Consider the following 113,238-nt stretch of genomic DNA (forward strand, 5'->3'; position numbering starts at 1 on the left):
TGTGATTGACGCCGGGATGGGCGCTGACCCGCGCGGCCGCCGCCTGCAATCGCTGCGGCGGCACCGCCATTGCACACAGCAGCGCCGCACCGCCGGCACCCGGGTTCCAGATGCCGCCGATCCGCGACAGGCTGCCCGCCTCGTGCAGCGCCTGCAGCCGCTGCAGCACCAACGTCGCGTCGCAATGCAGCAGCTCGGGCGGCGCCCCGGCCAAGTTGTCTTTCAGGCTTTCGGCCAAGGCAGCGAAGGGCCGCTCACACAAGGGGAAGCGCTGCTGCCAATCATTGAGCAGGCGCGCATCGATCACGGACATTGCGCTTGGCATCACAGTCCCATCCTGTTGGCGCGGCTGGTGAAGAAGATGCCGCTGGGCGATTGCGCCGTCAGCGTGGCGAGCGTGGCAAAGCTGCGGGTGTCGACGACGCTGATCAGGTCGCTGTCACGCGCCGAGATCCAGACCGCCTCGCCACGCGGCGTGAACTCCAGATGCAGCACCGCCTTGCCCGGCTTGAAGGCATGAACGACGCGCTGGCTCTGTGTGTCGATGACCTGCACGGTGTCGTAATCGGGCACGGCGAAATTGACCCAGACCTGGCGGCCATCGGGCTGCGCCATCACGAACACCGGCTGGCCGGCCACCGGGATGCGCGCCACCTCGGCCCAGCTCTGGGTGTCGACCACCAACACCTCATGGCGGCCAATCGCCGGCAGATAAGCCAGGCGCCCGGCGATGGCCCAGCCGCGCAGATGCGGCATCTTGAACACCGGCAGCGGCTGCGCGCCGCGGCCATAGCCGGCCAGGATGCGTTCGACCCGCGGCTCGGCGGCCCACAGGTCGATCTTGGCCAGTCCGTCCTCGCCGAACAGGCCGGCGATGTAGTGGCGGCCATCGGGCGTGATCAGCGCGTCATAGGGTTGGTGGCCGACACCCTTGAACTTGCGGATCTGCGGCGCGCGCGGCTGGCTCAGATCGGCCAGCCAGATCTCGTCGGCGTCGAAGAGCGAAAAGATGAAGCGCTGCCCAGGCAGATCGGCCAGGCCGACGACGCGCGACAGCTTGCCCGGCGCATATTCGGCCGGGATGTCGGCGACCAGGGTCAGGTCTTGCGTATCAAAGACCTTGATGCCGCCGGGCTGGTAGTTCTGTGCAACGACCCAGCGCCCATCCTGCGAGATCGCGCCGCCGATCGAATTGCCGCTTTGCTGCACGCGGGCCACCAGCGTCATCGTCGGCAGGTGGACCTTGCTGAGCGCGCCATCGCGGCCGAACACATAGGCATGAGCCCCGTCACGCGAATAGACCAGCGAAGCATGCGACAAATCGCCGAGCCCGTGCACGCGCCCGATGGCGCTGCGCCGGCTGGTGTCGAGCAGCTGCAGGCTGCCGCTGGCGCGCTCGACCACCAGGCCCAGATCGCCGGTGCCGCGCAGCTGCAAGCCCGTAGCCGTGGCCGTCGGCGGCCTTGAAGCGCAGGCGGCCAGCACCAGCAGCAGAACGCACAGAAGCAGGTTTCTCATGGTGTCTTGTCCTTGGCCAGCAAGGCCGCATCACTTTGCAGATAGGCGGCCAGCCAGTCGGCCTCCTCGGCGCTGAGCAGCGTCTTCCAGGGCGGCATCGGCGTGCCAGGGCGACCGTGGTAGATCACCGCGGCAATGGCGCTGTGCGGCAGCGCGCGCATCGCTTCGGCATGCAGGGCCGGGCCAAGCCCGCCGCGCAGCGTCATGCCATGGCAGGAGCCGCAGTCCTGCCTGAGCATGCGCAGCAACTGCTGCTGGCGCACCGCTGGCAGCGGCTCGGTCAGGGCCGGCCGCGACGCCAACAGCAGGCAGACTGCCACAACGCCCAGCCAGGCTGCGCTTCGCTTGCCACCCATGTTCTGCACCTCCACTTTCCATGTGGCAATGCTTGCTTGACGCCGATCAGCTGTCCTTGAACTGGTTCAAGGACGCGGCCTGCACGCTGTTTTCACAATGGGCTCAAGCATTTCTCGGAGCCTGAGCATGAGCCGACTGGACGAACCCCGCTTCTTCAACAGCCCCTCTGTCATGCTGGTAGGGGCCGGCCCCGGCGACCCCGAGTTGCTGACCCTGAAGGCCGCGCGGGCCCTGGCCGAAGCAAGGCTGGTGCTGTACGACGCGCTGGTCTCACCGGCCGTGCTGGCGCTGTGCCCGGCCGAGGCCGAGCTGATCTATGTGGGCAAGCAGAGCGGCCATCACCATATGAGCCAGGAAGCCATCATCGAGCTGATGATCAGCCTGGTTCGCCAGGGCCGATCGCTGCTGCGCCTCAAGGGCGGCGACCCCTTCATCTTCGGCCGCGGCGGCGAAGAGGCCGAGGCGCTGGCCGCGGCCGGCATCCCCTTCAGCTGCATTCCCGGCATCAGCGCAGCGCAGGCCGCGGCGGCGGGCGCCGGCATACCGCTGACCCACCGCGACCACGCCGGCGCGCTGGTCTTTGCCACCGGCCATCTGCGCGCCAACGATCAGGCTGGTGCCGACGGCGCCGCGGCGCATTGCGTCGATCTCGACTGGCCACTGCTGGCCCGACCGCATCAGACCGTGGTCATCTATATGGGCCTGGGGGCGCTGGAGATCATCAGCGCGCAGCTGATCGCCCATGGCCTGGCCGCCGACACGCCGGCCGCCGTGATTGCCAGCGCCAGCCAGCCCGAGCAGCGCTGCCTGCGCGAACGCCTGGACCGGCTGCCGGCCCTGGTGCGCCAGGCCGCCGTGCGCTCACCGGCGCTGCTGCTGATCGGGCAGGTGGCGGCGCTGCACGAGCGCCTCTGGCCCTCGCTGGCGCAGGCCCGTGAAGACGCTCACTGCAAGGTGTAGTGGGCCAACCGGCGCGGCTGCATGATGCGGATGTCGCGCCGGCAGATCTCGATCAGCCCCTCGTCCTCCAGCTCGCGCAGCACGCGGGAGAAGTATTCCGGCGTCAGCGACAGCCGCGCGGCAATCGTCGCCTTGCTGACCGGCAGCGAGACGGTGATCGGCTCGGCGCCGCTGCCGGCTTTGCCGCCGCCCTGCTCGAGCAGATAGCCAACCACGCGGCGCGCGCCGCTGTGCAGGCAGTAGGACTCGACGTCGCGCAGCAGGCCCTGGATGCGCTGCGAGGCCCCGGCCAGCAGGCGCAGCGCGAAGGCCGGGTCACGCCGCACCTGGGCCGTCAGCGCAGCAGCCGGCAGGCGCAGCAGCAGCGACTCGGTCAGCGCCTGTGCGCTCAGCGCGTGGGCCTGCTGGGTGAAGACCAGGGTATCGCCAATGCTCTGCCCAGGCCCCACCAGCTCGAACACCTTCTCCGCGCCGTGGCTGGCGATGGTGTAGAGCTTCACATGGCCGGTGACGACCTGGTACACCGCATCGCAAGCCTCGCCGGCATGCAGCAGCATGCCGCCGCGGTCCAGACGCTGCACGGCCACACCGTCGGCGCAGATGCGCTGCACGTCGGCGGCCGGCATGCCCGCGAACAGCGGCAAGACCGACAGATAGCGCGGAACATCGAATACAGCCGTCATCGCCAACTCCCTGAGTGCATGCCAATGGGGGGCGATTCTTGCGAGCCGCAGGCGGCCAGGATTGACCGGCATCAAAGTCGACCGGCGCCTAGTTCTTCGGAACTAGACCGACCGACGACGCCCTCATCACAAGGAACGAGGGACGGCCTCAGCCACCTCAGCCGGCCGGCGAGGAGTAGGCGGCCAGGCGCTGCGCATCAAGGATGTGGATGTCGCGCTTGTCGACCTCGATCAAGCCGGCCGCCTCGAGCTCATGCAGCACGCGCGAGAAGTACTCCGGCGTCAGCGACAGCCGCGAGGCCACCGTGGCCTTGCTGACCGGCAGCGACACGGTGATGACCTCGCCGCTGGCGCAGTCCTCAACCAGCTGATCGCGCAGCAGATAGCCGATCACGCGCTGCACGCCGCTGTGCAGCGCATAGGCCTGCACATCGTGAACCAGGCCGTGCAGCCGGCGCGAGATGCCGGCCAGCATGCGCAGCGCAAAGCGGGAGTCCGCCTCGATCTCGCGCAGCACCGCCGCCTTGCCGACGCTGAGCACCAGGCAATCGTTGAGCGCCTGGGCATTGATGATGTAGGGTTTGCCGGTGAACATCAGCGCCTCGGCAAAGCTGTGACCAGGGCCGAGCAGCTCGATCACCTTTTCCTGCCCGGCCGGCGAGATCGCGAACAGCTTGACCTGGCCGGTCACGGTAACGTGGAATTCTTCGCAAGGCTGGCCCACATGGAACAGCGTCTCGCCGCGACCGTAGCGACGCAGCGCGCAGCCGCTGGCCAGGCGCTGCAATTCGGTGGTGCTGAGGTCATTGAACAGCGGCAGATTGGCCAGATAGCGCGGCAGGTCAAAGGCTCGCACATCCATGATGGGGCTCCGAAAGTCCAGCCGCATTGTGGGCGGCGGCCTGCGGGCGACGGCTTGACGGCCGTCAATGAGCGACATCAAAGCCCGCGAGTCAGCCGCGCATAGGCCTGGGCCAGCCTCTGGGGCAGTTCGCTGGGCCGCAGCACCCGCGCCCAGCCCTGGGCGCCAAACAGATGGGGCAGATAGTCCTGCGCCTCCTCATCAATGCTCAGGCAGAAGGGCTGCAAGCCGGCGGCGCGGGCCTGTTGGACCGCATGGCGGGTGTCCTCGATGCCCCAGCGCCCCTCGTAGACATCGAGGTCGTTGGGCTTGCCATCGGTCAGGATCAGCAACAGGCGCTGACGCTCGGGCCGCTGTTGCAGCCGCAGCGTGGCCAGCCGGATGGCCGCCCCCATGCGGGTGTAGTAGCCCGGCTTGATGGCGCCGATGCGCGCCTGCACCGCTGCTCGCCAGGGCTCGTCAAAGCCTTTCAAGTGCTGGATGCGCACCTGATGACGGCGCACCGAGCTGAAGCCCAGCATTGCGTAGGCATCACCGAGCCCGTGCAAGGCCTCGCCAAAGACGTAGAGGCTGTCGCGTATCACGTCGATCACGCGCGACTCGTTGTTGACATAGGCATCGGTGGACAGCGAGAGATCGGCCAGCAGCAGCGTCGCCAGGCTGCGCTCGGCGCGCTGCCTGCGCTGGTAGACGGCGGGCTCGCTGGGTGCCGGCCCGGCCGTGCAGGCCTCGCGTATCCAGGCATCCAGATCGATCGCCTCGCCCTCGGCGCAGCCGCGCTGCCAGCGCGGCGCGGCGCGCAGCAGCTCCAGCCCCCGGCGCACGCGCCGCGCCGTACTGCGCAGGGCCGGCGCCACCTGCAGCGGCTCGCGGGCGTTGCTCAGCAAGGTCTGCACCTGGCAGTGCCGCGGCAGCAGGCAGCGGCGCTTCCAGTCCCACTCCGGCAGCGTCTCGGTGCCGCCGAGCGGCTGGTCGTCTGCGCTGGCGCTGGGCAGGTCGAGATCGAATTTGACCCGCGAGGCGGTGGTCTGCTGGCTGCGCGCCAGCGTCAGCGCCTGCATATCGTCGGCCACCGAACTGGCCTGTTCGTCTTCCTCATCGTCGCTGCCGCGGTCCAGCGGCACATGCTCGCTCCAGGTCAGGATGGACTCCAGCTTGGACGGCAAGAACAAGGCCGGGCGCTCACTGCTCTGCTGCTGCCAGCGGGTTCGGCGTCGCGTCGGGCTGCGCGGTCTCGCACCGCGCTCGCCTTCGCCGCCATCGCCCTCAGGCGTGGCTGTGACATCACCACCGGCAGCAGGCTGCTCATCCCAGGCGTCCAGCCACAGCCAGACCGGCGCCAGCTGCATGCGATCGAGTTCAAGCACCGGCTGCCAGCGTTCGAAGGGCTGGGCCAGCTGGGCACGCAGCGCGCGCTCGGCAATGGCGGCCTCGCTGCCTAGTGTCTCGGGCCGCGGTCGCTGCAGCAGATGGGCGTCCAGCAAGGCCCGGTACCGCGGCAGCAGCCCAGGGCATTGCGACAGCGTTCGTGCCGTCGCCGCGCGATGGCCGGCCACCCAGCCCCTGCCTGGCTGCAGCGAGGCCGCCAAGGCCGACAGCCACAGATAGAGTTCGCGGTTCAGTAAGCGGTCATCAAAGACGTCGATCTGCGGCGGCAGGGCCAGGGTCTCAGCATCCAGCCGGGCCAGCGGCTCACGTGTGCCGGCGCCGGCCAGGCGCTGCAGCCAGCCCCGCGGACCGCCCACGCGGCTCAAGCCCGCCGGCACGACACGTACCGCGCTGCCGCCGCCGGCCGCGCGGAACAGCATCGCCGCGCCCTGCTTCACCTCGTCCAGCATCACCGCCTGGGCCGGATGGCCGCGCCGCGCCGCACGATTGATCAGCCGATGCCATTGTTCACCGACCCACTCTTCCATCGCCTACTCCTGCCTTCTTTGCTTCAGCGTCTCGCGCAAGGCGTCGAGACCCACCGTCCATTGCAGGCTTGCGGCCTGGCCACGTTGCTGGTGCGAGTTCTCGCACTCGCGCAGGCATTGGCCGCACTGCACGCAGGAGAACATCAGCCGCTTGATATTGCGGGGCTTGAGCCGCATCGGGCAGGCCACATCGCAGGCGGCGCCCTCAGGCGCCTGTGCCGTGTTGCAGCTGCGGCAATCACTGGCCCGCTCGCGCGCGAAGGCGACAACCAGCGCACGCGGATTGGCCATCCAGGCCAGGCTCTGGAACAGGCCGACAGCACAGCCAAAGCGGCAGAACAGGTGGCGCGCCAGCAGCATCTCGGTGCTGAACAAGAGCCCGCCAATGACGACGAAGCGGGCCTGATTCGGCGTCAGGCTGCCGTGCAGCAGCCCAGACCAAATCTGCGCCGGTGGCAGCAGATAGGTCAAGAGCGTGATCGCCCACAGAAAGCCGAAGAACAGGCCGCTGAGCACGAACAGCGGCCACCAGCCACCCTGCCCTCGCGGCCCCGATGCCGGCTCCCAGATGCTCAGCCGGCCACTGGCCCGCTGCAACAGCCCGTTCAAGAGCTCGACCAGCGAGAAATGCGGGCACAGCCAGCCGCAGTAGACGCGGCCATAGCGCCAGGCCAGCCCCAGAAAGCCAGCCGCCAGCAGCAGCGCCGGCAGGATGCCGCGCAGCAGGATGGCGAGTGCTGCCTCGTTGGCGCTCAGCGCGCCCTGCTTGAAGGCGTCTATGCCCAGCGACCAGCGGCAGCCCAGCACCCACAGCTGGGTCTGTTGCAGATCGAAGCGCAGGAGGTTCAGCGCCGGCGCAAGCAGGAACAGCGCGAAGAAGCCCAGCTGGGTCGCGCGGCGCAGCTGTTGCAGCCGCGCCATATTGGCATTAGCCATTGCCGATCACGGCCAGCACGATCTCGCCCAGCGCGGCGGCGGTGTCGGCATCGTCGGTCAGTGCATCGACGATGGCCGCCTGGCAGGCCGCGCGCAGGCCGAGGCCGGCGACATGAAGCCGCGCCGCCATCACCAGCAGCCGGGTGCTGGCGGTCTCCTCCAGGTCGTGCTCGGTCAGCCGGCGCAAGGCCTGGCCCAGCTTGACCAAGCGCGCGGCGACCTCGGCGGAGCAAGCACTTTCGGTGCCAACAATCTGCGTTTCGATCTCGGGCCGCGGATAGTCCAGGCACAGCGCCACAAAGCGCTGGCGCGTGCTCGGCTTCAGGCCCTTGAGCAGATTCTGGTAGCCCGGGTTGTAGCTGATCACCAGCATGAAGTCCGGCGCCGCCTCGAGCAGCTCGCCGCTGCGTTCGATCGGCAGCTGCCGTCGATCGTCCGCCAGCGGGTGCAGCACCACAGTGGTGTCCTTGCGCGCCTCGACCACCTCGTCGAGGTAGCAGATCGCGCCCTGGCGGACCGCGCGGGTCAGCGGACCGTCGCACCAACGGGTGTTGCCGCCTTCGATCAGATGGCGGCCGACCAGATCAGCCGCGCTGAGGTCGTCATGGCAGCTGACCGTCACCAGCGGGCGGCGCAAGCGCGCCGCCATGTGCTCGACCAGGCGCGTCTTGCCGCAGCCGGTCGGCCCCTTGATCAGCAGAGGCAGCCGGCTGGCATGGGCCTGCTCGAAGAGCCGGCATTCCTCGCCTTGGGCGGCGTAGAACGGCGCTTCGCCCTGCAGCGCCCGCGCACTCAGCATCTCCATCACGCGGCCCTCAGCTGCCCGGTGAGGGCCAGCTCGTCTTCGTCAGCACCGGCGCCGATGAAGAAGCTGCTCAGATAGGTCAGCAGCCCGGCCAGGAACATCAGGCCGCCAGCGATGCGCACCCAGTAGAAGAAGCGCAGCTGGTCTTGCGTGGCCATGAAGCTCATGGCGCCCTCGGTCGGCATCCGCTGCAGCCAGATCTGCAGGATGCCGGCACCGGTCAGCGCCAGCACCATCACACCCATCCCGATGGTCATGATCCAGAAACTCCACATCTCGACCGACTGCGCACGGCGCGGGTTGGCCTCACGGCCGCGCAGGATGGGCATTGCATAGCTGATCATCGCGATCACCACCAACACATAGGCGCCGTAGAAGGCCAGATGGCCGTGCGCAGCAGTGATCTGGCTGCCATGGGTGTAGTAGTTGACCGGGCTCAGCGTGTGGATGAAGCCCCACAGGCCGGCACCCAGAAAGCCCATCACCGCGCAACCGACGGCCCACAGCACGGCGGCCTGGTTAGGATGCTCGCGGCGGCGGCGCTGCACCATATTGAAGGCAAACAGCGTCATCATGAAGAAGGGGATCGGCTCCATCGCGCTGAACACGCTGCCGACCCACTGCCAGTAGCCGGGCAGGCCGATGAAGAAGAAGTGGTGGCCGGTACCCAGGATGCCGGTGACCAGGGCCATGGTGATGATCAGGTACAGCCACTTGTCGATCACCTCGCGGTCAACGCCGGTGGTCTTGATCAACACAAAGGCCAGCAGCGCGCCGAGGATCAGCTCCCAGGTGCCCTCGACCCAGAGGTGGACGACGAACCACCAGTACATCTTGTCGCGCACCAGATTGCTCGGGTTGACGAAGCTGAACAGGAACATCAGCGCCAGGCCCCACAGCCCCATCAGCAACACCAGGGTGATGGCCGTTTTGCGGCCCTTGAGCACCGTCATGCTGATGTTGAACAGGAAGGCCAGCGCGACGACCACGATGCCGAGTTTGGTCGGCAGCGGCTGCTCGAGGAACTCGCGTCCCATCGTCGCCAGCAGGTTGTTCCCGGTCATCTCGGCCAGCGTGGCATAGGGCACCAGCAGATAGCCGAGGATGGTGGCCGCCCCGGCCGCCAGGAAGACCCAGAACAGGATCTTGGCCAGCAGCGGGCTGTAGAGCTCGGTCTCGGCTTCCTCCGGCACCAGGTAATAGGCCGAGCCCATGAAGCCCATCAGCAGCCACACGATCAGCAGATTCGTGTGCACCATGCGGGCCACATTGAAGGGAATGGCCGGGAACATCAGATCCCCGATCAGGTACTGCAGGCCCAGCGTCAGGCCGAACACGATTTGACCGACAAACAGCGCAATCGCACCGATGAAGTAAAGCTTGGCGACCGACTGCGACTGGAACTTGAGGCTTGTGCTTTTCATGATGTTGGATCCTCAACCTTCGATATTGGGAGGCCACTTTTCGGTGTCCACGCCATTGGTCCATTTGAGGAACTCGACCAGATCGTCGAGTTGCTGGTCGTTGAGGTGGAAGTCGGGCATCTGGCGGCGCCCCGGCGCGCCGGTGGGCTGCGCCTTGATCCAGGCCTTGATGAAATCAGGGCCTCGGCGTGTGTACACATTGCCAAGCTCAGGCGCGAAATAGGCGCCCTCGCCTAGCAGCGTGTGGCAACCGATGCAGTTGCGCGTTTCCCAGACGTGCTTGCCGCGCACGACGGCCGGTGTGATGGCCGCTGATTTGGAACGCTCAGGGATCCGCTGCTCGGTATCGAGGATCAGCGCCGCGAACAGCAGCACGAAGAACAGCGAACCGCCATAGAAAACATTGCGCGCCATCTGGCTGGTGAAGCCTCGGCTCATGGTTGCCTCCGACATGAAGAATGGATGTCGGTAGCCTAGGGATTTGCTCGGGAATTTCCTTGAACCGGGATAAGGAATGCGCAGGCGGCCGCCAGCGCTTGTTCAGCTGGCGCTGAAGATGCCGCGTTCGCTGGCCCAGACCGCCACTTGCACACGCGAGTTCAACTCCAGCTTGCGCAGGATGTGCTGCACATGGATCTTCACCGTGGTCTCGGCAATGCTCAGGCTGCGGGCAATTTCCTTGTTGCTGGCCCCACGGGCAATCTCGCGCAGGATCTCCTGCTCGCGTGGCGACAGGGCCCCCATCGCGGCCTCGCGCGCAGCCTGTGGGGCCGCTGCGGCCGGCGCCGCACTGCTGGCCACGAAGGCCCGCACCAGCTTGTGGGTCATTTCAGGGCTGACGACCGATTCGCCATGCATGGTCTTGATCAGCGCCGCGGCCAGGTCTTCACCATCGATGGTCTTGAGCAGATAGCCCTGCGCGCCATTGCGCAGCGCCGCGCTGAGATCCTGCTCATCCTCGCTGACGGTGAGCATCAGCACGCGCGCCTTGGGCGCAGCCTCGCGCAGCGCCGGCAGCGTGGCCACACCGGTGACACCGGGCAGATGGTTGTCCAGCAGGATCAGGTCAGGTTGCAGCTCGGCCGCGCTGCGCAAGGCCTCGCTGGCATCCGCCGCCTCACCAACCACCTCGACGCCGACCTCCTGAGCGAGCAAGGCGATCAGGCCGCGCCGGAACAGGGTGTGGTCGTCAACGACCAGGGTTCTGATCACTGTCATTGGGTCTCCAGCGTCAGCGCCGCAGCGGATGTGGCGCCAGCCCGCATGGCATCAGCCTGTGGGAGTACGAGGCGGACCAAGGTGCCGCCCTCTGGCGGCCGCTCAATGCTGAGCTGCGCGCCGATGCGCTGCGCCCGCTCGCGCATGATCTGCAAGCCGACATGTGTCTGCGCGCGCTCGCTGCTAGGCGCCTCGAAACCCAGACCGTTGTCCTGCACCTCGAAGCTCCAGCGCGGCAGCTGCTCGACGCGGACACGAACATGATCGGCCTCGGCATGCTTGCGCACATTGGACAGCGCTTCCTGAATGATGTGCAGCACCTGCACCTGGTGGTCAGGCGGCAGCGGCAAGCCGTCGCCATGGACGCTGAGCTGCGTGCTCAAGCCGCTTTGATGCTCGAACTTGGCCAGCGCACTGCGCAGCGCATGCTCGATGTCTTCATGGCCGGGCCGGGTGCGGAAATGGACCAGCAGCTCGCGCACATTGGCGTAGCACTCCTTGACGCCGGTCTCGATCTCGGCAACGGTGCGCTCGACCTCGTCGGGCCGCGCACGGCCGATGGCAGCGCGCAGCAGCTGCACCTGAATCTTCAGAAAGGCCAGCACCTGGGCAATCGAGTCATGCAGCTCCTGCGCGAGCAGATTGCGCTCCTCGGAGACCGCCATCTCGCGGTCACGCGCGACCAGGCGCAGGTTGTCGACCTGCAGCGCAAATTGGCCGACCAGCGCGTCCAGCAATTGCTCCTCGCTGTCGGCCAGACGCCGCTCACCGTAGAAGAACAACTCGACCTCGCCAATCGTGCGCCCGGAAGTCCGCATCGGAATGGCCAGCACCGTCTGGTAGCCGGCCATCTCGCAATGCTTGAGCCTGGGCCCGGCGATGCTGTGAATCGGGATGATGCGCGTCCTGCCGCCCTCGGCATCGGCGCTGCCACAGGCGCAATCGCCCTGGCGCAGGCAGCGTTCGGCGTCGATCATTTCCTGCGGCAGGCAGGTCTGGCCCAGCAGGAGCCAGCGCTCGCCGTCCTGCGCCGCCAGCCGCACGGCGCTGGCGTCGGCACGAACCAGGCGCGCCAGCTTGTGTGCAAAGGACTGCGCCATCGACTCCAGGCTGACGTCCGCCTCAGCGGCCAGCAGGGCCACGTCGTACAGGGCTTCCAGCCTTTCATTCTGCTGAGCCAGGTGCGCGGTCTTTTCCCTCACCCGGTCTTCCAGGCCTTGATAGGCCTGCTGCAGCGCCGCCGCCATCTGGTTGAAACCCTGGGCCAGGCTCTTGAATTCATCGACCGAGCCCAGTTCGTCCACGCGCGCGCCCAGCTCTCCGGCCGCCATTCTTTGCAGCCCTTCGCGCAGCCGCTGCAAAGGCTGGACGATCCAGTTGTAAGTGCCGGCCACAAAGACGACCGAAGCAGCCACGACCAGCAACACCAGGCCAAAGCACAGGCCGCCAAGAATGGCCGTCCGTGAAGCGATCTCATGCTCGATGGCGCCGACAAGCTCATCAATATGGGCAACAAAAGCATCGGTCAGCGGGCTGACGCGAACACCGGCGGGTTCCAGCAGCCGCTTCCGCAAGGCCGGCCAACCCTGCGCGACTCGCTCGAAGTACCGGTGGCAGGCCTCGGTATCAGGCAGGAACAAGGGGCGCTCCGGATCGCCGACACGCAGCCGCTCCACCATGGCGTCAAAGGTCTCAGCGTCCTTGAGCAAATCGCTCTGACGTCCTTCCGCGTGGGCGACTGTCATCCGATAGCTCAGCATGCGCATGCGCCCGGCCTCGTTGATTGCGCCGGCACCGCCTTCGAGCTGCCAGGACACCCACAGCGTGGCGCCTATCGAGGCCAGGGCCAGGACCATGAAACTGGTCTGTATCAGGGCAAGCTTGCCCACAAGGCTGCTGATTCGACGAAGCATCGAAGCAGCTTAACGAGTTTGGGCCTGCGATGCTTGATGTTCATCAAGCGGGTGTGGCGCAAGCCTGCCCGCCATGAAGCCATCGCAACGATTGGCTGCAAACATGGCCTGTCGCCTCTGCATGAGGCCACCGGCAATGCCGGACAAAGAAAAAGCCCGACAACACGTGTATGTTGTCGGGCTTCACGATGTGTTTTGGGGTGGCTGATGGGACTCGAACCCACGACAACAGGAATCACAATCCTGGACTCTACCAACTGAGCTACAGCCACCGCTGCTGAGCCAATCATTATAAGCCGAATATTTCGGCGATTGGAAGAACTTTTTAAACTTTCTTTGGCCTACCGCGTTGGCGGCGATTTTGCGGGCGCCAGACGCTGGCTGCCGCTAAGCGTTGCCGGCCACGACCCTTTCAGGGCGCCGAAGCGGCCGATGCGGCCGCGGCCGGCGCCTTGATACTGGCCTTGTGCTGCGCCTTCAGCGCGTTGTAATACGCTGCCGTCTCAACACCTGCCCAGGCCTGCGCATATTGCTGCGTCAGGCGCTGTGCATCGGCCAGCGCCGCATCGCGCGGCAGCACCTTGTTGACGGCCACGACGACATAGCTGCCCTCGCCTGCGTCAACGCCAACAAAGGCCGGCAGCTTGCTCGCATCGGCACGCAGCACCGCGTCCAGCACCTTGGCCGGCAGCTTGCCTGCTTTGGCGCGCGACACCGTCTCTGCCGCGTCCAGGCCAGCCAGCGAGCCCGACTGCTTCAGCTCAGCCAAACGCGCCTCACCCGCTTTGACGGCCTGCTCGGCAGCCAGCTTCTTCAGCAACTGCTCGCGCACCGCGGCCTTGACGTCAGCGAGTTCAGGCACACGTGCCGGCTTGTACTGCACGACACGAGCCGACACCAGCTGACTTGGAGCAGTCTCCACCGCTTCGGTATTGCGCTTGTTGCGCAGCGCGTCATTGCCAAACACCGCATCAAGCAGCTTGGCCGACGCCACCGGGCCAAGGGTACCGGGCAGCGGCTTGCGCTGCACGGTGGCGGTCTGGATGGCGAGTTTCAGCTTGTCGGCCACCGGCTTCAGGCTGTCGGACTGCTCATACACCAGGTTGCCGAATTGTTCGGCCAGGCCGGCATAGGCCGCCTGGGCCTTTTGCTTGCGAACTTCCTGCTCGATGTCGGCGCGCACCGACTCAAAGCTCTTCTTGTCGCCGCCGCGGATGCCGGTCAGCTGGATGACGTGATAGCCGAAATCGCTTTCGATCACCGGGCTCAGCTCACCCTGCTTGAGCACATAGGCCGCATCCTCGAAAGGCTTGACCATGGCGCCACGCGGGAAGAAGTCCAGATCGCCGCCACGCGCCGCCGAACCCTCGTCCTGCGAGTTCTTGCGGGCCAGCTCGGCAAATCCTGCCGGGTTCTTGCGCGCTTCGGCGAGCAAGGCCTCGGCGCGCGCCTTGGCCTTGGCGCGTTCGTCGGCAGGCGCCGACTTGTCAGCCTTGATCAGGATGTGGCTGGCGCGACGCTCCTCGGCAAGCACATAGCGAGATTGATTCTGCTCATAAAAATCGTGCAGATCTTTGTCACTGAAACTGACCGACGCCTTCATGGCTTCAAGATCCAGCACCACGTATTCGATGTCGGCCGTTTCGGGCAGCTGGAACTTGGCGCTATTGGCCGGCAACTTGTAGAACGCCTCGACGTCGGCGTCCGTGGGATTAAGCTTGGCGATGAAATCCTTACCCTCAAAGCGCTGCAGCTGCACTTCGCGTTGCTGTAGGAAGGCATCAAACGCGATCAGTGCATTGGCTGTCGAGGCCAGCGCCGTATCGCTGACGCCGGCCGTCACCTGGCGCAGGGTCAGGTCTTGCTTCAAACGGTAGGCCAGCATGTCCGAGGTCATGCCCTGGGCCGCCAGCACCGCCTTGTTGGGCGTGCCATCCGGGTTGCGCAGATAGGCAAACTGCGGATCGTTGCGGAACAGAGTGGCCAGGCGCTCATCGCTGACAAACAGCTTCTGCCCGCGTGCCGCCGCCTGCAGCACGCGTTCGCGCAGCAGGTTCTCCAGGGTCTCACGGCGGGCCTCCGGCGTGTCGAACAGCTTGGCGTCGACATTCGGCGCCTGGCGGCGCATGCGCTCGCTTTGATCGCGATGGGCAGCGTCCCATTCGGACTGCGTGATCTTGTGGCCATCAACACTGGCGACGGTGGCATTCGCACCATCCATGAAGCTGCTGTAACCGTTCACACCCAGCGCCACAAACGAGGGCAGGATCAGTATCAGCAAGATGAACTGAAACAGGCGGGTGTGACTGCGAACGAAATCAAACATTCGAAACCTCTGACAGGCCCTGCGGCCTCAGATCAAAAACTCACGCACAAAACACCGGCCAATGCTGCAACAACCGGTCACTGCGCCCGACGGCGCAAACACGACAAAGGCGAACCTCGGTTCGCCTTTGCGTGGGTGGGCATTGTAGCCCTTGGTCCAGTACCGCCTTGCAGACCAAACCCACGTCTGGCCGCTGCGAAACAGTAATTGGTGGGTGCTAACGGGCTCGAACCGCTGACATCTTCCGTGTAAGGGAAGCGCTCTACCAACTGAGCTAAGCACCCGGAAATCCGGATTCAGTTCACTGCGTCTTTCAAGGCCTTGCCGGGGCGGAACTTGGGCACCTTGGCCGACTTGATCTTGATCGTGTCGCCCGTGCGCGGATTACGCCCGGCGCGAGCAGCACGCTTGGTCACGCTGAAGGTGCCGAAGCCTACCAGAGAAACCGTGCCATTCTTCTTCAACGTCGTCTTGACACCACCAATCAGCGCTTCGAGCGCACGCCCGGCAGCCGCCTTGGAAATATCAGCCTGCTTGGCAATGTGCTCGATCAGTTCGGACTTGTTCACGAAGGTACCCCCTCAAAAGAATTTGCAAGGCAAAAGGTCAACGCGACGGGATGTCTGGACCGCCTTCGTGTCGCCGCAAATCCAGCCGAATGATCAGCGAATACATGCCGACGTCACAACACGCGGGAAGCGGATTCTAGACGCTTTCTCTGCTGCCACTGAGGGAGGAAAAGCACCGATACAAGACCGTCAAATCGCAGGCTGTGGCTGGCCGCCGATCAACGCCGAATCACCAGATAGACACCCGCTGCACTCAAGCCCATGCCCAACCACACCGCAGCCCCGAGTTGCTCGCCAAACAACATCCAGGACAGCATGGCTGCACACGGAGGCACCAGGTACATCAAGCTGGTCACCCGCGTCGCGGCACCCCGCTGCAGCATCAGGTAGAGCAGCGAGCTCCCGCCCAGAGTCAGACCCAGCACCGACCAGCCCAGCGCCGCGTAGAGCGCCGGCACCCAGTCCATCGCCTCGCCCTCGAGCAAGCCTAGGGGCGCCATCAGCAGACAGGCCGCGAGCATCTGGACACATAGGGCGGTTCGAGAGTCACAGGGCCGCACAAAGCGCTGCTGATACAGCGCGGCGACGGTGATGAACATCAAGGCCGCAAAGCCCAGCGAGAGATTCAGGGCACTGGCCTCGCCAAGCCCCAGCTTGCGCCAGACGACCAGAACCAGGCCTATCGTGCCAAGACCCAAGCCCGCCCACTGCGCCCCAGACAAGCGCGCCTGCGTCGGGCGCAGACTCAGGTAGACCGCCGTCAACACCGGTTGCAAGCCGGCGATCAGTGACATCGTGCCGGCGCCCAAGCCCTGTTTGACGGCCGCCCAGCCCGCGCCCAGATAGCCGGCATGCATCAAGGCCCCGAGCACGGCCAGATGGAACCATTGCCCACGGCCTTGCGGCCAGCGCGCGCCCACCCAAAGCGCCCAACCCAGCAGGCAGAGCGCAGACAGTGCGAAACGAAGCGCCAGAAAACTCAGCGGAGGCGCATGGGGCATGCCCAGACGAGCGACCACAAAGCCGGTGGACCAGATGGCAACGAACAGCGCCGGCATGCCTGCCAACCATGCCGCGGGACGGGCATCGGCCGGCGCCACGGTGGGCTCGGCAGGCGATGGCGACTTCAGTGCCGCCTTCGCCGCTCCTTCATTTCGCATGGGCCCGGATCTCGGGCAGCGCCTTCTGCAGGTAGTAAACCATGGACCAAATCGTCAGCACCACGGCCGCCAAAATGAGCCAGGTGCCCCAGAGGCGCGTCTCGATCCAGCCAAACAGCAGGCCATCGTAGAGAAGAAAGGGAATGGCCACCATCTGCACCGTGGTCTTCAGCTTGCCGACCATATGCACCGCCACGCTGCGCGCCGCGCCCAACTGAGCCATCCATTCCCGCAGCGCCGAAATCGCAATCTCGCGGCCGATGATGACCAGGGCCACCAAGGCATTGACACGCCCCAGCTCGAGCAGGATCAGCAAGGCGGCGCAGACCAGGAATTTGTCCGCCACCGGGTCCAGGAAGGCGCCGAAAGACGAGGTCTGGTTCAGCTTGCGGGCCAGATAGCCATCCAACCAGTCGGTCAAGGCCACGACGACGAAGATCACGGTCGCGAACAGATTGCGATGCTCCATCGACACGTTCAGATAGAACACGCCAACGATCAGCGGGATGGCCACGATACGGGCCCAGGTGAACAGGGTAGGCAGCGTCAGGAACATGCAGGCATTGTGCCCAAAAGCGAGGCATGCACCCGGGCGCAGAAGGACGACTGTCTCTTTATTGATGCAGACCTAGGAAGGTCGGCATGAGCCGGCTCATTCGTCAAGCGTTCGCGGCTTGAAATGACGCTGGTCATTGAACAGAAAGGTTTCGCTGAACTTCCACGGCTGGGGCAGCCGCGAAACATTGCCGAAAGGCGCTGCACGATGAACCGCATCGATGGCCATCTGCAGCGTCTCGGGCGCCTGACCGGGCTTGCGCAGCACATGGATGCGCGACACATGACCGTCAGCCTTCAGTTCGACCTCCAGCACGGGAATCGCCAGCAGGATGGGCGGCACGGTGCCCAGGTAGGTCTGGCCGGGATTGGCAGCCACCAGGCGCTCGGCCGCCTGCCGACGCAACTCCGCATGCGTGCGGACTGGCCTCGGCGGTGGCAATCCGGCGGCAGCCGAGCCAGGCCGAGCGGGGGCCGTCTTGTCGGGGCCGCCGCCTTGCGCCGTCTGGCGTGATGGCGGTGCGTTCTCGGCAGTGCTGCTTGGCTTGCTCGCTTCCGGTTGAACCGTGCCGCGAGGTGAATTGCCGCACGCCGACATCAGCAGGCACATCAGGCTCAGCAGCAGCCCGGATCGCGTTGTCGGGAAGCATGAGCCGGTCTCAGCGGCGCGGCCAGTTTCAGTGCAAGACACGATAGATCTCCTCAGCCAGTTCGCGTGAAATGCCTTTGACACTGGCGATGTCCTCCACACTCGCGGCGGCCACGCCGCGCACGCCGCCAAAGCGCTGCAAGAGCTGCGCACGCTTCTTCGGTCCGATGCCCGGCACATCCTCCAAGCGCGAGCCACCGGTGCGCACCGAGGCGCGCTTGGCGCGCATGCCGGTGATGGCAAAGCGATGCGCCTCGTCACGGATCTGCGCAATCAACATCAGTGCCGCCGAATCGCGCCCCAGATAGACCTTGGGTCGGCCATCGGCAAAGACCAGCTCCTCCAAACCCACCTTGCGGCCCTCGCCCTTCTCAACGCCGGCGATCAGGGACAGATCCAAGCCCAGTTCTTCGAAGACCTCGCGCGCCATCGACACCTGGCCCTTGCCGCCATCGACCAGCACCAGATCCGGCATCCTCGCCGTACCGAGCACAACGCCCTCGGCGATCTTGGCATAGCGGCGGGTCAGCACCTGGCGCATCGCCGCATAGTCGTCGCCGCCTGTGATGCCCTCAATGTTGTAGCGCCGGTACTGGCTGCTCTGCATCTGATGCCCTTCGAAAACCACGCACGAGGCCTGGGTTGCCTCACCCGCGGTATGGCTGATGTCGAAACATTCGATGCGAAAGGCCTCGGCGTCGGCCACCGACAGATCCAGCGCCTCCAGCAAGGCCAGCGTGCGCGCCTGCTGCGAACCCTCCTGCGCCAGCAGCCGCGCCAGCGACAGTTCCGCGCCTTTGACGCACATCTCCTGCCAGATGCGGCGCTGCCCGCGCGGCTGGGCCTGTGTCGTCACCTTGTAGCCGGCCTGTTCGCTGAGCGCGTCGGACAGCCCGCTGTCGACCGGCTCGCTGAGCACCAGCAACGGCGGCACAAAGGCATCCAGGTAGTGCTGGGCAATGAAGGCCTCAAGCACCTGGCGCTCAACGCGGCGCTGCTCGACACCAGCGTCAGGGCTCGCGTCGCCTGCAGCAGCATCCTGCTCGGCGGGCGCCGGCGACAGCTCTTCGTCATCCTCCAGCAGCAGCGCCGTCGCTTCTTCAACATGCTTGGGAAAGTAGGCCCGATCACCGAGATGACGGCCGCCGCGGACCATCGCCAGGTTCACACAGGCGCGCCCGCCCTGCACCTTGACGGCCAGGATGTCGACGTCGCGATCGCGGCCGGTGGCGCTGTTCTCGTCCATGGTCTGCTGCTGCAAGACCTTGGACAGCGCAGTGATCTGGTTGCGCACCTCGGCCGCCAACTCGAACTTCAGCGCATCGGCATAGCTCATCATCTGAGCCTGCAAGCCCTGCATCACCTCTTCGGTTTCTCCCAGCAAGAAGCGTTCGGCATTGCGCACGTCCCGCGCGTAGGCCTCACCCTGGCCCTCAGGCACACAGGGGCCGGAGCAGCGACGGATCTGATAGAGCAGGCAAGGTCGGCTGCGATTGGCAAACACCGTGTCTTCGCAGGTACGCAGCCGGAACACTTTTTGCAGCAGCTGTATCGACTCCTTGACCGCCCAGGCGCTCGGAAACGGCCCGAAGTAGCGGTGTCGCCGATCGACGGCACCGCGGTAGTAGCTGATGCGCGGGAACTCGTGGCCGCTCAGGCGCAGATAGGGGTAGCTCTTGTCATCGCGGAACAGGATGTTGAACTTCGGATCCAGCGCCTTGATCAGATTGTTCTCAAGCAGCAGGGCCTCGGCCTCGGTCCGCACCACGGTGGTTTCCAGGCGCGCGATCCGCGCCACCATCATGCCAATGCGCGTGCCGCCGTGGTTCTTCTGGAAGTAGCTGGAAACGCGCTTCTTCAGGTTCTTGGCCTTGCCCACATAGAGCACCTGATCCTGAGCATCGAAATAGCGGTACACGCCCGGCAGCCCCGGCAAGGCCGCCACCTCCAGCAACAGCGCTTCGCGACGGTCGACCGCCGCGCGCTCGACCTCGGCCACGCGCGCCTGCTCGGCCGCCTCATCCGCCTGACGTTGCGCCGCCCAGGCCTTGATCTGCGCCTCACCGGGCGACGGCTGATCCGCGGTCCCAGCTTCGCCAGCTACCGGCGGCGCTGCGTTTTCATCACTCATGGGGCGGCATTGTGCCGCCGATAATGCGCGCCATGATGGCGCACGACTGGGACCTGTTCTGCCGGGTGATTGACAACTTCGGCGATGTCGGCGTGTGCTGGCGTCTGGCCCGCGACCTGGCGCGGCGCGGTCAGCGCGTGCGCCTGTGGATCGATGACGCCCGTGCACTGAGCTGGATGGCCGGTTCGGAGCGCGTCGAGGGGGTCAGCGTGCTGGACTGGCAGGAAGCCGCCACCTCTTTCCGGCCCGGTCGCGTGGTGATCGAAGCCTTTGGCTGCGAATTGCCCGCGGCGGTGCTCAGCGCCATGGCCTTGGCGTCGCACCCGCCACTCTGGCTGAACCTTGAGTACCTGAGCGCGGAGTCCTATGTCGAGCGCAGCCACGGCCTTCAATCGCCGCAGTTCAGTGGCCCGGCCGCCGGGCTGGACAAGCGCTTCTTCTACCCCGGTTTCAGCCGCCGCACCGGCGGCCTGCTGCGCGAGCCAGATTTGCTGCAGCGCCAGGCCAACTTCGACGCAGCAGCCTGGTTGGCTGCGCATGGCTGCTCAGCTCAGCCGGGCGAACGCATCGTCAGCCTGTTCTGCTATGACAATCCCGCCCTGCTCGGCTTGATCGAGCAGCTGGGCCAGGTGAGGACATTGCTGCTGGTCTGCCCTGGGCCGGCGGCGCGCGCCATTGCTGACACTGGTTTCCGTGAACGCATGAGCGCCAGCGCACGATCGAATCTCCGCATCATCAGCCTGCCCTTCCTTGATCAGCTGGACTTCGACCACCTGCTCTGGGCGTCCGATCTGAATTTTGTTCGTGGCGAGGATTCTTTTGTTCGTGCCCAATGGGCGGCCAAGCCCATGGTCTGGCAGATCTACCCACAGGATGATGGCGCTCATGGCCCCAAGCTGCAGGCCTTTTTGCAGCTGTGGCTGCAGGACGCCGACGACGAATTGCGCGCCGACTATCAACGGCTCTGGCTGAGCTGGAATGGGCTGATGGAATTCGTCGATGTGGCGCTTCCCGACATGGATTCGGCCCAAATGCACGCACTGCATTGGCGTGCGCAATTGGCAGCGCAGCAGGACTTGTGCAGCCAAATCCTCGGCCTGCTGGGCGAAACCAGCTAGAATCCGGGGTTTTGCCGCGACACTTGGGGCCAGGCATGGTCGGACTGATGGAAACACGGGCGCAGCTTTCTGCACCTCATCAGCCGGGCAAAGCGATGCATGGACCATGGATGCGCGAGCCGTGATGGCCGGGACCTCTCAAGATTGAGCCTCTTGCGCCCTCACCCCGATTACCGCCTCCCAACCTTGTAACCACTATGAAGATCGCTCAGGAAATCCGCGCTGGCAACGTGATCATGCACGGCAAAGACCCCATGGTCGTGCTGAAGACCGAATACAGCCGTGGCGGCCGCAATGCAGCCACCGTGCGCATGAAGCTGAAGAGCCTGCTGAACAACTCGGGCACCGAAGTCGTCTTCAAGGCCGACGACAAGATGGACCAGATCATTCTGGACAAGAAGGAGTGCACCTACTCCTACTTCGCCGATCCGATGTATGTGTTCATGGACACTGAGTACAACCAGTACGAAGTCGAAGCCGAGAACATGGGCGACGCCATCCAGTATCTGGAAGACGGCATGGCCGCCGAAGTCGTGTTCTACGACGGCAAGGCGATCTCGGTTGAACTGCCGACCTCGCTGGTTCGTGAAGTCACCTGGACCGAACCCGCCGTCAAGGGCGACACCTCGGGCAAGGTGCTGAAGCCTGCCAAGATCTCCACCGGCTTCGAAATTCCAGTGCCTATCTTCGTTGCCCAAGGCGACAAGATCGAAATCGACACCCGCACCCACGAGTACCGCAAGCGCGTCTGAGCCTCGCCTCGACGCATGCCACAAAGGCGCCTCCGGGCGCCTTTTTTCATGGCCGCACCGCTGTGCCGTGGCACGAACAAAAGCATCAGACGAAAAAAATCCCCGCCGCGGCGGGGATTTCCTGGAGCAAGCGCGAGGGCTTACTTGTTGCGGGTGCCAACCACTTCGATTTCAACGCGGCGGTTCTTGGCACGGCCTTCGGCGGTCTTGTTGTCGGCCACAGGCTGCTTCTCGCCCTTGCCTTCGGTGTAGACGCGGTTCTTTTCCAGACCCAGCGACACCAGATAGGCCTTCACGGCTTCGGAGCGACGCACCGACAGCTTCTGGTTGTACTCATCAGAGCCAACGCTGTCGGTGTGACCGACGGCGATGATGACTTCCAGATTGATGCCCTTGGTCTTGCCGGCCAGATCGTCCAGCTTGGCCTTGGCTTCGGGCTTCAGCACAGCCTTGTCGAAGTCAAAGAAGGCGTCAGCAGCGAAGGTCACCTTCTCGCTGACCGGAGCGGGAGGCACCGGAGCAGGCTTCGGAGCGGGGGCCGGAGCGGGGGCCGGAGCAGGCGCCGGAGCGGGAGCCTCAACCTTCGGGGCCGGCTTCAGCGCGCCGTCGCAATCCTTGGCGGCGGTGGCAGGCGTCCAGTTGGCATCGCGCCAGCAGTACTCATTGCTACCGTTCTTCCAAACGGTGCCGTCAGTCGCACGCCAGTTGTCAACGGTCTGGGCGAATGCGCCAGACGATGCCAAGGCAGCGACTGCGAAGAGCGACGCCACGCGGTTCAATTTCTTCATGTTTATCCTCTCAAGCAAAGCCGCAGTTGCCCTGCGAAAAGTCCAGAACTGGAGTTGCCTAGAAACCTCCCGAAGGCACAAGACCATCGGGTTTATCCTAGGGACTCGGCGATTGTGCCATAGGCCTTGATGCCGCTTTCATTGTGGCGCCCGCCTATGAACATCTGCCCCGCGATGTTGCGCGAGAGCTACATGCCGCGCCACTTACAATCACCGATTCTGTCTCTCTAGACGTCGGCCCATCCCCCCGGAAAAAGCCGCTCACCGCGCATGACACAGTTCGCCAAAGAAACCTTGCCCATCAGCCTTGAGGAGGAGATGCGCCGCTCCTATCTCGATTACGCGATGAGCGTGATCGTGGGCCGCGCCCTGCCCGACGCCCGCGACGGCCTGAAGCCGGTGCATCGGCGGGTGCTGTTCGCGATGCATGAGCTGAACAACGACTGGAACCGTGCCTACAAGAAGTCCGCTCGCATCGTCGGCGATGTGATCGGTAAATACCACCCGCACGGTGACAGCGCGGTCTATGACACCATCGTCCGACTGGCGCAGGATTTCTCGCTGCGCCATATGCTGATCGATGGCCAGGGCAATTTCGGCTCGATCGACGGCGATAACGCCGCGGCGATGCGTTATACCGAAATCCGCCTCGACAAAATTGCCCACGAAATGCTGGCCGATATCGACAAGGAAACTGTCGACTTTGGCCCGAACTACGACGGTTCGGAAAAAGAGCCGCTGGTATTGCCGACGCGCCTGCCGAATTTGCTGGTCAATGGTTCGGCCGGTATCGCGGTCGGTATGGCCACCAATATCCCGCCACACAACCTCAATGAAGTCGTCGACGCCTGCCTGCATGCGCTGAAGAGTCCGGAGTGCTCCATCGATGAACTGATGGAAATCATCCCGGCCCCCGACTTCCCCACCGCCGGCATCATCTACGGCTTGAACGGCGTGCGCGAAGGCTACCGCACCGGCCGCGGCAAGGTGGTCATGCGCGCCAAGGTCCACTTCGAGGACATCGACCGCGGCCAGCGCCAAGCCATCATCGTTGACGAGATCCCCTACCAGGTCAACAAGAAGACGCTGCTGGAGCGCATTGCCGAACTGGTGCACGAAAAGAAGATCGAGGGCATCAGTCACATCCAGGACGAGTCCGACAAGTCCGGCATGCGCGTGGTCATTGAATTGAAGCGCGGCGAAGTCCCCGAGGTCGTGCTGAACAATCTGTACAAGCAGACCCAGCTGCAGGACACCTTCGGCATCAATATGGTGGCGCTGATCGATGGTCAGCCCAAGCTGTGCAATCTGAAAGACCTGATCACGGTCTTCCTGGAACACCGCCGCGAGGTCGTCACCCGCCGCACCGTGTTCGAGCTGCGCAAGGCCCGTGAACGCGGCCATGTGCTGGAAGGCCTGGCCGTGGCGCTGGCCAATATCGACGAATTCATCGAGACCATCAAGACCTCGCCGACCCCGCCGGTCGCCAAGGCTGCGCTGATGGCCAAGAGCTGGGACTCCTCGCTGGTGCGCGAGATGCTCAGCCGCGCCGAGGAAGCCACGCCGGGCGGTCGCAGCGCCTTCCGCCCCGAGGGGCTGGCACCTGAATTCGGCATGCAGGCCGACGGCCTCTACCGCCTGACCGAAGATCAGGCCAGCGAAATCCTGCAGATGCGTCTGCAGCGCCTGACCGGCCTGGAGCAGGACAAGATCGTCGGCGAGTACAAGGACGTGATGTCGCAGATCGCCGATCTGCTGGACATCCTGGCCACGCCGGCCCGCGTCACCGCCATCATCAGCGAAGAGCTGATCCAGGTGCGCCAGGAATTCGGCCAGACCAAGCTCGGCGCACGCCGCAGCGTGATCGAGCACAACGCGCAGGAACTCGGCACCGAAGACCTGATCACCCCGACCGATATGGTGGTCACGCTCTCGCACACCGGCTACATCAAGAGCCAGGCTCTCTCCGAATACCGGGCGCAAAAGCGCGGCGGCCGCGGCAAGCAAGCGACGCAGACCAAGGACGACGACTGGGTCGACCAGCTCTTCATCGCCAACACGCACGACTGGATTCTGTGCTTCAGCAACCGCGGCCGTGTCTACTGGCTGAAGGTCTGGGAAGTGCCGCAGGGCTCGCGCAACTCGCGCGGCAAGCCCATCGTCAATATGTTCCCGCTGCAGGCTGAGGAAAAGATTACCGTGGTGCTGCCGCTAACCGGCGAATTCCGCAGCTTCCCGGAAGATCATTTCATCTTCATGGCCACGGCCATGGGCACGGTGAAGAAGACCTCGCTGAAGGACTTCAGCAACCCGCGCAAGGCCGGCATCATCGCCGTTGATCTGGATGAGGGCGATCACCTGATCGGCGCCGCGCTGACCGATGGCAAACACGATGTGATGCTGTTCAGCGATGGTGGCAAGGCCGTGCGCTTCGACGAAGACGATGTGCGCCCGATGGGCCGCACTGCGCGTGGCGTGCGCGGCATGATGCTCGAGCCCGAGCAGCGCCTGATCGCCATGTTGGTGGCCGAGGACGAATCGCAGAGCGTGCTGACCGCCACCGAGAACGGCTACGGCAAGCGAACCTCGATCATCGAGTACACCCGCCACGGCCGTGGCACCAAGGGCATGATCGCGATCCAGCAGAGCGAGCGCAATGGCCGCGTCGTGGCCGCCACGCTGGTGCGCGCCGAAGACGAGATCATGCTGATCACCGACAAGGGTGTGCTGGTGCGCACCCGCGTCTCTGAAATCCGCGAGCTCGGCCGCGCCACGCAAGGGGTGACCCTGATCGCGTTGGACGATGGTGCCAAGCTCTCGGGCCTGCAGCGCATCGTCGAAAACGATGCCAACGACAACCCCGCCGAAGCCGGCACCGAAGGCGATGCTGAGGGCAGCAGCGACCTGAACCAAGATCCAACCAAGGAATAAGCGTGAACGCCACACCTCTGAAGTCTGTCAAGCTGTTCGTCGCTGCCGCTGCGCTGGTTTGCGCCGGTCAGGTGCTCGCGCAATCCAGCACGACCTCGCCCGCCAAGAAGGAACTGATCACCAAGCTGCTGACCATGCAGCAAGCCGGCATTGAAACGCTGGCGCGCACGGTGCTGCAGGCGCCAGTCGGCCAGCTGATGCAGGGTGCCTCCAGTGCCGTGCGCCAGATGCCGGCCGAGAAGCGCGAAGCCGCCGCCAAGGCCATCGAAGCCGATGTGAAGAAGTTCGTTGATGACAATGGCCCCTTCATTCGCGACCGCGCCGTCAAGCTGGCACCGAGCACCGTGGGCGCCATCCTCGATGAGCGTTTCAGCGAAGACGAGCTGCGCCAGCTGCTGGCCTGGCTGGAGTCGCCGACCAGCAAGAAGTTCAACCAGGTCAGCAATGACATGCAAAAGGCGTTGACCGACAAGCTGCTGGCCGAGATCGGCCCGACGCTGGACACACGTTTCAGCACCCTGCAGCAGAGCGTGGCCAAGACGCTCGGCGTGAGCGTTCCGCCGGCCGGCGCTGCCTCTGGCGCCAAGCCCGCAGCCGCGAAGAAGTAAGCGCGGCGCACGCGGCGGCGGGCCTGGCGCTCGACCGCCGCTTGCTCGTGCCATCGCCCTGCCGGCACGCTGTGCCGGCCCTGATCAGAAGCTCGTCCGCCATGTCCACCCGTCCGTTCAATTTCTCCGCCGGCCCCGCAGCACTTCCCGAGGAGGTGCTGCAACAGGCAGCGGCGGAGATGCTGGACTGGCAGGGCTCGGGCATGAGCGTGATGGAGATGAGCCATCGCGGCGCCGAATTCATCTCGATTGCCGAGGCGGCGGAGGCGGATCTGCGCGAGCTGCTGCAAGTGCCGCCTGAGTTCCACATCCTCTTCATGCAGGGCGGCGGTTTGGCCGAAAACGCCATCGTGCCGATGAATCTGGCCGGCCGCAGCGGCAAGGTCGATGTCGTTGTCACCGGCTCGTGGTCGAAGAAAAGCGCCGCTGAAGCGCGGCGTTATGCCGATGTGCAGCTGGCCGCCGACAGTGCGCCCTACCTCAGCCTGCCCGATCCCGCTGGCTGGCAACTGCGTGCCGATGCCGATTACGTCCATCTGTGCAGCAACGAGACGATTGACGGTGTCGAGTTCCAGCAACTGCCCGAACTGCGCCAGCTCGGCAGCAGGGCCCCGCTGGTGGTCGACCTGTCGTCCCATGTGCTGTCGCGGCCCGTGGATTGGTCGCGCATCGGCCTGGCCTTTGGCGGCGCGCAGAAGAACATCGGCCCGGCCGGCCTGACCCTGGTCTTCGTGCGTGAGGACTTGCTCAATCAGGCGCAGGCGATCTGCCCGACGGCCTTCAACTACAAGACGGTGGCTGAAGCCCGCTCGATGTACAACACGCCGCCCACCTACGGCATCTACATCGCCGGCCTGGTCTTCCAGTGGCTGAAGCGCTTCGGCTACGCCGGCAAGACCGGCCTGGCGGCCATCGAGCAGCGCAATATCGACAAGGCCAGCCTGCTCTACGCGGCGCTGGATCAGTCCAAGCTGTTTGAAAACCGCGTCGCGGCCCCGGCCCGGTCGCGGATGAATGTCCCCTTCTATCTGCGCGGCGCGTACGACACGCCGCAGCTCAACAAGGCCTTCCTGGACGGAGCCCGGGAACACCGACTGCTGCAACTCAAAGGCCACAAGTCCGTGGGCGGCATGCGTGCATCGATCTACAACGCCATGCCACTGGAAGGCGTGCAAGCGCTGGTGGCGTACTTGAAAGACTTTGAAGCAAGCCATGGCTGAGCAAGCGCCCTCCTCCCCTGACACCTCCAGCGCGCCAACGCCGCCGCTGCCCCTTGCCGACCCCGCGCTGCTGGCGCTGCGCAATCAGATCGACGCGCTGGACCAGCAGCTGCTGGACCTGTTGAACCGCCGTGCCCATGTGGCCGAGCAGGTTGGCGAGATCAAGCGCCGTGAAGGCACGCCCTTCTTCCGTCCCGACCGCGTGGCCCAGGTGATCGACAAGATCAAGGCCGCCAACCCTGGGCCGCTCAAGGGCGAGCATGTGGCCGCCATCTGGCGCGAGATCATGTCGGCCTGCCTGGCGCTGGAGTCGCCGCAACGCGTTGCCGTGCTCGGCCCCGTCGGCACTTTCTGCGAGCAGGCGGCGATCGAGTACTTCGGTGGCGCCGCCGATCTGATCTATTGCAGCAGCTTTGACGAGGTCTTCCACGCCACCGCCAGCGGCAGCGCGCAGTATGGCGTGGTCGGTGTTGAGAACATGACCGAAGGCGTGGTGACGCGCTCGCTGGACCTGTTCCTGCACACGCCCACCCATGTGGTCGGCGAGGTCAGCCTGCTGATCCGCCACAACCTGATGCGCCAGCAGAATTCGTTGGAAGGCATTCAGGCGGTGCTGGCCCATCCGCAGGCGCTGGCGCAGTGCCAGAACTGGCTGAACAAGCATCTGCCCGACGCCGAGCGGCGTGCCGTCTCCAGCAATGCCGAAGGCGCCCGCCTGGCCGCCGCCAACCCGGCCTATGCAGCGATCGCCAGCGAACGCGCCGCCACGCTGTTCGGCCTGCACATCGTTGCCCATGCGGTGCAGGACGAGGCCTACAACCGCACCCGCTTTGCCGTCATCTGCCTGCCGCAGACGATGGCCACGCCGCCCTTGACCGGGCGCGACTGCACCAGCCTGATCGTCTCCGTGCCCAACCGGCCCGGCGCCATGCATGATCTGCTGGTACCGTTGAAGACCCATGGTGTGTCGATGACGCGGCTGGAATCCCGCCCGGCACGTACTGGTCAATGGGAGTACTACTTCTATATCGATCTCGACGGCCATCCCTCGCAGCCCCATGTGGCCGCGGCCCTGGCCGAATTGCGCGAGCTGTGTGCCTTCTACAAGGTGATCGGCTCCTACCCCTTGAAAGCCTGAGTGAGCATGTTCAACCAGCTAGGTGTGATCGGCTGTGGACTGATGGGTGGCTCCTTTGCGCTGGCCTTGAAGAAGGCCGGCCTGGTCAAGCGCGTGGTCGGCTACAGCAAGTCACCATCGACCACCGAGCAGGCCAAACGCCTGGGCGTCATTGATACCGCGGCCGAGTCTGCCCTGCTGGCCGTGTCTGGTTCGGACATCGTGCTCCTGGCGATGCCGGTAGCGGCCACCGAGGCGACGCTGAAAGCGATCCGGCACCTGATCGACCCCAAGGTGCTGCTGATGGATGTGGGCTCAACCAAAGCCGATGTCGTCGATGCCGCACGCCGGGTGCTGGGCAAGCAGTTGGGCGTCTTCGTGCCGGCGCACCCGATTGCCGGCAAGGAAAGTGCCGGCGTCCAGCACGCCGAGGCGACCCTCTACCATGGTCGTCAGGTGATCCTGACGCCACTGCCCGAAACCGACGCCACACAGCTGCAAAAGGCCACCGATGTCTGGTCGGCCCTGGGTTGCCAGGTGCTGAAGATGACGCCGCAGAACCATGACGCCGCCTTTGCCGCCGTCAGCCATTTGCCGCATCTGCTGGCCTTTGCCTATTTCTCGGCCGTGGCCAACCAGCCCTCCGGCCGCGACTTCCTGACCCTGGCCGGCCCCGGCTTTCGTGATTTCACCCGCATCGCCGCCAGCGACCCCACCGTCTGGCGAGACATCCTGCTGGCCAACAAGGCCGAGGTGATGGCGCAATCCAAGCGCTTTCGTGATGTCCTGGATCTGCTCGAACAAGTGATGCAGAGCGACGATGCCCAGGCACTGGAGACCCTGCTGCGCCAGGCCTCCGAGGGCCGTGCCCAATGGCAGATGGGCGTGGCGCGGCCGCGCTGAGGCGCTCGCCCACCGTCGCCCACCACTGCCAGCCATCGCCCGTCTTAGCGAAATTCTTTTCCCATGTTCAAGATTCCCTTCCTCGACATCCCCCCGCTGCAGCGAGCCGCCGGCACGGTTCGCCTGCCCGGTTCCAAGAGCATTTCCAACCGCGTGCTGCTGCTCGCCGGCCTGAGCGAAGGCCAGACCGCTGTTCACGACCTGCTGGACTCCGACGACACCCGCGTGATGCTGGCCTCGCTGCGCGAGCTTGGCTGCCAGCTGGAGCAGCGCGAGGACGGCGTGCTGCTGGTCACTGGCATCGGCGCCCAGCTCAAGGGCAGTTGCGCCAAGCTCTTCCTCGGCAATGCCGGCACGGCGATGCGGCCGCTGACCGCGGCGCTGGCCCTGCTCGCCGCCACCCAGGGCGGCGAGTTCGAGCTGAGCGGCGTGCCGCGCATGCATGAGCGGCCGATCGGCGATCTGGTCGACGCGCTGCGCGCGCTCGGCTGCCAGATCGAGTGCCTGGGCAATGAAGGCTATCCGCCGCTGCGTCTGTCCGGGCCCAGCGCGCTGAAGCTGAACGAGCCGGTGCGGGTGCGCGGCGATGTGTCCAGCCAGTTCCTCACCGCCCTGCTGCTGGCACTGCCGCTGGTGAGTGCACAGCCGGTCGTTGTTGAGGTTGTCGGCGAGCTGATCTCCAAGCCCTATGTGCACATCACCTTGGAACTGCTGGCCCGCTTCGGCATCCAGGTGCAGCGCGAAGGCTGGCAGCGCTTCACCATACCGGCCGGCAGCCGCTACCGCTCACCGGGTGCCGTCCACGTCGAGGGTGATGCCTCCTCAGCCTCGTATTTCATCGCGCTCGGCGCGCTGGCCGCCATCGAGCAGCCGCTGCGCATCGAGGGCGTTGGCAGTGCCTCGTTGCAGGGGGATGTACGCTTCGCCGAGGCGGCCAGCGCGATGGGCGCGCGGATCGAGGCTGGCCCCAACTGGCTGGCCGTGCAGCGCGGCGCCTGGCCGCTGAAGGCCATCGACCTCGACTGCAATCACATCCCCGACGCCGCGATGACGCTGGCGGTGATGGCTCTTTATGCTGATGGCCCCAGCACGCTGCGCAATATCGCCAGCTGGCGGGTCAAGGAAACCGACCGCATTGCCGCGATGGCCACCGAGCTGAAGAAGCTCGGCGCCCAGGTCGAGGAAGGGCCAGACTGGCTGCGCGTCCATCCGCTGCGCCTCTGGCAATCGGCCAGCATCCACACCTATGACGACCACCGCGTGGCGATGTGCTTCTCGCTGGCCGCCTTCCATGGCCTCTTGGGCAAGGAATTGGTCGGGCCCAGGGTCACCGTGCGCATCGAGGATCCGAACTGCGTCGCCAAGACCTTTCCGGACTACTTCGAGACCCTGTTCGAGGTCGTCAGCGCCGATCCCGCCGATGTGCCGGTGATCACCATCGACGGCCCGACCGCCTCCGGCAAGGGCACGCTGGCCGACGAGGTGGCGCATGAGCTGGGCTACTGGATCCTGGACTCCGGCGCGCTCTATCGCGCCACCGGACTGGCCGCCAGCCGTGCTGGCATCGATCTGGATGATGCGCAGGCCGTCGCCGCCGTGGCCCGAGGCCTGGATCTGCACTTCCGCAAGGGCCGCGCCACGCTGGCCGGCGAGGACGTGACCGAGGCGCTGCGCGCCGAAGCCACCGGGCTGATGGCCTCACAGGTGGCCGCGCACCAGCCGGTACGCGATGCCTTGCAGCAGCTGCAGCTCGACTTCCGCCGCGCGCCGGGCCTGGTGGCTGATGGGCGCGATATGGGCACGGCCATCTTCCCCGATGCCGGGCTGAAGGTGTTTCTCACGGCCAGCGCCGCCACACGCGCCGAGCGCCGCCATAAGCAATTGATTTCCAAGGGGATTTCGGCTAGCATAGAAGGCTTGCGTGCTGATTTGGAGGCGCGCGATGCGCGCGACAAATCGCGCAGCGCATCGCCACTGAAGCCAGCCGCAGACGCGCTCAGTCTCGACAACTCGGCGCAGACCATCGAGGAATCTCGTGATCTGCTGCTGCGCTGGTGGGCCGAGCGTGGGCCGTTTTCGGTTCAGCGTTGAACCCCTGACGACCAGGCTTTCGCAAGAAAGCCAAACCGGGCCCGCTGCCCGTTTCCCTGCTCAATGAAGCCCGCCACGCCTTTGTGGCCCGCTGCTGTTGAACACGACGGTTGGCGATGTCTATAACCTAACCCGCAAGATTTCTTGCACACACCGCCGCTTTGCAAACGCCTTGCCGAGCGACTCAGGAATTTTCATGTCCCAAACCCAAAACGCCTTCGGCGGTGAATCTTTCGCCGCCATGTTCGAAGAATCGCTGCAGCGCGCCGACATGCGCTCCGGCGAAGTCATTTCGGCCGAAGTGGTCCGGATTGACTACAACTTCGTGGTTGTCAACGCTGGCCTCAAGTCTGAAGCCTACGTGCCCATCGAAGAATTCAAGAACGACCAAGGCGAACTCGAAGTCAACGTCGGCGACTTCGTCTCGGTGGCCATCGATGCAATCGAAAACGGCTACGGCGACACCATCCTGTCGCGCGACAAGGCCAAGCGTCTGGCCTCGTGGCTGTCGCTGGAAACCGCTCTGGAGTCTGGCGACTTCGTGACCGGTACCGTGTCCGGCAAGGTCAAGGGCGGCCTGACCGTCCTGGTCAACGGCATCCGCGCCTTCCTGCCCGGTTCGCTGCTCGACACCCGCCCGGTGAAGGACATGAGCCCCTACGAGGGCAAGACCATGGAGTTCAAGGTCATCAAGCTGGACCGCAAGCGCAACAACGTCGTGTTGTCGCGCCGCGCTGTGGTCGAGGCTTCGATGGGCGAAGAACGCGCCAAGCTGCTGGAAACCCTGTCCGAAGGCGCCATCGTCAACGGCGTGGTCAAGAACATCACCGAATACGGTGCGTTCGTGGACCTGGGCGGCATCGACGGCCTGCTGCACATCACCGACATGGCATGGCGCCGTGTCCGTCACCCGAGCGAAGTGGTCACTGTCGGCCAGGAACTGACCGCCAAGGTCCTGAAGTTCGACGCCGAGAAGAACCGCGTCTCGCTGGGCCTGAAGCAGCTGGGCGACGATCCCTGGTTCGGTGTGGCTCGCCGCTACCCCGCCAACACCCGCCTGTTCGGCAAGGTCACCAACATCGCTGACTACGGCGCATTCGTTGAGATCGAACCCGGCATCGAAGGCCTGGTGCACGTCTCCGAAATGGACTGGACCAACAAGAACGTTGCTCCTTCCAAGGTGGTCTCGCTGGGCGACGAAGTCGAAGTCATGGTCCTGGAGATCGACGAAGACAAGCGTCGCATTTCGCTGGGCATGAAGCAGTGCCGTGCCAACCCGTGGGAAGAGTTCGCCGAGAACGTCAAGCGCGGCGACCGCGTCAAGGGCCCCGTCAAGTCGATCACTGACTTCGGCGTGTTCGTTGGCCTGGCTCAAGGCATCGACGGTCTGGTGCACCTGTCCGACCTGTCCTGGCAAGAAACTGGCGAAGCTGCCGTGCGCAACTTCAAGAAGGGTCAGGAAGTCGAAGCCATCGTTCTGGCCGTGGACGTCGAGCGCGAGCGCATCTCGCTGGGCATCAAGCAGCTGGACAGCGACCCGTTCACCACCTACACCTCGGTCAATGACCGCGGCATGACGGTGACCGGCAAGGTCAAGACGGTCGACGCCCGTGGCGCCGAGATCGAACTGGCTGACGACGTGCTGGGCTATCTGCGCGCTTCGGAAATCTCCCGCGATCGCGTGGAAGACGCCCGCAATGTGCTGAAGGAAGGCGACGAAGTGACGGCCCTGATCGTCAACATCGATCGCAAGACCCGCAACATCCAGCTGTCGATCAAGGCCAAGGACAACGTTGACCAGCAAGAAGCGATGCAGCGTCTGTCGGCCACGTCCGAGCGTGAAAACGCCGGCACGACCAGCCTGGGCGCCCTGCTGCGCGCCAAGCTGGACAACCAAAACGGCGGTTAAACCCCTGTTCCACTGAGCCCGGGGCTGGGTTAGCCTGGGCCCGGTCGGTGACTCCAGACAGGCTCGTCACTCATTCCGAGGACGAGCCTGTTTTCATCTTCCCTCCCCCTTCAAGAATTCCATCGTCATGACCCGTTCCGATCTCGTCGCACATCTGGCCGAACGCTTCAGCCAGCTCACGCAACGCGACACCGAGTTCGCCGTCAAGACGATTCTGGACGCGATGTCTGAAGCGCTGGCCCGCGGCCACCGCATCGAGATCCGCGGCTTTGGCAGCTTCTCGATCAACCGCCGCCCGCCCCGCATGGGCCGCAATCCGCGCAGCGGCGAGCAGGTGCTGATTCCCGAAAAGCTGGTGCCCCATTTCAAGCCGGGCAAGGCCTTGCGCGAAGCCGTCGACGCGCACCTGCCGGTGGCTGACGACGCTGCAGAGCACAAGCAACAGTTCTGAGTCGCAAACACGGCTGCGAGCCCCTGCGCCAGCAGTCGGGGCCACTAGAATCGCTGCCAAATGCGCCTCTTCGTCTGGCTCTTTCGAGCCTTCCTCTTTTTCGCCCTCTTCGCCTTCGCGCTGAACAACAGCCAGGAGGTGGTGATCCACTGGTTCTTCGGCCACACCTGGCGCACGCCGCTGGTGATCGTGGTGCTGCTGACCTTCGGCCTAGGCTGCGCATTCGGCGTGCTGGCCATGGTGCCCGCCTGGTGGCGCCACAAGCGCGCTGCCGCGCGCCAGCAAAACCCCGTCGCCACGCCGGCCGAGAGCACGCTGGGTGCCGGGGTGCGCGATGGACTTTGACCTGCGCTGGATACTGATCGCGCTGCCGCTGGCCTTTGCCTTTGGCTGGCTGGCCTCCAAGCTGGACACCCGACAATGGAAGCGCGAACAGCGTGATGCCCCCAAGGCCTATTTCAAGGGGCTCAACCTGCTCTTGAACGAGCAGCAGGACAAGGCCATCGACGCCTTCATCGAGGCCGTACAGGCCGACCCTGACACCTCCGAACTGCACTTCGCGCTGGGCAATCTGTTCCGCCGACGCGGCGAGTACGAGCGCGCCGTGCGCGTCCACCAGCACCTGCTGCAGCGGGGCGATTTGCCACGCGCCGAGCGCGAACGCGCCCAGCATGCGTTGGCGCAGGACTTCTACAAGGCCGGCCTGTTCGACCGCGCCGAAGACGCCTTCGCCGCGCTGCGCGGCACCGCCTTCGAGCATGAAGCCGAGCTGGCCCTGCTCTCGCTCTACGAGCGCTCGCGCGAGTGGCGCAAGGCCGCCGAGGTGGCTCGCCATCTGGAGCAAGGCGGCAGCGCCTCGTTTGCGTCGCGCATTGCCCACTATCTGTGCGAGCAGGCGCTGGAGGCGCAGGCGCGCGGCCAGGATGCCGAGGCTCAGCAACTGCTGGCCGAGGCCCGCAAAGCCGCCCCCCAGGCCGCTCGCGCCCATGTGCTGGCCGGCCAGATGCTGGCCCGGCGTGAACAGCACCAGCAGGCCATGGCGGCCTATGCCGAGCTGCTCGCAGCCAATCCGGAAGCCTTCAGCCTGATCGCCGGCGACTATGCCGCGGCCGCCCTGGCCTGCAACAGCGCCGAAGCCCAGCAGCAGGCGCTGCAAACCCTGCAAGCCCAGTACCAGCGCACACCGGGCATGCACCTGCTCAACGCAATTGCGCGGCTGGAGCCGGCGGCCGCGGCACAGCGCGAGCGACTGCTCGAACATCTGCGTCAGGAGCCCAGCCTGTCGGCAGCGCGCCTTCTGCTGGCGCAGGGCAATGCCCAACTCAGCGGCGAAGAAGCACCGCTGGTCAATGCCGCGCTGGACAAGGCGGTACGGCCGCTGCAGCGTTACCGCTGCGCCGCCTGCGGCTTCGAAGCCCAGCACTATTTCTGGCAATGCCCCGGCTGCCTGAACTGGGACACCTATCCGCCACGGCATGTGGAAGAGCAATGACCCACCCCCGAGGCGCTGCGCGCCACTCCCTCAAGGGGCCGGGCACGACGGACCGGCAATGCCTGATCGACGTTCCCCACTGGGTAGAACCAACGCCATTGGCTGACTGAGATGCGACACATTCTTTGCATGAAATGGGGCACCAAATACGGGCCCGAGTACGTCAACCGTCTGTATGCGATGGTGCGGCGCCATCTGAAGGGTGAGTTCAGCTTTGTCTGCCTGACCGATCGCAGCGAAGGCATTCGCCCCGAGGTGCGTTGCCTGCCGATTCCGGAACTGAAGCTGCCGGCCGGTATCCCCGAACGTGGCTGGACCAAGCTGACCACCTTTGAGGCCGATCTGCACGGACTGAAGGGCACGGCACTATTCCTCGACCTTGACGTCGTCATCGTCGACGACATCACGCCCTTCTTCGAGGTCCCTGGTGAGTTCCTGATCATCCACGACTGGAAGCGCCCCTGGCGCATCACCGGCAACTCCTCGGTCTACCGCTTCGAACTCGGCGCCCATGCCGATGTGCTGGCCAAGTTCCGGGTCGAGCACGAGGCCATCCGGTCCAAGTTCCGCAATGAGCAGGCCTACCTGTCCGACGAGATCCATCAGCAGGGCAAGCTGCAGTACTGGGACGCCAGCTGGTGTGCAAGCTACAAGTACCACTGCATCCCCAGCTGGCCGAGCAGCTACTGGCGCGATCCCATCATTCCCAAGGGCGCGCGCATCCTGATCTTCCACGGCGTGATGAACCCGCCCGACGCACTGGCTGGCCGTGACAACGGCAACTGGCGCCATGCGCGCCCGGCACGCTGGATTGCCGATCACTGGCGGGAGTAAACCGGTGCGCCAATTCCGATGATGTCCCTGCACCCAGTCCTGAGCGCGGCCCTGATTGTTCTGGCCCTGCTACTCGTTGTCGTGCTGGCCGAGGTTTTGCAAGTGCTGCTCGCTGCCGTGCCGCACAAGCCCAAGACCGTCGTGGTGGCGCCCGAGACCGCTGCACCCGAACCCCTCGCGACGATTCCAAGAATCATTTGGGCCTATTGGCACGAAACGCCTGCGCCAGATTTCATTCAGCGCTGCAAGGCCAACTGGCAACAACTGGCGCCACAGCACGAGGTTCGCCTTTTGCACAAAGCCAATATCCGAGACTGGATCGATGTCGGGCCCTACGAAGCCACCTTGCAGAGCTTGCCCCACTATCGACAGGCTGACTGGCTGCGCCTGCAATTGCTGGCCCGTCATGGCGGTTTCTGGATCGACGCCTCGACCATGCTGTGTGAAAGCCTGGAGTGGGCACATCTGTTGCAGCAGCAGAGCCAGGTCGAATTTGTAGGCTTCTATATTGACCGCTTCAGCAGCCGCGCGGACCAGCCGATTGTTGAGAACTGGTTCATGGCTGCGCCGCCACACAGCCGTTTTGTCCGTGACCTGGCCGAAGAATTTGGGTATGCAATGGGCCTGGGGGAAGCGGCCTATCTTCAGGTACTGCGCGACCAAGGCAAGCTGGAGCGCGTGGTGCAGCGCCTCGGTCCCGACGATCAGCGCTATCTGATCATGCATGTGGCAGCCGCTGTGATCCTGGACCAAGCGCCTTCACTCTATCGACTGGCACTGCTGCGCGCGGAGGACTCGGCACTGGGTTTTCACGCTGCGCTGCGCTGGCGCAAGCGCCATCTGATGGCGCGACTGGCCCTGAGCCCCTGCCCGAGACGCCTACCGGTGCTGATCAAGCTGCGTGGCGGCGATCGCCGCGTCATCGAGCGCGCCTGGGAACGTGGGTGGGTCTACCGCGGCAGTGTGCTGGCTCGATTGCTGGGCATGCCGCGGCCACGCCCATGAGCGCCCCCTGGCTGAGCATCATCCTGCCGGTGTACGGCGTGGAGTCCTATGTGCTGGACTGCGCCGAATCCATACTGGCCCAGGCCGACAACGGCGTGGAACTGATCTTTGTCGACGACGCCTCACCCGATGGCTCGGCGGCGCTGATCGAGACGCTGCAAGCGCGCCACCCGCGGCTGCAGCTGCTGCGCCACGAACGCAATCTGGGCCTCAGCGGCGCGCGCAATACCGGCCTCTCGGCCGCCAGCGGCGATTACGTCTGGTGCATAGACCCGGACGATCTGCTTGAGCCGGGCACACTGCCACGACTGCGCCAGTTGCTGGCGCAGCAGCGCCCCGATTTGCTGACCTGTGACTTCCGCAGCTTCGACGACGGCGGCAGCACCGAGAGCCGCCCACGCTACGCCCATATCCAGACCTTCACTGCGCCACGGCCCGCCTACGCCGAGCCACGCGAGCAGTTGCTCGGGGGACTGTTTGCGGCCGGGCAATTTCACGCCTGGACCAAGATCGTCCGGCGTGCGGCCTGGCCCGACACGCTGCGCTTTCCGCTGGGGCGCGCCTTTGAGGACCTGTGCCTGGTGCCCCGGCTGGCCTTGCAGATGCACAGCCATCTGCATGTCGATGAGGTCTGGATCGCCTATCGCCAGCGGCCGGGCAGCATCTTGTCGACGCTGAATGCCTGCAAGCTCGACGACTGGATGGCCGCTTTGGTCGACTTCCCCGCCGATACAGCAGCGGCAGGACTTCAGCTCAGTGCGCGGGCGCGCTTTCAGATCGCCCATTTCTGCGCGCGCAGCTTTGTGCGCATCTGCAAGCGCCGCGCCAAGCTGAGCGAGGATGGCCTGCTCGATGCGCTGCGCCGCTATGGCCAGCAGTTCCGCGCCGGCTCACCGCTGGCGCCCCAGGCGCTGCTGCTTGCCTATCTGCGTCGTGGCCGCTGGCTGCGCGCGCTGCAACTCGCCTGGTGGCTGTTCAAAGCCCGGTGAGCAGGGCCTGATAGCGCAGGCGCATCAACTCCAGACCATGTTCCTGCAGCGCCCGCTGGCGCGCAGCACGTGCCAGCCGCTCGCCCAGGCCGGGCTCGCTGAACACGCGCTCCAGCGCATCGGCGAGCGCCACCGGATCACCCTCGGGCACCAGGATGCCGGTCACATCCTTTTCGATCACCTCGCTGACCCCAACCACGTCCGAGGCAATGCAGGCGCAGCCGGCCGCCATGCCCTCGACCAGCGCCAGCGGCATGCCCTCGTAATGGGTGGACAGCACACAGACCGCCTGCGACATCAGCAGCTGGGGCATTTCGCCATGGTGGCCGAGAAAGCGCACCTGCGGTTCCAGTCCGAGCTGTTTGACCAGCGCCTCGGCGGCACGCCGGTAGCCCTCCTTGCCCGAACCGGCCAGCATCAAAGGCAGGCGCAGGCCGCGCTTGGCCAGCAGATCGACCGCGCGTATCAGCGTCAGATGGTCCTTCTGCCGCGCAAAGCGGGCCGACATCACGATGCCGGCCGTGCGCTGCTCGAAGGGATGCTCATCGGCCCGCGCAAAGCGGCTGAGGTCGATGCCATTGGGCACGGCCACGCATTTCTGCGCCGGAAAGCCCAGCTCGATCAGGCGGCCACGCACGCCCTCTGACACGCCGATCAGCAGCGCCGTGCGCTCGGCCAGCCAGCGCGCCTGCGCCAGCCGCCAGCGCGTGTAGCGCTCACGCGAGTTGTGTTCGATATGCACCAGAGTGCGCACACCCGCCAGCAGGCCCGCATAGCGCCCCCACAGATGCTCGCTGAAGCCGTGGGCCACCAGCTGGTCAGGCTGCAGCTGCCGGCAGAGCCGGAACAGCGCCCAGATCGTTGCCAGATGCGACCAGCCCGGCACCACGTAGACGGTGAGCCCCTTGTCGCGCAGCGCCTGCAGTCGCGCCTCGTCGGTATTGCGCTTGCGCCGCAGCACCAGGATGGCCTCCATGCCGCTGCCGGGCGCGCGCGCAGCGTGGCAGAGGTCGACCGCGACCTGGGTCGCACCGGAAAAACCGCCGGTGACGAAATGCATCACCCGCCGGGGGGCGCCCATGGTGCGGATGGCGCTGGCCGGCTGTTCTCTGCTGTCGTGCATGCGCGGCAGTATAGGGAGGGCGACAGGCGCCCGACCTGGCTTTCGCGGCGACAATGCAAGCATCTGTGATCGCCCCTGCCACACCCCCTCCACTTGGCCACCGCCCCTCGATGAGTTCAAGCCCCGATCTGCGCCAGAACGCCCGCCGTCTGATGGTTTTTGCGCGCCCGCAGCGCAACGGCCTGATCCTCACCCTGCTGGCCTATCTGGCTGCCGGCGTGACCGAGCCGCTGGTACCGCAGCTGCTCAAGACGGTGATGGACTCCGGCTTCAAATCGGCCGGCTCGTTCCCGATCTGGTGGGTGCCTGTCATTCTGATCGGCCTGTTCGCAATCCGCGGCTTCTTCAGCTTTCTCGGCCAGTACCTGCTGAACTGGGCAATCGCGCGCACGGTGCTGCGCATGCGCAGCGCCCTGCTCGAGGCGCTGTTGAAGGCGGATGCCAAGGTCTACACCTCGCTGCAGCCCGGCACCGCGGTGACCAAGATCGTCAACGACCCGCAGCAGATCATGAACCTGCTCGGCGGCTCGCTGATCACCTTGCTGCGCGACGGCCTGCCGGCGCTGTTCGTGCTCGGCTATCTGTTCCAGCTGAACTGGCAGCTGACCCTGCTCTCGCTGGCCATCACGCCGCTGATGGCCTATGCGGTCAAGCGCGTCAACAATCGGGTGCGCCGCATGGGCAGCTGGGCCTATGACGCGCAGCTGCGCATGGTCAATGCCGTGGACGACATCACCCGGGCCTGGCGTGTGGTGCGCAGCTTCGACGCCGCCGACCACGAGCGCGCCCGCTTTGGCGAGCGCTCCCTCGAAGTGCAGCGCAGCACGCTGAAGGCCGCCGCCGCCAACGCAATGACCCAGCCGCTGTCGCAGCTGATCGCCAGCGTTGGCCTGTCACTGATTCTGTGCCTGGCCCTGCTGCAGGCGCGTCAGGATGCAGCCACCGTCGGAGACTTCGTTGCCTTCATCACCGCGCTCTTGCTGCTGATGTCGCGGGTGCGCCATCTCAGCGAAGTCGCGCAACCCATCACCAATGCGCTGGTGATGTCGCGCGGCTGCCTGGAATTGTTGGATGAACCAGCCGAGGCCGACCGCGGCCATGAGGTGCTGCAGAGCTGCCAGGGCGATCTGCAACTGCGCCAGGTGACGCTGCACTACCCCGGCGCTGCCCAGGCCGCGCTGCGCCAGCTCGACCTGCACATCGCCGCGGGCAAGACGACCGCCCTGGTCGGCGCATCGGGCGCGGGCAAAAGCTCGGTGATTCACCTGCTGCTGGGCTTTGCCGAGCCGGACGCCGGCCAGATCCTGCTCGACGGCCACGACATCAACGCACTGACCCGCGCCAGCCTGCGCAAGCAGTTCGCCGTGGTCTCGCAGGACATCGTGCTGTTCGATGCCTCGGTGGCCGACAACATCGCCTACGCCCAGCCGCGCGACACTGCGCGCCTGGAGCAGGCCTTGCGCGCCGCTCATCTGTGGGACTTTGTGCAGAGCCTGCCTGAGGGCCTGGACACCCTGGTCGGCGCCAATGGCAGCAAGCTGTCCGGCGGCCAGCGCCAGCGTCTGGCGATTGCCCGGGCGCTGTACAAGGAGGCGCCGATCTGGGTCTTTGACGAAGCCACCTCGGCGCTGGACACCGAGAGCGAGCGCGCCGTCCAGCAGGCGCTGGAGCAATGGCAGGGCAAGAAGACGCTGATCCTGATCGCCCACCGTCTCTCCACCGTCCGCCAGGCCGATTGCATCCATGTGATGCGCGAGGGCCAGGTGATAGAGAGCGGTCGCCATGCCGAGCTGCTCGCTGCCGGTGGCACCTACGCCGGCATGGTGCAGGTCCAGCACTGAGGCGCGAGCCATGCAAAGGCGCCCGGCCCTGCTCGCGCTGCTGCTGACAGGGTCAGGTCTTGCCTGGCCGCAGGATGAGGTGCTGCTGGACGTCAACCGTGCCAGCCGCGCGCAGCTGGAGTCGCTCGATGGCCTGGGGCCGGTGATGGTGGAGCGGCTGCTGGCAGCTCGCCAGCGCGCGCCGTTTGCCGATTGGGCCGATCTGCGCCGCCGTGTCGCCGGCATCGGCCCGGCGCTGGCCAGGCGGCTGTCCCAGCAGGGGCTGCGCGTGGGCACGCAGCCCTTTGCGGCTGACCTCCAGCCCGTCAGACCAGCGGACTAAAGAGCACTCAGCCCGTCACACGGGCGATCGAAAAGCCGTCCCAACCCTTCTCACCTACCGTCTGCAACGCCGTGGCCTCCAGGCGCGGGTCGGTCGACATGCGGTCGATGAACTGGCGCACGCCGATGACATTGGCGTCCGGGCTCTCAGGGTCGACCACCGCACCGCCACGGACGACGTTGTCGCCGATGATGATGGAACCCGGGCGGGCCAGCTTCAAGGCCCAGTCCAGGTAGAGCGGATTGTTGGGTTTGTCGGCGTCAATGAAGAACAGGTCGAAGGGGGCCTGCAGCGTCGGCAGCACATCGGCCGCGCTGCCGATGCGCAGCTCGATCAGGCTGTCGACGCCAGCGGCCACGAAATTGCGGCGCGCCACCTCGGCGTAGTCGGCATTGCGCTCCAGTGTGACGATCTTGCCGCCGGCCGGCAACGCACGCGCCATCCAGATCGTGCTGTAGCCGCCCAGGGTGCCGATCTCCAGCACCCGTTTGGCCTGGCTAATGCCGACCAGCAGGGCCAGGAACTTGCCCTGCACCGCCGACACCTCGTGCTGCGGCAGGCCAGCCGCGCTGCTACGGCCCAGCGCCTCCTGCAGCTGAGGATCGACCGGCGCCAGGCGCTCGGAAAAATAGGCATCAACGGCGGCCCAGCGGGGCACATCGGCATTTGGGTAGTCGGGGCTTCTCATCGCGTAGGCGGCTCGGGTCTATGAACTTAGGTCCACCGATGCTAGCCAGCGCAAGGGCGCAGCGCATGTGCCAAAGGCGACGGTCGCAATGGCAGAGGGCGAAGCGCAACGCTGCAAGCGCCCTAGGCGGGCTGCGTCACCTTGCCCGCGTCGCCCGACGCCTCGGCCGCAAAGCCGGCCTGGCGCCGGCGCAGGCTGGCCCAATCGACCTTGGGCGGCTCGCTTGGCCAGCCGAAGAAGCGCTGCACATCGGCACGGCGCGCCAGCGTGTCGGACAGGCCCAAGGTGATCAGCTCGTTGGTGAACGAGGGCTCGAACAGCAGGTAGCTGGTCAGCGCGGAACCCGAGGCCCCCTTGCCCTCGCCCTGCACACCCACGCCGCGCAGCATGGCCCGCATCGCCGGCGGCAGGCTGCCCTGGTGCTCGGCAGCCATCTCGTCGAGCCGGCGGCTGGGCGCGATCACCAGCACGTCGATCGGCCGCAGCGGCGTGGCCGCCCGAGCTTCTGGCGTCAGCAAACCCAAGGTGTTATTGATGCGCTGCAGCCGCTCGACATCAACCGCCAGCGCATCCAGAAAGATGTTTGACAGCGCATGGCCGGCAATCTGCGCCATGCTCGGGTGTCCCTCGACCAGGGGTACACGTCGCCCTGGCGGCTCGTGCATGCGCCCGGCCCCTATCACCAGCACGCGTTCGGCACCCAGATGAACCGCCGGCGAAATCGGCGCACTTTGGCGCATCGAGCCATCGCCAAACCATTCCAGCTGGCCATCGAGGTCAAGCTGCTCGGCCGGGAAGATGAAGGGAATCGCCGAGGAGGCCAGCAGATGCTCGATCGACAGCTGGGCGCGTACCGAGATGCGCTGCGAGCGCAGCCAGGGCTCGATGTCCTTCAGCGTCTGATAGAAGGTCACGTGCTGGCCCGAGGTGTAGCTGGAACCGCTCAGCGCCAGCGCATCCATATGGCCTTGCTCGAGCATGCTTTGCAACCGCTCGATGCGCACCCAGCGCTTGAGCAGATGGCGCAGCGGCTCGTTGTCCAGCAGGCTGCGCGGTCGCGAACGCTTCCAGCGCGCCAGCGCCCAGCCCAGGCTCATCATCGTCATCCAGCGCGCGCCGGTACGTATCACGCCAAAGGCGTCTGCGGTATAGACCTGGTCGACGTGGATGTTCTGCCAGATGTGCATCAGCCCATCGACGGCAGCATCGAAATCATCGGCCTGGCAGGCCAGCGTCGAGGCATTGATGGCGCCCGCCGAGGTGCCGGCAATGACCGGGAAGGGATTGACGCCGCCGCTGCCGCCAACGCCGGCGTCGCGACGCAGCTGGGCGATCGCGGCCAACACACCGACCTGGTAGGCCGCACGCGCGCCGCCGCCGGTCAGGATCAGACCGGTGGTGGCTGGCTGTTGATGCGGGGCTGTGGGCATGTGGGGGCTGCTGGCGGGCTGGCGTGCCTGCAACGCCATTTCACCCGAGAGGTTCTGATCATCACTGAAACAGCGGCCGGGCAAAGTCAGAAAACAGCGACAGCGGCAGCCATTTCGCCGAGCGCCTCTCTCCCGCCGCTCACTCACCCAACCGCCACCCAAGGCCCACCCAGCCACGAGCCACGCCGGGAAAGCGCCTTTTTTCAGGGCATCAGGCGCCAACAGGGCGATTAGCCTTATCGGACGCTGGCCGAAATTCTTGAGCCCGCGCCAAAGGTAAGCCATGACGACCCAAGCCACTCCCGTGCCGACCAACGGCGACGCCAGCCAGCTGAGCCCCCAGGCGATTGCCAAGCTGACGGCCGAGCAGATCGCCGCGATCACGCCGGCGGAACTGGCGCGCTTCTCGTCCTTGCAGCTCAATGCCTTTTCCGGTGCGCAGTTCGCCAAGCTGGGCAGCAGCCAGCTGCAGGCGCTGACCGAGGAACAGATGCACCTGTTGCAGCCCAAGCTGCTGCAGGCGCTGTCGGCCAGCCAGCTGCAGGCCTTTGACGCCGAGCATCTCAGCCAGCTCGGCCTGGCCAGCTGGCGCAGCCTCAGCGTGGCCCAGCTCAACGGCCTCAAGCCCGAGGTGCTGGCCGACATCGCCCCGGCCCAGATCCAGACGCTGATGCCCAATCAGCTGGCTGCGCTGAACCCGGCCTCGCTGGCGGCGCTGCGGCCCGAGCAATGGGCCGTCGTCACGCCGACACAGCTGGCCGTGCTGAGCGTCAGCCAGGTGCAGGCGCTGAGCACCAGCGCCATGGCCGCGCTGAGCCCGACGGCGCTGCGCAATCTTGGAGCCGCCGCCGCCGCCGCGCTGAGCCAGGAACAGCTTGGTGTACTGGCCACGCCACAGCTGCAGGCTTTCAGCGTGGCAGCCATTCAGGCGCTGACGCCGGCCCAGTTGCAGTCACTATCAACGCTGCAGATCAGCAGCCTGACATCGCCTCAGATTGGCGCCCTGCGCAACGGTCAGTTGGCGGCGCTGAGCAGCGACGACATTCACGCGCTATCGGCGGCCCAGCTCAATGCTTTCAGCGCCAGTCAATTCGCCCGGCTGAGCCCAGAGCAGTTGCAGGCCATCGCACCGGAGCAGATCGCCGCCTTCACCGGCCGTCAGCTCACCGCCATGACGGCAACGCAGGTCCAGTCCTTCAGCGCTGCGCAGCTTGGTGCGCTGAACCCGGTCGCACTGCGACTACTGGGCAGCAGTCAGATTGCTGCCCTGGGCAGCGAGGACATGGCCGCCTTCAGCGCTGCGCAGTTGCGCGCGCTCAGCAGCCAGCAGCTGGCCGCATTGGATACCGAAGACATCGCCGCGCTGAGCAGCGAACAGGTCGCGGCGCTGGCCCCCGCCCAGCTGGCTGGCCTGCGCCTGGCCCAGCTGGCCGCCTTCAGCAGCGCGGATCTGCATGCGCTCAGCGCCGCCCAGCTCGGCGCCTTGACCAGCACACAGATGGCGGCGTTCGGCGCCAGCCAGCTGCAGGCCTTCAGCGGCGAGCAGATTGCCGGACTCACCGCGCGTCAGATCGCCGGGCTGAGCAGCAGCCAGCTGCAGGCGCTGACGGCGGAACAAGTCAGCCATCTCAGCATCTCGGCCTTGCGTGCGCTCAGCAGCAGCCAACTCGCCGCGCTCAGCAGCGATGACATCGCGGCGCTGACGCCCGATCAGATCAAGGCCTTTGGCGCCAGCCAGCTGGCCGTGTTCAGCACCGACGAGATCCGTGCACTGAGCGCTGATCAGCTTGGGGCCTTCAATGCCACGCAGCTGGCCGCGCTGACCACGGCCCAGATCCAGGCCTTGAGCCCGGATCAGCTGGCCAGCCTGAGCGCCAGCACCCTGCGTGGCCTGACCCGCATCGAAGCCGCCGCGCTGAGCCAGGCCCAGCTGCAGTCGCTCAGCAGCAGCCAGCTGCAGGCCTTCAGCAGCACGGCCATTCAAGGGCTGGACAGCGCCCAGCTGCAGTCGCTGAGCATCGATCAGGTGCGAGCCCTGGGCAGCCAGCAGATCGCGGCGCTCAGCACCAGCCAACTGGCCGCTTTTGGCAGCGAAGACTGGCAGGCGCTGGGCACGCAGCAACTGGCCGCCCTCAGCAGTGCCCAGGTGCGCGGCATGAGCGAGGGCGCGCTGCAGGCGCTCAGCCACGATCAATGGGCGCTGCTCGGCGCGCGTCAGGTGCAGGGCTTGAGCACCACCCAGATCCAGAAGCTCAGCGCGGACAATGTTGCTGCGCTGAGCGCCACGGCCATCTCGGCGCTGAGCACCAGCCAGTTCCTGGCGCTCAACAGCAGCCAGTTCCAGGCCATCGAAAGTCAGGACATCGCCGCGCTCAGCCCTGCCGAGCTGCGCGCCATGGGCGCCACCCAGATCGGCTGGCTGAACACGCTGCAGGTGTCGGCCTTGACTGCCAGCGAGCTGGGCAGCTTCAACACCAACCAGATCCGCGCGCTCAGTGCCGAGCAGTTCGCGGCCCTCAGCAGCACGGCGTTGCGCGGCCTGACGGCGGCCGGCTTTGCCGCGCTGACACCGGCCCAGCTGCAAACGCTCAGCAGCAGCCAGCTGGCCGGCCTGGGCGGTGGCCAGGCGAATGCGCTGAGCAGCAGCCAGCTGCTGGCGCTGAACACCGATCAGATCCAGGCCTTGCCGTTGGCCGTGCTGAACAGCTTCAGCAGTGCCCAGATTGCGGCGCTGAGCAGTGCCCAGCTCGATGCCTTGAGCAGCAGTCAGATCGCCGGACTGAACGCTGCCGACATCCCGGCCCTGACAGCCGCACTGCCGCACTGGAGCAACAGTCAGCTCGGCGCGCTGACGGCCGCCCAAACCGCCAGGCTGAACAGCGACAGCATCACCGCACTGAGCGCCGAGCAGCTCCAGGCCTTCAATGCCACGGCGCTGGCCAATCTGAGCAGCGCCAGCATGGCCGCCATGAGCGCCGCCCAGCTGGGCGCCCTCAGCAGCAGTCAGCTGCAGGCCTTTGATGCCGCCGATCTGCGCGCGCTGGGCACGCAGAAACTGGCGCTGTTGAGCAGCAGCCAGATCGCCGGACTGAATGCCAGCGCCGTGGCGGCGCTGGACAGCAGCCAGCTCAGCGCGCTCGGTGCCAGCGGCATTGCAGCACTGAGCCCGGCCGCACTAACCGGCTTGAGCACCGACGAGATTGCCCTGTTCAGCACCAGCGCACTACCGCTGCTGAACACCCAGCAGATCGCAGCGCTGACCGCCGCACAGATGGCCGGCCTGGCCGCGGGCACGCTGGACCTCTGGCGCCCCGAGCAGACGGCCGCGCTCAGCGCCGCCGCCGTGCATGCCTTGTCCAGCAGCCAGCTGCAGCATCTGAGCGCCAATCAGCTGGCCGCCTTCAACAGCGCGCAGATGCAGGCCCTCGGTGCCGACGCGATTCCGCTGCTGCAGCCCGCCACGCTGGCTGCCCTGCACCAGGAGCAGCTGCAAGGTCTCTCCAGCACCCAGTGGTTGGCGATGAGCACGGCCCAGCTGCAGGCGCTGTCGCCTGATCAACTGGGTGCCTTGTCCAGCAGCCATCTGCATGCATTGCGACCCGAACAGGTCGGCGCGTTTACCGCCAACCAGGTGGCAGCCCTGAGCGTCGAGCAGATCTCGGCACTCGACAAGAACGATCTGCATGCGCTGTCGGACAGCGCGCTGCGCGCCCTCAATGTCGCCCAGGTCGCTGCGCTGAGCTCGGCCCAGCTGGCCGGCCTGAGCAATACACAGCTCGGCCTGTTCAGCGCCACCCAACTCGGCGCGCTGAGCAGCAGCGCATTCGCCAGCCTGAGCGTCAGCCAGCTGCAATCGCTGACACCCGAACAGTTCGGCCAGCTGGCCGCTTCGCAGATTGCCGCGCTGACGCCCTACCGGCTCAGCATGCTGAGCCCTGCGGTCATGGCGGCGCTGGGCGCCGAACAACTGGCCGCCATCGCCGCGCCGCAGGCGCTGAGCCTCAGCGCCAGTCAATGGGCAGCGCTGGACCATGACCATATCGGCTATCTCGCCCCGGCCGTGCTGCGCGCACTGCCGGTCAGCACGCTGAACCAGCTGGGTAGCGATCAACTCTCCGGGCTCAGCGCGGCGCAGGTGGCGGCGCTGGGCGTCAGTCAGATCTACGGCCTGAGCAGTAGCGCTTTGCAGGCCTTGAGTCCACAGGCTATTGCAGCGCTCGGCACCGAACAGTTCAGCGCCCTGAGCGCGACCCAGATCGGCGCGCTGACAGCCCGGCAGGTCGCCGCGATCAGCGTTGCAGATCTGAAGCTGATCACCGACGCCGAGCTGCAGGTGCTGCGTCCCGAGCAGTTGGTCGCGCTGAGCGAGGCCCAGCTGGGCGTGCTGACGGCACAGCAGCTGGGCGTGCTGGCTGCCCCCCAGGTGGCGGCCTTGGCGCTCAACCAGATCGCGGCCCTCAGTACCAGCCAGGTGCGTGGCCTGCACGGCGAGCAGCTGCAAGCGTTGAGCGCTGCGCAATGGGAGGCGATGAGCACGGCCGCGCTGCACGCGCTGAATGCCGGCCAGCTCGCCGCCGTCAACGCGGGCCAGCTTGATCTGCTGCACCCTGAGCAGTGGCGGGCGCTCAGCAACGGCGCACTCACCGGCCTGTCCACCACGCTGCTGAGCGGCCTCAGCGCTGCAACGCTGAACACAATGAGTGCAGCGCAGATCGAAGCGCTCAGCGGCAGCCAGATCCAGTCCTTGCAGGCCAGCCAGGTGCATGGTCTGAGCAGCACGCTTTTCGCGGCCATCACCCCGGCCGACATCGGCCTGCTCAGCACCGCTCAAGGTGCAGCGCTGACCGTTGCCCAGGCGGCTGCGATGACGGCGGACCAGGTCCGTGAACTGCGACCCGAGGTGCTTGCCGCGATGAGCGAGGCGGCGCGCCAGGCGCTGCACACGGAAGCCCTGACGGCTACCATCGGCGCCGTCGCCCCGACGACGCAGGCCGCGGGCTTCATCGACCTGAGCGGCATTGCTTTGGCGGCCGATGTCGGGCCAAGCAGCCATATCGCGGCTGCCGTGCAGGCGCCGGCTGCCGCTGCCAGCTTGCCCGGCGCCGGCAGCGCCTGGGCGGCATCGCCGCCGGCGCTGGCCGCTGCCGAAGCCTCGGTACGCCACAGCATGGCAACGAGCCTCGGCCACCATGAGGCGCCGAGCATGGACAGTGTCAACAGCGGTGGCGCCGTGCTGCCCGAACTGGACTTCGGGCCGACACAGGACTTGAGCTCGTCCCAGCCCACAGCGCCCGCCGAACACGCCCAGCTGCTGTCAAACCACATCGTCAGCCAGTTGCACCAGGCCACCCAGCTGGAGGTGCATGAGCTGATTAATGCCAGCGCCTTGCCGACATTGGCCGAGATGCTGGTGGCACCGGGCGGCAACCTGCTGGCCGGTTCGGAAAGCCTATCGCCCCCTGCCTCGGCGCACGCCGCCACACTTGATGGGCAGCCTGACACGCTGTCGCTGGCCGCCTTGCATTGGCTGCGCCAGCACCACGATGAGCATGACGGTCACCGCGCGCTCTCCATTTAGCTGGCGTTTCAGTCGTAGACGATCTGCGGCAGTGCACCCGCGTCGCCATTCTTGGCCGGCGGCGCAAACAACGCCAGCGCCTCGTCGACCGGCCAGAACTTGGCCGCATCGCCAAGGTCCAGCTCGGCCACCGCGCCCTCGCGCTTGATCGTCAGCCGCAGTGACAGGCCCAGCGTCAGCCGGCCCTGCTCGGTGTCGATCTGGCGCGCCGGCCACTGCTGGATCACCTCGGCCACCGGCGGCGTCACGCCATTGGCCTCCAGGCGCAGGAACTTGCCGAAGCGGGCCCGCGCGCCGGCCAGGTCCCAGATCTGCTGCACGTTCAAGCGCAGGCCGCCGGAGAAGCGGTCGTTCTGCACCTTGCCGGAGACGATGATCAGGCTGTCCTCGGCCAGCAGCTCCTTGTTGGCATTGATCAGCTCCTCGTTGGCCACCGCCTCGATCGCATCGCTCTTGTCGTCGAGCTTGAAGATGGCGACGCGGCCGCGATGGCCGTTGATGATGCGCATATCGGCCACGATGCCGGCCACCATCACCGGCTCGCGGCTGTCTTGCAGATCGACGATGCGGCGCTTGACCATGCGTCGCACCTCGTCGCCGCACTGGTCGAACAGATGGCCGGAGAGGTAGAAGCCGATGGCCGTCTTCTCCAGGCTCAGCCGCTCCTTGATGCTCCAGGGCTTGGCCTCGACCAGATCGGGCTCGGCCGTCGATGAGCCATGGGTATCGTCGAAGTCGAACAGGCCACCCTGGTCGGCATTGGCGGCCAGGTTGTCGGCATAGGTGTAGCCCAGCGCCACGCTGGCCAGCAGCTGCGAGCGCTCGACCTGCATCGTGTCGAAGGCGCCGGCCTTGATCAGCGCCTCGACGACGCGCTTGTTGACCGCCTTGCGGTCGACCCGGGCGCAGAAATCGAAGAAGGTCTTGAAGGGGCCGCCGGCCTCGCGCGCCGCCACGATGGCATCGATGGCGCCCTGGCCGGTGCCCTTGATGGCGCCGAGGCCGTAGTTGATCAGCTTGCCGCTGATCGGCTCGAAGCGATAGACACCGCGGTTCACGCAGGGCGGCTGGAACTCGATGGAGAACAGCTTGGCGTCGTTGAGCAACACCTTGAGCTTGTCGGTGTCGTCCATTTCAATGGTCATGTTCGCGGCGTAGAACTCGGCCGTGAAATGGGTCTTCAGCCAGGCCGTGTGATAGCTCAGCAAGGCGTAGGCGGCGGCGTGCGACTTGTTGAAGCCGTAGCCGGCGAATTTCTCCATCAGGTCGAAGACCTCGTCGGCCTTGTCCTGGCTGATGTCCTTGGCCGCGGCCCCCTTGCGGAAGATCTCGCGGTGCATGGCCATTTCCTCGGCCTTCTTCTTGCCCATCGCGCGGCGCAGCATGTCGGCGCCGCCAAGGCTGTAGCCGCCCAGCACCTGGGCCGCCTGCATCACCTGCTCCTGGTAGACCATCACGCCATAGGTCTCTTCCAGCACCTGGCCGAGCAGCGGATGCGGGTACTCGATCGTTTCGCGGCCATGCTTTCGCGCCACGAACGAGGGGATCAGGTCCATCGGCCCCGGCCGGTACAGCGACACCAGCGCGATCAGGTCTTCGAAGCGCGAGGGCTTGGCGTCCTTCAGCAGCCGCTGCATGCCTGGCGATTCAAACTGGAACACGCTTTCCGAATAGCCGTCGCCGAAGAGCTTGAAGGTCTTGCGATCGTCCAGCGGCACCTTGGCGAAATCGAAATCGGCCTGGTCCGGATGGCGGGCGATGATGAAGTTCTTGGCCAGTTCGAGAATGGTCAGCGTGGCCAGGCCCAAGAAGTCGAACTTGACCAGGCCGATGGCCTCGACGTCGTCCTTGTCGTACATGCTGACCGCGCTGTTCGAGCCGGGCTGCTGGTACTGGGCACAGAAGTCGGTGATCTTGCCCGGCGCGATCAGCACGCCGCCGGCGTGCATGCCGATCGAGCGCACCGTGCCTTCAACGCGGGCGGCCAGCGTCAGGAGGCCGGCCACTTCCTCGTCTTCCTTCTCGCGCTCCTCGATCTCGGGCGACTCGTGCCGCGCATAGACCATCTTGGCCTTTTCCGGATCGAAGTCCGGCGGCAGCTTGGCCAGCGTCACCGTCTTGCCCGGCGGCGCCGGCACCAGCTTGGCGATCGAATCGACATGGCCGAAGCCCATACCCAGCACCCGGCCGATATCACGCAGCGCGCCCTTGGCCGCCATGGTGCCGAAGGTGGCGATCTGGCTGACGGCGGGACGACCGTATTTGTCCTTCACATAGTCGATGACGCGGTCGCGATTGCCCTGGCAGAAGTCGATGTCGAAGTCAGGCATCGAGACCCGCTCGGGGTTCAGGAAACGCTCGAACAGCAGGTTGTACTGCAGCGGGTCCAGATCCGTAATCGACAGCACATAGGCCACCAGCGAGCCGGCACCCGAGCCCCGGCCCGGGCCGACCGGGCAGCCATTGGCCTTGGCCCAGCGGATGAAGTCCGACACGATCAGGAAGTAGCCCGGGAAGCCCATCTTGATGATGGTGCCCAGCTCGAACTCCAGCCGCTCGACGTAGCGCGGCCGCTCGGCATCGCGCTTGGCCGCGTCCGGGAACAGCTGCAAGAGGCGCCACTCCAGGCCTTCGTAGCTGAGCTCGCGGAAATAGGTTTCCATCGGCATGACGCTGCCGTCGTCGAGGATGGGCGTCGGGAAGTTGGGCAGTTGCGGCTTGCCCAGCTTCAACGAAAGGCTGCAGCGGCGGGCGATCTCCACCGTGTTGGCAATGGCCGAGGGGATGTCGGCAAACAGCGCCTCCATTTCGGCCTGCGGCTTGAAATACTGGCCCGGCAGAAAGCGCTTGACCCGCTTGGGATTGGCCAGGGTCTCGCCATCGGCAATACAGACCCGCGCCTCATGGGCGTCGAAATCGGCCTCCTCGAGAAACTGCACTGGGTGGGTGGCCACCACAGGCAAACCGAGCTCGGCCGCCAGCGGCACGGTGGCGCGCACCAGCGCCTCCTGGCCCGGCAGGCCGGCGCGCTGCAGCTCCAGGTAGAAGCGGCCCGGATAGATGGCCGCCAGCCGCTCGGCCCATTCGCGAGCGCGTGGCTGATCGCCGCTCATCAGCGCCTGGCCAACGGCGCCGAACTGCGCACCGCTGATGCAGATCAGGCCCTCGTGCAGCTCCTGCATCCATTCGAGCTTCAGGCAGGCCTGGGTGCGCTGGACGTTCTGGATCCAGGCGCGCGACAGCAGTTCGCTGAGGTTCAGATAGCCCTTGCTGTTCTGCACCAGCAGCAGCACGCGGGTCGGTTGGCGGTCGCTGGCCTCGGCCTCGATCCAGCAATCGGCGCCCAAAATCGGCTTGACACCCTTCTTGCGACAGGCGTTGTAGAACTTCACCGCGCCAAAGGTATTGGCCAGATCGGTGATGGCCAGCGCCGGCTGGCTGTCCTTGGCCGCGGCGGCGGCGGCGTCGTCGACTCTCAGGGTGCCGTCGACGACGGAAAACTCGGTATGGGTGCGCAGGTGAACGAAAGGCATACGGGATTGTAGAGAGGCGGAGCCGCCTCGCCGGCGGGTATGCTCGCCGCCAATTTCACAGCACAGGACGGAGGGCCACCATGAATGCATCTCGAAGCGCATCTCGATTCACTGCCATCTTGCTGGCAAGCCTGCTCGCTGGCAGCGCCATCGCGGCCAGTGCAGCCGCCACAGCGCCAGCCGCCAAGGCCGACAGCAACCCCGCCCGCACCGGCGCCGACGTGATCAAGGCCGCCACGGCTGGTGAATGGCGTGATGTCGAGCCGCGCAATCTCTTGATCATGGACCTGCCCCAGGGTCAGGTCTTGATCGAACTGGCCGAACGCTTCGCCCCGCGCCATGTGGCCAATATCCGCACCCTGGCGCACAACGGCTACTGGAACGGCCTGACCGTGCTGCGTGTGCAGGACAACTACGTCGCCCAATGGGGCGATCCGAACGGCGACGACGAAAAGACCGCCAAGCCCTTGGCGCCCGCGTCGGCCAAACTGCCGGCCGAGTTCAGCATTCCCTTCAAGGGCCTGCCGATCAACAAGCTGCCCGATGTCGACGGCTGGGCGCCGGTGAGCGGCTTTGTCGATGGCTTCGCCGTCGCCGCCAATCCCAAGCAGAACAAAGCCTGGCTGGCGCATTGCTATGGCGTCGTTGGCGCCGGGCGCGGCGAGACGGTCGACTCCAGCACCGGTGCCGAGCTCTACGCGATGATCTCGCCGGCCCGCGGCCTGGACCTGAACATCACCGTCGTCGGCCGCGTGCTCAAGGGCATGGAGTTCCTGGCGGCCCTGCAGCGCGGCGGCCCGAACATGGGCTTCTACGACCAGCCCGAGCAGCGCACAACAATCAAGCAGGTCCGCCTGGCTTCCGACCTGCCCGAGTCCGAACGGCCGCACCTGCAGCTGCTGCGCACCGACAGCAAGAGCTGGGACGCGCTGCTGGACACCCGCCGCCACCGTGGTGGCTGGTTCGTGCACAGCCCCGAGCATGTCGACGTCTGCGGCGCCACGGTGCCGATGCGAGACAAGCCGGCGCAGTGAAGCACCGCAGGGCCTGCCCAGCCTTGCTGAGCGCTATTTGTTGAACCAGTCGCTGCGCAGCAGCAGATCCACACTGCTGGGATGCCAGAAGGCGCCTCCCTCCTCCTCGGTGGTCAGCGCCTTGGCATAGCCCGGTTCCTCGATCACGAAGAGCCGGTTGAAGTTGTCGAAACCGCGCTCCATGATGCCGCCCGCGGTATGCGGCAGATCGAAGGTGTGCCCCAGCTCGTGCAAGGCCGCCCCCATGCCGGTGGCGCAGTTGGACCAGTAGTTCCCGCGGTTGCTGCCGCCGCCGCTGTCGTCAGGCAGCACCCGGGTGTCGACACGGGTGTCGTTCAGCAGGCGCGCAGCGATCTCGTCCACCTTTGTCGGCCAGGCGTGCAGATTGGGCGTGCCGAACAGCCCCAGGATGCCACTGCCGCGAGCCGCATGGCCGGTGACCTTGACGCCGTCATACGAGGTGAAGCTCATGAAGGCGACGTTCTTCACGCCGACATCTTCCTTGGCCTCGCGCAAGGCAGCCTCGACCAGCGCATACAGCTCCAGATCCGTCTTCTCCAGCAGCTGCTTCTTCGTCATGGCCAGGCGCAGCGACTTCACGATGGGATTGCCCGCCGCGTCTTCCAGCAGGCTGAAGCTGACACGACGGCGCAGCTGCTTCTTCATCATCTCGGCCGTGGCGGACTGCATCATCAGCGCCGCGGTGGCAATGCGCTGCTTCGCGCTTTCGATGTCGTTGGCTTCACCGGCGGGCGCCATGAAGTGGCCATCGTCGTCGGCCGCCAACACATAGATCATCTGCACCTTGAGCCGGTTGTTGGCCGGCACATAGTTGATCGTGAGGCTGGCGGTCTGGCTGCCCGCCTTTAGCTGCAACTCATTGCTGCCGGGCTTGAGCCTGACGGCGGCCTTGAAAAAGCCATCACGCACCGGCGCGCTGACCGATTGCCCTGCCAACTCGATGCCGATGTCCTTGTTGAGCGAGCTTGAGCGGCCGTAGAGGATGGGCATCTGGTAGTCGACGCTGGCGCCCGGCTCCCAATTCAGCAGCTCCAGCTTGGCGTCTGGGGAAGGCTGGGGTGCAGGTCCAGGTGCAGGTGCAGGCGTTGGTGAGGGTGCCGGTGCAGGCGACGGTGCTGGTGTTGACGTACCGCCACCCCCGCAAGCTGCCAATAGCGCCCCCAGCACGACCGTCCAGCTCTTGCGGCGGCCGGCATCGGGCGCGTCGGTCAAGCTGTCCTTGGGCAAAGGCGCCGGGGCATGCCGGCTTGCAGCGGCCGAATCGGTTCTTGTCTCTGGTGTTTTCATTGTTCAATCCGATGATCAGGCTCGCCATGCTAACGGCCAGAAGGGTCTGCCAAGGCAATCGTCGCGGATGGCTGCTGTGCATCGCGCACACCTGACGCGCCTGGGCTGGACAAGGGCAAACCTACAATAGCCACCCATGAGCACCGGTTCCATCCTCAACATCTCCAGCTACAAATTCGTCGCCCTGTCCGACACCCAGGCCCTCAGGGACGCGCTGTACCAGGCTGCCCTTGAACGCGAGCTCAAGGGCACCGTGCTGATCGCCGAGGAAGGCATCAATCTGTTCCTGGCCGGCTCGGCCGAGGGCGTGCGCGGTTGGGTGGATCAGTTGCGTGCCGATCCGCGCTTTGCCGATCTGGCACCCAAGGAAAGCTGGAGCGAGGCGGTGCCCTTCAAGAAGCTGCTGGTCAAGGTGAAGCCGGAGATCATCCGGATGAATATGCCGGCGATCCGCCCCGACCAGCTGCCGCGCGCGCCGGCGCTGCCTGCGGCCACGCTGGCCCGTTGGCTGGCGCAGGGGCACGATGACGAAGGCCGCCCCGTCGTAACGCTGGACACCCGCAATGCCTTCGAGGTTGATTACGGCACCTTCGACGGCGCGATCGACTGGCGCATCAACAAGTTCACCGAATTCCCCGCCGCACTGGCGGCGCACCGCGAGGAGTTGATGGGCAAGACGGTGGTCAGCTTCTGCACCGGTGGCATCCGTTGCGAGAAGGCAGCCATCGTGCTGCAGCAGCAGGGGCTGGACGGCCCGGTCTACCAGCTCGAAGGCGGCATCCTCAAGTACTTCGAGGAGACCGGTGGCCCGCACTACCACGGCAGCTGCTTTGTGTTCGACCAGCGCGAGGCGCTGGACGCCGGTCTGGCACCGTCGACCGATTTCGTCCGCCCGGCCAGCGAGGCCCACCGCGGATGAGACGCGAGCCGCCGCAGGCGCCAGCAGACACGGTCCGCAGTGACGACCGCGGCGATGAGCGCGGCGATGGCCTGGCCGGCCTGCTGCTCAGAGCCGCTGGGCTCCTGCTGCTGCTGGGCTGCCTGCTTGCCGCGGCCTTCCATGCGCCGGAACGATCCTTGCAAAGCCTGGTGGCGCGCTGGGCGCCGCCGCCGTCGGACTTCATCGAGCTGAAGCTGGGCGATCGGCAGCAGCTGCTGCATCTGCGCGATGAAGGGCCACGCGGTGACCCGCTGCCCTTGCTGCTGCTGCATGGCACCTCGGCCAGTCTGCATACCTGGGAAGGCTGGGCGCACGAGCTCAGCAAGACGCGGCGCATCATCACCATCGATCTGCCCGGCTTCGGCCTGACCGGCCCGAGCGCCTATGCCGACTACAGCGACGAGCGCTATCTGCAGCTGATTGGCGCCCTGCTCGATCATCTGCAGCTGCCACGTGTGGTGCTGGGCGGCAACTCACTGGGCGGCGAGCTGGCCTGGGAGTACGCAGTGCAGGCGCCCGAACGGGTGGCCGCGCTGGTCTTGGTGGATGCCGCTGGCCTGGCCTTCACGCCCGACACCCTGCCGCTGGGTTTTCGGCTGGCCCGCATGCCCCTGCTCAAACCGCTGACCGGCATGCTGCTGCCGCGCCAGCTGGTCGAGCGCAGCGTTGCCAGCGTCTATGGCGATCCGAGCAAGATCACCCCGGCACTGATCGATCGCTATTTCGAGCTGACGCTGCGCGAAGGCAATCGCGATGCGCTGGTACAGCGCTTTGCCCAGTTGGAGCCTGGCCGCTATGCCAGCCAGCTGCCCCATCTGCGCCAGCCCACGTTGCTGATCTGGGGTGCCAAGGACCGGCTGATTCCGCTGGCCTATGGGCAACAAATGAATCGCGCGATCACAGGCAGCCGGCTGGTCGTCTTTGATAAGCTCGGCCACGTTCCGCAGGAGGAAGATCCGGCGGCCACATTGCGGCCTGTGCAGGAATTTTTGCACTCGCTCAAACCCTGATGGGCATTGCTGCACGCGCATAGCAACATCGCCCTTTCAATCCCCTACCTTGACCAGGAGAGTTTGCTCATGCAACGTCGTCATCTGATCGCTCTGTCCGCACTGGCCTTTGCCGCACTCACCAGCGTTGCCGCCCAGGCCCAGGCGCCTGAGTGGAAGAAGATTCGCATCGGTGTCGAAGGCGCTTACCCTCCCTTCTCGGAAGTCGACAAGGACGGCAAGCTGAAGGGCTTCGAGATCGACCTGGCCCTGGCCCTGTGCGCCGAGATGAAGGCCGAGTGCCAGCTGGTGCAGCAAGACTTTGACGGCCTGATCCCCGCCCTGCAGGCCAAGAAGATCGACGCCATCATCGCCTCGATGTCGATCACCGACGACCGCAAGAAGGCCATCGCCTTCTCCTCGCCCTACTACAGCATGCCGGCCCGCTTCACCGCCAAGGCCGACGCCAAGTTCGACTTCACGCCCGAAGGCCTGAAGGGCAAGAAGATCGGTGTGCAGCGCGCCACCATCCATGAGAAGTTCGTCGCCGCGACCTTCAAGCAAAGCGAGATCGTTCGCTACGCCACGCAGGACCAGGCCTTCCTGGACATCAAGTCCGGCCGTATCGACCTGACGCTGGCCGATATGGTCGCCGCCGACATGGGCTTTGTGAAGACGCCGGCCGGCAAGGGCTTTGCGCTGGTGGGCCCCAACTACAACGATCCCAAGTACTTCGGCACCGGCGTTGGCGTGGGCATGCGCAAGGCCGATGAGAAGGCACTGGGCAAGAAGCTCAACGATGCGATCGCCGCGGTCAAGGCCAACGGCAGCTTCAAGAAGCTGAACGACAAGTACTTCGAGTACGACATCTCGGTCAAGTAAGCCAGCCCTGTTACAGTCCCTGGCGCGTCCGCACTGTGCGGACGCGCTTTTTTGATTCATCCGTTTGCAGTACCTCCGACGATGAACCTGCATGGCTTTCTGCCCAGCCTGCTCGAAGGCGCCTGGCTGACGCTCAGCGTGGCGCTGTCTTCCATGGCGCTGGCCATGCTGCTGGGCCTGGCCGGCGCGCTGGCCAAACTCTCGCGCTGGCGCCTGGCGCGTGGCCTGGCCCATCTCTACACCACGCTGATACGCGGCGTGCCCGATCTGGTGCTGATGCTGCTGGTGTTCTATGGTGGCCAGGTCGCGCTGAACAATCTGCTGCAACGCCTGGGCCATGAAGAGGGTTTCAATGTCGATCCCTTTATGGCCGGTGTGCTGACGATTGGTTTCATCTTCGGCGCCTACCTGACCGAGGCCTTCCGCGGTGCCTTTCTGGCCGTGCCGCCGGGCCAGCGCGAGGCCGGCATGGCCTTCGGCATGAGCCCGGCGCAAATCGTCTGGCGCATCACGCTGCCGCAGATGTTCCGCCATGTGCTGCCGGGCCTGTCCAACAACTGGCTGGTGCTGATCAAGAGCACCGCCATCGTCTCGGTGATCGGCCTGCACGACCTGATGACGCGCGGTGCGCAGGCCGCCGGCACCACCAAGGAGCCCTTTGTGTTCTACACCGCGGTGGCCCTGATCTATCTGGTCTTCACCAGCCTGTCCGAACTGCTGTTCGCCTGGGCCCAGCGCCGGCTCGCGATCGGCGTGCGCGGCAATCAAATCTGACGCTGGAGCGACGATGGATTTCGACATCATCCGCGACAACCTGCCCATCTATCTGGACGGCGCGCTGACCACCGCCAAGCTCTTGCTGATCTCGATACTGCTGGGCCTCGCCTGCGCCATTCCGCTCGCCGTGGCGCGGGTGCAGCGCAATCGCTGGATCTCCGGCCCGGTCTGGCTCTACACCTATGTGTTCCGCGGCACGCCGATGCTGGTGCAGCTGTTCCTGATCTATTACGGGCTGGCCCAGTTCGAGTGGATGCAGAACAGCGCGCTGTGGCCCTATTTCAGCTCGGCCTGGTTCTGCGCCTGCCTGACCTTTGTGCTGAACACCTGCGCCTACACGATCGAAATCATCGCCGGCAGCATCCGTGCGCTGCCGGCCGGCGAGATCGAGGCGGCGCGCGCGCTGGGCATGAGCCGCTGGGTGATGTTCCGTCGCATCGTGCTGCCCTCGGCGCTGCGCCGCTCGCTGCCAGCCTACAGCAATGAGGTGATCTTCATGCTGCACGGCACCTCGCTGGCCAGCATCGTCACCATCGCCGACCTCACCGGCGCCGCGCGCCAGGTCAACTCCAGCTACTACATGCCCTTCGAAGCCTTCATCACCGCCGGTGTCTTCTACTTCGCAATGACACTGACGCTGGTGGGCCTGTTTCACAAGGCCGAAGCCCGCTGGCTCAAGCCGCTGATGCCGCGCTGAATCTTTCTGTTGCCGATCATGCAAGTCCAAAGACATCTGCTTCTCTCCCCTGCTCCGGGCACCCAGCGCGAGCTGGTCTCGCTGCATTACGGCCAGCCCGGCAGTGGCCTCAAGGTCTATATCCAGGCCTCGCTGCATGCCGATGAACTGCCCGGCATGCTGACCGCCCACCACCTGCGCCAGCATTTCGACCGCCTGGAGGCCGAGGGCCGCATCCAGGGTGAAATCATCCTGGTGCCCATGGCCAACCCGATCGGCCTGTCGCAATGGCTGCTACAGGGCTCGCAAGGCCGTTTCGAGCTGAACTCGGGCGAGAACTTCAACCGCCACTACCCCGACCAGATCGAGGCCGCCGCGCAGGCCGCCGAGGCCGAACTGAGTGCCGATGCCGCCAGCAATGTGCGCGTGCTGCGCCGCGAGCTGAAGAAGGCCGTCGCCGCCCAGCCGGTCGACACCGAGCTGCAATCGCTGCGCCGCACGCTGATGACGCTCTCCTGCGATGCCGATGTCGTGCTGGACCTGCATTGCGACGGCCAGGCCGTCATGCATCTCTACACCGAAACGCCCTGCTGGCCCGCTTGCGAGCCGCTGGCCCGCCACATCGGCGCCCGCGTCACCCTGCTGGCCACCGACTCCGGCGACAACCCCTTTGACGAAGCCTGTTCCCAGGTCTGGTGGAAGTGGGCAAAGCGCTTCGCCGGCCGCTTCCCGATTCCGCAGGCCTGCCTGGCGGTCACCGTTGAGCTGCGCGGCCAGGCCGATGTCGAGCATGAGCTGGCCGCTGCGGATGCCCAGGGCATCGTCAACTACCTGGCCTGGCGCGGCCTGATTCAGGGCGAGAACCCGGCGCTGCCCGAACCCGTCGGCGATGCCCGGCCGCTGGCCGGCAGCATGCCGGTGAAAAGCCCGACGGCCGGCGTGCTCACCTTTGTGCGCCCGGTCGGTGAAATGGTCCGCGAGGGCGATGTGCTGGCCCATGTGATCGATCCCATCAGCGCCGAATGCACCGAGCTGAAGAGTCCCGTCGATGGCCTGTTCTTCGCTCGCGACACGCTGCGCTTTGCCACCGCCGGCGCCCGTATCGCCAAGGTGGCGGGCCTCGACGCCCGCCGTACCGGCAAACTGCTGGGAGCACGTTGATGAACAGCCCCAGCAAGGACATCAGCGGCGCAGGCGCCGCCCCGATCAGCAGCCTGAAGGTCGAAGACCTGCACAAGCGCTACGGTGAGCGCGAGGTGCTCAAGGGCGTGTCGTTGGCCGCCAACAAGGGCGATGTGGTCACCTTGATCGGCTCCAGCGGCTCGGGCAAGAGCACCTTTCTGCGCTGCCTGAATCTGCTGGAGCAGCCCTATCAGGGCCGGCTGTGGCTGCGCGGTGAGGAACTCAAGCTGATCCCCGATCGCGACGGCAGCCTGAAGGCCGCCGACACGCACCAGCTGCAGCTCTGGCGGGCCCGCCTGGCCATGGTGTTCCAGAACTTCAACCTCTGGGGGCACCGCACTGTGCTGGAGAACGTCACCGAGGCGCCCATCCATGTGCTGGGTGTGCCCAAGGCCGAGGCGATCGAAAAGGCCGAGGCGCTGCTGGCGCGGGTGGGCGTGGCCCACCGCAAGAGCGTCTACCCGGCCCAGCTCTCCGGTGGGGAACAGCAGCGCGTGGCCATCGCCCGCGCGCTGGCCGTTGAACCCGAGGTGATGCTGTTCGATGAGCCCACCTCGGCACTGGACCCTGAGCTGGTGGGCGAAGTGCTCAAGGTGATGCGCGACCTCGCCGCCGAGGGGCGCACGATGATCGTCGTCACCCACGAGATGGGCTTTGCCCGCGAGGTGTCGAACTACACCATGTTCCTGCACCAGGGCCGCGTCGAAGAACAAGGCCATCCGCGCGAAGTCTTGCTGAAGCCGCAGAGCGAGCGGCTGCAGGCCTTTCTGAGTGGCGGGCTGAAGTAGGGCCTGGCACTCAGACCCGCTGCCAGTGCATCACCCAGTTCTGTGCCCAGCTGCGCCCGCCGTCGCTGGACACGGCCTGGCGCCAGCGGCAGGACCGCGCATCGATGCGGTCCCAGACACCCAGCGCGATCTCTCGCTGCCCTGCCACATTCGCATCACCGTCCTCGGCCCAGAACAGGCCCACGCCCTGCTCGAAGCTGCCCTGCAGGCCCGGCGTCGTCAGCACGCCGCTGCGACCGCTGACCCAGAAGTCGCCCCAGCGCTCCGTTTCGCGCTCCAACAGGCGCAAACCCATGCCGCTGAACTGGCGCGCCGGGATGCGCAGCTCTTCGACACTGCCGGCGCCATCCAGAATCGTCCAGCAACGCGCCTCACCCTCGAAGCGATCCCATTGCGTGGCGCCAGGCGGGAGCCGCCAGTTCTGTATGCGCCACTGGCCCGCAAGAAAGTCGAAATCGCCGGGACGGCCCGGGCTCGGTCGCTGTGGCAGTGGCGGTATCGCGTCCAGCAGCGGTGCGTTGGAATCAGTCGCTGCGCCAGCCTCGGCGCTCACGCTGCCCAGCAGTCCGCTGGCCGCTGCGGCCTGTAGCAATGCACGTCTTTGCTCATCCACGGTGTGCTCCTTCGGTCGAATCGGGATTGGGTGTCAGCGTCGCTTGCCGGGCAGACAGCGCCTGCAAAGTCAGACACAAAGGCGGCAGATGGCATAAGGCAGTCAGCCTCTCTTCTGTCGCCGGTATCGCAGGCGGTATCGCCTCCGTCCATCGCTGCAGGCTGAGCACGCAGGGCCCGCGTCGCACCCGGCGCTGGCCAGCCAGGGCCAGCGCCACGGGGCAATCGAGTAACAGCGCGTAGCCTGGATCCCGCGCTGAGTCCTCCAGCGCCTGCAGCACTGCCGCTCTTCGTGCCGCCCGCGGGCGCCACAAGCGCAAGACATAGCGGCTGGCGCTGGCATCCAAGGCTTGGTCCAGGCACCCGCCATGCAGCCGCAGCAGCCGCGCCTCACGGGTATCGGCCAGCAAGGCATTGCAGGCCTGGCCATGCTGGCGCCACACCGCACCGCCATAAAAGCGTTCCAGCACCGCTGGCCGCGCCGCGGGGGTGTCAAACGCCCGCAGCCAGACCCAGAGATCGGGCTGTTCCTGCGCGGCAAAGCTGCCCAGGATCCGCGCCCCAGCCTGCGCATAAGCCGGCCTGAAATGGTGCTCGAACATCGCCATCATTGCGTCACGCTGGCCGGGCCGGCAGCGGTACTGACGCAGCTCGATCAGCGCGGCACCCATGGCAGGAACTCCATCGTCCAGTTGGTCTCCCAGCTGTGGCCGTCGTCGGCAGAGAAGGCCTGCTCCCAGCGCGGCGCCTGGCCAGGTGTTGCGAACCAGAGGAAGCGCACCCGTATCGGCCGGCCCTCGAACTGATCCTCTGCATAGAACTGCCCCACGCCAGCCTCGAAGCGTCCGCGCATCGGTGAATCGAGCCGACCCGGTGCGCGGCCGTCCAACCACCAAATCGACCACAGACCGCTGGTCGGGTCATAGCTGCGCAGCGTGACGGCACGATAGGCACCCTCGGGCAGGTCCAGCCAGTTGTCGTCAATATTGCCCAGGCCGCCGAGCAGCGGCCGCGCTGAGCTGCGGCCGTCAAACTGCTGCCACTCCAGGCAGCCGGCCAGGCGGCGCTTGAGCCGGCGGTGCCGCACCGTCCATTCGCCGAAGAAGAAATCAAAATCGCCTGGCGACTGCGCGGCCCTGGTGAGCGGATCGATGGCGTCGGCGGGCGTGGCGCCTTCAGGCTTGTTGGCGAGGCTGTTGCTGGTGGACATGAGGTTTCCTTGGCGCTTGATCAAAGACTGCAGCCAGCCGCCATCAAGGTATAGAAGGCGGCTGGCTGCTCCATGCCTGGCATCTTGCGCGCCCATACCTGACATCCAATGTCATCTATGATCCGACGATGCGTTCCAGCCGCCTGCTTGGTCTTTTGATGCTGCTGCAATGGCGCGGCCGCATGGCGGCGCCTGCATTGGCACGCGAGTTCGAGGTCACGGTGCGGACGATCTATCGCGATGTCGATGCGCTCAGCGCCGCCGGCGTGCCCATCTATGCCGAGCGCGGCGCCCAGGGAGGCATCGCGCTGCATGAGGGCTGGCGCACCCAGGTGACCGGGCTGAGCGCCGACGAGGCCGGCAGCCTGCCGCTGCTGGGTCTGGGCAGTGCCGCCCGCGAACTGGGGCTGGGCGACGCCGCGCTGGCCGCCCAGCTCAAGCTGATGGCCAGCCTGCCGCCCGATGCCGGCGCCAGCGCCCAGCGCATGGCCGAGCGCTTTCATATCGACCCGCTGCCCTGGTACCAGCGCGCCGAGTCACCGCCCTGGCTGCCCCAGCTGGCCACCGCCGTGCTGCAGAGCCGTTGCGTGCGGATTCACTATCAGAGCTGGAAAGCCAGGCGCTGGCAGACGCTGGCACCGCTGGGCCTGGTGCTCAAGGGCGGGCTTTGGTATCTGGTGGCGCTGCGCGTGCACGATGCTGAGGCAGACGCCAAGCTAGCGGCCAAGGCAGAGCAGCCGCGCAATTACCGCGTCTCCAGCATTGCCGCGCTGGAAGTTCTGGAGCGCGCCTTCAAGCGCCCGCGCCGTTTCGCGCTGGCCCAGCACTGGCCCGCCGCTGTGGCGAGCTTTGAGCAGGGCCTGCTGGCCGGCCAGGCACGGGTGCGCATCAGCGAACTGGGTTGCCAGATCCTGCGCGCCCAAAACGCGATCGCCGCCGAGCACTTCAGCGCCTCCTGCGCGCCCAGCGAAACCGCCGGCTGGTTCGAGGGCGGGCTACCGATCGAAGGCATCGACCAGGCGGCGCGCCAGCTGCTGGCCCTAGGTGCCGAGGTGAAGGTCTTGAGCCCGCGAGCCTTGCAGCAGCGCCTGCTCCAGGAAGCCCACGCCGTGCTCACGCACTACGCGGGCGATGCCACGAACTAGCGGCTCAGAACCAAGCCGGGATCAGCGTCAAACCCGCTATCCACGGGCCAGCAGTTCTGCTCGGCGATCCCACTGCGCACCGTGGCCGCAGGCGCGGCAGCCACCGGCACCTGGCGGGGATCAAGCGCCTTGGCGGCGTAGTCCTGCAGCGCTTCGAGATGGGCCCGCTGCACCCGGTCGCCGCTGCCGGCAGCACGTGCGGCGAACAGGCCACGCAAGTCCTTCAGCTCGGCCCGCAGGGCGGCGCGGCCATTGTCCAGGCCTGGCCCGTTCAGCCGCTCGGCCAGCAGTTCCAGATAGCTCAGCTGCAGCGCACGACGCACCGGGTCGGCACGGCCCTTCGTTGCCTGAGCGAGCAGGTGCTCGCCATAGATGGCCTGACGCAGATCGAGCAGCAGTTCGTCGAATCGGTAGGCCTTCTCACCCAACTGCACTTCCTGGGCCTGCAGTCGGGCACTGCGGCCCGCATCGATCAGGGCCCGCAGCAAGGCGACCTGCACGCCGCGGACATTGCGCGCCGGCTCTGAGGGGCGCAGCCGCTCGATGATGCTGGGCTCCAGCAGCCACTGCGGCGTCGTGAACACCTGTTCGGACAGGAACTTCACCGCGCGCTGCTGGCGCTCGCGCGGCGCCGGCGTGAAGATGGCCCCGGGCTGGTCGCTGTGCAGATTGCGCGTGCTGTAGCCACCGACGATGGCCAGCACATGGCCCATCTCGGTGGCCCATTGCGTGCCGGTCGCGCGGTAGAGCTCTTCAAGCAGACGATCGTCGCGGCCGTCCTTCTTGACCATGCCCGGCAACATCTTGATGGTGCGCTTGAGGTTCTTCACCCCGAGGCCGCTGGCCACCACGGCATCGGCGTCGCCAACCGCCTCGGTGTTTTCGCCATAGTCTGCGCCCTCGGCCTTGGGCGAGCTGAAGCGCAGCCAGGGCTTGTCATCCTGCTGGCGGGCCCAGCGGTTCAGTGTCGGCCGCTCCTCTTCCGGTGTCTTGGCCTCGGGGATGGGCGTGTAGCCCCATTGGGTGGCGAAGATGTCGTAGGGGCCGATCTTGGGAATCAAGAGCGCCGGATCGATCTTGTCCTCGGGCTGCACCAGATAGTTGAAACGGCTGTAGTCCATCAGCGTTGCCACATGGCCCATCTCCTTGAGCCACTGCGCATCGCGCAGCTTTTCGACCGGATACAGCGAGCTGGACTTCATATTGTGCGGAAAACCCAGCGAATGGCCGACCTCGTGCGTCACCACATAAGCCACCAACTCGCCCATCAAATCATCCGGCAGCGGCAGGCTTTGCGCGCGCGGATCGACGGCACCCACCTGCGTCACGTACCAGTTGCGCTGCAGCTGCATGATGTTGTGATACATCACGATATTGGCGTTCAGGATCTCGCCGCTGCGCGGATCGCTGAGGTGTGGGCCATAGGCATTGGGAATGGGTGACGGCACCCAGCGGATGATGCTGTAGCGCACATCCTCGGGGTCGAATTCGGGGTCTTCTTCCTTGCTCGGGAAGGGCCGGGCCTGGATCGCGTTCTTGAAGCCGGCGGCCTGGAAGGCCACGTTCCAGGCTTCGACGCCCTTCTTGATGAAGGGCACCAGCGCCGTCGGTGTGGCACGGTCGATGTACCAGACCACCGGCTTGATGGGCTCGCTAAGCGCCGCCTCAGGCTCCTTCTTCTCCAGCCGCCAGCGGGTGATGAAGCGCTGGCGCTTGCTCTCGTGCTCGTCGCTGCCGAAGTCCACCTGCGAGACGCTGAAGAAACCGACGCGGTCGTCCATCAGCCGCGCCCTCATCGGCTGCTCGGGCAGCTTGACCAGGCTGTAGGCCACATTGACGCTGCCGCTGCGCCCCGGCGCCGGTGGTGGCGCCAGTACACCCGGAATGGGCGGCAGCGGCGGCGTCGGCGCCGCCATCAGGTTGTAGGTATGCACGGCATCAACCCGCACACTGCCGGCAAAGGCCTTGCTCTGTTCGACATAGCTGCGCGAGCCATCGAGCCCGACGCCGCGCACGACCTGGCGGGCGGTGAAATCACCCACCTCGCTGGTGAACAGCCGGCTGACCTCGACCACCGGCGCGCCCTCCTTGGACAGCGCCTCGACCGGGAAGCTGGCCAGGATGGTGTCGCGCTGCGAACCCTGCACCGCCGGCGCAATCGGCCGGCTCGGATCGCTGACGTAGGCATGCGAGACGGACTGGAACAGCAGGCGGTTGTGTCTCAGCGTGAAGCGCACAACGTTCTCGTTGATCGTGCGGCCGACGTGATCTGCACCTTCCGGCACCGCGGTAGCGGTGGCCACCATCAGCAAAGGCTGGTCAAGCAGCTCCTTCGGGATCTCAAAATACAGCCTGTTCTTGAGCGTGTGCAGGCGGATCAGACCGTTCTGGGTCTTGGCCTCCGTCGTGATCACCTTGTCATAGGGCTTCAGCTCACTGGCCGGCTCGGGTGCAGTCGCCGGTGCCGGGGCGCCACCGGCAGTCGGCGCGGCCTTGGCCGGTGTGTCCTGGCCCGGCTTGCTTGGCGAGGCCGTGGCCGCAAGACCGTAGGCCGGGCTGAGCGCAAACAGCAGCGCAAGCACATGGCCGGCCAGGTGGCGACTTGAGAAAGTGTTCGTCATGGTCAATCCGCAAGATTTGAAGCCGAATGATCGCATTCGGCGCGGCACGGTCTTTTCACCCGGCGGCGCCAGTGCAGGAAGATGGGACAAACGCCGGCCGCCGCCGATGATAGGCGGGGCCGGAGGCCGCACGCGAAAGTCATCGCCAGGGGAGCAACAGTCGTGAAGCGCTTGCCACTGGCCCTACACTGAGATGCCGCGTCATTTGCGCGGCCCTGCTTGCCCAGGTTCGGCAGATTCCCACGCTCATTCATGCTGCAAGCAATCGCTCCCGAGCTCTGGCATGTCCAGCATGCCTTCAAGACCGCCAGCTTCACGATCTCTTCCCGAATGACGGTGGTACGGCTGCGCGACGGCAGCCTGTGGCTGCACTCCCCCGTGCCCATCAATGCCGAGCTGCAGGCCGAGCTGGCTGCTTTGGGCCCGGTGCGCTATCTGGTGGCGCCGAACAAGGTCCATCACCTGTTTCTGGGCGAAGCGATGGCCCTCTACCCCGAGGCCGAGGTCTGGGTGGCGCCGGGCCTGCCGGCCAAGCGCAAGGACCTCCAAGGCCTGCGCGAGCTGGGCCCGGACTCCGAACCCGCCTGGCGCGAGGAGCTAGACCAGATCCGCTTTGGCGGCATACCGCAGGGCAATGAGGTGGTCTGGTTCCACCGCAGCACCGCCACGCTGATACTCACCGATCTCTGCCAGTGCTGGACCGGCGATCTGCCCAAGCGGGTGGCCCTCTACGCCTGGCTGACGGGCGTGCGCAAGCGCCTCAATGTGCCGCGCAGCGTGCGCCTCTTGGTGCGTGACCGCCAGGCCGCCCGCCACAGCGCCAAGAAGGTGCTGCAGTGGCCCTTTATGCGCGTGGTGCTGGCGCATGACTGCATCATCGAGCGCGACGCCCACAGTGCCGTGGCGGCCGCGTTTCACTGCTTCGAATAAGGCGCAGCCGCGGCCTCATTCGTAGACCGATTTTTCAGGCCGCCGCGTGATCACCGCAATCGGCGGCGCCCAGCGTTCGCCGCGCGGCTTCTTGCTGGTCACCAGCGTGATCTCCGAAGGCTCGAACACCTCGACGTTGTGGGTAATCGGCGTGGTCAGCAGGTACTGCGCCCGCGTCGAGCGCAGGAAATGGCCGACCAGCTGGATATTGCGCACATCGAGGTGGGCAAAGGGCTCGTCGATAAAGACAAAGCCGCCCGGCGAGTCGTCATCCTTCATCAGGCCAACGAGCAGGATCAGGCTCTTGAGCACCTGTTGGCCGCCTGAGGCCTCGCCGTCGTTCAGGCCGACATCGCCCTTGCCATCGAAGTTGAACTTGACCGACAGGCCGGCCTGGGCCAGCACCATATCGTCATTGTCCAGATGCGGCAGCTCGGCCAGCGCGGTGACACCGGCCAGTTCGCCGAGTTCGGCCACGTTCTTCTTGTAGCGCCGCACGGTGGCACGCAAGACATCGATATAGCGCTCGCGGGCATTGAAGGCGGCGATGCGCGCCATCTCGTTGCTGGCGCGGCGATCATCGAGCTGGGTGCTTTGCTCCAGCACCGACATATGCATGCGCGCATGGCGTTCCTGCACCTGCGGATCGGTCTCCCAGGTACCGTTGGCCAGGCCGGTATCGAGCTCCTGCTGCAGATGTCGCATCGCAATCTCGGCCTGCTTGGCGTTCTCGAACTCGTCGCGCAGTGCCTGCAGACGCTGCGGCTGCACCCAGCTGGCCGGGAACTTGCCCCGCGCTTCGCGTGAGCTTTGCGCCGCCAGGGTCAGGTCTTGCCGCTTGGCCGCCCATTCGCGCTGCACGCGCGACACATTGTCTTCGCCGGCCTTCAGGCTTTCCTTGGCTGCCTCGTAGTCGCGCTCGCTGCGAGTCGCCTGGGTCAGCGCGCGGTCGTGTTCCTGGTCCAGCGCGCCCATGCGGGTCGAGGCTTCGACGCGCGCCTGGCGCAGCGCCGCCAGCCGGGCCCGGCCCTGCGCAAACTCGTCGGCGCGCTCGCCCAGCTCCTGGGCCGCCTTGTGGCCCTGCGCAGCACGCTGCACATCCTTCAGCTGGCGCTCGACCTCGGCCTGCTCCTTGGCGATGCGCGACAGCTCGCCGTCGTAGCGGGCCAGCTCTTTCTCCAGCGCGGCGCGGCGTGAATCCAGCGCGGCGACGCCGAACTGGAACTCGCGCGCCTCGACCCACAGGCTGCGGCCACCACGGCCGTCGCGGTAGTAGGCGTCGGGGGTGATCCATTCGCCGCCGGCCTGGGCCCCAGCCTCGGTGTCCTTGACGCAGCGTATCCCGCCCAGCTGGCGCAAGAGCCAGCCCGGCAGCTTGGCATTGAGGCTGAGCTTGGACAGCAGCGAATCCTTGGGCGCCACGGCGGGCGCGTTCTCGGCGTCGCCGACCACGTAATGCCGGTAGCGCTCCTTGGCCGCCAGGCCGAAGGCGCGGCCTTCATCGCCCGAGCGCTGCAGCACCACCACCCAGCGCGAGGGGCGCAGAAAGCCTTCGGCGGCGGCGCGCCAGGCCTCGTCGGCGATGTCGATGCAGTCGGCCAGCACATGATGGGCGATGCCGGCTTCGTCCAGCGCGCGGCGGAAGCGCGTCACCTCGGGCGGCGGCGGCGGCAGGCGCTGGCCGCTCAGGGCCTCCATCGCCGCCTGGGCCTTGCGCGACTGGTCGTTGGCCCGCGTGTAGCTCTCGCGCAGGCTGTGTTGACGGCCGCTGAGCTCCTGCAGGCGCTCGGCCAGTTCCTGGGCATCGGCCTCAACGGCGGCCAGCGCACGCAGCTCTTCCTCGCGCTTGGCCAGCAGCTCGATCGGGCGCTCGGCCTCGCGGGCCGCATCGAAATCGCGTCGTGCCTGCTTGCGCTGCTCGTCCAGCTCGCTCAGCTTGTGGCGCGCCGCCTGATGGGCCTCGAACAGCGCATGCAGCTGCTGGCGCCGGGCAGCCATCTGGCGGTGATCGGTGGCGGCAAACAGGCGCTGGCGATGCAGTTCGCGCAGTGCCTGCGCGGTGCGCTGGCGCGACTCGCTCCACTGCAGCACCGGCAGCACCTCGGTGGCCAGGCGCTCGCGCTCCTTCAGCCGCAGCTGGTACTGCTGGTAGCTGTTGACGCGATTGGCCAGGTCCGACAGCTGGGCCTGGGTGTGCGAGAGCTCGTGCGTGCTCTGCTCCACCTCCTTGAGCAGCTGTTGCTGGTGGCTGCGTGCCTGGTCATAGCGGTCCAGCACCTCCTGGTCGCCAAAGACCTCGAACACCAGGCGCAGCAACTCCTTCGCACTGAGTTCGCAGAGCCGGTCGGTCTGGCCCTGCTCCAGCGCCAGCACACGGCCAATCGCGCGGGTCAGGCCAGCGGCTTCCAGGCGGCGTTTCCAGGCCTCGATGCCCAGCCAGTCTTTCTCGGGCCGCGTGGCCAGCGCCTCGATCTCATGGACACCGTCGACCATGATGTAGCGGCGCTGCCAGTCGCCGCCATGGCGTTCGATCCGGCAGGCCAGCGTCACCTGGTCGGCATAGAGCAGCGAGCTGGCGAAGGGGCGGCTGGAGTTCTGGCGGCCGCGCGGCTTGTTGTCGACCAGCGCACGTAGCCAGGCCGTCTCGGCGTTAGCGTGGCGGGCATAGGTCTTGTAGGTGCGCCCACCCGAGCATTCCAACCCCAGCAGCGTGCGCATCGCGTCGAGCAGCGTCGTCTTGCCCGAGCCATTCGGGCCGGCGATGGTGATGATGGCGCCGTCCAGCGGCATCGAGACGCGGCGGCAGTAATCCCAGTGCAGCAGTTCCAGCGATTGCAGGTGAAACATCAGGCCTGATCCTCTTTGTTCTGTGCTTCTTGTTGTTCTTCTGATGCGGCCGCTGCGCTGGGCAGGGCCGGCGTGGCGTCGAGCTCGTCCTGCACGGCCAGACCATGGTCCAGCTCAGCGGCGTCCTCACTTGCCTCCTCGGGCTGGCGCAGCCGCGCCAGCGCCGGGGCGGCCAAGGGGTCGGTGCTGCGGGCCAGCACATCGGCCAGCGCGCCGTCGAGAATGCGCGGCGCCAGCGTGTCGTAGTCCAGCAGCAGATCCAGCAGCGGGCCCTCGGCGATGTCTTCGCCACGGCGGGTGATGAAGCCATTGCGCTCGAGCAGCTTCAGATTGGCGTCCAGCCGCATCTTCTTGCCCAGCTGATTGCCGAAGTCGGCCAGCAGGCTGCGGTAGGACAGCGTTGGCGCCACACTGGCGGCCAGCGGCAGCGGTTTGTCGGTGGCAAACATCTCGCCCTGCCCCGGCTCGGCCGCGTCGGCACGCGCCACCTGGCGCTGGCGCTTGGGCAGCACGATCAGCGACCACAACACCACCAAGAGCGCCACGCCGTCACGCGGCAGGTCGAGGTTGTTGTTGGCCGCCAGACCGGTTTCGCCGAACACCGCCACCTCGGCCGGCCGCAGCATGGCCACGCTGATGTGATCGGCGTAGACGTTGTCGACCACACGCAGGCCCACCGCGGCCAGGCGTTCGCCCAGCGCCGTCCACAGCTCTGTATCGATCAGCGCGCGGCGCACCAGCGGGTGGTTGCGCGGCAGCCAACGGCGCGCGAGTAGCTGTGCCGCCAACAGCGCGGCATCGTCTTGGGGTTTGCTCATGCTTGGGATTCGGAATCTTCGCTAGGTTCGGGGGCGCTGGTCGAGCGCAGCACGCCGCGGCTCATCCAGGCCACATGCTCGTCGTCAACCTCGCCCTGCTCGGCGGTCCAGTGCACCCGCCAGGGTTGGCGCGCCATATCGCCGGTGGCGCCTTGCAAATGCTGGGCCTGGGCATCGCCCAAGAGCGGCAGCAGCTGAGCGCGGTAGGCAGCACGGGCATAGCTGCCGCCCAGCACCGCAGGGCTCAGGTCCTGCTCGACCTCGCCCTGCTCGGTCCAACGCGTCAGCAGTTGCTGCAACAGCCCCATCTCGGGCGGCAGGCTGAGCACGGCCAGTTGGCCCGGCGGCGCCGCCACGCCTTCGGGCAGCGGCTCCATCTCCTTGGGCCGCGGGCGATCGCGCTCGAACTCGGCCTCGGCCATGTCCAGCAGCTCATGCTGGGCCACAAAGACCGGATGCACCGGCCGCGACAGTGCGCCCAGCGACAGGTTCTCGAGGAAATGCACACCCTGCAGCCAGCGCCGCACATCGGTGGTGGTGATGCCGGTCGAGCCCAGCGTGACCCGTTGGCGGTCGGCCTGCTGCAGCGCGCGATTGAACTGGCTGGCCATGGCGAGCAGTCGCGCCACCGCCAGACCGAGCTCGCGGGCCAGCCTTTCCAGCCGGGCATTGCCCAGTTCCTCGGCCTCGCGAATGATGGCGCTCAGCGCCTCGCTGGCACGGTCAACCAGCTTCAGCGCCCGCTCGAAACGCTGGCGGGCGCGGCGCAGATGGAACTCACTGCCGCTGGCAATCGCATCGGCGAATTCGTCGTACAGCCGAGACAGCTGGGCCTGCAGATGGTGCAGCTGGGCCGGGTCCAGCGTGCCCAGCTGATGGGCACCGGTGACGTTGGCCAGCAAGGTGGCCAGATCGGCGTCCTGCTCGCCGGCGCGGGTCAGCGGCGACAAGAGGCCGATCAGCTGCTGAGCCAGCGGCGTGACGCTGTAGTCCTGATTGCTGCCATCCCAGGCCAGCAGTTGGGCCTCGCGCAGGCGCTTGAGCACCAGCTCCAAGGCCTCGTCGCGCAGCGCATGGAAATGGCGGTTCAGCGTGTCGCGCGACACCCGCGACTCCGGCATCGCCATCAGCTCCATGAACACCCAGACGCGCAGCCGCACCAGTGCCGCCGGGCCATGAAACAGCGCGCGCAAGGCGGCCAGCTGGGCCTCGTTGCGCTCCAGCTGCCACCACAGCAAGGCTTCGCCGGGCGCGGCGCCTTCGCGGAAATAGTCTTCGAATCGTTCGGAGGGGGACGCGTCCTGCAGATCGTCCTGCACAGCGTCCGCGGGGGATGCGGTCATCCGGCGATTATCCCAGGCGCCAGCCCCGCTTTTGCGGCCGGGCAACGATTCGCGGCCAAAGTCACAGCCACGGACGCCCTGTCAGACCATGCAGTCGAAAAGCCGGTGACGACTCGTTACGATCAGGCATCTGATACCGCCCCGCTCCATGGACGACACCGAACAAGACGCGCTGACCGCTGCCACCACCGACCGCGAGGATCGCCGCCCCATCACCGACCCGGCCCTGGCCAAGTTGGCCGAGGCACTCACCCTGGCCTGGCGCAACAAACTGACCCTGGACGACAGCCGCTGGGCCGCCACGCTGCGCCATGCCGATGAGGCCGCGCTGGTGCAGCAGGCGGTGGTTGCCGCCCTTGATGGCGACCCGGTGCCCAGCGCCTGGAAGTCCGGCGGCCCGGCGCGCGATCTGGCCCAGCTGAACCACGCCCCGCTGCCGCTGGCCGGCATTCGCATGGCCCAGGGCCATGAGGTGCTGGACCTGCGCGACTGCTGGCTGCCCTGCGGCGGTGTCGAAGCCGAAATCGCGCTGCGCCTGGCCCATGATGTGACGCCCGAGCAGGCCGCCCTGCTGCTGCCCGGCGAGGGGCAGGACTTGATTGACGGCATGGCCGTGGCCATCGAGCTGGTCGCCTCGCGCTGGCAAAGCGGCAGTGACGCCCCCGATTTGCTGCGCGCCGCCGATCTGCATTCGCATGGAGCGCTGGCGCTGGGCCCCTGGCAGAACTGGCCCGGCGAGGCGCTGGATTGGTCGCGCCAGGCTTGCAGCCTGCAGTTCGAGAGCCAGGCCGCCGTGCAGCGCGTGGGCAGCCATTCGCTGCGTGATCCCAGCTGGCTGCTGGCCGGCTGGTTGCGCCACGCCACCCGCGACGGCCAGACGGTGCACGCCGGCACCGTGGTCACCACCGGCTCCTGGGTCGGCACCTTGCCGCTGCGCCGGCGCGAGCGGCTCTGCGTCAGCTTTGTCGGCCTGGGCGCACTGACGCTGCAGCTCTGACGCTGCAGCTCTCACGTTCAGCGCGATGGCAGCGGCCGCCAGAGCAGGCGTGCTTGCGGCCCGTAGCTGGCCAGCTTGGCCGCCAGAAGCGGTGTCAATGGCTGCAGCTCGGCAAAGCCCTGGCGCTGCCAGAACGGCAGCGAGGCCTGCACGGCAATCAACACGATGCTGCTGAGCTGCTGAGCGGCCGCCACCTGCTCCAGCCGCGCCAGCAGGGCCGCAGCCACGCCCAGCGTGCGAGCCACCGGCGCCACGGCCATATCGTGCAGATACAGCCACTCGGCCTGCCGCGGCACCGATATCTGCTGCGCATCCAGTGCCGGCAACTGCCCGGCATCGACGGCCACGCTGAACACATAGGCCAATGCCTCGACGTCGCACTCACTCCCACACTTGCCCACGGCCAGCCAGCAGCCTTGCGGCGTGGCCTGCAGCTTGGCGGCAAAGGCCTGGCGGGATTCATGAAAGCCAGGCTGATAACAGGCTGACTGAATGGCCAGCACCGCGTCGAGATCGGCCTCCAGCAAGGGGCGCAGCTCAAACATGGCGAAGGACTTCGTGCAGCAGCCGGCTGCCCAGCGGGGTGAACAGCAGCGTGAAGGCCAGGATGTTCAGCGCCACCGTCAGCCAGAAGCGCCGCCTGAAGGGCTGCTTGACGCTCTTGTGCCGCAGCAGTTGCTGGGCCAGCAGCGCGCCGGGCCAGCCGCAGGCCAGCGCCAGCCCGTGCAGCGTGCCCTCAGCCACCCGCCAGCCATTCTTCTGCGCCGCCCGCTTGTCGCCGGCATAGACGATGAAGGTGGCCAGGCTCATCGCCACATAGACGCCCCACAGCGCATTGGGCACTGGCCAGGCCAGCGCACACAGCAGCACCAGGCTGGCAAAGGCCGGAATCAGCCAAAGCACGGCGTCACCGCTGCCGCCAGCTGAGGGCGCCCCCGTCGTCTTGCTCGCTGCCCGGCCCACCGTGCTGGGCGCCGGCTTGGGCTCCAGGCTCTGCACCTTCAGCGCGCGGGCCTTGCCCTGGGCATCGCGGCCCGGCTCGTAGCTCAGCCGCTCGCCAACAAAAGGCCGCCGCGCGCGCAGGCCAAAGGCCTTGGCGTGGACGAATATCCGGCCGCCTTCGCCTTCGGGCTGGATGAAGCCATAACCCTTGGCCTCATCCCATTGAACCAGCTGACCCTTGATACGCATGATGGGGCGGCACTGTGCCACAAAAGAAAAAAGGCTCGCTGTGAGGCGAGCCTTTTGTTGCTGCAGGCACCAGGCGATCAGGCCCAGCGCTGCCGCTCAATCAACGGCCAATCAACGACCAAAGCCGCCGCGACGCGGGCCTTGCGGCGCGCCGCCGGGGCGCTTGCCCGGGCCGCCGGCCGGGCCACGACGCTCACCGCCGAAACCACGATCGCCGCCACGGTCGCCACCGTCACGGGCAGCGTGGAAGGGCTTGCCGCCAAAGCCAGGCTTGGCGCCGAAGGCCGGCTTGTCGCCACGCGGGGCGAATGCAGGCTTGTCACCACGCGGGGCAAAGCCACGGTCCTGGGCCGGACGGTCAAAGCTGCGCTCGCCGCCGCGGTCGAAACCACGGTCGCCACGGTCAAAGCCACGATCGGCACCGCGATCACCAAACGGCTTGCGGTCGCTGAAGCCACGGCTGTCGGCCGGGGCGCCAAAGTCGCGCGCACCCTGCTGGCCGACGTCACGGCCAAAGGCCTTGCCGCCGCCATCGCGGTTGAACGAGGGCTTGAAGCCATCGCGTTGGAAAGGCTTGCTGCCGAAGCCCTTGTTGAAGCCGCTCTTGTTGGCATAACCCTGGCGCGGGCCACGGTCTTCAAAGCCACGCTCACCGGCCGGACGCGGCGGGAAGATGCGCGGTTCCTGGGTCTTGGGCTCCAGGCCGGCGATCTGCGCCACCGGGATCTGCTGGGTGGTGAACTGCTGGATGCGGCGGATCATCGACACATCGTCACGCACGGCCAGCGTCACCGCCAGGCCTTCGCGGCCAGCGCGGCCGGTACGGCCGATGCGGTGCACATAGTCCTCGGCCTTCATCGGCAGACCGTAGTTGATCACGTGGGTGATGGTCGGCACGTCGATGCCGCGGGCGGCCACATCGGTGGCCACCAGCACGCGCAGCTCGCGACGGCGCAGTGCCATCAGCGTACGGTTGCGGCGACCTTGCGGCATGCCGCCGTGCAGCGCAGCCACGGCGTGACCGATCTCCTGCAGACGCTCAGCCAGCCAGTCAGCATCACGCTGGGTGCTGGTGAAGACAACCGCCTGGTCCAGATCGCGTTCGGCCAGGATGGCTTCCAGCAGCTGGTCCTTGTGGTTGTTGTTGTCGGCCCAGTGGATGCGCTGGGTGATGTTCTCGTGCGTGTCGGTGTGCGAAGCGACATCGATGCGCAGCGGGTCGTTCAGCAGATCATGGGCCAGGCGGCCGACGTGACCGGCAAAGGTCGCGCTGTACATGACGGTCTGACGGGTCTTGGGGATGTAGTCGGCGACGGTCTTGATGTCGTCGATGAAGCCCATGTCCAGCATGCGGTCGGCTTCGTCCAGCACCAGCATCTCAACGTTTTCCAGCACGCACTTGCCGGTGGACAGGTGATCCAGCAGACGGCCAGGCGTCGCGATCAGGATGTCCAGCGGGCCGGTCAGCTGACGGATCTGCAGCGGGTAAGGCATGCCGCCCAGCACGGTGGCGATCTTCAGGCCCGGCACAAAGCGGCCGTAGGTCTGAGCGGCCTTGGAGACCTGCATCGCCAGCTCACGGGTCGGTGCCAGCACCAGCACCTTGGGACCGTAGATCTTGCCCTTTTCGCGGCGGGCGTTGTTCTCGCCACGAGCGGCCAGGATCTTCTCCAGCGCGGGCAGGATGAAGGAAGCCGTCTTGCCCGAACCGGTGCGCGACGACACCATCAAATCCTTGCCGGCCAGACCTTGCGGAATCGCCTGGGCTTGCACCTCGGTGGCGGTTTCATAGCCGGAATCTTTGACAGCGCGCAGCAGCAGTTCGTTCAGGCCCAGATTTTCAAAAGACATCGTTTTCTTTCAACAAAGCCCTGCCCTGCCCGTGCCGGAGCACGAAGCCGAAAGCAGGTCTTGCCGCGCCGCAAAAATCAGGCGAGGCAAACACAGTAAGTCGCTGGGAGACAAGCTCGCGTCGCACACCTGGGCTTTGAAGAGCATCTTCAGCGAGGAAGATGGCATGCCATGCGCATGCAGCCGGTGCGGCGTCGGGGGAACAGTCGTGAGCGACGGCATCGCCGCCGACCGAACCCGAGGGTGTTCAGCGCTTCATTGCGCACCGAGCTTTCGGTGGCGATGGCCTGAACGAGGTCAGAGGAGACGTACGAATCGCTGCATCTTCAAGACCTGACTCTCGGAAGGTTTTCAGCACCTCAAACCCTTCTGGGTTCTTGATCTGCGCTTCCGGTGGAGGCATGCATCTTTTGCAGCGAAGCCGCGACTATAGCACGCTAGGGTTTTCACTGGCAAGTTTCTGCAGGCACCGCGGCTTGTGACTTTCTGCCTGTATCAGGCCAGAACATACACTCCGGTTCACGGTCGACAGTTCACCGAGGCCTTGCCGCACGATCAAGTCGTGAGCTAAACCTGTCGCATGCCTGTAGATCAGGCGCTGCCTTTGTGGGTCACGTGGAAGATCTCGTGCCGCCCTGGCTGCAAGCCGGCAAGCCCAGCCGCTGTTGTGACGACAGCTTGAATGGCCATGCACGAGCAATCGGAGTCAGCTCCCATGTCCCGTGATTTGATTGCCTGCCCGGTGCAGGACCTCTCCGCCTTCACCAAGGCGCTGCGCAGCGAGCTGAAGCAGCACCTGCTGACGCAAAGCCCCGCGGCGGCCGAACCGCCCTCGCACCTGGCACTGATGAATATGGTGGCGCGCGCCGCCGGCCATCGCAATGTGCAGGCCCTGAAGGCAGTGCCCGCAGCTCCGGTTGGAACCAAACGCCCGCTTCTGGTCACCATGCCGGCGCCCGCACACGGCCCGCGTCAGCCGGCCTTGAGCGACAACGCCGACCGCGCCCTGCGCCAGTTCGACGAACAGGGCCGGCTGATGCGCTGGCCGAGCAAGTACAGCATCCAGCGGCTGACCCTCTGGGGGCTGTGGATGGCGTTTGATGGCAAGCGCAGCTACCGCGAGGCCGAGGTCAACGAGATCCTCAAACGCTGGCACAGCTTTGGCGACCACTGCACGCTGCGCCGCGAGCTGATCAATATGAAGCTGCTCTCACGCAGTGCCGACAGCGCCGTCTACCGCAAGCAGGCCGCCCGCCCCGATGAAGAGGTGACGGCCTTGCTGGGCCTGCTCAGGGCGCGTCAGCAGCAGGGCTGAGCCACTTCAGCACCGCGGCCAGCGCCGTCATCAAGCCCTGCAGCGCCTCGGCCTGCAGGAAAGGCATGGCGGCCACCTCAAAGTCCAGCGTGGCGGCGGGCCAGTTGGCCGACGCGCCCGCGCCTGACTGCGCCTGCAGCAGGGCTTCGTCGAGACTGCCGCTCGCCAGCATCTGCCAGCCCGGCAGCCCGCGTGCAGCACCAGCGACGCGCTGCAGGCGAGCAGCGCGTTGGGCCGGGTTCCAGGGCAGATCGGCATGGACGACGGCGACGTCGTCCAGCACCAGATCGAGCCCGGCGCAAGCGGCATCGCTGGCCAGCAGGATTTGCGCGTCTTCGCCCTGCCAGGCGGCCAGTTCCTGCTCGCGCACCTCCAGGCTCTGGTGGCGGCGCAGATTGGCCACCGGCAGGCCCTGGCTGGCCAGGGCTGCGTTGAGCACGCTCAGGCTGGCGTCCTGCTGGGCAAACACCACCAGCTTGTTGGCCTGGGCCGGCAGGATCTGCGGCAGCAGCGCCAGCAGGGCCTCGGCCTTGGCCGCACAGGCCGCATCGCCAACGGCCTGCTGGCGCAGCTGGGCCAGTGCCTGCAGCAGCTGCAGCTGATCGCTGGCGCTGAGGAAGCCCAGCGTCTGCCAGCGTACTTGCAGGGCCTGCAGCTGACTCAGCGCAGCAGCGTCCAGCGCAAGACCTGGCACCGCCACTGGCAGCAGCGTCTCGAAACTCAAGGGCAGGCTGTCCAGCAGATCACGTTTGCGGCGGCTCAGCATCACCGTGGCCAGCAGCTCACGCTGCCGGCGCTTGGCCGCTTGCCGCCCCTCGCTGCGCCAGGCGGCCCAGGGGCCGCGGCGCGCGCTGTCCAGCCAGTCGACCAGCTCGCCCAGCAGCGGCTCGCCGAGCAGCTCACGGTCGGCCAGCAGCAGCAGGGCCGGCGCATCCAGCGGCCGCAGCGAGGCGACCTCGCTGAGCTGCTGCACCGCATCGACGATCAGGAGCTTGGCCCCGGCCGCGCTTTCCAGCGTGGCCGGCGTCAACAGCTCCAGGCCCTCGGGCCAGCCGCCAAGCAAGCGGTCCGCCTCCTCGCGCCAGGCGGGGTGGCGGTCCAGCGGCGCCAGCAGGCTGATCTTGCGCAGACCAAACTGCTGCTGCCACAGCTGCAGCGCGGCCAGCGCCGTGGCGCGTTGCGAAAGACCCAGATCGTCGGCAATCAGCGCCCGGCCGGCACAGACGGCGAACAAGGCGGCTTCCCACTGATGTGGATACAGCGGCTGGCGCAGGCTGGCCTGCAGCGCAGCCTCGGCAGGGCCGTGCGGGAATTGCGCTTCCAGGCGCAGCACACGTTGCATCGTGTCGGCGCCATGGGCCAGCTGCGTCCAGACGGCGGCGTCCACACGCAGCTCATGGCCGGCCTCGGCGGCCAGTTGCAGCCAGTGGCCGAAATCGACCTGACGTTCAGCGCTGAGCCCTTCGGCGGGCAGCTCGGCCGACAGTGCCTGCAAGGCCTCGGGTGCGGTGCTGCCGGCGCGCAGCAGCAGGCGGCGCTCGGCACCGGCACTGAGCCAGACCTCGCTGTGCAGCGGCGCAAAGCCGCGCTGCAGCTGCGCGCGCTGCGCTTCACCTTGCACGGCCAGCGTGGCCAGCAGTTCCTCGCTGTGCGCGCAGCGGCCCTCGTCGCTGGCGGCAAAAGCCGCGCAGCTGCAGTGGTAGTAGCCCGGTGCGGCGCCGCGCAGCGTGATGCTGACCGTCTCATCGCCCTCCAGTGCCTGAAGCGTGTAGCCGCCAAACAGACCGGCGCCGCCGACCTTGCTGTGGCGGAATCGCGCGGGTGCAGGCGGGGCAACGGGCGCTTCAGGTAGCGGCTTCAGTACTGGCGCTGCGGGCAAGGCTGCCGCGGGCAGTTCGGCTTCAGCAGCCTCGGTGACTTCATCCACCGCGTCGATGGACGGGCTGCGCTCTTCAACTGGCTGCACCTGGTGATCACGGCCGCGACCACGGCGGCGATTCCTGGCGGCGGGCCGCTGCTCGGCGGCAGCTTCGCTGCTGAGGGCGGGCGTCTCCGCCGCCTTGTCGTCATCGACGGGCTCGGCCACGAGGTCAGCCACCGTCTCGGCGCGAACGGGCGCGATGACGGCCTGGCTGTGACCACCGCGACGCTGCTCGCGCAAGCGCTCTCGCCTGGCGGCAATGCTTTCGGTCGGCGCTGCGCGCTGTGCCCCCGCAGGCTCGGCAACGACAGGTTCAGCGTCAGATATCGGCGTTGCCGGCACGTCCGCGAGCGTTGGGCTGGCCGGCACGGGCTCGGCCGCAGCGCGCCTGCCTTTGGAGCGGCTGGGCTTGGCAATTTCAGCGGGCGCCTCCGATGGAGCCAGCTCGACTTCCGGCACAAGGGCTTCGGTCTGAACAGGCTTGGCCGCCGCCTTCTTGCCGGCAGCACGCTTGCGCGCCGGGGCTACGCCCGGCGCTGTTGCTTCGGTTGGCTCTGCAAGCGCAGGCGGCGAAACGGGCGTCGGCTCGGCAACTGCCTTGGCCGCACGCGGCTTGCGCTTGGCCGTGGCTGGCGCCGCAGCGGCGGATGCGCTGGCGGGCGCGGAATCAGCGCTCAGCGCCTCGGCGGCTGCGCCGGCGCGGGACTTCTTGCTTGTGGCCATGATGTCTCGAATCTATCGTCGGTTCAGACCCTGCCTGCGTCGGCAGCGTCTGGTGTTTGGATCAGCTCGGCGGGGCACCAACCCCGCAGGCTGTTGAAAAAAGCCAGCGCCTGGGCAGCGCCCAGGTCGGCGATGGTCAGTCGCGCTTCATGCAAGCGGCCTTGCGCCAGCAGCTCCTCGCGCAGCACCCCGGGCAGCAGCCCGGCCTCGGTGCGCGGCGTCAGCCACCGGCCGTCAATCTGGAGTGCGATATTGCCGAAGCTGCACTCGGTCAGTTCCCCGTCCTCGTTCCACAGCAGCACATCGAAGGCAGTGCCGGGTTTGTTCTTGGCGAAGGCCTCGTAAAGCTCACGCCGCGTTGTCTTGTGTTGAATGAATTCCGCCGCCGCACCGCGGCAGGCGATCGGCATTGTCGCCAATTGCAGCAGCACCGGCAGCGCAGTGTCGCTCAAGGGCTGCACCTGGCTGTTGAACTCACCGCTGGCGGCCAGCGTAAGCCGCACCCGCCAGGCGCCCTGCGGGTGCGCCGCCTGCAGCACGGCCAGTGTCTCGCGCCAGCGGCTGTTGGACCAGCGCAGGCCGAAGTGCTGCGCCGTGCGCTGCATGCGCGCCTGATGGCCCGCCAGTCGCTGCCAGGCACCGTCCTGCAGGCGCAGCGTTTCCAGCGCCTCGATGGGCGCTTCGGCGCGCGACAGAAAGCGCGCCTTGGCACGCCATTCGGCAATCTCGGCCTCGGCCGCGGAATCCAGTGTGATTGCGCTGCCAATGCCACAACGCAAACTCGCTGCCCCGGCCCCGCGTTCCACCGTCCGGATCGGCACATTGAAGGTGGCCAGCCCGCCGGGCTGCAAGAGGCCCAGCGCGCCGCAATACCAGCCGCGCGGATCTCGCTCCAGCTCGGCAATGATCTGCATTGCCCGGCGCTTGGGTGCGCCGGTCACCGAGCCGCAGGGGAACAGTGCGGCGAACACCTCAGCAAGGCTCACGCCGGCGCGCGTCACGGCGGTGACGGTCGAGGTCATCTGCCAGACCGTCGGCAGCGCATGCAGCTCGAACAAGCGCGGCACGCGCACCGAGCCCAGCGTCGCGACCCGGCTCATGTCGTTGCGCAGCAGGTCGACGATCATCAGGTTCTCGGCCCGCTCCTTCTCGCTGGTACGCAGATGCTGCTGCGCCGCCTCGTCCTCGACCCGATCCCGGCCTCGCGCCGCCGTGCCCTTCATCGGTTGGGCGGCCAGCAGCCAGGTGCGCGGACCTTCCGGCAACGGCCGCCAGTCAAAGAACAGCTCCGGCGACACGCTGGCCACGCCGGCATCGTGCTCGTCGCGCATGAAGAGCGAGAAGCCACCCGGCTGGCTGGCGTGCAGGGCCAGGAAGATGCGCGCCAGATCCACCTCCACGGCCGCACTCTGCAGCCGCGTCGTCAAATTGACCTGGTAGCAGTCGCCGGCGCGTATCCATTCGCGTATCCGTTCAATCTGCGTGGCCTCATCGGCCTCGGCCTGCGTGTCGACCCAGGCCAGCGCACCGGTGCCGGCGGGCAAGCCCTCCTCGGGCCAGGATTCAGGTGCTGAGCGGTAGACGGCGAATTCAGCCAGCGGCGCGGCGGGCCGATGGTGGCTCAACGAATGATCCAGTGCGGCAGCCGCTTCATAGCGCAGGCCGCCCAGCACCCAAGCACCCGCGCGCGCGGCGGCTTCGGCGGCAGCGATCACCGCTGGCAGCTGTTCAGGTCGTTCGGCCAGCAGGCGCTCGTCGGGCGGCGCGTACCAGGCGCCGCGCAGGCGCTCGCCGTCCTCGCGGGCCAAGGGATGGCGCGGAAAGTCAAACGCCGCCCACATGGCCTCTGGGCGGCGCGGCTCGTTCATGACCACAGCGGGACAGGCCGAAAAAGCGAATCCAGGGATTCAGAGGCTCAGGAAATGCTCGCGGTAATAGGCCAGTTCGTCGATGGACTCGTGGATGTCGGCCAGCGCGGTGTGCTTTTGCGCCTTCTTGAAACCATCGATGATGCCGGGCTTCCAGCGCCGCGCCAGTTCCTTCAATGTCGACACATCCAGGTTGCGGTAGTGGAAGAAATCTTCCAGCTTGGGCATGTAGTTGGCCAGGAAGCGGCGATCCTGGCAGATGCTGTTACCGCACATCGGCGACTTGCCGGCGGGCACATACTGCTGCAGGAAGGCAATCGTCTGCGCCACCGCCTCATCCTCGCTGATGGTCGAGGCCTTGACGCGATCGATCAGGCCGCTCTTGCCATGGGTGCCCTTGTTCCAGGCGTCCATCTTGTCCAGCGTCTCATCGCTTTGGTGGATCGCGAACACCGGGCCTTCGACACGCGTGGTGAGCTGCGCGTCGGTGACGACCACCGCGATCTCGATGATGCGGTCATGGTCCGGGTACAGGCCGGTCATTTCCAGATCGATCCAGATCAGGTTCTGGTCATTGATGGCCAACGGGGTGGCGGTGGTTTCCGTCATGATGGAGGGCGTCCTGTCAGGGCTTTGATGTTCGGGTCAGCGCCGGATTGTCGCAGGCCTACACTTGCGTTCCATGCAAGCCCCCTGCTTGGCGCGGCGATTACCGCGCTGCAGCCGGGGCCCAAGCGACCTTCCAAGCCTTTCGCCCATGCCCCTGCCCTTCACCGTATCACCCCATGTGCTCAGCCTGGCCTTCGCTGCGGCCCTGCTGCTCTCGATGGGCATCAAGCTCTGGCTGTCGACCCGTCAAGTGCGCCATGTGATGCAGCACCGCGACGCCGTGCCGGCCGCCTTTGCCGCCACCGTGCCGCTGGCCGCCCACCAGAAGGCTGCCGACTACACCGTGGCCCGCGCCCGCTTCGGCCTGCTGAATCTGGCCTTCGGCAGCCTGGTGCTGGTGGCCTGGACGCTGCTGGGCGGCCTGGATGCCTTGAACGGCTGGCTGCAGGATGCGCTCTACCCGCGCTTTGGCGCGATGGCCTACCAGCTCGGCCTGCTGACGGCCTTCAGCCTGATCGGCGCCCTGCTCGATCTGCCCTGGGAGCTGTACAGCACCTTCAAGCTGGAGCAGCGCTTTGGCTTCAATCGCACGACGCTGGCGCTCTACATTGCCGACACGCTCAAGGGTGCCCTGGTTGGTGCGCTGATCGGCCTGCCGATTGCGGCGCTGATCCTCTGGCTGATGGGGGCCGCCGGCGCGCTGTGGTGGCTGTGGGCCTGGGGTGCCTGGATGGGCTTCAATCTGCTCATCATGGTGCTGTACCCGACGGTGATTGCGCCGCTGTTCAACAAGTTCGAGCCGCTGGCCGACGCCACGCTGCGCCAACGCGTCGAGGCGCTGATGGCGCGCTGCGGCTTTGCCGCTCGCGGCCTCTTCGTGATGGACGGCAGCCGCCGCTCGGCCCATGGCAATGCCTATTTCACCGGCATCGGAGCGGCCAAGCGCGTGGTCTTTTTCGACACCTTGCTGGCCCGGCTCAACCCCGGTGAGGTCGAGGCAGTGTTGGCCCATGAGCTCGGCCATTTCAAGCACAAGCATGTGCTGAAGCGGATGATCAGCCTGTTTGCGCTGAGCCTGGCCGGCTTTGCGCTGCTGGGCTGGCTGTCGCGCCAGACCGGCTTCTACCTGGCTTTCAGCGTGCAGCCGAATATGGCCGCACCGAACGATGCGCTGGCCCTGCTGCTCTTCATGCTGGTGCTGCCGGTGTTCGGATTCTTCTTCACGCCGCTGTCGGCCCAGATCTCGCGCAAGCATGAGTTCCAGGCCGATGCCTATGCCTGCGCACAGTCCAGCGGCAGCGACCTCGCCGCCGCCCTGCTCAAGCTGCATGAGGACAATGCCGGCACGCTGACCCCCGATCCGGTCTACGCCCGCTTCTACTATTCCCATCCGCCTGCCAGCGAACGCCTCGCGGCCATACTCAAATGAACCTGCTGCTCGCGCAATGCACCCCACAGAACCAGGCCCTGAGCGGCGATGAGCTGAACAACTGGCTGGCCCAGGTGCCAGGCTGGTTGCCCGATCCCGAGGCCAAGCTGATCGGCCGGCGCTTCGAGTTCGACAACTTCTACCAGGTGATGGCCTTCGTCAACGCCGTGGCCGAGATCGCCCATGCGCAGGACCACCATCCCGAGATGATGGTGAGCTATGCGGTCTGCACGGTCAGCTTCAGCACGCACAGCGCGCAAGGCCTGAGCGCCAACGACTTCATCTGTGCCGCGCAGGTCAGCGCGCTGCCGGAGGCCAGCGCCGCATGACGGCCAAGCACGCGAATCTGGATCTTGGCCTGGTCGTGCGCGGCCATGGCCGGCACTACATCGTGGAGGACAGCGACGGCCGCCGCCGCGTCTGCCATCCGCGCGGCAAGAAAAGCGATTGCGTGGTTGGCGATCAGGTGCGCTGGGCCGAGGTCAGCGCCGACGAGGGCGTGATCGAGGCGGTCGAGCCGCGTCGCAATCTGCTGTTCCGCCAGGACGAATGGAAGACCAAGAGCTTTGCCGCCAATCTGGATCAGCTCTTGATCCTGGTCGCCGTCGAGCCGGTGTTTTCCGAGTCGCAGCTGTGTCGCGCCCTGATCGCCGCCGAAAGCGCCGGCATCGCCGCCACCATCGCGCTGAACAAGACCGATCTGCCTGGCGCCGACGCCGCCCGCGCGCGGCTGCAGCCCTATCGCGATATGGGTCTGACGGTGATGGAACTTGCCCTGAAGGCCGACCCCGTCGCCTCCCGCGCCCGCCTCGCACCCTGGTTGCAGGGCAAGCGCAGCTTTGTGCTGGGTCCCAGCGGCACCGGCAAGAGCACGCTGATCAATCTGCTGATTCCGGATGCGCAGGCCCAGGTCGGCGACATCTCACAGGCGCTGAACTCCGGCCGCCACACAACGACGACGACGCAGTGGTACTGGATGGATGCCGATCGAGAGAGCGCGCTGATCGATTCGCCAGGCTTTCAGGAATTCGGGCTGAAGCAGATCGAGCCCGCGCAGCTGCCGCTGCTGATGCCCGATCTGCGCGCCCACGCGGGTGACTGCCGCTTCTACAACTGTACCCATCAGCACGAGCCGGGCTGTGGCGTGCGGGCGGCGCTGGAGGCGGGGCAGATCAGCGCCTCGCGCTACCGCATCTATGGCGAGATCCTGCAGGAGCTCAGCAGCAAGCGCTGGTAGCCGCGACCGCCTCAGCAGTTTTGGCGGCCTACTTCAGCTGCGGGCTCGGCGCACGCACCTCGCGCACTTCGACATCGACGATGTCGTCGCTGCCTGTCGCCTGAGACGCGCCGGGCCGCGAAGGTCGGAAGGCGCCGGCACGGAACTGCCGTGCGCGGGCAAAGCCCGACAGATCGACCACCGGACGGCGACCGCGGATCAGGCTCCACAGCACAAAGCCCAGCAGGCTGAGCAGGGCCACGCTCATCAGCAAGAGCACGAAAAACACCGTCGCCAGCGCAAACACCAGGCGCAGCACGGTGGAAATCAGGGCAGAGATCAAGACGCTTTCCTTTCTCGCCGAGCCGATGGCAGGCTCAGCCTCGTCCAATATAGGGCATCTGATTGGCCATCAGCGTGATGAATGGCACATTGACCGACAGCGGCAGGCCGGCCAGGTGACGCACAGCTTCAGCCACATGGGCCACATCCATCGTCGCTTCGGCGGCGATGCTGCCATTGGCCTGGGGCACACCGCGCGTCATCGGCGCGGCCATCTCGGTCAGCGCATTGCCGATGTCGATCTGGCCACAGCAGATGTCAAAGGCGCGGCCGTCGAGCGACAGCGCCTTGGTCAGGCCGGTGATGGCATGCTTGGTCGCCGTGTAGGGCGCCGAATTCGGCCGCGGCACATGGGCCGAGATGGAACCGTTGTTGATGATGCGGCCGCCGCGCGGGCTCTGCGCCTTCATCAGCGCAAAAGCGGCCTGCGCGCAGTAAAAGGCGCCGTTCAGATTGACGTTGACGACGGCCTGCCATTGCACCGCCGTCAACTGCTCCACCGGCACCGCCGGCGCGCCGATGCCGGCGTTGTTGAACAGCAGATCAAGCCGGCCGAAGTATTGCTGCACCTGGGCGAAGGCAGCCTGCACGGCCTCCGGGTCGGCGACGTCAGTTGGCAACAACAGGGCTGAATCGGGCGCGGCGGCGCCTGCGCTTTCGCGCAGCACCGCCTCACGGCGACCGATCAGCGCCACGCGCCAGCCGTCGGCCAGCAGGGTCTGGGCCACGGCACGGCCTATGCCACTGCCCGCGCCGGTGACCACGGCCACCTTGCCGTTATTCATCTGTGCCTGCATCCGTTCACCTTCCATGCCTGTGTGAGGCATGGATGATAGGGAAGGAAGGTGGAACAACGCGCAGTGCCTTGCTCAGGGCTGAGCCAAGGAGCGCACACCCAGTCCCGACTTGACAGCGTTCTGCGCCAATGCGCCCGTTTGACGCTGTGCAGTGACGACCACCACGGGCAGGCGTTCAAGCACCTTGGCCTGGCTGTGACCGGTCACCGTCACGGCCGGCAGGCGTTCGATACGTGCAGAGGCCTCAGCAGCCCGCGCTTGCAAGCCGATCAGGCTGCCTGCGGCCATGCCGGCGATCACGCCCAGCGCCAGGCCAACACGCTTCAGTCGGGCAAAACGGTCATAGCAGTAAACGGTATTCATCTCTCGCTCCTCGCAGGTGCCGGGCGCCTTGAAAATCAGCCGCGACCCGTGGCATGGAACGCATGGTGCCGAGCGCCGCACAGGCGGGCCAGCGCGATGCGATCAGGGCGCAGTGCCGGGCGATGAAATGCGGCTGGCGCAGATGAACGGGTTTACCCTAGGTTTCGTTTCAACCCAGACAGACGCCCAGATCGCGGGCGGCGAGCATCAATTCATGGTCCTGGGGGACGAGCCGATTGCGCCCGGCCACATCGGCCAGGCCGACATCAACACATCGATCACCCTGCAACGCCACCATGCGGCCGAACTGCTTGCGCATCACCAAGCTGGCGGCCGCGACCCCAAAACGGGTCGCCAGCACACGATCAAAGGCGGTGGGCGAACCGCCGCGCTGCACATGCCCCAGCAAGGTATGGCGCACCTCCACCTCTGCACCCAGCTGGCCTTCCAGTTGGCGCAGCAGCAGTTGCGACACGCCCCCCAGGCGCAGAGGGTCAGGACTTGCCTCGATGTGCTGCTGCACCGTCAATTCGGCGCCAATCGCATGGGCCCCCTCGGCCAAGCAGATCAGCGCATAACCCTGCTCGGCCAGGCGCCGCCGACAGAAGGCTGCCAAGGTCTCGGGCTGGTAGGGATGCTCAGGCAGCAGAATGGCATCGGCGCCCCCTGCCAATCCCCCTTCGAGTGCGATCCAGCCGGCATAGCGGCCCATGGTCTCGACAATCATCACGCGGCCATGGCTGCGTGCCGTTGTCTCCAGCCGCCCCAAGGCCTCGGACACGACAGCCACGGCCGAGTCAAAGCCAAAGCTGCGCTCGTTGCAGGCCAGATCGTTGTCAATCGTCTTGGGCACACCGATCACCGGCACGCCCAGCCGGGCGAATCGCTCAGCGATGGTCATCGTGCCGTCGCCGCCAATGGCCACCAAGGCGTCGATGCTGTGCCGCCCCAAAAAGTCCAGCGCCCGGCCGGAACAATCGCTGCCGCCCGCGCCAAAGTAGTGGAAGGGGTCGGCGCGATTGTGTGTGCCCAGCACCGTACCGCCCTCGGCCACCAGACCACGGACCGTCTGCGCGTCCAGCGGCCGGCATTTGTCCTCCAGCAGCCCGAGAAAGCCGCGCTCTATGCCGGTCACCCGCGCCCCGCAGCCTTCAATCAGGGCCAGGGTGACGGCGCGGATCACCGCGTTCAATCCGGGGCAATCGCCACCGCCGGTCAAGATGCCGATATGCATAGCTGCCTCTCTCGTCTCGTCTGACATTCAAGCTGATGCTGCAGAACTGTAGCGGTGATGCTGCGGCCATGGGCACCGGAGTCGCGCTGCAAATCCTTACGATTTGCGCGCCGTCAGGCTCGGCGATACTGACGCCCAGCGTCAGCGCCATCTTTGCCGCTGCACGACATCTTGGCTCCCCGTACAGGCTTTCGCATCTTGCTTGATTCCGCTACCGATCTCGACGCCGTGCCCGGTGACTGCCGGCTGCTTTACATCGAAGACAACCCGATCAATACCTTGGTGGTGCAAGAGCTGGTCTCACGCCGGCCAGCCCTGCATCTGGTTTGTGAGGAAGATGGCCAGACCGGCCTGACACGCGCCCGGCAATGGCGCCCCTCGCTGATTCTGCTGGACATGCAGCTGCCCGATATGGACGGTTACCAGGTGATGCAGCGGCTGCGCCAGGCACCGGAGACGGCAGAGATTCGCTGCATTGCGCTGTCGGCCAACGCGATGCCGGAAGATATGAAGCGGGCCCGCCAGGCCGGCTTCGCCGACTACTGGACCAAGCCGATTGACTTTGCCGCCTTTCTTGCCGGCCTGGATCAACACTTCGGCACGCGCTGACAAGCCAGGCAATCAGATCGGCTCAGGCAGCAGACCGCGCTCGCGCAGCATCGGTTCCACGCGCGGATCGCGGCCACGGAAATCGCGAAAGGCCTGCCCCGGCTCACGGCTGTTGCCGACCGACAGAATGCAGGACCGCAGCTTCTCGGCCAGCGCCGGATCGAAGGGGTCGCCCAGCGCTGCAAAGGCCTCATAGGCATCACAGTCCAGCACCTCGGCCCACAGGTAGACGTAATAGCCTGCCGCATAGCTGCTGCCGCTGAAAAGATGTTGGAAGTGGCACAGCCGGTGATTGAGGCCGATCGCCTCGGGCAGCCCGGCCGCCTTCATCGCCTCCAACTCGAAGGCGCTGATATCGGTGATTGATGTTGGGTGAACGCCATGAGCCGCCAGGTCGACCAAGGCTGAGGCGCAGTAGCGCACGGTGTCGTAGCCCTGATTGAAGCGCTCGGCAGCCTTGAGGCGAGCCAGCATCTCATCGGAAATCGGCTCGCCACTTTGCCAGTGCCGGGCATGGCGCTTGAGCACCTCGGGAACGCTCAGCCAGTGTTCGAAGATCTGGGAGGGCAGCTCGACGAAGTCACGCAGCACCTGGGTGCCGGAGAGCCGCTCGAACTCGACCTCGGACAAGAGCCCGTGCAAGCCATGACCGAACTCATGAAACAGCGTGCGGGCCTCGTCGAAAGACAGCAAGGCCGGCTGGCCCACCGCTGGTTTCGCAAAGTTGTTCGTGTTCAGAATGATGGGCAGGCTGTGGCTGCCAGGGCCCTCCATGCCGCGCGACTGCCAGCGCAGCGCATTCATCCACGCGCCGCTGCGCTTGCCGGTACGTGCAAAGTTGTCGTGTAGGAACAGGCCGCGGGGGCTGCCATCTGCATCACTGACCTGGTAGACCTTGACGTCGGGGTGGTAGCTGGGCGCCTCAGGAAGCAGCTCGAAACGCAGTCCAAAGAGACGGTCGGCACAGTCGAACAAGGCCTCCACCATGGCGTCGAGCGGGAAGTAGGCCTTCAGCTCTGCCGCATTCACGGCATAGCGCGTCTGCCTGACCTGCTCGGCGTAGTAGCGCCAGTCCCAGGCCTGCAGTGCATGCCCGCAGCCTTGCATCTGCGCCTCAATTTCGGCGGCCTCACGGGCGGCTGCGTCCTTGGCCGGTTCCCAGACCTGGTCAAGCAAGGCCTGAACCGCAGCGCGGCTGCCGGCCATGGTGTCGGCCAGGGCATAGTCGGCGTAGCAGGCATAGCCCAGCAGCTCTGCCTGTTGCTGGCGCAGTGCCAGTAGCTCGGCAACGATGGCACGGTTATCAGTGGCGCCAGGCTGTTCGCCTCGGCTGACCCAGGCACGCCAGACCTGCTCGCGCAAATCACGCCGCGCACTGAAGCTCAGAAATGACATGACGGCCGGGCGGCTCAAGGTGATCAGATGAACACCCTGCTCATGCCCGCGCTCCCGTGCCGCCTGCAGGGCGCTGTCGCGGACAAAACCCGGCAGTCCCTGCAGATCGGCTTCACTGCGAAGTTGCAGCTCAAAGCTGTTTTCATCCGCCAGCACGTGCTGGGCGAACTGCGTGTTGAGCTCTGCCAGACGCTCGGTCAGTGCCGCATAGCGACAGCGATCGTCCCCTTCAAGCAGTGCGCCGGCGCGGACGAAATCCAGCCGTGTTCGCTCCAGCATGCGCAAACGCTCCGGGCCCAACGCCAGCGTGGCGCGCCGCTGATACAGGCTTTCGACTCGCGCGAACAAGGCCCTGTTCATGAAAACCGCATTGCTGTGCGCGGCCAGAGGCATTGCCATTGCGCGCTGCACAGCCTGCAGTTCCGGGGTGTTTACCGATGCCGTCAGCGTGTAGAAGAGCTGTTCAATTCGCACCAACAAGCGTCCGCTTCGATCGAAGGCGGCGATGGTGTTGTCAAAGTCTGGCTCGGCAGACTGACTGGCAATTGCCCCCAGCTCATCGGCATGGGCGCGCAATGCCAGCGCAAACGCCGGCTCGAAATGTTCGGCATGAATGCGCTGAAACGGCGGCAGGCCCTGACAGTCGGGCCAGTCCTCCAGCAAAGAATTGGCCAGGCTAACGGCCCGATGCTGCGCTGTCATTTGATTCCCTGTGCTCGCATGTCGGTGGCGCAATGTCGAGCCTGCCAGGCTCTGACGTGAAAACGGCGCCATTCCCTTGGCGGGTTGGCGCCGTCGACCAGCTAGAGCGGCGCGATGGTGCACCGCCCTCGGGCATCACTTGCCTTGCTGCTGCATTTCCTTGCGGACGGCGATTTCGTCGGCCTCGTCATAGGCCTTGTTGCCGCACTCGCGCTTCCAGGTGTCAACCGCATCGAGATGGTTCTCGGTGCGGTTCTCAAGATCCTTGCTGGATTTGTTGAACGGCTCGATGCGCGCATCAAACGCCGCGGCACGAGCCTGGTAGTCGTTCTTCGATTTGTTGTATGCGGTAATCCGAGCGTCCAGAGCCGCAGCCTTGGCTTTGACGGCCTCAATCGCTGCCTCGGCCTCGGGGTCACCCTTGCGCATTTCCTTCAGCTTCTCGCGCAGCGCATCCTGCTCCTTAACGATCGCGTCCCGCTCGGCCAGGATTTCCTTGGTCGATGTGCTGAAGCCCTCTGCATCAGCCATCAGGCCTTCCTTGGTCTTCTTCAGATCATCGCGCTCCTGCTGATTCGCCGCCTGAGCAGCCTTGATGGCAACCGCTTCCTGCTCATTGGCATCATGCTGAGTCAAGCACGAGCGCAGTTGCTCACGCGTCAACAGAACTTGCTTGGGCTTCTCGACCACCGGCCGGCTGACCTTGTTGTTCTTCGGGTCGACCTTGGCCTTGGGGTTGACGGTCTGGGCCAGCGCCAGAGCGGGCAGCAAGGCAGCCAGGCAGACGAGCAGCGAAATACGTTTCATGGCAGAACTCTTTAGGGAGGGTGCGCAAAACACGCCCAAGCCGGGCGCGAAAAGCGGCAATCATGCCATGACATTGGCGGGCCGATAATGCGCGGTTTCGTCAGCCCGTCAGGCGCAATCCCATCATGGCAATCAAGGCCACCATCTACAAAGCCCAGCTGCAGATCTCCGACATGGACCGCCATGTCTATGGCGAGCACAGCCTCACCATCGCCCGCCACCCGTCTGAAACCGACGAGCGAATGATGCAGCGCGTGCTGGCGTTTGCCATGCATCTGCCCGCCGATGATCTGCGCGGCCGGCTGGAATTCAGCAAGGGCCTGTCCGATGTTGATGAGCCTGAACTCTGGCAGCGTGACCTCACCGGCGAGGTGGTGCACTGGATCGAACTGGGCCAGCCCGACGAACGCCGCATCCGCCAGGCATGCGGCCGTGCCGAGCGGGTCACGGTGATCAGCTATGCATCGAGCACCGCCGTCTGGTGGTCCGGCATCGAGAACAAGCTGAGCCGGCTGCCCAAGCTGAGCGTCTGGCAGGTGCCTGCCGATCAGTCGCAGGCACTGGCGGCACTGGCTGAGCGCGGCATGCAATTGCAGATCAGCATTCAGGACCGCACCGCCTATGTGTCCACCGAGAAAGGTTCGGCCGAGATCACGCCGCACTGCCTTCGTCAAAGTGAGGGCTGAGCGCATAGACTGCGCGCCAGCAAGATCGCCTTTGCGCTGCAGTCCCTGGCGCCTGTTCTACATTTCGCAAGCCGCCCTTTCCAATGCGCCCAACGACCACCTCCGCCCACCTGCCCCGCCGCCTCCTGCTTCGTGCACTGGCCCTGACCGGCGCCCTCACCAGCCTTGCCCCCTTCACCATGGCCGCTGATATCGCAAGCTCCGACGACCCCCACGCCTGGCTGGAAGATGTGCTCGGTGAGAAGCCGCTGGATTGGGTGCGCGCCCGCAATACCGAGACCTTGGCCGTGCTCCAGGCCCGCCCCGAGTTCCAGCCGCTGCGCAAGGACTTGCTGGACGTGCTCAACGCCAGCGACCGCATTCCCTACGTCTCGCGTGTCGGCCAGCACTTTTACAACCTCTGGCAGGACGAGCAGCACAAGCGCGGTCTGTGGCGCCGCACCAGCCTGGCCGAGTACAGAAAGGCCGTGCCTGTGTGGGAGACCGTGCTAGACCTGGATGCCCTGGGCGAGGCTGAAAAGGAAAGCTGGGTCTTTCATGGCGCGCACTGCCTGGGCCCCGATTACCGGCACTGCCTGATCACACTGTCGCGGGGTGGTTCCGATGCCGCCGTGGTGCGTGAGTTCGACACCGTCGCCAAGCAGTTCGTCACCGGCGGCTTCGAGATCCCCGAGGCCAAGACCGAGGTCGAGTGGCTGGACGCGGACACGCTCTTTGTCGCCAGCGATTTCGGCCCCGGCACGCTGACCGATTCCGGCTATCCGCGCACCATCAAGCGATGGAAGCGCGGCACGCCGCTGGCCAGCGCGCCCACCGTGTTCGAAGGCGACAGCAAGGATGTCTCCGTCGCCGTCAGCGTCGATCGCACGCCCGGCCACGAACGGATCATCTTTTCCCGCGCGCTGGACTTCTACAACCAGCGCAGCTTCCTGCAAGTCGGCGCCAAGCTGCTCCAACTGGATCTGCCCAGCGATGTGATCCCGCAGTTCTGGGGCAGCAGGCTCTTGCTGCAGCCTCGGCGTGACTGGGTGATTGGCGGCCAGCGCCATGCGGCCGGTTCGCTGCTGATCACCGATGCTGCCGCCTTCCTGAAGGGCGCGCGCAAGTTCCAGACCCTGTTCGAGCCCACCGCGACGCGCTCGCTGGGCGGCTACACGCTGACAGCCAGCCATGTGGTGCTGAACATCAGCGACAACGTCGCCAGCCGACTCGAAGAGTGGAGCTTCGCCAAGGCCGGCAAGCCGCAGCGCCGGCAGATCCAGGCCCCCTTCCCCGGCACGCTGAGCATTGGCAGCCTGTGGGATAGCGAGCTGCCCCCCTCCGCCAAGGACCCGCTGGCCGAGCGCTACCTGATCAACTACACCGATTTCCTGACCCCTGATTCGCTCTACCTCGGCATGACCGGCAGCGACGCGCGGGAATTGTTGAAGAGCCGCGAAGCCAAGTTCCGCGCCGATGGCATGCGTGCTGAGCAGTTCTTCGCGAAGAGCAAGGACGGCACGCGGGTGCCCTATTTCGTGATCTGGCCGGCCGGCGCCAAGGCCGATGGCAAGAACCCCACGCTGCTCTATGGCTACGGCGGTTTCGAGGTGTCCATGCAGCCCGGCTATTCCGGTGGACGCGGTCGCGCCTGGGTGGGCCGTGGCGGCGTTTTCGTGCTGGCCAATATCCGCGGCGGTGGTGAATTTGGACCGATCTGGCATCAGGCCGCGATCAAGGCCAACAAGCAGCGCAGCTACGACGATTTCATTGCCGTCGCCGAAGACCTGATCAGCCGCAAGATCAGCAGCCCCGAGCATCTGGGCATCATGGGCGGCAGCAATGGCGGCCTGCTGGTTGGCGCCACCTTTGTGCAGCGCCCGGATCTCTTCAACGCCGTGGTCTGCCAGGTGCCACTGCTGGACATGCGCCGCTATCACAAGCTGCTGGCCGGCGCGTCGTGGATGGCGGAGTACGGCGATCCCGATGTTGCCGCCGATTGGGACGTCATCAAGCAGTACAGCCCTTACCAGAACGTCAGGGCCGGCGTGAAGTATCCCAAGGTGCTGTTCGCCACCTCGACCCGCGATGACCGCGTCCACCCCGGCCATGCCCGCAAGATGGCAGCGCGGATGATCGAGCAAGGCCACCCGGTGATGTATTACGAGAACACCGAAGGCGGCCATGGCGGCGCGGCCGACAACGAGCAGCGTGCCACGCTGCAGGCGCTGGAGTACAGCTATCTGTGGCAGCAGCTGGGCGGCCGCTGAAGGCAAGGTGCAGACGATGAACGCCGCGCCCCGCCTCGACATCCATCATGAAGAACAAGCCCAGGGGGGGCGCTTCTGGGCCGAGCCCCGGCCGGGCCTGCGCTGCGAGCTGGACTATCTGTTCAAGGCTGAGGGCCACATCGTCTTCACCCACACCGGTGTGCCGGCCGAGTTGACGGGCCAGGGCCTGGCGGCCCAGCTGGTCGAGGCGGGCCTGCGCTGGGCGGCCCCCAAGGCCCGGCCCATCGTGCCGGCCTGCAGCTATGTCGCCAGCTACCTGCGCCGCCAGCCACACTGGCTGCGGCTGCTGGAGCCAGCGCCGGTGCAAGAGATCCTGAACTTCTGGTTGGGTGCGCTCTCAAGCGACAGCGATGGCCAGATCCTGGCGAGCTGGTTTCGCAAAGACGCCAATTTCGATGCCGAAGTTCGACAGCGTTTCGGCCACTTGATCGAGCAGGCGCTCAATGGCGCACTGAGCGGCTGGAACAGCCCCCTGGCCCGCCTGGCCCAGATCCTCCTGCTCGACCAGTTCACCCGCAACGGCTTCCGCGACAGCGCCCGCGCCTTCGCTGGCGATGCCCAGGCGCTTCGCCTGGCCCTGCTGTTGCTGGACAGCGGTGAGCATCTTCAGCTTAGTCCCTTGCAGCGCTGGTTCGCCTACCTGCCGCTGGAGCATGCCGAAGACCTGGCACTGCAGCGCCGTTCGGTGCAGTGCTTTGAACAGCTGGCCGCCGAACAGCCGACGCTGGCTGGCGCGCTCGACTATGCGCGGCGGCACGAAGCGGTGATCGCACGTTTCGGTCGCTTCCCGCATCGCAATGCACTGCTGGGGCGCCCCTCAAGCGCCGAGGAACTGGCCTATCTGGCCGAACCCGGCGCCGGCTTCTGAGTCGCGCCTGCGCGACTCATGCTGGTTTGGGGCGACTCAGCGCCCCAGCAGCCCGCCGGCCCAGATCACCGCCGAACCGGCCAGCACACCCAGGCTCAGCAGCGTGATCAGCGCGCACAGGCGCAGCAGCAGCGAATGCACCTGCCCGCCTGCCGCACGCCGCCGCACCTCGCGCCGCCCGCGCACGATGGCGATCAGCGTGATCAGCACCAGAAACGCCAACATGCCGGTCGCCGGCGTCAGGAAATTGTCGCGGCAGGACTGCAGACAGTTGACCGACAGCCGGTACAGCGGCAAGAGCTGCACGACGGCCAGGAAGCAGGCCACAAAAGGCGCTTCTGAGACTTCCTCTTCCGCCTCTTCGAAACGGTAGAGCGGCATCGCACCCGAAGGACGCCATCCCAAGGCGCCATCCAGCGCCGCGCCGCAGTGGACACAGCCCAAGGCCTTGCTGCCCAACTCAGCATCACAATTTGTACAGTGCACCATGGCAGCAGTGTACGAAGGGTCTGTGGCGCTTTAACCTCAGACTTACCCACATTTTTTGCTGCTTGACTGCCTCAGATCAGCTCAGGGCAAGGCCTGCCCCTCGCGCTCCTGCAGCACCCGCCACAAGACCTTGCCGGCGCCCGACTTGGGCAAGGCGTCAACGAACTCCACGATGCGCGGCACCTTGTAGGCCGCCATATGCTCGCGCGACCAGGCGATGATGTCCTCAGCCGTCGTCGTGCCGCGCGCCTCGGCCCGCAACACGACCACGGCCTTCACCGTCTCGCCGCGGTAGTCGTCCCGCGAGGCGATGATGCAGGCCTCCTGGATGGCCGGGTTCTTGTACAGCAGCAACTCCACCTCAGACGGCCAGACCTTGTAGCCGCTGGCATTGATCATCCGCTTGAGCCGGTCGGTGATGAAGAAGTAGCCTTCCTCGTCCATGCGGCCCAGATCACCGGTGCGAAAGAAGCGCTTGCCCTCGATCTCGATGAAGGCCGCCGCCGTCGCCTCAGGCTGGCGCCAATAGCCCTTGAACACCATGGGGCCGTGGGTGACGATCTCACCGACCTCGCCGACCGGCATTTCCGCCAGCGTGACCGGATCGATCACCCGCGAATCGACACCGAAGATCGGCATGCCCAGGCATTGCAGCTTGGCCCGCTCGGGCGGATTGGCGTGTGAGGGCGCGGCCGTCTCGGTCAGGCCATAGCCTTCGGCGAAGGTCAGGCCGAACTCCTGTTGCAGCCGCTCGGCCACCGCCTGCGGCATCGCCGCACCGCCACCGCTCAGGTAGAACAGGCTGGAGAGGTCGAAACGCTTGTAGTTGGGGCTGCCGAACAGATCAATGATCATCGTCGGAATGCAGGTCCAGTGCGTGACCCGGTAGCGCGAGATCAGCTGACCGGCCAGCTCGCGATCCCAGCGCGGCATGATCACCAGCGTCATGCACTGGTAGACCGGCCCCAGCACGCCATACAGCATGCCGGTGATATGGAACATCGGCACAACGGCCAGGCCGACCGACTCGGCCGAGGCCATGCCCCATTGCGCGCCGCCACAGGCATTGGCCATCAGCGTGCGGTTGCTGTGCATGCAGCCCTTGGGCAGGCCGGTGGTGCCCGAGGTATAAGGCAGCAAGGCCAGATCGTCAGCCTGCGCCGTGTGCGGGCCGGGGCGCTGACCCGCAGCAAGCGCATCGACCCAGTGCTGGGCCCCGGCTGGCAACGCCGGCTCGGCCAGCAGCCATTGCCGCATCGCCTCGGGCAAGCCCAGTTCGCTGGGAATGCCGTCGGGCGGCAAGGCATCGGCATAGCTGGTCACCAGCAAGGCCCGGAGCCGTTGCTCGGCCGGCAGCGCCTCGTTAGCCGCTGCGACGATGGCCGCGAGATCGGCGCTGCAGATCACCACCTTGGTTTCGGGATCGCGGATGTAGTGCCCGAACTCGTCGACCCGGTTCATCGGATTCACCGGCACCGCCACCGCATTGGCCCGGTTGATGGCGTAGAACGCGACCAGAAACTGCGGGCAGTTCTGCATGAACAAGGCGACCCGATCGCCGGCCTGAACACCCTGCGCCTGCAGCCAGCCGGCGAGCGCCAGGGCCTGGCGCTCCAGTTCGGCATAGCTCAGCGCGGCGCCGCAGTAGAGGGTTGCCGTCTTGTCGGGATGGCGACGCGCCGCGACTTCCAGGTTGAACCACAGCGAGGTCGCCGGGATTTCCAACTCGCGCGGCAGCCGGCGCGGCCAGTGGCTGCGGGCCATCGCGCGCTGCTCGGGGCGAACCAGGGGCGAAACGGTGGCTGGCATGACGTCTCCTTTTGTTCTTGCGACCATCTTGCGACCATCTTGCTTCCAGGCGGCGCACCGCGCTTGTCGCCGCGGCGACAGCCTGCGGGAAAGCCAGCAATCGGGGCCTGCGGCAACAGCGCTTGCCAGTTATTAAACATACGATTAATAATTCACCCATGCCACGCCCGTCCCAAGCCCAGGACAAGGCCCTGCTCGAAGCCGGGCAGCGGCTCTATATCGAACTGGGCTGTGCCGGGCTGTCGGTGCGGCGCCTGGCAGAAGCGGCCGGGGTCAACCCGGCCATGGTTCACTACCACTTCGGCAGCAAGGCCGGCTTTCTGCGCAGCCTGCTGCAGCAGTACTACGAGCAGATGTTTGCCTCGCTCAGCGGCGAGGCCGCCAGCCAAGGCAGCGCATTGCAGAGGTTACGCGCCTGCCTGGCCGCGCTGGCCGGCTTCGTGTCGCAGCATCGGCAGCTGATCGGCCGGCTCTGGGCCGACGCGCAAGCCGGCGAAACCGTGGCACTGGAATTCATGCGCGCCAATGCCCCCCGCCACCTCGGCCTGCTGATGGAGTTGATCAGCGAAGCGCAGGCCGCCGGCGAGCTGCGCGCCGCGCCGCTGCTGTCCACCTTTGCCTATCTGATCGGCGCCGTTGTCGCGCCGCTGCTGCTGGCCGGCGGCGCGCTGCGCCTGGGTGTCGCGCCGGCGCCGCTGAGCGGCCTGATCGAGGCCCAGGTGCTGTCGGGCGAGGCCATCGCGGCTCGCATCGAACTGGCACTGGCCGCCTTGGCGCCTCACGTTCCCGGAGATTGATGATGCTGATGTCACCTGCACGCCCGGCCACTGCGGCGCTGATCACCCTGCTGGCGGCCTTGCCAGGCTGCTCAAAGCCCGATACCGCGGGCTGGACCGGCTACGCCGAGGGCGAAACGCTTTACCTGGCCGCGCCCGTGGCCGGGCGTCTGAGCCAGCTGGCGGTGGAGCAAGGCCAGGCGGTGGTCGACAGGCAGTTGCTCTTCACGCTGGACCCGGGCCCGGAGACCGCGCTCAGCGCCGAGGCCCAGGCCCGTGCCGACAGCGCCCGCGCCCAGGCCCTTGATGCCGACAAAGGTCGACGCCGTGAGGAGCTGGCGATCACCGAAGCCCAGCTGCGTCAGGCCCGCGCGCAGTTGGACCTGGCCCGAGCCGACGCACAGCGCCAGCAGCAACTGCAGGATCAGGGTTTTGTCGCCCGTGCCCGCGCCGACGATGCCGCCACCGTCCTGCGCCAGGCCCAGGCCCGCGTCACCGAACTGGAAGCCGCGTTGCAAAGCGCCAGGCTGCCGGCCCGCGACGACGCACGTGCCGCCGCGCAGGCCTTGGCTCGCGCTGCCAGCAGCGCCAAGGCGCAGAGCGACTGGCGGATGGCACAGCTGCAGCAGGCGGCCCCTCAGAGTGGGCGCATCACGGCGGTCTACTACCGGCCCGGCGAATGGGTCAATGCCGGACAGCCGGTACTGGCGCTGCTGCCTCCGGCGCAGCGCAAGGCCCGGTTCTATGTACCTGAGCCCGCGCTGGGCCAGCTGGCGCTGCAACAGCGTGTGCTGCTGAGCTGTGACGGCTGCCCGGCTGCCGTGCCTGCGCGCATCAGCTATATCGCGCCGCAGGCCGAATACACCCCGCCGGTGCTGTACTCGAACCAGCAGCGCGCCAAGCTGGTCTTCATGGTCGAGGCCAGGCCCGAGCAGGTGCAGGAGGCCGAGCGCCTGCACCCGGGTCAGCCCCTGGACGTCAGGCTGGCGCCATGAGCAGCCTGCTGGCCATCGATGTACGCGGCCTGTCCAAGCGCTACGGCGGACGTGCCGTCGTCGACCTGGTCGATTTGCAGCTGGCCCCGGGTCGCATCTGCGGCTTTCTTGGCCCCAACGGCAGCGGCAAGACGACGACGATACGGATGCTGTGCGGGCTGCTGACCCCAGACGCGGGCGAAGGCCATTGCCTGGGTCTGGATTTCCGCCGTGACGCGGTAGCGATCAAGCGCCAGGTCGGCTACATGACGCAGAAGTTCGGCCTTTACGAGGACCTGAGCATCCGCGAGAACCTGGACTTCGTCGCCCGGCTGTTTGGCATGCCGCAACGCCAGGCTGCGGTCGACCGGGCGCTTGAGCGGCTGGGCCTGGCCAGCCGGCAGAAGCAACTGGCCGGCACCCTGTCGGGCGGCTGGAAGCAGCGCCTGGCACTGGCGGCCTGCCTGCTGCACGAGCCCAAGCTCTTGCTGCTGGACGAACCGACAGCCGGCGTCGACCCCAAGGCGCGCCGCGATTTCTGGGACGAGATCCACCGCCTCGCCCAGCAGGAAGGCATCACCGTGCTGGTCTCCACCCACTATATGGACGAGGCCGAGCGCTGCCACGAGCTGGTCTACATCGCCTATGGCCGCATCCTGGCGCGCGGCAGCGAGGCCGAGATCATTGCCGCCTCCGGGCTGCATGTGCGGGCGCTGCACGGCAGTGTGGACGCGCTGACGGTGGAGCGCCTGAAGCAGGCCGAGGGTGTGCTCAGCGTGGCCGCCTTCGGCAATGCGCTGCATATTGCTGCCCAGGATGAGGTTCTGCTCGAGCGCGCCCTGGCCGCACTGCCAGGCACCGGCACGCTGCATATCGAGCCAGCCACACCGACGCTGGAGGATGTGTTCATCAGTCTGATTGCCCGCGCTCAGGACAATTTCGCCAGCGCCGGAGGCCGATGATGGGCTTTTCATTCCCGCGCATGGCGGCGATCTTCATCAAGGAATTCCAGCAGATGCTGCGGGACCGGCTGACCTTTGGCATGGCCGTGATCATTCCCATCATGCAGCTGATCCTGTTCGGCTATGCGATCAACACCGATCCCAAGGGCCTGCCGACCGCTTTGGTCGCGCAGGACCAGGGCGAGTTCAGCCGCAGCCTGATGGCCGCGCTGCAGACCAGCGGCTATTTCCGCCTGGACCAGACGCTGGCCAGCGAGGCCGAAGCCGAGCGCCTGCTGGCAGCTGGCGAGGTGCAGTTCATGATCGTCATACCACCCGATTTCGAGCGCCGACTGGTGCGCGGCGAGCATCCGGCCCTGTTGATCAGCGCCGACGCCACCGACCCCGCGGCCAGCGGCAATGCGATCGCCGCGCTGCAGCAGCTCAGCCAGACGGCGCTGGACCCGGCCTTGCGTGGCCCGCTCAGTGCCTTGCGCAGCCGCGCTGCGCCCTTCGAGCTGCGCCTGCATCGCCGCTACAACCCAGAGGGCCTGTCGCGCTACAACATCGTCCCCGGCCTGATCGGCACCATCCTGACGATGACCATGGTGATGCTGACCGCGCTGGCCATGACCCGCGAGCGCGAGCGCGGCACGATGGAAAACCTGCTGGCCACGCCGGTCACGCCGCTGGAGGTGATGGTCGGCAAGATCCTGCCCTATGTCGTGATCGGCTATGTGCAGCTGGGCGTCATCATGAGCGCCGCCTGGCTGTTGTTCGAGGTGCCGATGCAGGGCAGCCTCGCACTGCTGCTGGGCCTGATCGGCGTCTTCATGCTGGCCAATCTGGGCGTCGGTTTCACCTTCTCGACGCTGGCCAAGAATCAGCTGCAGGCACTGCAGATGACCTTCTTCTTCTTTCTGCCGTCCATCCTGCTGTCGGGCTTCATGTTCCCCTTCCGCGGCATGCCGCGCTGGGCCCAATGGCTGGGCGAGGCCTTGCCGCTGACGCATTTCCTGCGCATCGTGCGCGGCATCATGCTCAAGGGCAGCGATCTGCCGCTGCTGCTGCCCGAGCTGTGGCCTCTGCTGGCCTTTCTCTTCGTCGCCGGCGCAGTGGCGCTTGCCCGCTACCGAAGGACGCTGGATTGAATCGGCAGGGGCATGCAGGCCGCTGCGCGCATGCCGCCTAGAATCGGCGTTCCCTTCCGCATCCTGCAGTCCCTTCGCCATGTCTTCAACGATTCTTCAGCACATCCCCGCCGGCCAGAAGGTCGGCATCGCCTTCTCTGGTGGCCTGGACACCAGCGCCGCGCTGCACTGGATGCGCAACAAGGGCGCGATTCCCTACGCCTACACCGCCAACCTCGGCCAGCCCGACGAGCCGGACTACGACGCCATCCCGCGCAAGGCGATGGAGTACGGTGCCGAGAAGGCCGTGCTGGTCGACTGCCGCGCCCAGCTGGTTCATGAAGGCATTGCCGCGCTGCAAAGCGGCGCCTTCCACATCAGCACCGCCGGCGTCACCTACTTCAACACCACGCCGATCGGCCGCGCGGTGACCGGCACCATGCTGGTGGCCGCGATGAAGGAGGACGATGTCAACATCTGGGGCGATGGCTCGACCTTCAAGGGCAATGACATCGAGCGTTTCTACCGCTACGGTCTGCTGACCAACCCCTCGCTGAAGATTTACAAGCCCTGGCTGGACCAGACGTTCATCGATGAACTCGGCGGCCGTGCCGAGATGTCCGCCTTCATGACCAAGGCCGGCTTCGGCTACAAGATGTCGGCCGAGAAGGCCTACTCGACCGACTCCAACCTGCTCGGCGCCACCCACGAGGCCAAGGACCTGGAGCACCTGAACTCGGGCATCAAGATCGTCAATCCCATCATGGGCGTGGCCTTCTGGCGTGAGGATGTGCAGATCAAGGCCGAAGAAGTCACCGTGCGCTTTGAGGAAGGCCAGCCGGTGGCACTCAATGGCGTCGAGTACAGCGACCCGGTCGCCCTGCTGCTGGAAGCCAACCGCATCGGTGGCCGCCATGGCCTGGGCATGAGCGACCAGATCGAGAACCGCATCATCGAGGCCAAGAGCCGCGGCATCTACGAGGCCCCAGGCCTCGCCCTGCTCTACATCGCCTACGAGCGCCTGGTCACCGGCATCCACAACGAGGACACGATCGAGCAGTACCGCGAAAGCGGCCGCAAGCTCGGCCGCCTGCTTTACCAGGGTCGCTGGTTCGACCCGCAAGCCATCATGCTGCGCGAAGCCGCCCAGCGCTGGGTGGCGCGCGCCGTCACCGGCGAAGTCACGCTGGAACTGCGCCGCGGCAACGACTACTCGCTGCTGGACACCAGGAGCGCCAACCTGACCTACAAGCCCGAGCGTCTGTCGATGGAAAAGGTCGAGGACGCGCCTTTCTCGCCGGCCGACCGCATCGGTCAGCTGACGATGCGCAATCTGGACATCGTCGACACGCGAGACAAGCTGACGACCTATGCCCAGGTCGGCCTGCTCTCGCCCGGCAACGCCTCCAGCCTGCCGCAGCTGAAGGACAGCAGCAAGGCCTGACCCCGCGCGCTGCCGCCGAAGGGCCTCGCTTTCAGCTCCTGCCGGGCTGATCGCGAGGTTTTTTTCCATCTAGAGCAGGATGGGTTCCGGCTCCAGCCGGATACCGAAGCGGCCGTAGACGCTTTCCTGAATCGCCCGGGCCAGCGTTACCACCTCGGCGCCACGCGCCTCGCCGCGATTGACCAGCACCAGGGCCTGGCGCTCATAGACCGCCGCACCGCCGACCGCCTTGCCCTTCCAGCCGCAGGCATCGATCAGCCAACCGGCGGCCAGCTTGACCGTGCCGTCAGGCATCGGATAGTGAACGATGCCGGGGTCGCGATCAATGATGTCGCGACACTGTTCGGCGCTGACCACCGGATTCTTGAAAAAACTGCCGGCATTGCCGATCACCGCCGGGTCTGGCAGCTTAGCGCGGCGGATCTCGCAGACCCAGTCGAAGATCTGCCGGGCGCTGGGCGCCGAGATGCCGGTTTCGGCCATCTTGCGCTCCAGATCGAGGTAGCCCAGCACCGGCTGCCAGGGCTTGGGGCAGCGTAGCCGCACCCGGGTGATCACGCTCTTGCCGGCCAGCCCGCCGAAATCGCTGCGCTTGAAGACGCTGTCTCGGTAGCCGAAACGGCAGACCGAGGCCGGAATCAGCGCGCGCCGTCCCGTCACCAGGTCCACCACCTCGATGCTGTCGACGCGATCTTTCAGTTCGACCCCATAGGCGCCAATGTTCTGCACCGGCGCCGCACCCACGGTGCCAGGGATCAAGGCCAGGTTTTCCAGCCCGCCAATGCCCTGCTCAATACTCCAGCGCACCAGTTCATGCCAGGGCACGCCGGCACCTGCCTCGATAATGAAGGCGTCTTCGCGCTCTTCCAGCAAGCGAAGCCCCGGTATTTCCATTTTCAGCACCACGGCCTCGACATCGCGCGTCAGCACGATATTGCTGCCGCCACCGAGCACGAATTTCGGTGCACGGCCGTAGTCAGGGTGGTCGACGACCCGGCGCACATCGGCTTCCGAGCGGATGCGCACCAGTCGCCGTGCCAGTGCCGGCAGGCCGAAGGTGTTGTAGGGCTTGAGATTGACCTCGAATTCCGTATTCAGGGTCACTTCAGGCATCTGCCCATTTGAGGGATTTACAGCGGGCTCTTGCATGGCAGAATTTTCCCAGATCCACCGGGTGCCCCCCGCCCGTAACCGATAAAAAAGAATATGCCCAGCTTTGACACCAAACTCGAACCGAATATGGTCAACATCGGCCATGGCGTTGACAACAGCAAGAAAGAGATCGCCACGCGATTCGATTTCAAGGGCACCAGCGCCAGCGTCGAGCTGAAAGAGAAGGAAAAGGAAATCCACGCCATCGGCGACAGCGACTTCCAGATCGAGCAGATCGAGGCCGTGCTCTACGGCAAGCTGACCAAGCAAGGCGTCGTCATCGGCTTCCTCGACAAGCAGGACAAGCTTGAAAAGCTCGGCGGCGACAAGGTCCGCCAGGTCTACAAGATCCGCAATGGCATCGAGGCCGATCTGGCCAAGAAGATCGTCGCCGCGGTCAAGGAGAGCAAGCTCAAGGTGCAGGCCTCCATCCAGGGCGATGTGGTGCGCATCACCGGCAAGAACCGCGACGACCTGCAGGTGGCCATTGCCATGCTGAAGAAGGAGTTCGCGGACAAGCCCTTCGAATACACCAACTTCCGCGACTGAGCATGAAAGCCTCCGCGGCGCTGGCTGCCCTGTCCCTGCTCGTTCTGGGCTTTTCCCCTGTTCACGCCGAGCCCAGCGTCAGCCTCAACGGCAGCCTGGGCAGCAAGGCGGCGCTGCTGGTGATTGACGGCGAGGCGCGCACCATCAGCGTCGGCCAGACGGTCCAGGGCGTGCGCCTGCTCTCGGTCGACGATGGCTCGGTGCAGATCGAGTTGGGCGGGCGCCGCCAGGTGCTGCAGCTGGGCGCTGCGCCGGTACGACTGGGCAATGGCGCAGCCGGCCAACCTGCCGGTCGCAAGGTCGTGCTCGCCTCCGGGCCGGGTGGACATTTCACCACCGTCGGCAGCATCAACGGGCACAGCAGCGAGTTCCTGATCGATACCGGCGCCACCAGCGTCTCGATCAGCCAGGCCGAGGCCGAGAAGATCGGCCTGCGCTACCGTGAGGGCACGCGCATCATGACGCAGACCGCCAATGGCGCCGTCCCCGCCCATTTGCTCACGCTGGCCTCGGTGCGCATCGGCGATGTTGAGGTGCGCAATGTCGAGGCCATCGTGCTGCCGGCGCAAATGAGCCATGTGCTGCTGGGCAACAGCTTTTTGACCCGTTTCCAGATGCGTCGTGAGAATGACACGATGACGCTGGATCTGCGCTACTGAGACGACCAGGCCGTCCGGCGGCGGGAGAAATCCCCGTCACCGTGCGTTGACTCCTGCCGTGACGCGATACAGCCGCCTCGGCTCCGCGATACTCGGCCACCTGCCCGGATGGCGCCCGCTGCTGAGCCTGTCCGAGCGATCCAGAACCGAAAGTGCCGCAAGCCCCATGACTCAAGCTTTCTCGCCCAACAAGCACCCGATGCCGCGCACCGCTCGGCCCTTGCTCACCGCGATGCTCTTGCTCAGCCTGGCCGGTCTGGCCCCGGCCACGCCCGAGAAGGCAGCGAAGTTCTATGAGGACGCGCTGCAGCGCTATGAGAAGGGCGATCTGGAAGGTGCCACCATCCAGCTGAAGAACACGATTCAGCAAGACAACAAGATGCTGGCCGCCCACCTGCTGCTCGGCAAGGTGCTGCTCAAGGTCGGTGAGCTCAAGGGTGCTGAAGCGGCGTTCGAGGAGGCGCTCAAGCAAGGTGTCAGCCGCAATGAAGTGGCCATTCCACTGGGCCAGCTCTACCTGCTGCTGGGCGAACGCAAGAAGCTGCTCGACGAATTGACCGTTCAAAGCCTGTTGCCTGCCTTGCAGCCCGAGGTATTGACCTTGCGAGGTACCGCTTATGCAATGAGCGGCAACATCACCTTGGCGACCAAAAGCTTCAGCGATGCCAAGGCGCTCGACCCACGCTCCGCTTCTCCCTTCATTGCCGAAGCCTTGATGTACCTGCGAGCCGGCGAGCGCGACAAGGCCAAGGCCAGTGCCAGCCGTGCGACCGAACTAGGCGCTGACAAGCCCGCTGCCTGGTATACGCTGGGCACGGTGCTCTATGCGATGCAGGATTACAAAGGTTCGGCCACTGCGCAGGAGAAAGCGCTGGCGCTGGACAAAAAGCATATTGACGCGCGCGTCGGCCACGCGTTTGCGCTGCTCAGCCTGGGCCGTGAGAAAGAGGCTTCGACGGATCTGGCGCTGCTGAAGGAATGGGAAGTCAGCGATCCGCGCGCGTCCTATATGCGCGCCCTGCTGGCGACGCGGGCTGGTGATGCTGCCGCGGCAAAGACCAACTATGCCGAGGCGGTTGACCAGATCGACGCACTACCGCCCGGCCTGGTTGCTGGCGATGAGCCGCTGATGATGGCCGGTGCGCTATCGCACCATGCATTGGGCAATTTGGAGAAGGCGCGTGAATACCTGCGCACCATCCTCACGCTGAACCCCAAGCACTATGTCGGGCAGATGCTGCTGGCCTCGATTGCCGTGCAGTCCAAGGACTTCACGCTTGCCGTCCCCATCCTTGAGACCATGCTGCGCAACAACCCTGACGACACGCAGGCGCTCTACATGATGGGATCCATCCAGCTGGCCCGCAAACGCTATCCGCAGGCCAGCGAGCTGTTCGAGCGCGCCGCCGCCAAGAGCAACAGCGCCGACGCCGTGCGCGAACTGGGCTTCAGCCAGCTGGGCCTTGGGCTGGACAAGCAGGGCCTGAGCAATCTGGAAAAAGCCTATGCCGCCAATCCGGCCGACACCCGCTCTGGCGTGCAGCTGGCGCTGACCTTCGCACGTCAGGGGCAAAGCGCCAAGGCATTGCAGATTGCCGAGACCATCGTCAAGCGCGAGCCGGACAACCTGACGATGATCAACTTCCTCGGCAACGTTCGCGGCCGTATCGGCGACAAGGCCGGCGCCCGCGCCGCCTTCCAGCAGGTGCTGGCCAAGGACCCGGCCTTCCGTCCGGCAGGCATCAATCTGAGCTGGCTGGACATCGAGGAAAGGCGCTTTGACGAAGCGCGGACACGACTGACGCAGATGCTCACCCGCATGAAGGACGACCCCGACGTGCTGTTTGAACTGGGCACACTGGAATTGCGCGCCGGTCGCCCCGCTGAAGCCCTGCGCCAATGGCAAAAGGCCGACGATGTGCAGCGCCAGGACCCGCGCCCAGGGTTGGCGATGATTGACTACTACAGCAGCCAGCGCCAGGTCGACAAGGCGCTGGAGACCGCCAAAATGCTGGCCGGCAAGCAGCCCAGCAAATTCGCCGTGCAGTTGGCGCTGGGCCGCGCCTACCTGGCCGCCGGCGAATCAACCAATGCCCGCCTCAGCTTGCAGGAAGCCACCAGGCTGGCCGAGTTCGACGCCGACAAGCAGGTTGCCATCGGTCGTATGCAATTGATGGCCGGCGGTATCGACCAGGCCAGCTACAACGTCCAGAAAGCCCTGCAAGCCAAGCCTGACGATCTGCAGGCGCTGGTGCTGCAGACTGAGATCGAAGGTCGGCGCGGTGACGCCGCCAAGATCGATGCAGCGCTCAAGACCTTGCAGGCCAAGCATCCGGGCACCGTACCCACCTTGCTGACCACCGGCCACGTCGCCTTCTCGCGAGGCCAATTTGCCGCCGCCCAGCTGGCTTACCGTGCTGCCATGGATAAGGCACCGGAAACCAGCGTCGTACTGCTGCTGGTGCAAGCCCAGATTGCTGGCGGCGAAACCGACAAGGCTCTGCAATCGCTGGAGAGCTGGACCAAGAAAAGGCCTGATGACAAGCTCAGTCTGCGCGCATTGGCCGAGGTGCAGCTGCAAGCCGGCAAGATGGACCAGGCGCGCAAGAGCTTCGCGCAAGTCGTCGCCCTGGAACCGGACAATGCCAGCACGGTGGCCGCTTACGCCGCCCTGCTGCAGCGACTCAACGACGCTGGCGCCGTTGCCGCCGCCGAAAAGGCCGTCAAACTGGCGCCGAATGATGCCGAAGTCAATGATGTGATGGGCTGGATCCTGCTGCAGCGCGGCGACAAGGAGGGTGGCTTGCGCTTTCTCCGTGAAGCGCGTTTGCGCAACCCAACCAGCGGTGAGATTCGCCTTCACCTGGCCTATGCATTGGCCAAGAGTGGGCGCAAGGCCGAGGCGCGCGACGAACTGGCGGCAGCTCAGAGCTCACCAGTGAAGCCGCAGCCCGCGGAGGAATTGGCCCGCGCCCGTCGCGAGTTAGGTCTCTGATTTGAGCGCCCCTGTCGGCATTTTTTACAGCCAAACAGTTTCCTATCGCCAACGAACGGAAACTTCAGTCAAATCAAGAGGATGGAAACTCAGGCACAAATATTGCTTAGTTTCCATTGAATCCTTTCCGTGACTGAGGCAGCAAGCGAGAACGTGAAGTTTGTGCAATCCCTGTCGAACTCCCCCGGTTCGCGGGATAGGCGAGAAAGCACAGCCTGTTACGCTCGCGACCAAGTGCTCGGTAGTCCAAGAATCAAGTTCCAAAAGGTTGTCATGCAAACAAACACTGCTCATCAAGTCGGCTCTCTGGCGCGCTTCAGCGCGATGGCGCTGGCAAGCGTGATTGCGCTGGGCGCCTCGTCGCAAGCCTACGCCACCAGTTCGCTGAGCTGGCAGACACCGTCGAACAACAAGACGCTGACCGAAACGCTGAAGTTTGGCAGCCTGGCGGCCAAGAGCACCTCACTGGGTGCGATGGGTGTCACCGACGGCGTGGACAACTTCTGGGTCTATTGCCTGGATCCGTTGACAACCGCTGCGTTGACGGCGACCTACAACACCACCAGTCTGTCGAACTTCATCACCGGCGGTGGCTACACGGCGCTCTATACGAACACCACCTACAAGACGGCCGTGTCCTACGGCGTGCAGAACACGGCCACCGTGCTGAGCAAGCTGCAAGATCTGTATTCGCATGCCTATGCTGACAGCCTGAGCAATTCGACCAAGTCCGCAGCGTTCCAGTACGCCGTATGGGAAATTGAAGGCGATACCGGCTATAGCAGCACCGCCGGCGGCCTGAAGTACACCTCGGCTGATTCGGGCTTTGTCACCCAGGTCAACGCCTATCTTGCCGCACTGAACAGCGGCAACTGGACCAGCGTGAATGGGTCCAACTTGGGTAGCACCAGCGCCTATACCTACACCGTCTACACGCCGACCGGCGCCTCACAGACTTTCCTGCGCGTCACGGCTGGCAAGACTCCCGAACCGGGCTCGCTGGCATTGGCAGGCCTGGCATTGTTCGGCGTGGTTTACACCCGCCGCAAGGGCAGCAAGGCCTGAACTGTCTTGCGTCTGGAGATGAGGCGATGATCTGCCTCTCGCCGCAAGAGAAAAGCGACCTCCGGGTCGCTTTTTTACTTGGTGGGCATCAGACCGTGGGGGCGCGCCAGATCGGGTTCACAAGCAGCAGCCCGCTCCAGCGGCTGCCCTTGTACCTGTCAACGCTCAGGCCGCTGCGTAGATCGCCACGTCCGGCCGCTCGCCAAGCCGCACATAGCCCCGGTACATGCCCTCGGTATTGAAGGGCATCGCCACCTCGCCCCGCGCGCTGACGGCAATCAGGCCACCGCGCCCCCCATTGCTCGGTAGCTTGTCCATCACAACCCGCCTCGCCGCCTGCTCAAGCGACAACCCGGCATAGGCCATCAACGCTGCCACATCATGAGCCGCACAGGCACGAATGAAGGCCTCGCCGGTACCGGTGCAAGACACCGCGACTGTCGCGTCGTCGGCATAGCAACCGGCGCCGATGATGGGCGAATCACCGACCCTCCCGACCTGCTTGTTGGTCATGCCACCGGTGGAGGTCGCAGCGGCAAGATGCCCCGCCGCGTCCATGGCGACTGCGCCCACCGTACCGAACTTATTCTGCTCATCGAGCGGAGCAGCCGGCGGCGTGACAAAGCTCAGCGCCTGTCCATCATGGTCGAGCAGGCCACCGCGAGCCGCGGCCTGCGCGCGCCGCAACTGAAGCAGCCGGCTTTCCGTGCCGAACCATGAGGGATCAACCTGCTCCAGGCCGTGGCTGGCAGCAAATCGGTCTGCCGCGTCGCCGATGAACATCAGATGCTCGCTGTGCCGCATCACGGCCAGCGCCGCCAGCACCGGATTGCGCGTGCAGCGCAAGCCCGCCACGGCGCCGGCCTGCCGGGTCTGCCCGTCCATCACACTGGCGTCCAGTTCATGGCTCGCATCCGCGGTATAGACCGCGCCGCGCCCAGCATTGAACAGCTCGCATTCTTCTAGCCGACGCACCGCCTCAACCACCACCTCCACCGCCAGTGCACCTTCGGCCAGCATCGCTTGACCTGCCCGCAGGATTTCATCCAGCGCATGGCGGTAGCGCTGCTCCTCCTCGGCGCTGATGGCGCTGCGCAGCAGCGTGCCGGCCCCGCCGTGGATCGCCAGCACCGGCCGGCGATCACCAATGCCAACTGCCGTCGTTTGTACACTCATCCGATGTCTCCTTCCGCAGCACCGGCAGGCGGCCGGTGATTCAAGCGCGTGGCAGCATACAGGCAGCCGTGCAAGGCTGGCGTGTCTCTGCAGGGACAGGCAAAAACGAACGATCGTGCTAAAACGACGGCCAGCAAGCAGCTCACCCTCCATACCGCCTGCATCGTTTCGAGGACATCGCATGGATCTGAACTTCACCGAGGAAGAACTGGCCTTTCGCGCCGAGATTCGAGCCTGGGTTGCCGCCCATCTGCCCGCCGACATCAGCCACAAGGTGCACAACGCGCTGCGGCTGTCCAAAGACGATTTGCAGCGCTGGGCCAAGATCCTGGGCAAGCAAGGTTGGCATGGCTGGGCCTGGCCCAAGCAGTTTGGTGGCCCGGGCTGGAATGCGGTGCAGCGACATCTGTTCGAAGAGGAATGTGCCTTGGCCGGCGCGCCGCGGGTCGTGCCCTTTGGACCGGTGATGGTGGCACCGGTGATCATGGCCTTCGGCACGCCGGAGCAGCAGCAGCGCCATCTGCCCGGCATCATGAGCGGGGAGGTCTGGTGGAGCCAGGGCTATAGCGAGCCAGGCTCGGGCTCCGACCTCGCGTCGGTCAAGACCCGCGCCGAGCGGCGCGGCGATCACTACATCGTCAATGGCCAGAAGACCTGGACCACCTTGGGCCAGTACGGCGACTGGATCTTCTGCCTGGTGCGTACCGACAGCAGCGTCAAGCCGCAGGCCGGCATCTCCTTCCTGCTGATCGACATGAAGTCGCCGGGCGTGACGGTGCGGCCCATCATCATGCTGGACGGCGAGCATGAGGTGAACGAAGTGTTCTTCGACAACGTCGAGGTCCCGGTCGAGAACCTGGTGGGCGAGGAAAACAAGGGCTGGACCTATGCCAAATACCTGCTGGCCCATGAGCGCACCAATATCGCCGACGTCAACCGTGCCAAGCGCGAGTTGGAGCGCCTGAAGCGCATCGCCCGCGCCGAGGGCGTCGATGAGGACGCGCGCTTGCGCGACCAGATCGCGCTGCTGGAGGTCGACATCATCGCGCTGGAGATGATGGTGCTGCGTGTGCTCTCCGCCGAGAAGAGCGGCAAGCAGAGCCTTGATGTGGCCGGCCTCTTGAAGATTCGCGGCAGCGAGATCCAGCAGCGCTACGCCGAGCTGATGATGCTGGCCGCCGGGCCCTATGCCCTGCCCTATATCCACGACGCCATGGAAGCCGGCTGGCAGGGTGATCACGTTGGCGCCGCGCACTGCGCGCCCCTGGCCAGCCACTACTTCAACTACCGCAAGACGACGATTTACGGCGGCTCCAACGAGGTGCAGCGAAACATCGTTGCACAGACGCTGCTGGGCTGAGGCCCGCAACAGCAGACCCATAGCCTTGATCAAGCGCTTTTACATCCGAGGAGTTCGCGATGGACTTTGACTTCACCGACGACCAGGAATCGCTGCGCGACGCGGTGCGCCGCTTTGTCGACAAGGACTACGGCTTTGAGCACCGCCGCACTACCGTGCGCGCTGGCGGTTTCAGCCGCAGCAACTGGGAAGGCCTGGCCGGCCTCGGCCTGATGGGCCTGGCCGTACCCGAAGCCCACGGTGGGCTGGGCTTTGGCGCCATCGACGCGATGGTGGTGATGGAGGAATTGGGCCGTGGCATCGTGCTGGAGCCCTATGCCCAGGGCGCCCTGATCGCGCCAGCTTTGCTGACCATGGGCGAGCAAGCCTTGCAGGCCACCTGGCTGCCGCGCATCGCGGCGGGGGAGGCACTGATCGTGCTCGCGCATCAGGAACGCGGCGCCCGCTACCGCCTCGACCGCTGTTCTACGGTGGCGCAGAGCGGCCGGCTGAGCGGCAGCAAGAGCCTGGTGCCGGCCGGCGCCGACGCCGATGCCTTCATCGTGCCCGCGCAATCGGGTGAAGGCATCGCTCTCTATCTGGTGGAACGCGGCGCGGCCGGCCTGAGCAGCCGCTCCTACCTCCTGCAGGACGGCTCCGCAGCCGCCGAGCTGATGCTGAACGACTGCCCCGCCACGCAGCTGGTCGGTGCCGACAAGGGCTTGGACGCGCTGGAGTTC

The 113,238-nt window shown here is 65.9% G+C and carries 97 protein-coding genes and 2 tRNA genes (2 of these 99 only partly in view); 50 read left to right on the forward strand and 49 right to left on the reverse strand.

The window, feature by feature from the left end:
• The 3 genes in view from ahbB to RQP53_RS02015 are tightly spaced (each overlapping or abutting the next) and all read right to left on the reverse strand, a layout consistent with a single transcriptional unit that may run on beyond the window.
• Window positions 1-325, reverse strand: partial view of a siroheme decarboxylase subunit beta gene (gene ahbB / locus RQP53_RS02005; RefSeq protein ID WP_315648322.1) — the 5' portion only. 758 nt of this gene lie to the left of the window's left edge; 325 of the gene's 1,083 nt are visible here — the first part of the coding sequence; it begins with the start codon at window positions 323-325; its stop codon lies off the left edge, out of view.
• Complete coding sequence (locus RQP53_RS02010) at window positions 325-1,518, reverse strand: cytochrome D1 domain-containing protein (protein WP_315648324.1); 1,194 nt, start codon at window positions 1,516-1,518, stop codon at window positions 325-327. Before RQP53_RS02010 ends, ahbB begins: the two co-directional genes overlap by 1 nt.
• Entirely contained in the window at window positions 1,515-1,874 is a 360-nt protein-coding gene (locus tag RQP53_RS02015; RefSeq protein ID WP_315648325.1) for a c-type cytochrome, read from the reverse strand. Before RQP53_RS02015 ends, RQP53_RS02010 begins: the two co-directional genes overlap by 4 nt.
• Window positions 1,875-2,001: 127 nt before the next feature.
• Here RQP53_RS02015 and cobA point away from each other — a divergent pair, with 127 nt between their 5' ends.
• Window positions 2,002-2,835: a uroporphyrinogen-III C-methyltransferase gene (cobA, locus tag RQP53_RS02020; RefSeq protein ID WP_315648326.1), complete on the forward strand. Its 834-nt coding sequence runs from the start codon at window positions 2,002-2,004 to the stop codon at window positions 2,833-2,835.
• Here the strand turns inward: cobA and RQP53_RS02025 are convergent.
• From RQP53_RS02025 to uvrC, 17 genes are all read right to left on the reverse strand, one after another.
• Window positions 2,820-3,518, reverse strand: a complete 699-nt coding sequence (locus tag RQP53_RS02025) for a Crp/Fnr family transcriptional regulator (protein ID WP_315648327.1) — start codon at window positions 3,516-3,518, stop codon at window positions 2,820-2,822. The two genes, cobA and RQP53_RS02025, sit on opposite strands and share 16 nt — an antisense overlap.
• Window positions 3,519-3,675: 157 nt before the next feature.
• Window positions 3,676-4,380, reverse strand: a complete 705-nt coding sequence (locus RQP53_RS02030) for a Crp/Fnr family transcriptional regulator (protein ID WP_315648328.1) — start codon at window positions 4,378-4,380, stop codon at window positions 3,676-3,678.
• Window positions 4,381-4,457: 77 nt separating this feature from the next.
• Window positions 4,458-6,296, reverse strand: coding sequence for a nitric oxide reductase activation protein NorD (locus tag RQP53_RS02035; protein ID WP_315648329.1), 1,839 nt, complete (start codon window positions 6,294-6,296; stop codon window positions 4,458-4,460).
• Between the two features lie 3 nt (window positions 6,297-6,299).
• Window positions 6,300-7,232 (reverse strand): 4Fe-4S binding protein, encoded by a 933-nt coding sequence (locus tag RQP53_RS02040; protein WP_315648331.1) that lies wholly within the window; start codon window positions 7,230-7,232, stop codon window positions 6,300-6,302.
• Window positions 7,225-8,037: a CbbQ/NirQ/NorQ/GpvN family protein gene (locus tag RQP53_RS02045; protein WP_315648332.1), complete on the reverse strand. Its 813-nt coding sequence runs from the start codon at window positions 8,035-8,037 to the stop codon at window positions 7,225-7,227. The genes RQP53_RS02040 and RQP53_RS02045 overlap by 8 nt, the downstream gene beginning before the upstream one ends.
• A complete protein-coding gene (locus tag RQP53_RS02050) occupies window positions 8,037-9,461 on the reverse strand; it encodes a cbb3-type cytochrome c oxidase subunit I (protein WP_315648333.1) in 1,425 nt (474 codons plus the stop codon). The genes RQP53_RS02045 and RQP53_RS02050 overlap by 1 nt, the downstream gene beginning before the upstream one ends.
• A gap of 12 nt (window positions 9,462-9,473) precedes the next feature.
• Window positions 9,474-9,899 (reverse strand): c-type cytochrome, encoded by a 426-nt coding sequence (locus tag RQP53_RS02055; RefSeq protein ID WP_434064039.1) that lies wholly within the window; start codon window positions 9,897-9,899, stop codon window positions 9,474-9,476.
• Between the two features lie 102 nt (window positions 9,900-10,001).
• The gene (locus tag RQP53_RS02060; protein WP_315648335.1) at window positions 10,002-10,679 is read right to left on the reverse strand and encodes a response regulator; all 678 of its coding nucleotides are present in this window, start codon (window positions 10,677-10,679) and stop codon (window positions 10,002-10,004) included.
• Entirely contained in the window at window positions 10,676-12,592 is a 1,917-nt protein-coding gene (locus RQP53_RS02065; protein ID WP_315648336.1) for a type IV pili methyl-accepting chemotaxis transducer N-terminal domain-containing protein, read from the reverse strand. The genes RQP53_RS02060 and RQP53_RS02065 overlap by 4 nt, the downstream gene beginning before the upstream one ends.
• A gap of 196 nt (window positions 12,593-12,788) precedes the next feature.
• A tRNA-His gene (locus tag RQP53_RS02070) sits at window positions 12,789-12,864 on the reverse strand.
• A gap of 140 nt (window positions 12,865-13,004) precedes the next feature.
• Window positions 13,005-14,918, reverse strand: coding sequence for a SurA N-terminal domain-containing protein (locus RQP53_RS02075; protein ID WP_315648337.1), 1,914 nt, complete (start codon window positions 14,916-14,918; stop codon window positions 13,005-13,007).
• Window positions 14,919-15,126: 208 nt separating this feature from the next.
• Window positions 15,127-15,202, reverse strand: a tRNA-Val gene (locus RQP53_RS02080).
• 12 nt (window positions 15,203-15,214) lie between these two features.
• On the reverse strand, window positions 15,215-15,487 hold the full coding sequence (locus tag RQP53_RS02085; protein ID WP_315648338.1) for an HU family DNA-binding protein: 273 nt from the start codon (window positions 15,485-15,487) through the stop codon (window positions 15,215-15,217).
• Window positions 15,488-15,705: 218 nt separating this feature from the next.
• Window positions 15,706-16,647, reverse strand: coding sequence for a DMT family transporter (locus RQP53_RS02090; protein ID WP_434064040.1), 942 nt, complete (start codon window positions 16,645-16,647; stop codon window positions 15,706-15,708).
• Complete coding sequence (pgsA, locus tag RQP53_RS02095; RefSeq protein WP_315648339.1) at window positions 16,637-17,203, reverse strand: CDP-diacylglycerol--glycerol-3-phosphate 3-phosphatidyltransferase; 567 nt, start codon at window positions 17,201-17,203, stop codon at window positions 16,637-16,639. Before pgsA ends, RQP53_RS02090 begins: the two co-directional genes overlap by 11 nt.
• Window positions 17,204-17,299: 96 nt before the next feature.
• Window positions 17,300-17,608, reverse strand: coding sequence for a hypothetical protein (locus RQP53_RS02100; RefSeq protein WP_315648340.1), 309 nt, complete (start codon window positions 17,606-17,608; stop codon window positions 17,300-17,302).
• Between the two features lie 271 nt (window positions 17,609-17,879).
• Window positions 17,880-19,982: an excinuclease ABC subunit UvrC gene (gene uvrC / locus RQP53_RS02105; protein WP_315648341.1), complete on the reverse strand. Its 2,103-nt coding sequence runs from the start codon at window positions 19,980-19,982 to the stop codon at window positions 17,880-17,882.
• A 32-nt stretch (window positions 19,983-20,014) separates the two neighbouring features.
• Between uvrC and earP the strand changes: the two genes are divergently transcribed.
• Complete coding sequence (gene earP, locus RQP53_RS02110; RefSeq protein ID WP_315648342.1) at window positions 20,015-21,100, forward strand: elongation factor P maturation arginine rhamnosyltransferase EarP; 1,086 nt, start codon at window positions 20,015-20,017, stop codon at window positions 21,098-21,100.
• A gap of 197 nt (window positions 21,101-21,297) precedes the next feature.
• Window positions 21,298-21,852 carry an elongation factor P gene (gene efp / locus RQP53_RS02115; protein ID WP_315648343.1) on the forward strand — a complete coding sequence of 185 codons (555 nt, stop codon included), beginning with the start codon at window positions 21,298-21,300 and terminating at the stop codon, window positions 21,850-21,852.
• A gap of 140 nt (window positions 21,853-21,992) precedes the next feature.
• On the opposite strand, the gene ompA is transcribed toward efp, so the two are convergent.
• Entirely contained in the window at window positions 21,993-22,640 is a 648-nt protein-coding gene (gene ompA, locus RQP53_RS02120; protein WP_315649181.1) for an outer membrane protein OmpA, read from the reverse strand.
• Between the two features lie 270 nt (window positions 22,641-22,910).
• On the opposite strand from ompA, the gene gyrA reads away from it, so the two are divergent.
• The 13 genes from gyrA to RQP53_RS02185 all read left to right on the forward strand — a co-directional run bounded on the left by gyrA (window position 22,911) and on the right by RQP53_RS02185 (window position 38,190).
• Window positions 22,911-25,571 carry a DNA gyrase subunit A gene (gene gyrA / locus RQP53_RS02125; RefSeq protein WP_315648344.1) on the forward strand — a complete coding sequence of 887 codons (2,661 nt, stop codon included), beginning with the start codon at window positions 22,911-22,913 and terminating at the stop codon, window positions 25,569-25,571.
• A gap of 2 nt (window positions 25,572-25,573) precedes the next feature.
• Entirely contained in the window at window positions 25,574-26,179 is a 606-nt protein-coding gene (locus RQP53_RS02130; protein ID WP_315648346.1) for a DUF2059 domain-containing protein, read from the forward strand.
• A 101-nt stretch (window positions 26,180-26,280) separates the two neighbouring features.
• The gene (serC, locus tag RQP53_RS02135; RefSeq protein WP_315648348.1) at window positions 26,281-27,399 is read left to right on the forward strand and encodes a 3-phosphoserine/phosphohydroxythreonine transaminase; all 1,119 of its coding nucleotides are present in this window, start codon (window positions 26,281-26,283) and stop codon (window positions 27,397-27,399) included.
• Complete coding sequence (gene pheA / locus RQP53_RS02140; RefSeq protein ID WP_315648349.1) at window positions 27,392-28,537, forward strand: prephenate dehydratase; 1,146 nt, start codon at window positions 27,392-27,394, stop codon at window positions 28,535-28,537. The genes serC and pheA overlap by 8 nt, the downstream gene beginning before the upstream one ends.
• A gap of 6 nt (window positions 28,538-28,543) precedes the next feature.
• Entirely contained in the window at window positions 28,544-29,419 is an 876-nt protein-coding gene (locus RQP53_RS02145) for a prephenate dehydrogenase (RefSeq protein WP_315648350.1), read from the forward strand.
• 63 nt (window positions 29,420-29,482) lie between these two features.
• The gene (locus RQP53_RS02150; protein ID WP_315648351.1) at window positions 29,483-31,510 is read left to right on the forward strand and encodes a bifunctional 3-phosphoshikimate 1-carboxyvinyltransferase/cytidylate kinase; all 2,028 of its coding nucleotides are present in this window, start codon (window positions 29,483-29,485) and stop codon (window positions 31,508-31,510) included.
• Window positions 31,511-31,706: 196 nt separating this feature from the next.
• Window positions 31,707-33,419, forward strand: a complete 1,713-nt coding sequence (gene rpsA, locus RQP53_RS02155) for a 30S ribosomal protein S1 (protein ID WP_315648352.1) — start codon at window positions 31,707-31,709, stop codon at window positions 33,417-33,419.
• 127 nt (window positions 33,420-33,546) lie between these two features.
• The gene (locus tag RQP53_RS02160; protein ID WP_315648353.1) at window positions 33,547-33,870 is read left to right on the forward strand and encodes an integration host factor subunit beta; all 324 of its coding nucleotides are present in this window, start codon (window positions 33,547-33,549) and stop codon (window positions 33,868-33,870) included.
• A 60-nt stretch (window positions 33,871-33,930) separates the two neighbouring features.
• A complete protein-coding gene (locus tag RQP53_RS02165; RefSeq protein ID WP_315648354.1) occupies window positions 33,931-34,215 on the forward strand; it encodes a LapA family protein in 285 nt (94 codons plus the stop codon).
• Window positions 34,205-35,362 carry a lipopolysaccharide assembly protein LapB gene (gene lapB / locus RQP53_RS02170; RefSeq protein ID WP_315648355.1) on the forward strand — a complete coding sequence of 386 codons (1,158 nt, stop codon included), beginning with the start codon at window positions 34,205-34,207 and terminating at the stop codon, window positions 35,360-35,362. The genes RQP53_RS02165 and lapB overlap by 11 nt, the downstream gene beginning before the upstream one ends.
• A gap of 111 nt (window positions 35,363-35,473) precedes the next feature.
• The gene (locus RQP53_RS02175) at window positions 35,474-36,196 is read left to right on the forward strand and encodes a glycosyltransferase (RefSeq protein WP_315648356.1); all 723 of its coding nucleotides are present in this window, start codon (window positions 35,474-35,476) and stop codon (window positions 36,194-36,196) included.
• Window positions 36,197-36,214: 18 nt separating this feature from the next.
• A complete protein-coding gene (locus RQP53_RS02180; protein WP_315648357.1) occupies window positions 36,215-37,201 on the forward strand; it encodes a glycosyltransferase family 32 protein in 987 nt (328 codons plus the stop codon).
• A complete protein-coding gene (locus RQP53_RS02185) occupies window positions 37,198-38,190 on the forward strand; it encodes a glycosyltransferase family 2 protein (protein ID WP_315648358.1) in 993 nt (330 codons plus the stop codon). Before RQP53_RS02180 ends, RQP53_RS02185 begins: the two co-directional genes overlap by 4 nt.
• Here the strand turns inward: RQP53_RS02185 and RQP53_RS02190 are convergent.
• Complete coding sequence (locus RQP53_RS02190; RefSeq protein WP_315648359.1) at window positions 38,177-39,313, reverse strand: glycosyltransferase; 1,137 nt, start codon at window positions 39,311-39,313, stop codon at window positions 38,177-38,179. The two genes, RQP53_RS02185 and RQP53_RS02190, sit on opposite strands and share 14 nt — an antisense overlap.
• Before the next feature lie 110 nt (window positions 39,314-39,423).
• On the opposite strand from RQP53_RS02190, the gene RQP53_RS02195 reads away from it, so the two are divergent.
• Together RQP53_RS02195 and RQP53_RS02200 are read left to right on the forward strand one after the other, a co-directional pair.
• Window positions 39,424-41,154 carry an ABC transporter ATP-binding protein gene (locus tag RQP53_RS02195; protein WP_315648361.1) on the forward strand — a complete coding sequence of 577 codons (1,731 nt, stop codon included), beginning with the start codon at window positions 39,424-39,426 and terminating at the stop codon, window positions 41,152-41,154.
• A 10-nt stretch (window positions 41,155-41,164) separates the two neighbouring features.
• Window positions 41,165-41,476: a ComEA family DNA-binding protein gene (locus tag RQP53_RS02200; RefSeq protein WP_315648363.1), complete on the forward strand. Its 312-nt coding sequence runs from the start codon at window positions 41,165-41,167 to the stop codon at window positions 41,474-41,476.
• Window positions 41,477-41,483: 7 nt separating this feature from the next.
• Here the strand turns inward: RQP53_RS02200 and RQP53_RS02205 are convergent, their stop codons facing one another.
• The gene (locus tag RQP53_RS02205; RefSeq protein ID WP_315648365.1) at window positions 41,484-42,164 is read right to left on the reverse strand and encodes an O-methyltransferase; all 681 of its coding nucleotides are present in this window, start codon (window positions 42,162-42,164) and stop codon (window positions 41,484-41,486) included.
• A gap of 122 nt (window positions 42,165-42,286) precedes the next feature.
• On the reverse strand, window positions 42,287-43,594 hold the full coding sequence (locus RQP53_RS02210) for a patatin-like phospholipase family protein (RefSeq protein WP_315648367.1): 1,308 nt from the start codon (window positions 43,592-43,594) through the stop codon (window positions 42,287-42,289).
• Window positions 43,595-43,877: 283 nt separating this feature from the next.
• On the opposite strand from RQP53_RS02210, the gene RQP53_RS02215 reads away from it, so the two are divergent.
• The gene (locus RQP53_RS02215) at window positions 43,878-49,172 is read left to right on the forward strand and encodes a hypothetical protein (protein WP_315648369.1); all 5,295 of its coding nucleotides are present in this window, start codon (window positions 43,878-43,880) and stop codon (window positions 49,170-49,172) included.
• A gap of 8 nt (window positions 49,173-49,180) precedes the next feature.
• Here RQP53_RS02215 and dnaE read toward each other — a convergent pair whose 3' ends face one another.
• Window positions 49,181-52,705, reverse strand: coding sequence for a DNA polymerase III subunit alpha (gene dnaE, locus RQP53_RS02220; RefSeq protein WP_315648370.1), 3,525 nt, complete (start codon window positions 52,703-52,705; stop codon window positions 49,181-49,183).
• An 80-nt stretch (window positions 52,706-52,785) separates the two neighbouring features.
• Here dnaE and RQP53_RS02225 point away from each other — a divergent pair, with 80 nt between their 5' ends.
• Window positions 52,786-53,739: a peptidylprolyl isomerase gene (locus RQP53_RS02225; RefSeq protein ID WP_315648371.1), complete on the forward strand. Its 954-nt coding sequence runs from the start codon at window positions 52,786-52,788 to the stop codon at window positions 53,737-53,739.
• A 33-nt stretch (window positions 53,740-53,772) separates the two neighbouring features.
• Here the strand turns inward: RQP53_RS02225 and RQP53_RS02230 are convergent, their stop codons facing one another.
• On the reverse strand, window positions 53,773-54,972 hold the full coding sequence (locus RQP53_RS02230) for a hypothetical protein (protein WP_315648372.1): 1,200 nt from the start codon (window positions 54,970-54,972) through the stop codon (window positions 53,773-53,775).
• Window positions 54,973-55,183: 211 nt separating this feature from the next.
• On the opposite strand from RQP53_RS02230, the gene RQP53_RS02235 reads away from it, so the two are divergent.
• From RQP53_RS02235 to RQP53_RS02265, 7 genes are all read left to right on the forward strand, one after another.
• On the forward strand, window positions 55,184-55,966 hold the full coding sequence (locus tag RQP53_RS02235; RefSeq protein WP_315648373.1) for a sulfurtransferase: 783 nt from the start codon (window positions 55,184-55,186) through the stop codon (window positions 55,964-55,966).
• Window positions 55,963-56,997, forward strand: a complete 1,035-nt coding sequence (locus tag RQP53_RS02240) for an alpha/beta fold hydrolase (protein ID WP_315648374.1) — start codon at window positions 55,963-55,965, stop codon at window positions 56,995-56,997. Before RQP53_RS02235 ends, RQP53_RS02240 begins: the two co-directional genes overlap by 4 nt.
• 69 nt (window positions 56,998-57,066) lie before the next feature.
• The gene (locus RQP53_RS02245) at window positions 57,067-57,858 is read left to right on the forward strand and encodes an ABC transporter substrate-binding protein (RefSeq protein WP_315648375.1); all 792 of its coding nucleotides are present in this window, start codon (window positions 57,067-57,069) and stop codon (window positions 57,856-57,858) included.
• Window positions 57,859-57,939: 81 nt separating this feature from the next.
• Entirely contained in the window at window positions 57,940-58,632 is a 693-nt protein-coding gene (locus tag RQP53_RS02250; protein ID WP_315648376.1) for an ABC transporter permease, read from the forward strand.
• A gap of 13 nt (window positions 58,633-58,645) precedes the next feature.
• Window positions 58,646-59,332: an ABC transporter permease gene (locus RQP53_RS02255; protein ID WP_315648378.1), complete on the forward strand. Its 687-nt coding sequence runs from the start codon at window positions 58,646-58,648 to the stop codon at window positions 59,330-59,332.
• Window positions 59,333-59,350: 18 nt separating this feature from the next.
• Window positions 59,351-60,472, forward strand: a complete 1,122-nt coding sequence (locus tag RQP53_RS02260; RefSeq protein WP_315648380.1) for a succinylglutamate desuccinylase/aspartoacylase family protein — start codon at window positions 59,351-59,353, stop codon at window positions 60,470-60,472.
• On the forward strand, window positions 60,472-61,281 hold the full coding sequence (locus RQP53_RS02265; protein WP_315648382.1) for an ABC transporter ATP-binding protein: 810 nt from the start codon (window positions 60,472-60,474) through the stop codon (window positions 61,279-61,281). The genes RQP53_RS02260 and RQP53_RS02265 overlap by 1 nt, the downstream gene beginning before the upstream one ends.
• 10 nt (window positions 61,282-61,291) lie before the next feature.
• On the opposite strand, the gene RQP53_RS02270 is transcribed toward RQP53_RS02265, so the two are convergent.
• From RQP53_RS02270 to RQP53_RS02280, 3 genes are read right to left on the reverse strand one after another with little or no spacing between them, the layout of a single operon-like run.
• On the reverse strand, window positions 61,292-61,894 hold the full coding sequence (locus RQP53_RS02270) for a hypothetical protein (RefSeq protein WP_315648383.1): 603 nt from the start codon (window positions 61,892-61,894) through the stop codon (window positions 61,292-61,294).
• Window positions 61,887-62,564 (reverse strand): NIPSNAP family protein, encoded by a 678-nt coding sequence (locus RQP53_RS02275; protein WP_315648385.1) that lies wholly within the window; start codon window positions 62,562-62,564, stop codon window positions 61,887-61,889. The genes RQP53_RS02270 and RQP53_RS02275 overlap by 8 nt, the downstream gene beginning before the upstream one ends.
• On the reverse strand, window positions 62,549-63,103 hold the full coding sequence (locus RQP53_RS02280) for a DUF1579 domain-containing protein (protein ID WP_315648387.1): 555 nt from the start codon (window positions 63,101-63,103) through the stop codon (window positions 62,549-62,551). The genes RQP53_RS02275 and RQP53_RS02280 overlap by 16 nt, the downstream gene beginning before the upstream one ends.
• A gap of 128 nt (window positions 63,104-63,231) precedes the next feature.
• Here RQP53_RS02280 and RQP53_RS02285 point away from each other — a divergent pair, with 128 nt between their 5' ends.
• Window positions 63,232-64,248 carry a helix-turn-helix transcriptional regulator gene (locus tag RQP53_RS02285; protein WP_315648388.1) on the forward strand — a complete coding sequence of 339 codons (1,017 nt, stop codon included), beginning with the start codon at window positions 63,232-63,234 and terminating at the stop codon, window positions 64,246-64,248.
• On the opposite strand, the gene RQP53_RS02290 is transcribed toward RQP53_RS02285, so the two are convergent.
• Window positions 64,245-66,869, reverse strand: coding sequence for a zinc-dependent metalloprotease (locus tag RQP53_RS02290; RefSeq protein ID WP_315648389.1), 2,625 nt, complete (start codon window positions 66,867-66,869; stop codon window positions 64,245-64,247). The two genes, RQP53_RS02285 and RQP53_RS02290, sit on opposite strands and share 4 nt — an antisense overlap.
• Window positions 66,870-67,121: 252 nt before the next feature.
• Between RQP53_RS02290 and RQP53_RS02295 the strand changes: the two genes are divergently transcribed.
• Window positions 67,122-67,799: a DUF4336 domain-containing protein gene (locus RQP53_RS02295; protein ID WP_315648391.1), complete on the forward strand. Its 678-nt coding sequence runs from the start codon at window positions 67,122-67,124 to the stop codon at window positions 67,797-67,799.
• Between the two features lie 15 nt (window positions 67,800-67,814).
• Here the strand turns inward: RQP53_RS02295 and RQP53_RS02300 are convergent, their stop codons facing one another.
• Genes RQP53_RS02300 through RQP53_RS02310 form a run of 3 tightly spaced genes read right to left on the reverse strand, consistent with a single transcriptional unit; the run spans window position 67,815 to window position 72,807 of the window.
• On the reverse strand, window positions 67,815-70,646 hold the full coding sequence (locus RQP53_RS02300) for an ATP-binding protein (RefSeq protein WP_315648393.1): 2,832 nt from the start codon (window positions 70,644-70,646) through the stop codon (window positions 67,815-67,817).
• On the reverse strand, window positions 70,646-71,464 hold the full coding sequence (locus tag RQP53_RS02305; protein WP_315648395.1) for a hypothetical protein: 819 nt from the start codon (window positions 71,462-71,464) through the stop codon (window positions 70,646-70,648). Before RQP53_RS02305 ends, RQP53_RS02300 begins: the two co-directional genes overlap by 1 nt.
• A complete protein-coding gene (locus RQP53_RS02310) occupies window positions 71,461-72,807 on the reverse strand; it encodes a hypothetical protein (RefSeq protein ID WP_315648396.1) in 1,347 nt (448 codons plus the stop codon). The genes RQP53_RS02305 and RQP53_RS02310 overlap by 4 nt, the downstream gene beginning before the upstream one ends.
• 148 nt (window positions 72,808-72,955) lie before the next feature.
• Here RQP53_RS02310 and RQP53_RS02315 point away from each other — a divergent pair, with 148 nt between their 5' ends.
• Window positions 72,956-73,804, forward strand: a complete 849-nt coding sequence (locus RQP53_RS02315; protein WP_315648397.1) for a fumarylacetoacetate hydrolase family protein — start codon at window positions 72,956-72,958, stop codon at window positions 73,802-73,804.
• 17 nt (window positions 73,805-73,821) lie between these two features.
• Here the strand turns inward: RQP53_RS02315 and RQP53_RS02320 are convergent, their stop codons facing one another.
• From RQP53_RS02320 to RQP53_RS02330, 3 genes are all read right to left on the reverse strand, one after another.
• A complete protein-coding gene (locus tag RQP53_RS02320; RefSeq protein WP_315648398.1) occupies window positions 73,822-74,349 on the reverse strand; it encodes a GNAT family N-acetyltransferase in 528 nt (175 codons plus the stop codon).
• Window positions 74,342-74,995 (reverse strand): DUF1294 domain-containing protein, encoded by a 654-nt coding sequence (locus RQP53_RS02325; protein ID WP_315648400.1) that lies wholly within the window; start codon window positions 74,993-74,995, stop codon window positions 74,342-74,344. The genes RQP53_RS02320 and RQP53_RS02325 overlap by 8 nt, the downstream gene beginning before the upstream one ends.
• A gap of 111 nt (window positions 74,996-75,106) precedes the next feature.
• On the reverse strand, window positions 75,107-76,846 hold the full coding sequence (locus tag RQP53_RS02330) for a DEAD/DEAH box helicase (protein WP_315648401.1): 1,740 nt from the start codon (window positions 76,844-76,846) through the stop codon (window positions 75,107-75,109).
• 715 nt (window positions 76,847-77,561) lie between these two features.
• On the opposite strand from RQP53_RS02330, the gene RQP53_RS02335 reads away from it, so the two are divergent.
• Entirely contained in the window at window positions 77,562-78,161 is a 600-nt protein-coding gene (locus RQP53_RS02335; protein ID WP_315648402.1) for a DUF2087 domain-containing protein, read from the forward strand.
• Here RQP53_RS02335 and RQP53_RS02340 read toward each other — a convergent pair.
• Genes RQP53_RS02340 through orn form a run of 3 tightly spaced genes read right to left on the reverse strand, consistent with a single transcriptional unit; the run spans window position 78,136 to window position 83,282 of the window.
• Entirely contained in the window at window positions 78,136-80,805 is a 2,670-nt protein-coding gene (locus tag RQP53_RS02340; protein ID WP_315648403.1) for a helicase-related protein, read from the reverse strand. The two genes, RQP53_RS02335 and RQP53_RS02340, sit on opposite strands and share 26 nt — an antisense overlap.
• A 23-nt stretch (window positions 80,806-80,828) precedes the next feature.
• Window positions 80,829-82,673, reverse strand: a complete 1,845-nt coding sequence (locus RQP53_RS02345; RefSeq protein WP_315648404.1) for a chorismate-binding protein — start codon at window positions 82,671-82,673, stop codon at window positions 80,829-80,831.
• Between the two features lie 39 nt (window positions 82,674-82,712).
• The gene (gene orn / locus RQP53_RS02350) at window positions 82,713-83,282 is read right to left on the reverse strand and encodes an oligoribonuclease (RefSeq protein ID WP_315648407.1); all 570 of its coding nucleotides are present in this window, start codon (window positions 83,280-83,282) and stop codon (window positions 82,713-82,715) included.
• A gap of 148 nt (window positions 83,283-83,430) precedes the next feature.
• On the opposite strand from orn, the gene RQP53_RS02355 reads away from it, so the two are divergent.
• The 3 genes from RQP53_RS02355 to rsgA are packed head-to-tail and all read left to right on the forward strand — an operon-like array spanning window position 83,431 to window position 85,948.
• Window positions 83,431-84,711, forward strand: coding sequence for a M48 family metallopeptidase (locus RQP53_RS02355; protein ID WP_315648409.1), 1,281 nt, complete (start codon window positions 83,431-83,433; stop codon window positions 84,709-84,711).
• Entirely contained in the window at window positions 84,708-85,040 is a 333-nt protein-coding gene (locus RQP53_RS02360; RefSeq protein WP_315648410.1) for a 4a-hydroxytetrahydrobiopterin dehydratase, read from the forward strand. The genes RQP53_RS02355 and RQP53_RS02360 overlap by 4 nt, the downstream gene beginning before the upstream one ends.
• Window positions 85,037-85,948 carry a ribosome small subunit-dependent GTPase A gene (rsgA, locus tag RQP53_RS02365; protein ID WP_315648411.1) on the forward strand — a complete coding sequence of 304 codons (912 nt, stop codon included), beginning with the start codon at window positions 85,037-85,039 and terminating at the stop codon, window positions 85,946-85,948. Before RQP53_RS02360 ends, rsgA begins: the two co-directional genes overlap by 4 nt.
• Window positions 85,949-85,976: 28 nt before the next feature.
• On the opposite strand, the gene RQP53_RS02370 is transcribed toward rsgA, so the two are convergent.
• The 4 genes from RQP53_RS02370 to RQP53_RS02385 all read right to left on the reverse strand — a co-directional run bounded on the left by RQP53_RS02370 (window position 85,977) and on the right by RQP53_RS02385 (window position 88,663).
• Entirely contained in the window at window positions 85,977-86,270 is a 294-nt protein-coding gene (locus tag RQP53_RS02370) for a hypothetical protein (protein ID WP_315648413.1), read from the reverse strand.
• A gap of 34 nt (window positions 86,271-86,304) precedes the next feature.
• The gene (locus RQP53_RS02375; RefSeq protein WP_315648414.1) at window positions 86,305-87,096 is read right to left on the reverse strand and encodes an SDR family oxidoreductase; all 792 of its coding nucleotides are present in this window, start codon (window positions 87,094-87,096) and stop codon (window positions 86,305-86,307) included.
• Window positions 87,097-87,138: 42 nt separating this feature from the next.
• Window positions 87,139-87,429, reverse strand: coding sequence for a hypothetical protein (locus RQP53_RS02380; RefSeq protein WP_315648415.1), 291 nt, complete (start codon window positions 87,427-87,429; stop codon window positions 87,139-87,141).
• A 169-nt stretch (window positions 87,430-87,598) separates the two neighbouring features.
• Window positions 87,599-88,663 (reverse strand): 6-phosphofructokinase, encoded by a 1,065-nt coding sequence (locus tag RQP53_RS02385; RefSeq protein WP_315648417.1) that lies wholly within the window; start codon window positions 88,661-88,663, stop codon window positions 87,599-87,601.
• Window positions 88,664-88,861: 198 nt separating this feature from the next.
• Here RQP53_RS02385 and RQP53_RS02390 point away from each other — a divergent pair, with 198 nt between their 5' ends.
• On the forward strand, window positions 88,862-89,272 hold the full coding sequence (locus RQP53_RS02390) for a response regulator (RefSeq protein WP_315648418.1): 411 nt from the start codon (window positions 88,862-88,864) through the stop codon (window positions 89,270-89,272).
• Window positions 89,273-89,284: 12 nt separating this feature from the next.
• Here RQP53_RS02390 and RQP53_RS02395 read toward each other — a convergent pair whose 3' ends face one another.
• Window positions 89,285-90,667 carry a M3 family metallopeptidase gene (locus RQP53_RS02395; RefSeq protein WP_315648419.1) on the reverse strand — a complete coding sequence of 461 codons (1,383 nt, stop codon included), beginning with the start codon at window positions 90,665-90,667 and terminating at the stop codon, window positions 89,285-89,287.
• 27 nt (window positions 90,668-90,694) lie between these two features.
• Between RQP53_RS02395 and RQP53_RS02400 the strand changes: the two genes are divergently transcribed.
• Window positions 90,695-91,429 carry a hypothetical protein gene (locus RQP53_RS02400; protein WP_315648420.1) on the forward strand — a complete coding sequence of 245 codons (735 nt, stop codon included), beginning with the start codon at window positions 90,695-90,697 and terminating at the stop codon, window positions 91,427-91,429.
• A gap of 75 nt (window positions 91,430-91,504) precedes the next feature.
• Here RQP53_RS02400 and RQP53_RS02405 read toward each other — a convergent pair whose 3' ends face one another.
• A complete protein-coding gene (locus tag RQP53_RS02405) occupies window positions 91,505-92,176 on the reverse strand; it encodes a hypothetical protein (protein ID WP_315648421.1) in 672 nt (223 codons plus the stop codon).
• 125 nt (window positions 92,177-92,301) lie between these two features.
• Between RQP53_RS02405 and RQP53_RS02410 the strand changes: the two genes are divergently transcribed.
• From RQP53_RS02410 to RQP53_RS02420, 3 genes are all read left to right on the forward strand, one after another.
• The gene (locus tag RQP53_RS02410; protein WP_315648422.1) at window positions 92,302-92,862 is read left to right on the forward strand and encodes a YaeQ family protein; all 561 of its coding nucleotides are present in this window, start codon (window positions 92,302-92,304) and stop codon (window positions 92,860-92,862) included.
• Between the two features lie 179 nt (window positions 92,863-93,041).
• Entirely contained in the window at window positions 93,042-95,111 is a 2,070-nt protein-coding gene (locus tag RQP53_RS02415) for a prolyl oligopeptidase family serine peptidase (RefSeq protein ID WP_315648423.1), read from the forward strand.
• A 16-nt stretch (window positions 95,112-95,127) separates the two neighbouring features.
• Window positions 95,128-96,000, forward strand: a complete 873-nt coding sequence (locus RQP53_RS02420) for a DUF924 family protein (RefSeq protein WP_315648424.1) — start codon at window positions 95,128-95,130, stop codon at window positions 95,998-96,000.
• Window positions 96,001-96,036: 36 nt separating this feature from the next.
• Here the strand turns inward: RQP53_RS02420 and RQP53_RS02425 are convergent, their stop codons facing one another.
• Window positions 96,037-96,489, reverse strand: a complete 453-nt coding sequence (locus RQP53_RS02425; RefSeq protein WP_315648425.1) for a hypothetical protein — start codon at window positions 96,487-96,489, stop codon at window positions 96,037-96,039.
• A gap of 81 nt (window positions 96,490-96,570) precedes the next feature.
• Window positions 96,571-98,253 carry a long-chain fatty acid--CoA ligase gene (locus RQP53_RS02430; RefSeq protein ID WP_315649182.1) on the reverse strand — a complete coding sequence of 561 codons (1,683 nt, stop codon included), beginning with the start codon at window positions 98,251-98,253 and terminating at the stop codon, window positions 96,571-96,573.
• 203 nt (window positions 98,254-98,456) lie between these two features.
• Here RQP53_RS02430 and RQP53_RS02435 point away from each other — a divergent pair, with 203 nt between their 5' ends.
• The 5 genes from RQP53_RS02435 (at window position 98,457) to argG (ending at window position 103,563) form a co-directional block, all read left to right on the forward strand.
• Complete coding sequence (locus RQP53_RS02435; RefSeq protein ID WP_315648426.1) at window positions 98,457-99,095, forward strand: TetR/AcrR family transcriptional regulator; 639 nt, start codon at window positions 98,457-98,459, stop codon at window positions 99,093-99,095.
• 2 nt (window positions 99,096-99,097) lie between these two features.
• Window positions 99,098-100,069 carry an HlyD family secretion protein gene (locus RQP53_RS02440; RefSeq protein ID WP_315648427.1) on the forward strand — a complete coding sequence of 324 codons (972 nt, stop codon included), beginning with the start codon at window positions 99,098-99,100 and terminating at the stop codon, window positions 100,067-100,069.
• Window positions 100,066-101,010, forward strand: coding sequence for an ABC transporter ATP-binding protein (locus RQP53_RS02445; RefSeq protein ID WP_315648428.1), 945 nt, complete (start codon window positions 100,066-100,068; stop codon window positions 101,008-101,010). Before RQP53_RS02440 ends, RQP53_RS02445 begins: the two co-directional genes overlap by 4 nt.
• Window positions 101,010-102,140, forward strand: coding sequence for an ABC transporter permease (locus RQP53_RS02450; protein ID WP_315648429.1), 1,131 nt, complete (start codon window positions 101,010-101,012; stop codon window positions 102,138-102,140). The genes RQP53_RS02445 and RQP53_RS02450 overlap by 1 nt, the downstream gene beginning before the upstream one ends.
• Window positions 102,141-102,219: 79 nt before the next feature.
• Window positions 102,220-103,563 carry an argininosuccinate synthase gene (gene argG, locus RQP53_RS02455; protein WP_315648431.1) on the forward strand — a complete coding sequence of 448 codons (1,344 nt, stop codon included), beginning with the start codon at window positions 102,220-102,222 and terminating at the stop codon, window positions 103,561-103,563.
• Between the two features lie 69 nt (window positions 103,564-103,632).
• On the opposite strand, the gene murB is transcribed toward argG, so the two are convergent.
• Window positions 103,633-104,676 (reverse strand): UDP-N-acetylmuramate dehydrogenase, encoded by a 1,044-nt coding sequence (murB, locus tag RQP53_RS02460; protein WP_315648433.1) that lies wholly within the window; start codon window positions 104,674-104,676, stop codon window positions 103,633-103,635.
• Window positions 104,677-104,769: 93 nt separating this feature from the next.
• Here murB and RQP53_RS02465 point away from each other — a divergent pair, with 93 nt between their 5' ends.
• From RQP53_RS02465 to RQP53_RS02480, 4 genes are all read left to right on the forward strand, one after another.
• Window positions 104,770-105,264 (forward strand): YajQ family cyclic di-GMP-binding protein, encoded by a 495-nt coding sequence (locus tag RQP53_RS02465; RefSeq protein ID WP_315648435.1) that lies wholly within the window; start codon window positions 104,770-104,772, stop codon window positions 105,262-105,264.
• 2 nt (window positions 105,265-105,266) lie between these two features.
• Window positions 105,267-105,923 carry a retropepsin-like aspartic protease family protein gene (locus RQP53_RS02470; protein ID WP_315648437.1) on the forward strand — a complete coding sequence of 219 codons (657 nt, stop codon included), beginning with the start codon at window positions 105,267-105,269 and terminating at the stop codon, window positions 105,921-105,923.
• A 166-nt stretch (window positions 105,924-106,089) separates the two neighbouring features.
• Window positions 106,090-108,918 carry an XrtA/PEP-CTERM system TPR-repeat protein PrsT gene (gene prsT, locus RQP53_RS02475; RefSeq protein WP_315648439.1) on the forward strand — a complete coding sequence of 943 codons (2,829 nt, stop codon included), beginning with the start codon at window positions 106,090-106,092 and terminating at the stop codon, window positions 108,916-108,918.
• A 273-nt stretch (window positions 108,919-109,191) separates the two neighbouring features.
• Window positions 109,192-109,983 carry a PEP-CTERM sorting domain-containing protein gene (locus tag RQP53_RS02480; RefSeq protein ID WP_315648441.1) on the forward strand — a complete coding sequence of 264 codons (792 nt, stop codon included), beginning with the start codon at window positions 109,192-109,194 and terminating at the stop codon, window positions 109,981-109,983.
• A 165-nt stretch (window positions 109,984-110,148) separates the two neighbouring features.
• On the opposite strand, the gene RQP53_RS02485 is transcribed toward RQP53_RS02480, so the two are convergent.
• On the reverse strand, window positions 110,149-111,159 hold the full coding sequence (locus RQP53_RS02485) for an isoaspartyl peptidase/L-asparaginase family protein (protein ID WP_315648443.1): 1,011 nt from the start codon (window positions 111,157-111,159) through the stop codon (window positions 110,149-110,151).
• A 181-nt stretch (window positions 111,160-111,340) separates the two neighbouring features.
• Here RQP53_RS02485 and RQP53_RS02490 point away from each other — a divergent pair, with 181 nt between their 5' ends.
• Together RQP53_RS02490 and RQP53_RS02495 are read left to right on the forward strand one after the other, a co-directional pair.
• The gene (locus RQP53_RS02490; protein ID WP_315648444.1) at window positions 111,341-112,519 is read left to right on the forward strand and encodes an acyl-CoA dehydrogenase family protein; all 1,179 of its coding nucleotides are present in this window, start codon (window positions 111,341-111,343) and stop codon (window positions 112,517-112,519) included.
• A gap of 59 nt (window positions 112,520-112,578) precedes the next feature.
• Window positions 112,579-113,238, forward strand: partial view of an acyl-CoA dehydrogenase family protein gene (locus RQP53_RS02495; RefSeq protein ID WP_315648445.1) — the 5' portion only. It continues 450 nt past the right edge of the window; the window shows 660 of its 1,110 coding nt (coding positions 1-660); the start codon lies at window positions 112,579-112,581; the stop codon falls past the right edge of the window.

Source organism: Roseateles aquae (assembly GCF_032337115.1).
GTDB lineage: Bacteria > Pseudomonadota > Gammaproteobacteria > Burkholderiales > Burkholderiaceae_C > Roseateles_C > Roseateles_C aquae.

Coding starts and splice junctions, on each gene's coding strand:
- prsT (WP_315648439.1), top strand. CDS start 106,090: ATGACTCAAGCTTTCTCGCCCAACAAGCACCCGATGCCGCGCACCGCT.
- RQP53_RS02290 (WP_315648389.1), bottom strand. CDS start 66,869: ATGACGAACACTTTCTCAAGTCGCCACCTGGCCGGCCATGTGCTTGCG.
- RQP53_RS02470 (WP_315648437.1), top strand. CDS start 105,267: ATGAAAGCCTCCGCGGCGCTGGCTGCCCTGTCCCTGCTCGTTCTGGGC.
- RQP53_RS02210 (WP_315648367.1), bottom strand. CDS start 43,594: ATGCCCACAGCCCCGCATCAACAGCCAGCCACCACCGGTCTGATCCTG.
- RQP53_RS02425 (WP_315648425.1), bottom strand. CDS start 96,489: ATGGTGCACTGTACAAATTGTGATGCTGAGTTGGGCAGCAAGGCCTTG.
- RQP53_RS02150 (WP_315648351.1), top strand. CDS start 29,483: ATGTTCAAGATTCCCTTCCTCGACATCCCCCCGCTGCAGCGAGCCGCC.
- RQP53_RS02325 (WP_315648400.1), bottom strand. CDS start 74,995: ATGCGTATCAAGGGTCAGCTGGTTCAATGGGATGAGGCCAAGGGTTAT.
- RQP53_RS02065 (WP_315648336.1), bottom strand. CDS start 12,592: ATGCTTCGTCGAATCAGCAGCCTTGTGGGCAAGCTTGCCCTGATACAG.
- RQP53_RS02160 (WP_315648353.1), top strand. CDS start 33,547: ATGACCCGTTCCGATCTCGTCGCACATCTGGCCGAACGCTTCAGCCAG.
- RQP53_RS02050 (WP_315648333.1), bottom strand. CDS start 9,461: ATGAAAAGCACAAGCCTCAAGTTCCAGTCGCAGTCGGTCGCCAAGCTT.
- RQP53_RS02015 (WP_315648325.1), bottom strand. CDS start 1,874: ATGGGTGGCAAGCGAAGCGCAGCCTGGCTGGGCGTTGTGGCAGTCTGC.
- RQP53_RS02280 (WP_315648387.1), bottom strand. CDS start 63,103: ATGTCCACCAGCAACAGCCTCGCCAACAAGCCTGAAGGCGCCACGCCC.
- RQP53_RS02235 (WP_315648373.1), top strand. CDS start 55,184: ATGAGCACCGGTTCCATCCTCAACATCTCCAGCTACAAATTCGTCGCC.
- RQP53_RS02075 (WP_315648337.1), bottom strand. CDS start 14,918: ATGTTTGATTTCGTTCGCAGTCACACCCGCCTGTTTCAGTTCATCTTG.
- RQP53_RS02090 (WP_434064040.1), bottom strand. CDS start 16,647: ATGCGAAATGAAGGAGCGGCGAAGGCGGCACTGAAGTCGCCATCGCCT.
- RQP53_RS02305 (WP_315648395.1), bottom strand. CDS start 71,464: ATGAGCAAACCCCAAGACGATGCCGCGCTGTTGGCGGCACAGCTACTC.
- rpsA (WP_315648352.1), top strand. CDS start 31,707: ATGTCCCAAACCCAAAACGCCTTCGGCGGTGAATCTTTCGCCGCCATG.
- RQP53_RS02335 (WP_315648402.1), top strand. CDS start 77,562: ATGTCCCGTGATTTGATTGCCTGCCCGGTGCAGGACCTCTCCGCCTTC.
- RQP53_RS02430 (WP_315649182.1), bottom strand. CDS start 98,253: ATGGCCCGCAGCCACTGGCCGCGCCGGCTGCCGCGCGAGTTGGAAATC.
- RQP53_RS02445 (WP_315648428.1), top strand. CDS start 100,066: ATGAGCAGCCTGCTGGCCATCGATGTACGCGGCCTGTCCAAGCGCTAC.
- RQP53_RS02180 (WP_315648357.1), top strand. CDS start 36,215: ATGATGTCCCTGCACCCAGTCCTGAGCGCGGCCCTGATTGTTCTGGCC.
- RQP53_RS02410 (WP_315648422.1), top strand. CDS start 92,302: ATGGCAATCAAGGCCACCATCTACAAAGCCCAGCTGCAGATCTCCGAC.
- RQP53_RS02165 (WP_315648354.1), top strand. CDS start 33,931: ATGCGCCTCTTCGTCTGGCTCTTTCGAGCCTTCCTCTTTTTCGCCCTC.
- RQP53_RS02450 (WP_315648429.1), top strand. CDS start 101,010: ATGGGCTTTTCATTCCCGCGCATGGCGGCGATCTTCATCAAGGAATTC.
- RQP53_RS02215 (WP_315648369.1), top strand. CDS start 43,878: ATGACGACCCAAGCCACTCCCGTGCCGACCAACGGCGACGCCAGCCAG.
- RQP53_RS02250 (WP_315648376.1), top strand. CDS start 57,940: ATGAACCTGCATGGCTTTCTGCCCAGCCTGCTCGAAGGCGCCTGGCTG.
- murB (WP_315648433.1), bottom strand. CDS start 104,676: ATGCCTGAAGTGACCCTGAATACGGAATTCGAGGTCAATCTCAAGCCC.
- RQP53_RS02400 (WP_315648420.1), top strand. CDS start 90,695: ATGAACACCCTGCTCATGCCCGCGCTCCCGTGCCGCCTGCAGGGCGCT.
- RQP53_RS02240 (WP_315648374.1), top strand. CDS start 55,963: ATGAGACGCGAGCCGCCGCAGGCGCCAGCAGACACGGTCCGCAGTGAC.
- RQP53_RS02405 (WP_315648421.1), bottom strand. CDS start 92,176: ATGAAACGTATTTCGCTGCTCGTCTGCCTGGCTGCCTTGCTGCCCGCT.
- RQP53_RS02310 (WP_315648396.1), bottom strand. CDS start 72,807: ATGACCGCATCCCCCGCGGACGCTGTGCAGGACGATCTGCAGGACGCG.
- RQP53_RS02465 (WP_315648435.1), top strand. CDS start 104,770: ATGCCCAGCTTTGACACCAAACTCGAACCGAATATGGTCAACATCGGC.
- RQP53_RS02440 (WP_315648427.1), top strand. CDS start 99,098: ATGCTGATGTCACCTGCACGCCCGGCCACTGCGGCGCTGATCACCCTG.
- RQP53_RS02340 (WP_315648403.1), bottom strand. CDS start 80,805: ATGGCCACAAGCAAGAAGTCCCGCGCCGGCGCAGCCGCCGAGGCGCTG.
- RQP53_RS02420 (WP_315648424.1), top strand. CDS start 95,128: ATGAACGCCGCGCCCCGCCTCGACATCCATCATGAAGAACAAGCCCAG.
- pheA (WP_315648349.1), top strand. CDS start 27,392: ATGGCTGAGCAAGCGCCCTCCTCCCCTGACACCTCCAGCGCGCCAACG.
- cobA (WP_315648326.1), top strand. CDS start 2,002: ATGAGCCGACTGGACGAACCCCGCTTCTTCAACAGCCCCTCTGTCATG.
- RQP53_RS02435 (WP_315648426.1), top strand. CDS start 98,457: ATGCCACGCCCGTCCCAAGCCCAGGACAAGGCCCTGCTCGAAGCCGGG.
- RQP53_RS02385 (WP_315648417.1), bottom strand. CDS start 88,663: ATGCATATCGGCATCTTGACCGGCGGTGGCGATTGCCCCGGATTGAAC.
- RQP53_RS02315 (WP_315648397.1), top strand. CDS start 72,956: ATGGACGACACCGAACAAGACGCGCTGACCGCTGCCACCACCGACCGC.
- RQP53_RS02345 (WP_315648404.1), bottom strand. CDS start 82,673: ATGAACGAGCCGCGCCGCCCAGAGGCCATGTGGGCGGCGTTTGACTTT.
- RQP53_RS02260 (WP_315648380.1), top strand. CDS start 59,351: ATGCAAGTCCAAAGACATCTGCTTCTCTCCCCTGCTCCGGGCACCCAG.
- RQP53_RS02490 (WP_315648444.1), top strand. CDS start 111,341: ATGGATCTGAACTTCACCGAGGAAGAACTGGCCTTTCGCGCCGAGATT.
- RQP53_RS02330 (WP_315648401.1), bottom strand. CDS start 76,846: ATGTCTTTTGAAAATCTGGGCCTGAACGAACTGCTGCTGCGCGCTGTC.
- RQP53_RS02185 (WP_315648358.1), top strand. CDS start 37,198: ATGAGCGCCCCCTGGCTGAGCATCATCCTGCCGGTGTACGGCGTGGAG.
- RQP53_RS02055 (WP_434064039.1), bottom strand. CDS start 9,899: ATGAGCCGAGGCTTCACCAGCCAGATGGCGCGCAATGTTTTCTATGGC.
- RQP53_RS02375 (WP_315648414.1), bottom strand. CDS start 87,096: ATGCCTCACACAGGCATGGAAGGTGAACGGATGCAGGCACAGATGAAT.
- RQP53_RS02320 (WP_315648398.1), bottom strand. CDS start 74,349: ATGTTTGAGCTGCGCCCCTTGCTGGAGGCCGATCTCGACGCGGTGCTG.
- dnaE (WP_315648370.1), bottom strand. CDS start 52,705: ATGCCTTTCGTTCACCTGCGCACCCATACCGAGTTTTCCGTCGTCGAC.
- RQP53_RS02025 (WP_315648327.1), bottom strand. CDS start 3,518: ATGACGGCTGTATTCGATGTTCCGCGCTATCTGTCGGTCTTGCCGCTG.
- earP (WP_315648342.1), top strand. CDS start 20,015: ATGATGGCGCACGACTGGGACCTGTTCTGCCGGGTGATTGACAACTTC.
- RQP53_RS02245 (WP_315648375.1), top strand. CDS start 57,067: ATGCAACGTCGTCATCTGATCGCTCTGTCCGCACTGGCCTTTGCCGCA.
- serC (WP_315648348.1), top strand. CDS start 26,281: ATGTCCACCCGTCCGTTCAATTTCTCCGCCGGCCCCGCAGCACTTCCC.
- RQP53_RS02205 (WP_315648365.1), bottom strand. CDS start 42,164: ATGAGAAGCCCCGACTACCCAAATGCCGATGTGCCCCGCTGGGCCGCC.
- RQP53_RS02060 (WP_315648335.1), bottom strand. CDS start 10,679: ATGACAGTGATCAGAACCCTGGTCGTTGACGACCACACCCTGTTCCGG.
- RQP53_RS02195 (WP_315648361.1), top strand. CDS start 39,424: ATGAGTTCAAGCCCCGATCTGCGCCAGAACGCCCGCCGTCTGATGGTT.
- RQP53_RS02010 (WP_315648324.1), bottom strand. CDS start 1,518: ATGAGAAACCTGCTTCTGTGCGTTCTGCTGCTGGTGCTGGCCGCCTGC.
- RQP53_RS02285 (WP_315648388.1), top strand. CDS start 63,232: ATGCGTTCCAGCCGCCTGCTTGGTCTTTTGATGCTGCTGCAATGGCGC.
- RQP53_RS02415 (WP_315648423.1), top strand. CDS start 93,042: ATGGCCGCTGATATCGCAAGCTCCGACGACCCCCACGCCTGGCTGGAA.
- RQP53_RS02275 (WP_315648385.1), bottom strand. CDS start 62,564: ATGGGTGCCGCGCTGATCGAGCTGCGTCAGTACCGCTGCCGGCCCGGC.
- ompA (WP_315649181.1), bottom strand. CDS start 22,640: ATGAAGAAATTGAACCGCGTGGCGTCGCTCTTCGCAGTCGCTGCCTTG.
- efp (WP_315648343.1), top strand. CDS start 21,298: ATGAAGATCGCTCAGGAAATCCGCGCTGGCAACGTGATCATGCACGGC.
- RQP53_RS02265 (WP_315648382.1), top strand. CDS start 60,472: ATGAACAGCCCCAGCAAGGACATCAGCGGCGCAGGCGCCGCCCCGATC.
- RQP53_RS02200 (WP_315648363.1), top strand. CDS start 41,165: ATGCAAAGGCGCCCGGCCCTGCTCGCGCTGCTGCTGACAGGGTCAGGT.
- RQP53_RS02145 (WP_315648350.1), top strand. CDS start 28,544: ATGTTCAACCAGCTAGGTGTGATCGGCTGTGGACTGATGGGTGGCTCC.
- RQP53_RS02225 (WP_315648371.1), top strand. CDS start 52,786: ATGAATGCATCTCGAAGCGCATCTCGATTCACTGCCATCTTGCTGGCA.
- RQP53_RS02190 (WP_315648359.1), bottom strand. CDS start 39,313: ATGCACGACAGCAGAGAACAGCCGGCCAGCGCCATCCGCACCATGGGC.
- RQP53_RS02295 (WP_315648391.1), top strand. CDS start 67,122: ATGCTGCAAGCAATCGCTCCCGAGCTCTGGCATGTCCAGCATGCCTTC.
- RQP53_RS02480 (WP_315648441.1), top strand. CDS start 109,192: ATGCAAACAAACACTGCTCATCAAGTCGGCTCTCTGGCGCGCTTCAGC.
- gyrA (WP_315648344.1), top strand. CDS start 22,911: ATGACACAGTTCGCCAAAGAAACCTTGCCCATCAGCCTTGAGGAGGAG.
- RQP53_RS02355 (WP_315648409.1), top strand. CDS start 83,431: ATGCCCCTGCCCTTCACCGTATCACCCCATGTGCTCAGCCTGGCCTTC.
- RQP53_RS02045 (WP_315648332.1), bottom strand. CDS start 8,037: ATGGAGATGCTGAGTGCGCGGGCGCTGCAGGGCGAAGCGCCGTTCTAC.
- orn (WP_315648407.1), bottom strand. CDS start 83,282: ATGACGGAAACCACCGCCACCCCGTTGGCCATCAATGACCAGAACCTG.
- RQP53_RS02040 (WP_315648331.1), bottom strand. CDS start 7,232: ATGGCTAATGCCAATATGGCGCGGCTGCAACAGCTGCGCCGCGCGACC.
- lapB (WP_315648355.1), top strand. CDS start 34,205: ATGGACTTTGACCTGCGCTGGATACTGATCGCGCTGCCGCTGGCCTTT.
- RQP53_RS02485 (WP_315648443.1), bottom strand. CDS start 111,159: ATGAGTGTACAAACGACGGCAGTTGGCATTGGTGATCGCCGGCCGGTG.
- RQP53_RS02035 (WP_315648329.1), bottom strand. CDS start 6,296: ATGGAAGAGTGGGTCGGTGAACAATGGCATCGGCTGATCAATCGTGCG.
- RQP53_RS02360 (WP_315648410.1), top strand. CDS start 84,708: ATGAACCTGCTGCTCGCGCAATGCACCCCACAGAACCAGGCCCTGAGC.
- RQP53_RS02030 (WP_315648328.1), bottom strand. CDS start 4,380: ATGGATGTGCGAGCCTTTGACCTGCCGCGCTATCTGGCCAATCTGCCG.
- pgsA (WP_315648339.1), bottom strand. CDS start 17,203: ATGTTCCTGACGCTGCCTACCCTGTTCACCTGGGCCCGTATCGTGGCC.
- argG (WP_315648431.1), top strand. CDS start 102,220: ATGTCTTCAACGATTCTTCAGCACATCCCCGCCGGCCAGAAGGTCGGC.
- RQP53_RS02395 (WP_315648419.1), bottom strand. CDS start 90,667: ATGTCATTTCTGAGCTTCAGTGCGCGGCGTGATTTGCGCGAGCAGGTC.
- RQP53_RS02175 (WP_315648356.1), top strand. CDS start 35,474: ATGCGACACATTCTTTGCATGAAATGGGGCACCAAATACGGGCCCGAG.
- RQP53_RS02255 (WP_315648378.1), top strand. CDS start 58,646: ATGGATTTCGACATCATCCGCGACAACCTGCCCATCTATCTGGACGGC.
- RQP53_RS02380 (WP_315648415.1), bottom strand. CDS start 87,429: ATGAATACCGTTTACTGCTATGACCGTTTTGCCCGACTGAAGCGTGTT.
- rsgA (WP_315648411.1), top strand. CDS start 85,037: ATGACGGCCAAGCACGCGAATCTGGATCTTGGCCTGGTCGTGCGCGGC.
- uvrC (WP_315648341.1), bottom strand. CDS start 19,982: ATGAGTGATGAAAACGCAGCGCCGCCGGTAGCTGGCGAAGCTGGGACC.
- RQP53_RS02300 (WP_315648393.1), bottom strand. CDS start 70,646: ATGTTTCACCTGCAATCGCTGGAACTGCTGCACTGGGATTACTGCCGC.